Here is a 111,870-nt window from a genome sequence, read left to right as displayed (position 1 = left end):
CCAAGCCCGGCGACGTGACTCGCCAGTGGCACGTCATTGACGCGCAGGACGTCGTCCTGGGCCGTCTGGCAACCACTGCCGCGAACCTCCTCCGTGGCAAGCACAAGCCGACCTATGCCCCGCACATGGACATGGGCGACTTCGTCGTCATCATCAACGCCGACAAGGTTCACCTGTCCGGCAACAAGAAGACCCAGAAGATGGCGTACCGCCACTCCGGTTACCCGGGCGGTCTGCGCTCCGTGCGCTACGACGACCTCCTGGCGAACAACCCGGAGAAGGCCGTCGAGAAGGCCATCAAGGGCATGATCCCCAAGAACACCCTGGGCCGTCAGATGCTTTCGAAGCTGAAGGTCTACTCGGGCGACCAGCACCCCCACGCTGCCCAGCAGCCGGTGCCGTTCGAGATCACCCAGGTCGCGCAGTAGTTCCGGCCACCCCCTAAGACAGAAAAGAATCTGAGGAGCATCGTGGCCGAGACCACCGCCGAGACGCCGGTCGAAGAGATCGTCGACGTCGAGAGCTACACCACCGAGTCGGACGCGCCTGTCGAGGGCGAGTACACCTCGGAGTCCAACCCCGCCCGCTTCGGTGACCCGCAGCCGGCCGCCGGCCTGGGCCGCCGCAAGAACGCCATCGCGCGCGTTCGCATCGTGCCCGGCACCGGCAAGTGGAAGGTCAACGGGCGCACGCTCGAGGACTACTTCCCGAACAAGGTCCACCAGCAGGAAGTCAACGAGCCCTTCAAGGTGCTCGAGCTCGACGGCCGCTACGACGTCATCGCCCGCATCTCGGGTGGCGGCGTCTCCGGTCAGGCCGGTGCCCTGCGCCTCGGCGTGGCCCGTGCGCTGAACGAGGCGGACGTGGACAACAACCGCCCGGCGCTGAAGAAGGCCGGTTACCTGAAGCGTGACGACCGTGCGGTCGAGCGCAAGAAGGCCGGTCTCAAGAAGGCCCGCAAGGCCCCGCAGTACAGCAAGCGCTAAATCGCTGCCTGCTTGCTTTACCCGTTCGCCCCGGCGGCACATTGCGTGCTGCCGGGGCGTTCGGCTTATGGATGACCGTTTTGTCGGCTGGGGGTCCGGGGGGTCGGCCCCCGGGTATGAGCAGTGGAGGACACCAAGTGGGACGACTCTTCGGCACGGACGGCGTGCGCGGCGTCGCCAACGCGGACCTGACGGCGGAGCTGGCGCTCGGCCTGTCGGTCGCCGCGGCGCACGTACTCGCGGAGGCGGGCACGTTCGAGGGGCACCGCCCCGTGGCGGTCGTCGGGCGTGACCCGCGTGCCTCCGGCGAGTTCCTGGAGGCCGCGGTGGTCGCGGGCCTGGCCAGCGCCGGCGTCGACGTCCTGCGCGTCGGTGTGCTGCCCACCCCCGCGGTGGCGCATCTCACCGGTGCGCTGGGAGCCGACCTCGGCGTGATGCTCTCCGCGAGCCACAACGCGATGCCGGACAACGGCATCAAGTTCTTCGCCCGCGGCGGCCACAAGCTCGCCGACGACCTCGAGGACCGCATCGAGGACGTCTACGAGCAGCACCGCACGGGCGCCCCCTGGGACCGCCCGACGGGTTCCGGCGTCGGCCGTGTGAAGTCGTACGACGAGGGGCTCGACGCCTATGTCGCGCACCTCATCGGCGTCCTGCCGAACCGGCTGGACGGCCTGAAGATCGTCCTGGACGAGGCGCACGGCGCGGCCGCCCGGGTCTCGCCCGAGGCGTTCGCGCGGGCCGGTGCCGAGATCATCACGATCGGCGCCGAGCCGGACGGCCTGAACATCAACGACGGGTGCGGCTCGACCCACCTCGACCTGCTCAAGGCCGCCGTCGTCGAGCACGGGGCCGACCTCGGCATCGCGCACGACGGGGACGCGGACCGCTGCCTCGCCGTGGACCACACGGGCTCCGAGGTCGACGGCGACCAGATCCTCGGCGTGCTGGCCCTCGCGATGCGCGAGCGCGGCGCCCTGCGCGAGGACACCGTTGTCGCGACCGTCATGTCGAACCTGGGCTTCAAGCTGGCCATGGAGCGCGAGGGCATCACCTTCGTGCAGACCGCGGTCGGCGACCGGTACGTGCTCGAGTCGATGAAGGAGCACGGCTTCGCCCTGGGCGGCGAGCAGTCGGGCCACGTCATCGTGCTCGACCACGCGACGACCGGTGACGGCACGCTGACCGGGCTGATGCTCGCGGCGCGGGTCGCGCAGACGGGCCGCAGCCTCAAGGACCTCGCGTCCGTCATGGAGCGCCTGCCGCAGGTGCTCATCAACGTGCCGGACGTCGACAAGTCCCGGGTGACGACGTCCGACGAGCTGACCTCCGCCGTCGCCGACGCCGAGCGCGAGCTGGGCGCGACCGGGCGGGTGCTGCTGCGTCCCTCGGGCACGGAGCCGCTGGTGCGCGTGATGGTCGAGGCCGCGGACATCGAGCAGGCCCGGTCGGTGGCCGGACGCCTCGCCGACGTCGTGAAGTCGGCGCTCGGCTAAGTGAGTTGGTGTTTCCTGGCGGTACGTTCGCGCTGCTTGGCCCAGAGGTACTTCTGGGTGAGGAGCGTGAGCGTGCCGGCCAGGACGATGCCGAGCAGGTTCAGCAGGAGCTGGTTCGTGGAGCCCCAGGTCTGGCCCATGTCGCCGTAGGAGAGAGCCACCGCGGCGTTGGCCGCCGCCGGCACCGTGGTCACCGAGATGGCCACGCCCACCAGGGCGCCCGACTTCGCCGAGGTGAGCGAGAGCGTGCCGGCCGCGCCCGCGAGCACGGCGACCACGAACGAGAACCAGTCGGGCGCGTACACGAAGCCCGTGTTGGGGCGGTCCGCCTCCAACTGCTTCTCGGTGAACAGGCCCACCGCGTCCATGAAGAGGCTGAAGCCCACCGTCACCGCCATCGCCACCGCGAAGCCGACGAGCAGCGCGATCAGCGAGCGCAGCGCCAGGCGCGGGGCGCGCTGCACCAGGGCCGTGCAGAACCCGGCGAGCGGCCCGAACTCGGGGCCCACCGCCATCGCGCCGACGATCAGGATCGCGTTGTCCAGGACGACGCCGCAGGCCGCGATCATCGTGGCGATGACGAGGAACGCCACGTACGTGATGGTGAGCGTCGACTCCTCGTGCGTGACGTCGGTGAGGTGCTCCCACAGGACCGCGTCCGCGCCCTCGCCCGGCGCCTCGTCCTCCGCCTTGTCGGCGCGCAGCGACAGCGACAGGTCGATGTTCTCGACGGCGATCGAGCCCGCCTTGTCGATGTCCAACTTCCGCAGCCCGCCGATGAGTTCGTCCCCGGCCTCGCGGGCGACGTCGCACATCACGACATCGCCCGCCGGGTTGCGGGCGGCGCCCGGCACCACCGCGAGATGCGTGGTGCCGATCGTGCTCTCGATCAGGCGCACCACGGCGTCCGTCTTGTCGGCCGGGGTGATCAGACGCAGATGCAGCATGGGCGTACGGTAACCGGCCCGCGGCACCCGGGCGTTCAGAGCTTGCGGAGCCGCAGCCGCTGCACCTTGTGGTCGGGGCCCTTGCGGATGACGAGGCCCGCGCGGCCGCGGGTGGGTGCCACGTTCTCCAGCAGGTTCACCTTGTTGATGGTGCGCCAGGTCGTCCGGGCGTAGTCGAGCGCTTCTTCCTCGGAGACCTGCGTGTACTTGCGGAAGTACGAGGACGGGTCCTGGAAGGCGGTGGCGCGCAGCTTGCGGAAGCGGTTGAGGTACCAGGCCTCGATGTCCTCGGCGCGCGCGTCCACGTACACGCTGAAGTCGAAGTAGTCGGCGAGGCCGACGCGGGTGCGGCCGTCCTTGCCGGGCAGGGCGGGCTGCAGCACGTTCAGGCCCTCGACGATGAGGATGTCGGGGCGGCGCACCACGAGCTTCTGGTCGGGCACGATGTCGTAGATCAGGTGCGAGTAGACGGGGGCCGTCACCTCGTCCTTGCCCGCCTTGATGTCGGCGACGAACCGGGTCAGGGCCCGGCGGTCGTACGACTCGGGGAAGCCCTTCCTGGACATCAGGCCGCGGGCCTCCAACTCCTTGGTGGGGAGCAGGAACCCGTCCGTGGTGACCCGCTCGACGCGCGGGTGCTCGGGCCAGCGCGACAGCAGGGCCTGCAGGAGGCGGGCCACCGTGGACTTGCCGACGGCGACGGAGCCGGCGACTCCTATGACGAAGGGGGTGCCGGGCTGGGCCGCGTTCTTGCCGGTGTCCCCGAGGAACGTGTTGAGCGCGCCGCGCAGGCCGTCGGTCGCGCCGACGTACAGGTTGAGGAGCCGGGACAGCGGCAGATAGATGTCGCGCACCTCGTCGAGGTCGATGACGTCGCCGAGGCCGCGCAGCTTCTCCACCTCCTCGGCGGACAGCGGCAGCGGCGTCTTGTCGCGCAGGGCGCTCCACTCGGAGCGGGTGAGGTCGACGTAGGGAGTCGCCTCCGGCTTGTGCCGGTGGGCGCTCCGCGTGGGCTCGGAGACCGGAGAGATCACAGTCCATTGTTACGGCTGTGTGGACGGGGCGGGGCGTGGGGTGCGTCACGCGCGCCCGGCGACGCCTCTCCTGCGCGGCGGGGGTGCGGCCCTAGGCTGCGTTTTATGTGCGGAATCGTGGGATACGTAGGTTCACAGTCGGCTCTCGACGTCGTCCTGGCGGGTCTGAAGCGGTTGGAGTACCGGGGCTACGACTCGGCCGGTGTGGCCGTGCTCGCGGACGGTGCCCTGGCCTCCGCGAGGAAGGCGGGCAAGCTCGCCAACCTGGAGAAGGAACTGGTCGACCGGCCGCTCCCGGCCGGCGCCACCGGCATCGGGCACACCCGCTGGGCCACCCACGGCGGCCCCACGGACGCCAACGCGCACCCGCACCTGGACAACGCGGGCCGGGTCGCCGTCGTCCACAACGGCATCATCGAGAACTTCGCCGCCCTGCGTGCCGAGCTCGCCGAGCGCGGGCACGAACTGACCTCCGAGACGGACACCGAGGTCGTGGCGCACCTGCTGGCCGAGGAGTTCTCGGGGGACCTGGCGGAGGCGATGCGGAGCGTGTGCCGCCGTCTGGAGGGCGCGTTCACGCTGGTCGCGGCGCACGCGGACGCCCCGGACGTGGTGGTGGGTGCCCGCCGGAACTCGCCGCTCGTGGTCGGCGTGGGGGAGGGCGAGGCGTTCCTGGCCTCGGACGTGGCCGCCTTCATCGCCCACACCCGGTCGGCCATCGAGCTGGGTCAGGACCAGGTCGTCGAGCTGCGCCCGGACGCGGTGACGGTGACGGACTTCGACGGGCGGGCCGCCGACGTGCGGCACTACCACGTCGACTGGGACGCCTCGGCCGCCGAGAAGGGCGGCTACGACTACTTCATGCTCAAGGAGATCGCCGAGCAGCCGAAGGCCGTGGCCGACACCCTCCTCGGGCGGATCGGCGCCGAGGGGCAGCTCACGCTCGACGAGCTGCGCATCCCGACGCAGGTGCTGCGGATGGTCGACAAGGTCGTGATCGTGGCGTGCGGGACGGCTTTCCACGCCGGGCTGATCGCCAAGTACGCCATCGAGCACTGGACGCGGATCCCGTGCGAGGTGGAGCTCGCGAGCGAGTTCCGCTACCGGGACCCGATTCTGGATGCGCGGTCGTTGGTGATCGCCATCTCCCAGTCCGGCGAGACGATGGACACGCTGATGGCGCTGCGGCACGCGCGGGAGCAGGGCGCCACGGTGCTCGCCATCTGCAACACGAACGGGTCGACGATCCCGCGCGAGTCGGACGCCGTGCTCTACACGCACGCCGGCCCCGAGGTCGCGGTCGCGTCGACCAAGGCCTTTCTGACGCAGCTCGTCGCCTGCTACCTGGTGGCGCTGTACCTCGGGCAGGTGCGGGGTACCAAGTGGGCCGACGAGATCCTCGCGGTCGTACGGGACCTGTCGCGCATCGGCGAGGAGGTCGAGCGGGTCCTGGAGACGATGGAGCCGGTGCGGGAGCTGGCGCGGTCGCTGGCCGCGCACGACACGGTGCTGTTCCTCGGGCGGCACGTCGGGTATCCCGTGGCGCTCGAGGGTGCGCTGAAGCTGAAGGAGCTGGCGTACATGCACGCCGAGGGCTTCGCGGCCGGTGAGCTCAAGCACGGGCCGATCGCGCTGATCGAGGAGGGGCTGCCGGTCGTCGTGGTGGTGCCTTCGCCGCGCGGCCGGTCCGTCCTGCACGACAAGATCGTCTCCAACATCCAGGAGATCAGGGCGCGCGGGGCGCTGACCATCGTCATCGCCGAGGAGGGCGACGAGGCCGTGGTGCCGTACGCGGACCACCTGGTGCGGGTGCCGGTGACGCCGACGCTGCTCCAGCCGCTGGTCGCGACGGTGCCGCTGCAGGTGTTCGCGTGCGAGCTGGCGACGGCGCGGGGCAACGAGGTGGACCAGCCGCGGAACCTGGCGAAGTCGGTGACGGTGGAGTAGGGCACCTGCTCCGTATGAGGTGCTGGAGGACGTAGTACGTAGTACGTGGCAGAGGGCGGCAACTCGTCCGTTGTGTACGGGAGTTGCCGCCCTCCGGGTCTTCCGGGCTTCCGGTCAGGCGCCCTGCTGCTCGTCGGGCTTCTGCTCGCGGTTCATGCCGACGGCCTTCTCGGCCGTGTTCTGGGCCTTGTCGACCTTGTCGGCGAACTTGCCGCCGGTCTTCTCGTTGATCTCTTCCTCGAGGCTGTCGGAGATCTGTCCGGCCTTCTCCTGCGCCTGGTCCTTGAACTTGTCGAATGCGCCCATCGAGGGGCTCCTTCCGGTGTCCCGGTATCCCCCTGGGGCACGACGCTACGCCGACGCCCACACCGGCGCACCACGAGTCGCTACGGACCGTAAGGTGCACGGCATGAGCATCATCGGGGTCGGTATCGACGTGGCCGAGATCGAGCGGTTCGCGGCGTCGCTGGAGCGTACGCCCGGGATGGCCGAGCGCCTTTTCCTGCCGGGTGAGCTGCTGCTGCCGGGCGGCGGGCGGCGCGGGGTCGCCTCTCTGGCGGCCCGGTTCGCGGCCAAGGAGGCGGTGGCGAAGGCGCTGGGGGCGCCTGCGGGGCTGCGCTGGACCGACGCGGAGGTGTTCGTCGAGGAGAGCGGGCAGCCGCGGCTGCGGGTGACGGGGACGGTGGCCGCGCGGGCGGCGGAGCTGGGCGTCTCGGGGTTCCACGTGTCGCTGAGTCATGACGCGGGGGTGGCGTCCGCGGTGGTGGTGGCGGAGGGGTAACTTTAGCTAGCAGAGGGGTAACTTTAGTTACCGGGATGGGCTCCCGTGAACTATGGTTGTCGTATGACGCCTGCTGAGATCACCTCTGAGATCACCTCTGGGACTGCCTCCGGGATCACCTCCGACGAACGGGCGAGCCTCGAGAAGGCCCTCTACGACGCACTGAATCCGCTGGCCGCCGCCCTTCGCTCGCGGGAGACCGGGCTTCCCGCCGAGCGGATGTGGGACGCGGAGCCGGTGGCGGTGACGCTGTCCGTGCTGGCCACGTGGAAGGTCGTCGACGCCGAGGTCAAGCGGCTGACGGCGCACGCGGCGGCCACGGCCGGTGCGTACGGGGCGAGTTACGAGCAGCTGGGCGCGGCCTGGGGCATCACGCGGCAGGGTGCTCGCAAGAAGTGGCCGGAGGCCGTCGGGCGCCAGACGGCCCGGGCGGACCGGCTTCAACTGTTCGGCGGGAGCGCCGAGTTGGTGCGGGCCGAACCCGGTGGCTGGACCTGGGCGGGGGTGGGCGCCGACGGCGTGCGCAGCGCGGCCGAGGGTGCGGCCGCGTATGAGACGCGGGAAGAGGCTGCCGCGCACGCGGGCGCTTTTCTCAAGGAGCACGCGGACGCGGCGGGCTGAGCGGCCAGGGCTGCGTCGAAAGGGGCTTTGCGGACACGCCCTAGCGCCGCACGTCGCGCCAGGCCGCTGGGACGGCCCGGGCCACGTCCTGTGCCGACACCGGTGCCCCGTCCGCCGCGAGGCGGGCGGCGAGGCCGTGCAGGTACGCGCCCGCCGACGCCGCGTCGAGCGGGCGCAGGCCCGCCGCGAGCAGCGACCCCGTCAGACCCGACAGGACGTCGCCGCTGCCCGCGGTGGCGAGCCAGGGCGTGCCCGTGGGGTTCACGCGGACCGGGGCCGAGCCGTCCGGGGGCGCGATCAGGGTCGTCGAACCCTTGAGGAGGACCGTCGCCCCGTAGCGCGCCGCCAACTCCCGTACGGACGACAGGCGTTCGGCCTCGACCTGCTCCCGGGCGGTGCCGAGGAGAGCCGCCGCCTCCCCGGCGTGCGGGGTCAGGACCGTGGGCGCCGTACGGGCCCGCACCGCCGCCGGGTCCGCGAGGCGGAGGCCGTCCGCGTCGATGAGGACCGGCACGTCCGAGGCCAGGACGTCCGCGAGGCCCGACGCGTCGTCGCCGAGGCCGGGGCCGATCACCCAGGCCTGGACGCGGCCCGCCTTCGCCGGGGGGCCGGCCGACACCAGGGCCTCGGGGAAGCGGGACAGGACCGCGTCCGCCGCCGGGCCCACGTAACGGATCGCGCCCGCGCCGCCGTGCAGGGCGCCGGCCGCGGCCAGGACCGCGGCCCCCGGGTAGCGCGCCGAGCCCGCGACGAGGCCGACCACGCCCCGCCGGTACTTGTCGCTCTCGCCGGTCGGCCGGGGCAGCAGCGCCGCCAGGTCGTCGTGCTGGAGCGCCGCCAACCCGGCGTCTGGGGCGCGGAGTTCGAGGCCGATGTCGACCAGGCGCAGCGCCCCCGCGTACGTGTGCGCCGGGTCGATCAGCAGCCCCGGCTTGTACGCGCCGAACGTGACCGTCGCATCCGCCCGCACCGCTTCGCCGCGCACCAGGCCCGAGTCCGCGTCCACGCCGCTCGGCAGGTCGACGGCGACGACGAGCCCCCTGGCGGCAGCGGCCAGTTCGGCCGCGCGGGGGCGCAGGCCGCCCTTGCCGCCGATGCCCACGATGCCGTCCATGACCAGGTCGGCCCCGGCCACCGTCGCGGGCGCGGCCGCGGACTCCGCGTCGAGCGCTCTGCCGCCCGCCGCCCGCAGCGCCGCCAGGCCGCCCGCGTGGGCCCGCTCCGGCGACAGGAGCAGCGCCGTGACGCCCGCGCCGCGCCGGGCCAGGCGCGCACCCGCGTACAGGGCGTCGCCGCCGTTGTCCCCGGAGCCGACGAGCAGCGCGATCCGCGCTCCGTACACCTTGCCGAGCAGGTCCGCGCAGGCGGCGGCGAGTCCGGCGGCCGCCCGCTGCATCAGGGCGCCCTCCGGCAGCCGCGCCATCAGTGCGCGCTCGGCGGACCTGACCGTCTCCACGTCGTAGGCAGTGCGCATGTCATCGAGTGTCCCCCACAAGGTGCGCGCGCAGCAGGTCGGCCGTCTCGGCGGGGTGCGTCGACCAGCCGTTGTGCGCCCCGGGGAATTCCGTGAGGGGCAGGCCGAGGCGGTCCGCCATGAGCGCCGCCGGGCGGTACGGGAGATGGCCCCTGGTCGCCGTGCCCGCCGCCAGGACCAACCGGCCCGCCGCCTGCGCGAGGGCGTCCAGATCGGGTGCGTACGCCGCGAAGCTGCGGTGCTCGTAGCGGATCGCGAGCGGTGCGTTCGCCAGCATGCGTGCGCCGGACTCCCTTGCGCGCTCCGTGAGTTGGCCGTGATCCGGCCGCGGCAGCAGCACCGGGCCGACCCCCTTCATGAAGCGCGCGCCCGCCGCCTGGAGGCCCTCGGCCGCCAAGGTCTCGTACACGTCCTGGAAGAACGCCAGCTGCTCGGCCGCGTCCGGCAGCACGCTCCACGACGGCGGCTCGTGCGCCAGCACCCTGCGCAGCCTGTCCGGGTGGCGGGCCAGGAGGTCGAGGGCGACGATCGCGCCGCTGGACGCGCCTGCCACGTGGGCGACTTCGCCGGGCGCGACCGCGTCCAGCAGGCGCAGCGCGTCGTCCGCGTGGGTCGCCACCCGCTGCTCGGTGTGCGGTCCGTCCAGGGTGCTGCGCGAGTAGCCGCGCGGGTCGTGCGTGAGCACCGTGAAGGTGTCCGCGAGGCGGTCGGCCACCGGGTCGAGGGCCGCCGCGTCGCCGCCCGCGCCGGGCAGCAGGAGCAGCAGCGGACCCGCGCCCCTGGTCTCGTAGTGGAGCGTCGCGCCGGGGACGCGCAGCTCGTGGGTCGCGATCAACTGTCTTTTCCCTTCGGCCAGTTGCTGAGGGCGATGTGCAGCGCCTCGACGACGTGCGGCCAGCTCGCGTCCGGTTCGCGGGAGTGCCGGAAGCCTCCCGCGAGTTCGAGGCTGACGAACCCGTGGAACGTGCTGCGCAGCAGCCGCGTCGCGTCCGTCAGCTCCGGCTCCGCCAGGTCGTAGCCCTGCAGCAGGGCGTACGTACAGGTGAGGTTGCGGCGCAGGCCCGGGTGTTCGTCGAACGCCGACGGGTCGAGGTCCTGCTGCTGCGTCGCCGCGTACCGGCCGGGGTGGCTCAGGGCGAAGTCGCGGTAGGCGTCCGCGAAGGCGAGCAGCGCGTCCCGCTTCGCCCGGCCCGCGAGCGCGTCCGCGATCCGGTCGGCGAGGTCGAGTCCGGACCGGATCGCGACCTGGGTGCGCAGGTCCGACAGGTTCCTGACGTGCGCGTACAGGCTCGCGTCCTTGACGCCGAAGCCGCGGGCGAGCGCCGCGACGGTGATGTGCTCGAAGCCGACCGAGTCGGCGAGATCGGCGGCGGCCGCCACCACCCGCTCCCGCGTGAGCCCTGCCCTGGCCATCATGGGTCCGCCCCGCCTTTCCTAATGCCCCTAGGTTTTTGCTTACGGTACCTAGGTTCTGCTGGGTTGCTCAACGGCTTTTCGGGGGACTCCGCCGCGCGGCGCACCGGCCCCGGGCCCGGCCCGGGTTTCCCTCGGCCCATGACCAGCCCCTTCGTACGCGGAGGTCTCGCGACGCTGCTCGCGCTCGCCGCCGCGCTTCCGGTGAGCCCGGCCCTCGCCGACCCCGAACCGCCGTCGTCCGCCGCCACCGTCGCTCCTTCGGCGCCCGCCGCGGGCCCGGCGCTCGTGCCCGGCATTCCGCTCACCCCGTACCACCCGTGGCAGTGGGACACCCCGGACCAGGTGCTGCCGCCGCGCGTGTACACGCCGAGCGCCGCCGAGGACGCCGTCGAGCCGTACGAGCCGCCGGTCGCGGCCGACGACGCGCTCGTCGAGTACGTGCCGCCCAGCGAGGTGCGCCGGGCGCCCGCCTGCACCCGGCAGGCCGGTCCCTACCAGCGCCAGGTCGAGCGCTGGCTGAAGCTGAAGGCCGACGGCCGTCAGTCCGCCGCCGACTGCAAGGCGATCCGCGCCTTCCAGACCAAGCAGGGCATCCGCCCGGACATCGGCTTCGCCGGGCCCGTCACCTGGTCGCGGATGCGCTGGCTGACCGCCCGCAAGAACCCGAACGCGGCGAAGAAGTGCCCCACGCGCGCGTACCGGATCGTCTGCGTCGACCTGCCGCGTCAGCTGATGTGGGTGAGCAAGGGCAAGAAGGTCGTCTTCGGGCCGGTGCCGATCCGCAGCGGCCGCGCCGGATTCGCCACCCGCGCGGGCTGGCACAAGGTCTACTGGAAGCACAAGAACCACTGGTCGACGCTGTACAACACCCCCATGCCGTACAGCCAGTTCTTCAGCCGCGGCCAGGCCTTCCACGCCATCTACGGCAGCGTGTACAACCCGCCCGGTTCGCGCGGCTGCGTGAACATGCGGCTCGCCGACGCCAAGAAGCTGTGGGGCGTGCTGAAGAAGGGCGACAACGTCTACGTATGGGGCCGCAAGCCGGGGACGTGAGCGCGGCCGCCCGGTCTCTCAGCGGGGTTGTCCGACCGCTCTGAGAGACTGGGCGCACGATGAACGAGAACGTGACTGCCCCGCTCCGCGCCCGCGCCGAGATCGACCTCGGCGCACTGAAGGCCAATGTGCGGTCCCTGCGCGCGCATGCGCCGGGGGCCGCGTTCATGGCCGTGGTGAAGGCGGACGCGTACGGGCACGGCATGATCCCGGTGGCCCGCGCCGCCAAGGAGGCGGGCGCCGAGTGGATCGGCACCGCCACCGCAGAGGAGGCGCTCGAGCTGCGGGCCGCGGGACTGCCCGGCCGCATCATGTGCTGGCTGTGGGTGCCCGGCGGGCCCTGGCGCGAGGGCATCGAGGCCGATCTCGACCTGTCGGTCAGCGGCCTGTGGGCGCTGCGCGAAGTGGTGGACGCGGCACGGGACTTGGGGCGGACGGCCCGTATCCAGCTCAAGGCCGACACGGGACTCGGGCGGAACGGATGCCTGCCCGCCGACTGGCCCGAGCTGGTGCGTGAGGCCCTTCAGGCGCAGCGGGACGGGCTCGTCACCGTGACCGGCCTGTGGTCGCACTTCGCGTGCGCCGACGAGCCGGGGCACCCGTCCATCGCCGCCCAGCTGACCCGCTTCCGCGAGATGGTGGCGTATGCGGAGGGCGAGGGCGTCACTCCGGAAGTGCGGCACATCGCCAACTCGCCGGGCACGCTCACCCTCCCCGAGACCCACTTCGACCTCGTCCGCCCCGGCATCGCCATGTACGGCATCTCGCCGAGCCCCGAGCTCGGCACGCCCGCCGACCACGGGCTTCGCCCCGTCATGACGCTGAAGGCGAACCTCGCCCTCGTGAAGCACGCACCGGGTGGACTCGGCGTCAGTTACGGGCATCACTACGTCACACCGGGCGAGACCACCCTCGGTCTGGTCCCGCTCGGCTACGCGGACGGCATCCCGCGGCACGCCTCCGGCACGGGCCCGGTCCTGATCGGCGGCAAGCGGCGCACCGTCGCGGGCCGGATCGCGATGGACCAGTTCGTCGTCGACCTCGGCGGGGACGAGCCGGCCGCGGGCGACGAGGCGGTGCTGTTCGGCCCGGGCGACGCGGGCGAGCCGACCGCCGAGGACTGGGCGGCCGCGGCGGGCACCATCGCGTACGAGATCGTCACGCGGATCGGTTCTCGAGTGCCGCGCGTCTATGTGGACGAAGCATGAGGGCATGAAGCGTCGGTGCACCGAGCGCCGGTGCGCCAGGCGTGGGCGAACGAACACGAGTGGACGAAGCACGAACCGGACGACCTGAGATGCGGACCCGCATCCCTTAGGAGGAGCGGCACGTGAGCGAGAGCAGCGCACAGGCGACGGCGGCCGTCGCCGAGGCCGCGGCTTCGGGGAACTGGCGGCGGGCCGGTCTCGCGGGCGCCGCGATAGGCGTGGTCGCCGCGGGTGCCGCCGCCGGTGTCGCCGTCGAGCGGCTGACCGTGGGCCGCGGCATGCGCCGCAAGGCCCGCCTCGCCCTCGACGCCTCGGGGCCCTACGGGTCGCTGCGCGGCGTGCCGGGCCGGGCCCGCGCCGCCGACGGCACCGAGCTGTACTACGAGGTCGACGAGGTCGAGCCGGACGGCGGCACGGGCCAGCGCAGGCGCCGCCTGTTCGGCCGCAGGACCCCCGTGCCCGTCACCGTGGTCTTCAGTCACGGCTACTGCCTGAACCAGGACTCCTGGCACTTCCAGCGCGCCGCCCTGCGCGGTGTCGTGCGCTGCGTGTACTGGGACCAGCGCAGCCACGGCCGTTCGGGCCGCGGCGCCGAGCAGCTCGAGGACGGCGTGCCCGTCTCCATCGACCGGCTCGGCGGCGACCTCAAGGCGGTGCTCGACGCGGCCGCGCCCGAGGGCCCGCTGGTGCTCGTCGGCCACTCCATGGGCGGCATGACGGTGATGGCGCTCGCCGACCAGTACCCCGAGCTGATCCGCGACCGCGTCGCGGGCGTGGCCCTTGTGGGTACGTCGTCGGGGAAGCTCGGCGAGGTCAACTACGGGCTGCCGGTGGCCGGGGTGAACGCGATCCGGCGCGTCCTGCCCGGCGTGCTCAAGGCCCTCGGCCAGCGGGCCGACCTCGTCGAGAAGGGGCGGCGGGCGACGGCCGACCTGTTCGCCGGGATCATCAAGCGGTACTCGTTCGCGACGCGGGACGTCGACCCGGCGATCGCGCGGTTCGCCGAGCGGATGATCGAGTCCACGCCGATCGACGTGGTCGCCGAGTTCTATCCGGCGTTCCAGGAGCACGACAAGACGGCCGCCCTCGCGCGCTTCGTGGAGCTGCCCGTCCTCGTCCTCGCGGGGGAGCAGGACCTGGTGACGCCGAGCGGGCACAGCGAGGCGATCGCGGAGCTGCTGCCGGAGGCCGAGTTCGTGCTCGTGCCCGACGCCGGGCACCTGGTGATGCTGGAGCACCCGGAGGTCGTCACGGACCGCCTCGCGGACGTACTGGCCCGTGCGGGAGTCAGCGACGCAGCCGCTACCGTGGGGAGCCATGGAGACACCGGCAGCACCGCACAGCCCGGCGGCTGAACCCGCCACCCCCGACCCGTCCGTTTCCACGGTCACGGTCACCGTCAACTCCCCGGACGAAATGCGGGAGTTGGGCCTGGCCCTGGCCAAACAGCTGCGCCCGGGCGACCTCGTGATGCTCACCGGGGAGCTCGGCGCCGGCAAGACGACGCTGACCCGCGGCCTCGGCGCGGGGCTCGGCGTGCGCGGCGCGGTCACCTCGCCGACGTTCGTGATCGCCCGGGTGCACCCGCCGCTCGACGAGGGGCCTGCCCTGGTGCACGTGGACGCGTACCGCCTGGGCGGCGGGCTCGACGAGATGGAGGACCTCGACCTCGACGTGTCCCTGCCGGACTCGGTGGTCGTCGTGGAGTGGGGCGACGGCAAGGTCGAGGAGCTGTCCGACGACCGGCTGCACGTGATCATCGACCGGGCGACCGGCGACACCACGGACGAGATCCGGGTGGTCACGCTGAACGGGATCGGGGACCGCTGGAGCAGCGCCGACCTGGGATCCCTCACCGGCTGAAGCCGCGGACGAGCCCCACGGGACCCCGCGGCCGAGCCCGCCGGGTCCCGTGGGGCTCTTCGGGCGTACGTATCCCGACAACGCGTCGGCAAAGTGTTGCGCGGTGCGTGTTCGGCGTGGTCACATGGATACCGGACTTAGTTAGGTCTACCTAACCACGCCTGCTCGGGAGGCGCACATGCCGGCTTCGGAACGTGACGCGGTGCCCGGGGTGTCGATGCGCGATCTGCTGGCGTCGTGCGCCGCGGCGCGGGCGGTGTCGACACCACCACCGGCTCCGCCGCGTCAGGGGTGCGAGACGCGGGGCCGCGATCCGAAGGGGCGACCCCGTCACGCCTAGGCCGCTGATCAGGGGACGACGATGACCCTGCGGCCGTACGTCGCGAACTCCCACATCGCCTTGCCGTCGGCCCGCGACTCGCGGATGCCGCCCGTCTCCTTCGTCGGGTCGGGCTCCGGCGTCGAGCCGTCCACCGCGGCGCTGAAGCCGATCGCCACCCCGGCGGCGCTCGTGAACCGCACCACGTGCTCGATCGGCTTCCCGTCCGTGCCCGTGACGGAGCCGGAGCGCGAGTCCACCACGTACTTGCCGGGCGACGGATCGACCGTGCCGGGCGTCACCTTGTACGTGCGCTGCGCCTTGCCGTCCTCGCCGACCAGCCAGACTCGGTCGCCGCCCAGCGAGTAGACGACGCGCTCGCCCTTGCCCGACTGCGCGGGCAGCGCCGTCGGGTCCGCCTTCTCCTTGGGGGAGCGGGACGACGACGCGGACGGGGAGGTGCCGGTCTTCGACTTGCCGAGGTCGGCCGGCGCGTTCGCCGACGCCTGGTACGCGAGGAAGCCGACCACGGCGAGCGCGCCCGCGGTCAGCGCGGTCACGAATCCGGTGCTGCTCCGTGCCACCAGGTGCCTGCCTCTCAAGTACGTAGCCCAGCGAAGGCTCCCCGTGACGGTAGCACCGGGGCCCGCCCCGCCCCGGTTGTCGCGAGCGCGGACGTGTCAGCCCCTGGGGAGCCGTAGGCTGTTTGCGTGCTGTTGCTCGCCTTGGATACCGCCACCCCCGCCGTCACCGTCGCCCTGCACGACGGCTCCGCCGTCGTCGCCGAGTCGAGTCAGGTCGACGCCCGCAGACACGGGGAGCTGCTGCTGCCCGCCGTCGACCGGGTGCTCGCCGAGGCCGGTGTGAAGCTCGACGCCGTGACCGGGATCGTCGTGGGCGTGGGCCCGGGACCGTACACCGGACTGCGCGTCGGCCTGATGACCGCCGACACCTTCGGGTTCGCGCTCGGTGTGCCCGTGCACGGAGTGTGCACCCTGGACGGACTCGCCTACGAGGCGTCGGCGTCCGTGGAAGGCCCCTTCGTGGTCGCCACCGACGCGCGGCGCAAGGAGGTGTACTGGGCGCGCTTCGAGAATCCGCGGACCCGGGTCACGGACGCCGCCGTCGACCGGCCCGCCGACATCGCCGAGCAGGTGGCCGGGCTGCCCGCCGTCGGCGCGGGCGCGCTGCTGTACCCGGAGACGTTCCCCGACGTGCACGGGCCCGAGCACGTGTCCGCCGCGGCGCTCGCCGCCCTCGCCGCGGAGCGGCTCGCCGCCGGTGAGGAACTCCTCGAACCGCGGCCCCTGTACCTGCGCCGCCCCGACGCCCAGGTCCCCAAGAACTACAAGGTGGTCACCCCCAAGTGACCAGTGTGGGCACCGAGTTGCGCGAGATGCGCTGGTGGGACATCGACCCCGTGCTCGCCCTGGAGAAGGAGCTCTTCCCGGACGACGCCTGGTCGCGCGGAATGTTCTGGTCCGAGCTCGCGCACGCGCGCGGTCTCGGTTCGACGCGACGGTACGTCGTCGCGTACGACAGCGACGAACGGCTCGTCGGGTACGGCGGGCTCGCCGCGTCGGGGGACCTGGCCGACGTCCAGACCATCGCCGTCGCCCGCGACCACTGGGGCACCGGGCTCGGCGCCCGGCTGCTCACCGAACTCCTGCGGCACGCCACCGCCTTCGAGGCCACCGAGGTCATGCTCGAGGTGCGCGTCGACAACACCCGGGCGCAGAAGCTCTACGAGCGCTTCGGCTTCGAGCCGATCGGCTTCCGCCGCGGCTACTACCAGCCGGGCAACGTGGACGCCCTCGTGATGCGCCTGATCACCGACCCCGTGAGTGAAGAGAAGAACCATGGCTGACGAACCGCTCGTCCTCGGCATCGAGACCTCCTGCGACGAGACCGGCGTCGGCATCGTCCACGGCACCACGCTGCTCGCCGACGCCGTCGCCTCGTCCGTCGACGAGCACGCCCGCTTCGGCGGCGTCGTGCCCGAGGTCGCCTCCCGCGCGCACCTGGAGGCGATGGTCCCGACGATCGAGCGCGCCCTGAAGGACGCGGGCGTCAGCGCCAAGGACCTCGACGGGATCTCCGTCACCGCCGGTCCCGGACTCGCGGGCGCGCTCCTGGTCGGCGTATCGGCCGCCAAGGCGTACGCGTACGCGCTCGGCAAGCCGCTCTACGGCGTCAACCACCTGGCCTCGCACATCTGCGTCGACCAGCTGGAGCACGGCCGGCTGCCCGAGCCGACGATGGCGCTCCTCGTCTCCGGCGGGCACTCCTCGCTGCTGCTCTCCAGCGACATCACCTCCGACGTACGCCCGCTCGGCGCGACCATCGACGACGCGGCGGGCGAGGCCTTCGACAAGATCGCCCGCGTGCTGAACCTCGGCTTCCCGGGTGGTCCGGTCATCGACCGGTACGCGAAGGAGGGCGACCCGAACGCGATCGCCTTCCCGCGCGGGCTCACCGGGCCGCGCGATCCCGCGTACGACTTCTCCTTCTCCGGCCTGAAGACCGCCGTGGCCCGCTGGATCGAGGCCAAGCGGGCGGCCGGTGAGGACGTGCCGGTGCGGGACGTGTCGGCTTCCTTCCAGGAGGCGGTCGTGGACGTGCTCACGCGCAAGGCCGTCCGCGCCTGCAAGGACGAGGGCGTCGACCACCTCATGATCGGCGGCGGGGTCGCCGCCAACTCCCGGCTGCGGGCCCTCGCCCAGGAGCGCTGCGAGCGCGCCGGGATCCGGCTGCGCGTGCCGCGCCCCAAGCTGTGCACGGACAACGGCGCGATGGTCGCGGCCCTCGGCGCCGAGATGGTGGCCCGCAACCGGACGCCGTCCTCGTGGGACCTGTCCGCCGACTCGTCGCTGCCGGTGACGGACACGCACGTGCCCGGCCACACCCACGACCACGACCACGTGCACGAGGTGAGCAAGGAGAACCTGTACTCGTGACAGTCGCGCTGATGTGGGAGGCCCGGGCCGTCGAGGGCCGCGGCGAGGAGCTGCTCGGCTGGGCGAAGACGCAGGTCCTGGAGCGGGAGCCGGAGCGCCGCGAGACGTTCCGGGCGCCGCAGGACCGGGTTCTCGTCATCACCTGGTGGGACGCGGAGTTCGACGCGGAGCTGCCCGAACTCCCCGAGCCGGACGCCGAGTTGGTGACGCGGGCGGTGCACAGGTGGCGGTTCGAGGCCGTCTGACGGCTGCGTGAGAACTGCCTGAGATTTCCGAAATCCTCCGGCAACCGGTTTACCGCCGTAACAATTCGGACTTACGTTCCCTGCGTGACTGAGAAGAAACGGTTCCGTGGGCGTGCGGTGAAGGCGGTGGGGATCGCCTTCGGCTGCGTCCTCGTGCTCGGCGGAGCGGGGGCCGGTTGGGTCTACTGGCACCTCGACCACAACATCCGCAGCGTCGACATCAACAGCGCGCTCGGCGACGACCGCCCCGCCCGGGCGGACCGGGCCGCCGCGTCACCGTCCCCCTCGGCGTCCGCGTCGGCGTCGGCCGCGCAGGAGGCGGTGCGGAAGGGCGTCCTCAACATCCTTGTCCTGGGCTCCGATTCACGCTCCGGCAAGGAGAACGAGAAGCTCGGCGGCGGCGACAGCGGCGGCGCCCGCTCCGACACCGCGATGGTCGTGCACCTGAACGCCGACCGCAGTCGGGCGACCGTGGTGAGCATCCCGCGCGACACCCTCGTCGAGCGCCCGTCCTGCCCGACGCAGGACGGGGGCGTTACGGCACCGGCGTACAACGCCATGTTCAACAGCGCCTATGCGGTGGGCGGCCCGGTCTGCGCGGTGAAGACCGTCGAGCAGCTCACCGGGGTCCGCATGGACCACTACCTGGAGATCGACTTCGCGGGCTTCGCCAAGCTGGTCGACGCGCTCGGCGGGGTCGACGTCACCACGGACCAGGACATCGACGACGACCTCAGCCACCTCCACCTCGACGCCGGTGACCACCACCTCGACGGCGAACAGGCCCTCGCCTTCGCCCGCACCCGGCACGGGGTGGGCGACGGCAGCGACCTCGGCCGCATCGAACTCCAGCAGCAGCTGGTGAAGTCGTTGCTGGACGAGGCCGCCGGCAGCGGCCTGCTGACCGACCCGACCCGCCTCTACCAGGTCGCCGACGCGGCCACCGGCAGCCTCACCGCGGACACCGGGCTCGACTCGCTGTCCGAACTCTCCGGTCTGGCACGGAGCTTGGGCGGTCTGTCCGCGGACGACGTGAAGACGGTGACGATGCCGGTGGTGCGGGCCCCGTCCGACGCGAACCGGGTCGTGGCGGACGAGCCGGAGGCGAGCGAGCTGTGGGAGTCGCTGCGCTGACGTACTGGCCGGCGCTGACGACGGGCCGGCGGCGACCCCGGGGCGGCGACGGGCCGGCGGCGACCGGGCGCCGCCGGAAAATTCCTCGGGCCCGTCCGGGGCGCCGCCCTATGGTTCCGGGATGAGCAACTCCGCCGCGGCCGCCGTCCTCACCACCGCCGACCTGTCCGGAGCGATCCGTGCGGTGCGCACCCTGCTGGCGCTGGCGGGCGTCGGCCACGGAGAGGTCGACGTCGAGGCCGTGATCAGCTCGCCGGACGCCCTGGCCCGCGTACGCGACGTACTGCCCGGCCTGGAATGGTGGGCGGCGGCGGGCAAGGAGCACGGTTCGTCGGACGGCGGCGACGCCCCCGCAGGCTGCCTGCCGGTCCGCGTCTTCGACTGGGGCCGCCCGCTGGACCGCGCCGAGCCCTTCGCCGCGGCCGTGGGCCCTGACCCCGCGGCCGTCCGGTGGGACCTGGACGCGTGGCCCGCGGTTCCCGAAGCGGGCCTGCCGGAGGTCTCGCAGAAGTACGCGTACCTCACGCTGACCGTGCACTCCCGTGACCTCTACCAGGACGAGCCCGCGCAGGACCACACCGTCCACGTACACGTCGAGGACCTGGACGCCGACGGCACCGACCGCGTCCACTGGCTCGCCGCACAGGTGGGCGGCCGCTTCACGGGGCGGGTGGAGCGGGCTTCCTTGTGACTGACCCGCAGGGTGTGGGCCGGCCAGGATTCGGGCGGTTCCGTCAACGATCGGCGGCAGCGGTGTACGTCAACAGGTAGCGCCAGAACAGCAGTTGACGCACCTCGCTGCCGGGCAGCAGGCGGGTCGACTCCGCCCGGATCCGCGGCAGCGTCATCTCCGGGGCGCGGACCGGTGGCCTGGGCGGGGGAGGGGCCGCGCCCCGGGCGCGCTCGGCCGCGTACACCGCGAGGCGGGTCAGCGCGTTCGCCGGGGACGCCACCAGGTCCCAGGGCGTGAGGCCCGCGTAGCAGCCGAGGATCAGGAGGCGGCCGCCGGGGGCGAGGGCGTCGCGGAAGCGGGTCAGCGTTTCGAACGGCATGTGGTGCAGGCTCGCCAGGCAGCTGATGACGTCGTAGCGGCCGGGCGGGAGGTCGGCCGTCGCGGCGTCCGCGACGTGGTAGCGCGGGCCCCCGCCGGAGGCTTCCGCCACGGCCAGCGTCGCCGGGTCCGGGTCGAGCGCGTCGACCCGGTAGCCGTGCGCGACCAGGGCGCGCGCGAAGCGGCCCGTACCGCAGCCGACGTCGAGCGCGGTCCTGCCGCCCGGCGGCAACCGGTCGAGCAGGAGGCGGTGGTAGTGGTCGTTGTGGTCGAACGGCATGGACGGGGACCCTGGCACGTACCGGGTGAGGGCCGCATAAGACTCGCCTGACCTGCGGATACGTAAGTCCGGGAAAAATCTTCGAAGAAATGCCGCGGCCGTGTCGATTCCGCGGTGTTCCATTCGACGCAGGGGTGAGAGGCCGAACAGGGCCCCACCCGATACCGAGGAGACGATCATGCCGCGCTACCTGACGATGGTCCGCATCGACGAGAAGAACGCCCCCGCCGAGGGCCCCAGCGAAGAGCTGATGCAGCGCATGGGTGCGCTCATCGAGGAGATGACCAAGGCCGGCGTGCTGCTCGACACGGCGGGTCTGACCCCGACCGCGCAGGGCAAGCGCGTGCACTACGAGAAGGGCGAGATCACCGTCACCGACGGCCCGTTCACCGAGTCCAAGGAAGTCATCGGCGGCTACGCGATCATCCAGGCGAAGGACGAGGCCGAGGTCCTCGAGTGGACCAAGAGGTTCCTGCGGGTCCACGAGGAGCACTGGACCGTCACGTCCGAGGTCCGGGAGATCATGGAGGGCTGATCGTCCGGGCGCCGGCCTTGGCCCGGCGCCCCCCAGCGGTGTCTGATGGTGGGTCGTGACCCAGCGACACGACAACACGGCCCACACCACCGACACGACGATCGACACGACGGTCGAGACCGTCTTCCGCATGGAGGCGCCGCGCATCATCGCGGCCGTCACCCGTGTCGTACGTGACGTCGGCATAGCGGAGGAACTGGCACAGGACGCGCTCGTCGCCGCCCTCGAACAGTGGCCGCAGGCGGGCGTCCCGGACAACCCGGGCGCCTGGCTCACCGCCGTCGCCCGCCGCCGCGCCGTCGACCTCGTGCGCCGCCGCGAGAACTACGCCCGCAAGCTCGAAGAGGTCGGCCGGGCAACGGAGTTCGCGTACGAGGAGCCGGACACCGCCGGTCCCGACGACATCGACGACGACCTGCTGCGCCTGGTCTTCATGAGCTGCCACCCGGTGCTGTCCGCCGAGGCCCGCGTCGCGCTCACCCTGCGCCTGCTCGGCGGCCTGACCACCCCCGAGATCGCCCGCGCGGTCCTCACCCCCGAGCCCACCGTCGCGCAGCGCATCGTCCGCGCCAAGCGCACCCTGGCCACGAAGAACGTCGCCTTCGAGGTCCCGTACGGCGCGGAGCGCGCGGCCCGGCTCGGCTCGGTCCTGGAGGTCATCTACCTCATCTTCAACGAGGGGTACGCGGCCACCGCGGGCGCCGACCACCTCCGCCCCGGCCTGTGCGAGGACGCCCTGCGCCTGGCCCGCGTCCTGCAGTCGCTCATGCCGAAGGAACCCGAAGTGCACGGCCTGGCCGCGCTGTTGGAGCTCCAGTCCTCCCGCGCGGCCGCCCGCACCGCACCCGACGGCGCGCCCGTCCTGCTCCGCGACCAGAACCGGATGCGCTGGAACAAGATGCTGATCCGCCGCGGGTTCGCCGCGCTCGGCCGGTCCGAGGCGGTGTCGACCGGGGCACCCGGCCCGTACGCCCTGCAGGCCGCGATCGCCGCGTGCCACGCCCAGGCGTACACGTACGAGGAGACCAACTGGGCCCAGATCGCCACCCTTTACGGACTTCTGGCGGCGCGCTTCCCCTCGCCGGTGGTGGAGTTGAACCGGGCCGTCGCCGTGTCGATGGTGGACGGCCCGGAGGCGGCCCTGGCACTCGTGGACGCCCTCGCCGGCGAACCGGCCCTGCGCGGCTATCACTTGCTGCCGAGTGTGCGGGGGGATCTGCTGGAGCGGCTGGGGAGGAGGGAGGAGGCGCGGGCGGAGTTCGAGTGGGCGGCCGCGTTGACGCGCAACGAACGCGAGCGGGAGTTCCTGCTGAGCAAATCCGGCCCCGCCCTGTGACGGGAGGCAGCGGGGTCCGGGGCAGAGCCCCGCGTCTCAGCGAAGAGGTGCTCCCACCAGCATGGTCGGGGCACCGGAGACCCGGGTCAGGAACACCGTCGCCGCCCGCTTCCCGAAGGGCTTCGGCATCGCCTTCCTGCGCAGCTCCTCCGGCTCCACGGCCGATCCCCGCTTCTTCACGGTCAGCACCCCGACCTCCCGCTCCCGCAGCAGCGCCTTCAACTTCTTGATGTTGAAGGGGAGTTGGTCGGTGATCTCGTACGCGGAGGCGTACGGCGTCTCCCGCAGCTCGTCCGCGGTGACGTACGCGATGGTCTCGTCGAGCAGCCCGCCGCCGACCTGCTCGGCCACCTCGGCGACCAGGTGGGCCCGGATGACGGCGCCGTCGGGTTCGTACAAGTACCGCCCCACGGGCCGCACTTCGGGGTCGGGGAGCCCGCGCCCGGCGAGCGTGTGGCCGCCGGGCAGGAGCGTGGCCCGCATTCTGCCGGGCTCCGTGCCGAACCACAGCACGGCCTCTTTCACGTCACCCCCGTCCGAGATCCACTCGGCGTCCGCCCCGGCCGGGATCGCCTCGTGCGGGATGCCGGGGGCGATCTTCAGGGCGGCGGCGCGCGGTGCGGCCAGCGCGGCCGACACGGCCCAGGACAGGGGCGGGGAGTAGGCCTCGGGGTCGAAGATGCGGCCCCGCTTCGTCGAGCGCCGCGCCGGGTCCACGAACACCGCGTCGTACGAGGACGTCTCCACCTCCGTCACGTCCGCCTCCCGCACGTCGATGAGGTCGCCGAGGCCGAGCGCCGCCGCGTTCGCCCGGGCGACGGCGCACGTGAGCGGGTCGCGGTCCACGGCGAGCACGGAGATCCCCGCGCGGGCGAGGGCGATCGCGTCGCCGCCGATGCCGCAGCACAGGTCGGCGACGGAGCGGACGCCGAGGGCCTTGAAGGACTCGGCGCGGTGCGCGGCGACGCTCGTGCGGGTGGCCTGCTCGACCCCGTTCGGCGTGAAGTACATCCGGGCCGCGTCCTCGGCACCGAACTTCGCCACCGCCCGCTGTCGCAGCCGGGCCTGCGCGAGCGCCGCCGAGACGAGCTCGGCCGGGTGCTCGCGGCGCAGCCGGGTGGCGAGCGCCAGCTCCTGGGCCGGGTCGTGGTCGCGCAGTTCGTCGAGCAGGGCCTGGCCGGGCGGGGTGAGCAGGGCGGAGAAGTCGTTCACCGCATCATTGTGGGCCAGTCGGAGGACGGTGCGCGCCCGGCCGCGGTGTCGGCCCCTGATCAGGGCCTTGAGCTGCGAGGATCCGGCGCCATGCAACTAGTACGACAAAACGACGAAACCGCCATCAAGGGGGCGCTCGAGGGGATGCGCAAGGGGTCGCCCCGCGCCCGGCGCGGGCCCGCGATCCGCGTCGTCTCGGCCGCCCTGGTCACCGCCGCGCTCGCCACCGGCTGCGCGACCGGCTCCGACAGCGACACGGTCAAGCCGGCTCCGGGTCAGCAGGCCCTGAACGCCCCGCCCGCCCGCGCCCTCGACTCGTACGCCACCAAGCTCAAGGCCCAGCAGGCGCACCGGATCGCCGCCGCCAAGCGCTGGGGCCTGGGCAAGGTGCCGCTGGCCGCGCCGAAGCCGCCCGCGAAGAAGCCCGTCATCAAGCCGCGCAAGGGCTTCGAGGTCGACGACCAGGCCGCGCTCGGTCTGCCGCCGGTCTTCACGACGATCCCCACCAAGGACCGGGTCGTCTTCCTCACCATCGACGACGGGGCCGAGAAGGACCCGGCGTTCCTGAAGATGATGAGCGACCTGCGGATCCCGTACACGGCGTTCCTGACCGACGCCGAGGTCAAGCCCGAGTACGACTACTTCAAGAAGGCGCAGAGCCTGGGCGTCACCCTCAACAACCACACGCTGCACCACCGCTACATGCCGGGCCTGTCCTACGCGCAGCAGAAGCACGAGATCTGCGGCATGCAGGACGTCATCGCGCAGAAGTACGGCAAGCGCCCGACGCTCTTCCGCCCGCCGTTCGGCAACTACAACCAGGACACCCTCAAGGCCGCGAAGGCCTGCGGCATCAAGTACGCGCCGATCTGGAACGCCGAGGCGTTCGTGGACCGTATGGACTACCGCGAGTGGGACCGGGACATCCATCCGGGCGACATCATCCTCACGCATTTCCGCGGACGGTCGGACTGGAAGGGCACGATGCCCGACATGATCCGCACGTTCATGAAGTACGTCACCGACAAGGGATACGCGGTGGCCCGCCTGGAGGACTACCTGTGACAACTCCGTGGGCGGGGGCGGCCGTTCGGCGGACCGGGGCGCGGCTTGTCGGCTGCGCCCTGGCCGTCGCGCTGCTCACCGGGTGCGCGCAGTCCGTCGACCCGATCGAGCGCATGGGCAGAAAGGCCGCACAGAAGGTCCGGCACCATCCGCGACCCGGTGCGGCCGGTGCCCCGGCCCCCGACGCCCACCGCCGGTGGGGCCTTGCGGCCCCGCTGGCCCGGGCGCCGAGACCCCCCGCCCACCGGGTGCTCCCGCCCCGGGCCGCCGGTGCGGTCCCGCCGGTGATCGACCGCGTACCGACCCGCGACAAGGTGGTCTTCCTCACCTTCGACGACGGGGCCGAGAAGGACCCCCGCTTCGTCGACATGGTCCGCGACCTGCGGCTGCCGATCTCGATGTTCCTCACGCACTCCGTCGCGGGCCCCGGCTACGACCACTTCGGCCGGCTCAGTGCCCTGGGGGCGGGCGTCGAGAACCACACCCTCACGCACCCGTTCCTGCCCGGCCTCGGTTACGTCGAGCAGCACGCGGAGATCTGCGGCCAACAGGACCGCCTCAAGGGCCGGTTCGGCACGGCCCCGCGGCTGCTGCGCCCGCCCTACGGCAACTACGACGCGGACACGCTCCGCGCCGCGGGCGCCTGCGGCATCGACGCGATCGTCCTGTGGCGCGCCTCGATGCAGATCAACGACCTCCGCTACGCCGACGACGGCGACCGCCTCCACCCCGGCGACATCGTCCTGACCCACTTCCGCGGCCCGGGCGACCTCAAGGGCACGACGCTGACCGAGATGACGACGCGCATGCTCCGCCGGATCCAGGAACAGGGCTTCACGGTGGGGAAGTTGGAGGACTACGTGTGACGCTCCGCTGGGGGCGGGGTCCTTCGGGGCCGGGCCGGTGGGGCGGCGGGTCGGCTTTCGGGTGCGGCGCCGTCGTGGCCGGTCGCCTCAACTGGTCGCCTTGAGGGGCGCGGGGAACTGCGCGCTCAGCCCCTACCGGCTCGCGCCCGGGAGTGAACCGAGACCCCCGCGGCGAGAAGCCGGATCGGGGCGCAGCCCCGTCTCAGCCGACCAGGGCGCCGAGGCCGATGACCACGGCGGCGGCGATCTGCATCCCCGCCGTGACGGGCAGTCGCACCCGCTCGGTGACGAAGGTGAACGCCGACGCGGCGATCAGCGCCGCGAGCCCGGCGTACGTCCATGCCACCGCCGTGGCGGAGGCATCCGCACCGAACAGCCAGACAGCGGCCGCGGCACACGCGACCGCGTCCACGCACAGCACGAACAGGCTCAGCGCGATGTCGCCCGCGACGGACTTGGGCGTGCGGTAATGACCGGCCATGCCAGGACCCTCGTACGGAACCCCGGACTCCACGCGCCCCGTTCCCGTACCGAGATCAAGCCGTGCCCCGACAGGGGCGCGGGGAACGGCGCGAGCAACCACGGCGAAGCCGCACGCGCGTCGAGGACCGAAGGCCCCACGGCGCAGGCGGCCACCCACCCGAGAACGCACGCCCGACAGCACGCCAGAACCCCGCACCGAGCCGCAGCCCCGCCCCGAAATCCCCCGCCGCGACGGAGGCGATTAGCAGTCCGCTTGACCGAGTGCTAATCCCGGTCATAGTCTCGGCTCTGGCACTCCCCACTGGAGAGTGCCAGACAGCGACGGGCAGGTCCGGCACCCGCGACGACGGATCCACCTGGTCGCCACCCCAGACTGTTAACCCCGTAGATCTCCGAAGGGGGAGACCGGATCGTGACGACCGCCAGCTCCAAGGTTGCCATCAAGCCGCTCGAGGACCGCATTGTGGTCCAGCCGCTCGACGCCGAGCAGACCACGGCCTCCGGCCTGGTCATTCCGGACACCGCGAAGGAGAAGCCCCAGGAGGGCGTCGTCCTCGCCGTGGGCCCGGGCCGCTTCGAGAACGGCGAGCGCCTTCCGCTCGACGTGAAGACCGGCGACATCGTGCTGTACAGCAAGTACGGCGGCACCGAGGTGAAGTACAACGGCGAGGAGTACCTCGTCCTCTCGGCTCGCGACGTGCTCGCGATCGTCGAGAAGTAATCACCTCGAAGCGAATGCTTTGAAGAGCTGCGCCCCTGGTCCCCGCTGAATGCCGGGCGGCGAGGGGCGCAGCTTCATTAACCCAGCTTTTCGAGAGGGCTGAACCGCTCCCATGGCGAAGATCCTGAAGTTCGACGAGGACGCCCGTCGCGCCCTCGAGCGCGGCGTCAACAAGCTTGCCGACACGGTCAAGGTGACGATCGGCCCCCGCGGCCGCAACGTCGTCATCGACAAGAAGTTCGGCGCCCCCACCATCACCAACGACGGTGTGACCATCGCCCGCGAGGTCGAGGTCGAGGACCCGTACGAGAACCTCGGCGCGCAGCTGGTGAAGGAGGTGGCGACCAAGACCAACGACATCGCGGGTGACGGTACGACCACCGCCACCGTGCTGGCCCAGGCCCTGGTCAAGGAAGGCCTGCGCAACGTCGCCGCCGGTGCCTCCCCGGCCGCCCTGAAGAAGGGCATCGACGCCGCGGTCAAGGCCGTGTCCGAGGACCTCCTCGCGACCGCCCGCCCGATCGACTCGAAGTCCGACATCGCCGCCGTCGCCGGTCTGTCCGCCCAGGACACCCAGGTCGGCGAGCTCATCGCCGAGGCGATGGACAAGGTCGGCAAGGACGGTGTCATCACCGTCGAGGAGTCCAACACCTTCGGCCTGGAGCTCGACTTCACCGAGGGCATGGCCTTCGACAAGGGCTACCTGTCCCCGTACTTCGTCACCGACCAGGAGCGTATGGAGGCCGTCCTCGACGACCCGTACATCCTGATCCACCAGGGCAAGATCGGGTCCATCCAGGACCTGCTCCCGCTCCTGGAGAAGGTTATCCAGGCCGGTGGCTCCAAGCCGCTGCTGATCATCGCCGAGGACGTCGAGGGCGAGGCCCTGTCGACCCTGGTCGTGAACAAGATCCGCGGCACGTTCAACGCCGTCGCCGTGAAGGCCCCGGGCTTCGGTGACCGCCGCAAGGCGATGCTGCAGGACATGGCCACCCTCACCGGTGCCACCGTCATCGCCGAGGAGGTCGGCCTCAAGCTCGACCAGGCCGGCCTGGACGTCCTCGGCACCGCGCGCCGCGTGACCATCACCAAGGACGACACCACGATCGTCGACGGTGGCGGCAACCACGACGACGTCGTCGGCCGGGTGAACCAGATCAAGGCCGAGATCGAGAACACGGACTCCGACTGGGACCGCGAGAAGCTCCAGGAGCGCCTCGCGAAGCTCGCCGGCGGCGTCTGCGTGATCAAGGTCGGTGCCGCGACCGAGGTCGAGCTCAAGGAGAAGAAGCACCGTCTGGAGGACGCCATCTCCGCGACCCGCGCCGCGGTCGAGGAGGGCATCGTCTCCGGTGGTGGCTCCGCGCTCGTCCACGCCGTCAAGGTCCTCGAGGGCAACCTCGGCAAGACCGGCGACGAGGCCACCGGTGTCGCGGTCGTGCGCCGCGCCGCCGTCGAGCCGCTGCGCTGGATCGCGGAGAACGCGGGCCTCGAGGGCTACGTGATCGTCTCCAAGGTCGCCGAGCTCGAGAAGGGCTCCGGCTACAACGCCGCGACCGGCGAGTACGGCGACCTGGTCAAGGCCGGCGTCATCGACCCGGTCAAGGTCACGCGCTCCGCCCTGGAGAACGCCGCGTCGATCGCCTCCCTGCTCCTGACGACCGAGACCCTGGTCGTCGAGAAGCCGGCCGAGGAAGAGGCCGAGGCCGGTCACGGTCACGGCCACGGTCACTCGCACTGACCCCAGCCGTAACCGGCCGAGGCCCGGCTCCCCGTCGCGGGGAGCCGGGCCTCGGCCCTTTTCGCGGGTCTACTGCGGCCCGTACTTGCGTCCCGTCCGCGACGTGATCCCGCCGAGCAGCGCGCGCGGCGTCACCTTCACCACGCCCATCAGCGCCTTGTACCGCGGATCCGGGATCGACAGCGTCCTGCCCCGGTTCAGATCGGCGAGCGCCGACGCCACCAGCTTGTCCGCGTCGAGCCACATCCACTTCGGGATGTTGTCCGTGCCCATCCCGGCCCGCTGGTGGAACTCCGTACGGACGAAGCCCGGGCACAGCGCCATCAGCCGCACCCCGCTGCCCGCCAGGTCCTTCGCCGCGCCCTGCGTGAACTGCACGACCCACGCCTTGGACGCCCCGTAGGTGCCGCGCGGCACGAACGCCGCGACCGACGCCACGTTGACCACCCCGCCGCGCCCGCGCTCGCGCATCACCGAGGTCGCCGCCGACGTCAGCCGCAGCACCGCCTCGCAGTGCACCTTCAGCATGGTCAGCTCGTCGGCCATGGGGACTTCCAGATACTGCCCCTTGTTGCCGAACCCGGCGTTGTTCACGAGCAGATCGACCGCGTTCCTACGGTCCTCGAGCCGCTCCTCGACGGCCGCGATGCCGGTGTCCGTCGCGAGGTCGGCCGTCAGCACCTCGGCCTCGATGCCGTGCCGGTCGTGCAGTTCGGTCGCCTGTTCCTGCAGCCGCTTCGTGTCGCGCGCGACGAGCACGAGGTTGTGGCCGTCCGCTGCGAGGCGCCGGGCGAACGCGGCGCCGATGCCCGCGGTGGATCCCGTGATCAGTGCCGTTGTCATGCAACAAGGTTAGTGACGCCGGTCAGTGCTGCCGGTCAGTGCTGCATCGGCTCCGCACCCTGCCCCCGGTCGACGACCACGAACTGGCCCATCATCCCCATGTCCTCGTGCCACAGCAGATGGCAGTGGTACATGTACGGCGTGTGCGGATCGGCGAACTCGGGGCCGCCGTCGAACCGCAGCGCCAGCCGCACGCTCGCGTCGCCCGGCACGAACACCGTGTCCTTGCGGCCGCGCAGCTCGGGCGGCGGCTCCCGCCCGTCCACTGAGACCACCCTGAACTGCACGCCGTGCACATGGAAGTTGTGCGGCGTCCCGTTGCCGTTGTGCACGGTCCAGACCTCCGTCGTGCCACGGGTGACGACGTCGTCGACGCGGTCCATGTCCATGCGCCGGTCGTTGATCTTTCCCATCCCCAGGTCGAAGTAGCGCCCGCGCACCGCGTCCCCCGGCTCGGGCAGCTTCAACTCGCCCAACTGGGAAGGGAGTTCGGGGGAGTGGCGGAGCGTGGCCGCCGCCCGCAGCTGCAGCACGTCGAAGGAGTCGCCCCCACCGGGGAAGTGCCGCACGTCCCCGTCGCGCGCCGGAGGGAAACTGCGCAGCACGGTCCGCTCGCCCGGCGCCATCCGCACCACGACCTCGGCCCGCTCCCCGGGCGAGAGCCGGATCCGGTCCACCGTCGCGGGCCGCTCGAGCAGCCCCCCGTCCGTCCCGACGACCGCGAAGTCCCGCCCACCGGAACCGCCTGAACCGCCTGAACCGCTGGAACTGTCGGTGAACCCGAAGTCGTACGTCCGCTCCGTCGACGCGTTCAGCAGCCGCAGCCGTACGCGCTCGTCGTGCACGACCTCGTACGGGTCGAGGGTCCCGTTGGCGAGGGTCCGGTCCCCGAGGAAGCCGTCGTACTGCGAACTCCCGTGCCCGAAGTCCAGCTTCGCGCCGTCGAACCGCACGTCCTGCACGATCACCGGCAGATCGTCGACCCCGTACCGCTTCGGCAGCGCGAGCCGCTCGCTGCGCGCGTCGTCGACCAGGAACATCCCGGCGAGCCCGCGCGCCACCTGCCCCTCGGTCCCGCCCATCGGATGCGGGTGGTACCAGAGCGTCGCAGCCGGCTGGTCGACCTTCCAGTACGGGGTCCAGCTGCCGCCCGGCGCGACCGTCTGGTGCGGGCTGCCGTCCATCCGGGCCGGCAACTGCATGCCGTGCCAGTGCAGGGTGGTCGGCTCGTCGAGGGCATTGCGGAAGCGGACCTCGACCCGCTCGCCGCGCTCGGCGCGCAGCGTGGGACCGAGGAAGCTGCCGTCGTACCCCCAGGTCGGCGTCGGCTCACCGGGCAGGAACTGCGTCCGGCCGGCCCCCGCGCGCAGTTCGAAGACGCGCCGCCCGCTCTTCTCGTCGACGTACGAGGACGCGAGCGGCGGTACCCGCAGCCGATGGCGGAAGGTGCCCCTGTCGATCGTTGCGGTCGGGCCCGCCGTGCCGGCCCCCGGACCGTGCCGCTTCGGCGACGAGGCCACCCCCGTGCACCGCACCAGCGCGACGGCCAGGACGAGGACGCCGAGCACCAGGAACACGTGCCGGGTACGCGACTGTGGTTTCCGGTCCATGGAACCGAGCGTCGCGCGGGCCCGCGGCAGCCCGCATCGGGGACGGCCCCCATGCCGCCCCTGACTCCAACTCCCTTGCTCCGCAAGGGACTTCCCGTAAGCGCCCCTTAGACGCCGTACCTACTTCGCCTGCTTCACGTGCTTCTCGTGCTTCTCGTGTTTCTCTACGTACTCCCGCGCCGCCCGCAGCTCCTCGGGGTGCAGCGCGTCCCCGGCGGCGAGCACCCGCGGCAGCAGCTCGCGCTCGGTCGTCACGGCGCGGAACGCGAACGCGACGGTCACCTCGTGGTCCGGTCGGTGCACGACCTCGATCGCGTCGCCCGCCCGGATCTCACCCGGCTCGATCACCCGCAGGTACGCGCCGGGGCGCTGGTCCTGAGTGAACCGCTTGACCCAGCCCTTCTCACCGAGGTGCCCCTGGAACGTGCGGCACGGGATCCGGCTGGAGGAGACCTCCAGGAGCAGATCGGGGCCGATCCGCCAGCGCTCGCCGATCTTCGCGCCGGTGACGTCGACGCCTTCCGTGGTGAGGTTCTCGCCGAACGAGCCGCTCGGCAGCGCCCGCCCGAGCGCCGCCTCCCAGGCGTCCAGGTCCTCGCGCGCGAACGCGTACACCGCCTGGTCGTCGCCGCCGTGGTGGCGCAGCTCGCACACCGCGTCCCCGGCGAGCCCGCTGGCACCGGTCCCCTTCGGCCCGGGCGCGCTCACCCGCACGGGACCCTCGACGGGCTGCTTGTCGATGCCGGTCACGCCCTCGGCCTGGTCGGTGTACTCGACGGCCTTGGGCCTGCCCAGATTGAGAGACAGAAGCTTCATGCCACCGCACGCTACGGGACCCGCGACCAAAGCCGCCACGCATTAATCCGCACGCTCTCCAAGTACGGCTTATGCTTGGCTCATGATCGAGGCCCGTCATCTCCGCGTCCTGCGTGCCGTCGCCACCACCGGCTCCTTCTCGGCGGCCGCCCGCGAGCTCGGCTGCACCCAGCCCGCGGTCAGCCAGCAGATGAAGGCCCTGGAGTCCTCGGCCGGCACCCCGCTGCTGATCCGCACGGGCCGCGAGATGCGCCTGACCCAGGCCGGCGAGGCCCTGGTCCGGCACGCGGCGGGCATCCTCGCCGGGCTCACCGCGGCCGAGGAGGAGGTCGCCGCGATCGCGGGCCTGCGCGCGGGCCGGGTGCGCCTGGTGTCCTTCCCCAGCGGCAGCTCGACCCTGGTCCCGACGGCGCTGGCCGCCCTGCGCGCGGAGCACCCGGGTACGCGCGTCTCGCTCGTGGAGGCCGAGCCGCCGCGCTCGGTGGAGATGCTGCGCGAGGGCGACTGCGACGTCGCGCTCGCCTTCCGATACGAGGGGCGGCGCGAAGCGCCTCAGGGGCGGGAGGGCGCCGGTGCGCACAGCGCGGAGGAGTGGGACGACCTCGTCGTGCGTCCGCTCTTCGCGGACCGCCTCGTGGGCCTGGTCCCCGAGGGGCACAGGCTGGCCTCGGCCGGCGCGAGGGGCCCCGTCACCATCGACGCCTTCGCGGACGAGTCGTGGATCGCGGGCTGCCCGCGCTGCCGCCGTCAGCTCGTCGAGGTGTGCCGGGGTGCCGGGTTCGAGCCGCGCATCGACTTCGCCACGGACGACTACCCGGCGGTGGTCGGTCTGGTCGGCGCCGGGCTCGGCGTCGCCGTGCTGCCCGAACTGGCCATCGAGTCCGTTCGGCCCAAGGGTGCACGGACAGTGACCGTCGAGCCCGCGGTGGAGCGCGAGATCGTCGCGCTCACGCTGCCCGATCTGGCCCAGGTCCCGGCGGTCGCCGCGACCCTCGACCACCTGGCGAAGGCCGCCGCCCGCTGAGCCCCGGCGCGGGCGCACCGGAGTGCGCCCACGTCCGCCGGGCTCGCGCGAATATGCAGAAACGTTCCTTCAGCTATGTGCGGCAGCGGTCGCACTCGCGCCGCCGACCGGTGCCGACGCCGTGACGAGCCGGTTGCGGGCCCGCCCCATCAGCTCTTCGCGCTCGTCCTCGGTGAGCCCGCCCCACACGCCGTACGGCTCACGCACCTGTAGGGCGTGAGCAGCGCACTCCGCGCGCACCGGGCACCTCATGCAGACCTCCTTGGCCGAGTTCTCGCGGGCGCTGCGTGCGGCCCCGCGCTCGCCCTCCGGGTGGAAGAAGAGCGAGCTGTCGACCCCGCGGCAGGCCGCGAGGAGCTGCCAGTCCCACAGATCTGCGTTCGGTCCGGGAAGGCGGGAGAAATCTGCCATTGCGTTGTCCCCTTGTAGCCGTTGTGACGCGGATACGGTGCCCATGACCGTACATCTACTGTCTAAGGAGATGAAAATATGACTCATTGCGAATCTAGCTACAGACACCAGCAAAAGGGAAGAAAAGCCGCTAAATGGGGCATAGCTTGTGATGAAACTTTGAGGGTCTGCGGCGGTGGCCCCGCTGTGTCCGGGCCCTCACGTAGAGTGCCGAACTAGGCCGTCCGACCCGTAACTCTTTCGAGTGACCGTCGTTGAGAGTGCGGAGGCGGTTGAAAGAACAAGCGCTCGGGCATCTGTCCGTATTGCTTGCTGAGTGTCGACCGCACAGGTGACGATTCGTACAAAGCCTGGAGGCTCAAGGTGACGCGCATCAGCTGCGGAGGACGGTCATGACATCCGTCCTCGTCTGCGACGACTCCCCGCTTGCCCGAGAGGCGCTTCGCCGCGCGGTCGCGACCGTGCCCGGCGTCGAGCGCGTGACGACCGCGGCCAACGGCGAGGAAGTCCTGCGCCGCTGGGGCGCCGACCGCTCGGACCTGATTCTGATGGACGTGCGCATGCCCGGTCTGGGCGGCGTCGAGACGGTCCGCCGTCTGCTCTCCGCCGACCCCGGTGCGCGCATCATCATGCTCACCGTGGCCGAGGACCTGGACGGGGTCGCGCTCGCGGTCGCCGCCGGTGCCCGTGGCTATCTGCACAAGGACGCCTCGCGCGCCGAGCTGCGGGCCACGGTCACCCAGGCGCTCGCCGACCCGACGTGGCGGCTCGCCCCGCGCAGACTGCGTTCGGCCGAGATGGGTGCCGCCCCGACGCTCACCGCGCGGGAGATCCAGGTGCTCGAGGGCATGAGCCACGGCCGGTCCAACGCGGAGATCGGGCGCGAGCTCTTCCTCTCGGAGGACACCGTGAAGACGCACGCCCGGCGTCTGTTCAAGAAGCTGGGTGCGTCCGACCGGGCGCATGCCGTCGCGCTCGGCTTCCGTTGGGGTCTGGTGCGGTAGGGCGCCGTTGGGGTGTTGCGTCCAGCCGTCTGCGGTTTTCCTGTGGCTGGGCGCCCCTGGCGGGACTGCGGCGGGCGCCGCTCCATCGTTTCGCGCGCGATGCCGCATCCTTGATGTGTGGAGTTCCTCGGGGACGACGAGTCGGGCGAGCAGGGTCAGCGAGAGGGGAGGGCGCAGGAGATGAGTTCCGGCGCACCTGTCCAGAACGCTTCAGTGGATAACGCTTCGGTGCACAACCAAGGGCGCGGTGCCACGGACGGTGCGCCGACAAGGCACCATGGACCGATGCGCGACGACGAGGCAGTGACCCGGCAGGGGGTCATCGGTACGCTCGTCGGCCGCGCCGTCGACGGCGACGAGCAGGCGACGCACGACCTGCTCGCACACGTCCACCCCCTCGCGATCCGCTACTGCCGTACGCGGCTGTCCCGACTCCCGGGCGACGCGCGGCACTTCGTGGAGGACCTCGCGCAGGAAGTCTGTGTAGCGGTGCTGCTCGCGCTGCCCCGCTACAAGGACACCGGGCGGCCCTTCGAGGCGTTCGTCTTCGCCATCGCCGCGCACAAGGTCGCCGATCTGCAGCGGGCGGCCATGCGCGGTCCCGGTTCCACCGCCGTGCCCTCCGACGAGATGCCGGAGCGGCCCGACGACTCCCTCGGGCCCGAGGAGCGGGCGCTGCTGAGCAGTGACGCCGAGTGGGCCAAGAAGCTCCTCGCCAATCTCCCGGAGAACCAGCGGGAGCTGCTGCTCCTGCGGATCGCCGTCGGGCTCACCGCGGAGGAGACCGGGCAGATGTTGGGGATGTCACCCGGAGCCGTGCGCGTCGCGCAGCACCGGGCGCTGAGCCGTCTGCGGGCGCTCGCCGAGCAGTAGCACACGATCCCGGTCGCGTACGTGTGAACGTACAAAGAAAGCCGATGATCTTGATCGTGGAATGAGACACCCCGTCTGGCCGTTAGCATGGACATCCGCACCGATCAAGGCCATTTGGGGAAGGTGTCATGACTGCAAACGGCGGTCCTTCGACTGGGGTGCCCGAGAAATTCGCGACACTCGGGCTGACCTACGACGACGTGCTGCTGCTGCCCGGCGCGTCGGAGGTCCTCCCGAACGCGGTCGACACCTCGTCCCGCATCTCCCGCAACGTGCGCGTGAACATTCCGCTGCTCTCCGCGGCGATGGACAAGGTCACCGAGGCCCGGATGGCCATCGCCATGGCCCGCCAGGGCGGCGTCGGCGTACTGCACCGCAACCTGTCCGTCGAGGACCAGGTCAACCAGGTCGACCTCGTGAAGCGCTCCGAGTCCGGCATGGTCACCGACCCGATCACCGTGCACCCCGACGCGACGCTGGCCGAGGCCGACGCGCTGTGCGCCAAGTTCCGGATCTCCGGCGTCCCGGTGACCGACCCGAACGGCAAGCTGCTCGGCATCGTCACCAACCGCGACATGGCCTTCGAGAACGACCGCACCCGGCAGGTGCGCGAGGTCATGACGCCGATGCCGCTCGTGACCGGCAAGGTCGGCATCTCCGGTGTCGACGCCATGGAGCTGCTGCGCCGCCACAAGATCGAGAAGCTTCCGCTGGTCGACGACTCCGGTGTGCTCAAGGGGCTCATCACCGTCAAGGACTTCGTCAAGGCCGAGCAGTACCCGAACGCGGCCAAGGACGCCGAGGGCCGGCTGCTCGTCGGTGCCGCCGTCGGTGCCAGCCCGGAGGCGCTCGAGCGCGCCCAGGCGCTGGCCGCCGCCGGTGTGGACTTCCTCGTCGTCGACACCTCCCACGGCCACAACAGCAACGCCCTGAGCTGGATGTCGAAGATCAAGTCCGCGGTGAACGTGGACGTGATCGGCGGGAACGTCGCGACGCGTGACGGCGCCCAGGCCCTCATCGACGCCGGTGTCGACGGCGTGAAGGTCGGCGTCGGTCCCGGCTCGATCTGCACGACCCGCGTCGTCGCCGGCATCGGCGTCCCGCAGGTCACCGCCATCTACGAGGCCGCGCTCGCGGCCCGCGCGGCCGGTGTCCCGGTCATCGGCGACGGCGGCCTGCAGTACTCCGGCGACATCGGCAAGGCGCTCGCCGCCGGTGCCTCCACCGTGATGCTGGGCAGCCTGCTCGCGGGCTGCGAGGAGTCGCCCGGCGAGCTGCTGTTCATCAACGGCAAGCAGTTCAAGTCGTACCGCGGCATGGGCTCCCTCGGTGCCATGCAGTCCCGCGGTCAGGGCCGGTCCTACTCCAAGGACCGCTACTTCCAGGCCGACATCGCCTCCGACGACAAGCTCGTGCCCGAGGGCATCGAGGGCCAGGTGCCCTACCGCGGCCCCCTGGCCAACGTGCTGCACCAGCTCGTCGGCGGTCTGCGCCAGACCATGGGCTACGTCGGCGCCGCCTCCATCGACGAGATGGAGACCAAGGGCCGCTTCGTGCGCATCACGTCCGCGGGCCTCAAGGAGAGCCACCCGCACGACATCCAGATGACGGTCGAGGCGCCGAACTACAGCCGGAAGTAGCAGTAGGCGTCATCGCAGGTCAGTGAGGCAGGGGCGGGTCCGGGATCACCGGGGCCGCCCCTTCTTCGTACGTCAGGGATACTGGACGGGCAGGCCCTAGAGGGACCCAGATGGAAAGGCGCCCCCCAACGTGACTGAGATCGAGATCGGGCGCGGCAAGCGCGGCCGCCGTGCGTACGCCTTCGACGACATCGCCGTCGTGCCGAGCCGGCGCACCCGCGACCCGAAGGAGGTCTCGATCGCCTGGCAGATCGACGCCTACCGCTTCGAGCTGCCGTTCCTGGCCGCTCCCATGGACTCCGTCGTCTCGCCCGCCACCGCGATCCGCATCGGTGAGCTCGGCGGCCTCGGCGTGCTGAACCTCGAGGGTCTGTGGACCCGGTACGAGGACCCGCAGCCGCTGCTCGACGAGATCGCCGAGCTGACTCCGGAGGCCGCCACGCGCCGCCTCCAGGAGATCTACTCCGCGCCGATCCAGGCCGACCTGATCAAGCAGCGCATCAAGGAGGTGCGCGACTCCGGCGTCGTGACCGCCGCCGCGCTGTCGCCGCAGCGCACCGCCGAGTTCTCCAAGGCCGTCGTCGACGCCGGCGTGGACATCTTCGTCATCCGCGGGACGACCGTCTCCGCCGAGCACGTGTCCGGTGCCGCCGAGCCGCTGAACCTGAAGCAGTTCATCTACGAGCTCGACGTGCCGGTGATCGTCGGCGGCTGCGCCACGTACACCGCCGCGCTGCACCTCATGCGGACCGGTGCCGCGGGTGTGCTCGTCGGGTTCGGCGGCGGCGCCGCCCACACGACGCGGAACGTGCTCGGGATCCAGGTGCCCATGGCCACCGCCGTGGCCGACGTCGCCGCCGCGCGGCGTGACTACATGGACGAGTCCGGTGGCCGGTACGTGCACGTCATCGCCGACGGTGGGGTCGGTTGGTCCGGCGACCTGCCGAAGGCCATCGCCTGCGGCGCCGACGCCGTCATGATGGGCTCGCCGCTGGCCCGTGCCACGGACGCGCCCGGGCGCGGTCACCACTGGGGCATGGAGGCCGTCCACGAGGACGTGCCGCGGGGCAAGAAGGTCGACCTGGGGACTGTCGGGACGACCGAGGAGGTTCTCACCGGGCCTTCGCACACGCCCGACGGGTCGATGAACTTCTTCGGTTCGTTGAAGCGGGCCATGGCGACGACCGGGTACAGCGAGCTCAAGGAGTTCCAGCGGGTCGAGGTCACTGTGGCCGACTCGCATCACCGTCGCTGACGCAGTGTCGTAGCCGGACATGGGTTGGGCCCCGCCGTTGTGGCGGGGCCCAACCCATTTGTTCTGCGGGGGAGTTACTGGGCGGCGCGCTTGGCGGCGCCGAACGCGGCGATGGCGCCGACGGCCAGGAACAGGTAAGTCTTGACGTCCGCCTCGTGCTTCCAGGCCTCGTTGATGATGCTGAAGTGGTCGGTGAGGGCCTCGACGAACGAGATGTTGGCCATCTCGCCGAGGGCCATCGCGTACCCGGTGAGCTGCCCGAGGTACACGGCGCCGAGCGAGAGCACCGCGCAGACGATCGGCACGGCCTGGTTGCGGCCGCCCACCTTGCCGGAGGCGAAGCCGACGATGAGGCCGACGGCCACGGCCGCGTAGCCGATCTCGTGCTCGGTGGCCTTCATGATGGCGCCGTAGATCCAGGCCGTGAGGAGGGCCAGGACCACAGCCACGACTATGCCGAGGGCCGGGTTGCCGCTGCGCCCCGCCGGAGGCGGCGGGAAGCCGTAGCCCGGCTGTTGTTGGCCCTGCTGCTGCGGGAACTGGGCGTACGGCTGCTGGGGCTGCTGCTGCGGGTAGCCGTAGCCGGGCTGCGGAGGCTGCTGCTGGGCGTACGGGTTGTTTTCCTGTGGCTGTGGCGGCTGGGTCATGCGGTCCCCCTGGAGAGTGAGCATGGGCACGGGTGTGCCCAGAGGGGCCGCAGAGTAGCAGTCAGAGGCGGTGGGCCGCGCCTGCCGGAGTGGCCCCTCTGGTGTCCAGGAGGAGTTGGGCCTTCACGGCGAGGCCCTGGAGGTCGTACGTGCGGTGGTGCTGGAGCAGGATCGTGAGGTCCGCGTCGGCCGCCGCCTCGTAGAGGGAGTCGGCGCGCGGGACCGGGCGGTCCAGCACGTTCCAGGACGGGATGTACGGGTCGTGGTAGCTGACGGACGCGCCGAGTTGCATGAGGCGGGTCGCGATCTCCTCGGCGGGGGTGGCCTGTTGGTCGGCGAGGTCGGGCTTGTAGGTGACGCCGAGGAGGAGGACGCGGGCGCCGCGGGCGGACTTGCCGTGTTCGTTCAGGAGCGCGGCCGCGCGCTGGGTGACGTAGGACGGCATGTGGTGGTTGACCTGGTGGGCCAGTTCCACCATGCGCAGGGGGCGGGTGGCGACCAGGTGCTGGGGGAGTGCGTGGCCGCCGACGCCGGGGCCGGGGCGGAAGGCCTGGAAGCCGAAGGGCTTGGTCTCCGCGCAGCGGATGACGTCCCACAGGTCGACGCCCAGGTCGTGGCAGAGGACGGCCATTTCGTTGACCAGGGCGATGTTGACGTGCCGGTAGTTGGTCTCCAGGAGGGGGACCGTCTCCGATTCGCGCAGGCCTCGGGCACGTACGACCTTGTCGGTCAGGCGGCTGTAGAAGGTGGCCGCCGATTCCGTGCAGGCCGGGGTGTAGCCGCCGATGACCTTGGGGGTCGCGGCGTAGGGGTGGGTGCGGTTGCCGGGGTCCACGCGGCCGGGGGCGTGGGCCAGGTGGAAGTCGCGGCCCGCGCGCAGGCCCGAGCCCTCTTCGAGGAGGGGGAGCAGGATCGTCTCCGTGGTGCCCGGCGGGACCGGCGACTCGATGATCACCGTCGTGTGCGGGCGGAGGTGGGCGGCCAGGGTGCGGGTCGCCTCGATGACGGGGAGGAGGGACGGGGTGCCGTCGGCGCCGGGCGGGGTCGGGGCGCAGATCACGGCGGTGCGGACGCGGGCGAGTTCGGCCGGGTTCGCGGTGGGGCGGAAGCCGGCGGCCAGCATGCGGCGGACGTCGGCGGCGGTCAGGGCCGCGCTCTCGCCCTCGCAGGGGAGGCGGCCCGCGGCGAGGTCCTGGGCGCGGTCGGGGTCGTGGCCGACGGTGGCGATCCTGGCGGCGACGGCGGCCTGGGCGAGCGGCAGGCCGAGGTGGCCGAGGCCGACGACGGCGAGATCTGCGGGCATGGCGGTTGCCGTCCTTCCCACGGAGGCGGTTCCGGCGTTAGCCGGAGCGGGACGAGTGCGCAAGCCCGGTGGACAGAACGAGCGAGCGCCCTGTCAGACTAGGAGTAAATATGACCGATATGTCTGATTGTGTGGAGGTGAGTTGCGGCATGTCGCCCCTGCATGACCCCTGAGTTGTCCACAGGCGGCGGACCGGTGGTGGCTGGAATCGGGCAGGGGGGTCAGAATCGGGACAGTGAGGCCCGGCGCCTACGACAGCGGGAGGCAGCAGTGAAGGCAGCGACACTGGGACCCGAGCAGCGTGCGGAGGCGCTCGCGGCCATGGCCGAGGGCGAGCTGGACATTCTGGTGGTGGGCGCCGGGGTGGTCGGCGCGGGGACGGCCCTGGACGCGGTGACGCGCGGCCTGTCCACCGGGCTCGTCGAGGCGCGGGACTGGGCCTCGGGCACGTCGAGCCGCTCCAGCAAGCTCATCCACGGAGGCCTGCGGTACCTGGAGATGCTGGACTTCGCCCTGGTGCGGGAGGCGCTCAAGGAGCGGGGGCTGCTCCTCGAACGGCTCGCGCCGCACCTCGTGAAGCCGGTGCCGTTCCTGTACCCCCTGCAGCACAAGGGGTGGGAGCGGCTGTACGCCGGGTCCGGTGTCGCGCTGTACGACGCCATGTCGATGGCCAAGGGGCACGGCCGCGGGCTGCCCGTGCACCGGCACCTGACGCGGCGTCACGCCCTGCGGGTCGCGCCGTGCCTGAAGAAGGACGCCCTGGTCGGGGCCCTGCAGTACTACGACGCGCAGATGGACGACGCGCGGTACGTGGCGACGCTGGTGCGCACCGCCGCCGTGTACGGGGCCAAGGTCGCCAACCGGGCGCGGGTCACCGGCTTCCTGCGCGAGGGCGAGCGGGTCGTCGGGGCGCGGGTGCAGGACGTCGAGGGCGGCGGCGAGTACGAGATCCGCGCCAAGCAGGTCGTCAACGCCACCGGCGTGTGGACCGACGACACCCAGGCCATGGTCGGCGAGCGCGGGCAGTTCCACGTGCGGGCGTCCAAGGGGATCCACCTGGTCGTGCCCAAGGACCGGATCCACTCCAGTACGGGGCTGATCCTGCGCACCGAGAAGAGCGTGCTGTTCGTGATCCCCTGGGGGCGGCACTGGATCGTGGGGACGACCGACACCGACTGGGACCTGGACAAGGCGCACCCGGCCGCCTCCAGCGCCGACATCGACTACCTGCTTGAACACGTGAACTCCGTGCTGGCGGTGCCCCTTTCGCGCGACGACGTGCAGGGCGTGTACGCGGGACTGCGGCCGCTGCTCGCCGGGGAGTCCGACGCCACCAGCAAGCTGTCGCGGGAGCACACCGTGGCGCACCCCGTGCCGGGGCTCGTGGTCGTCGCGGGCGGCAAGTACACGACGTACCGGGTGATGGCCAAGGACGCCGTCGACGAGGCCGTGCACGCGCTCGACCAGCGGGTCGCCGAATGCGTCACCGAGGACGTGCCGCTGGTCGGCGCCGAGGGGTACCGGGCGCTGTGGAACGCGCGGGCGAGGATCGCCGCGCGCACCGGCCTGCACGTCGTACGGGTCGAGCATCTGCTCAACCGGTACGGGGCGTTGGCCGAGGAGCTTCTCGAACTGGTCGCGGCCGACCCCGGGCTCGGGGCGCCGCTGGGCGGCGCGGAGGACTATCTGCGCGCCGAGGTCGTGTACGCCGCCTCGCACGAGGGCGCGCGGCATCTGGACGACGTGCTGACGCGGCGTACGCGCATCTCCATCGAGACGTTCGACCGCGGGACCCGGTCCGCCAGGGAGGCCGCCGAGTTGATGGCGCCGGTGCTCGGCTGGGACAAGGATCAGGTGGAGCGGGAGGTCGAGCACTACGAGAAGCGGGTCGAGGCCGAGCGGGAGTCCCAGTTGCAGCCCGACGACCTGACGGCCGACGCGGCCCGGCTCGGGGCACCGGACATCGTGCCCCGCTGACCCGCGCCCCCTCCCGGCGTCTACCCCAGGGCATCAACTGGTCCCCGCGTGAGGGACAATGAAGGCTCTGTCAGGGCGGGTTGCAGAGGGGACGCATGTCGGACGCGGAGCGGGCGGGCGAGGCCCGCCAGGACAAGAGCGCTCGTCAGGACTCCTCCGTCGAGGACGTATCCGACACGGGCGGCCGGCTGCTCGCCGGGCGCTACCGGCTCGGCGACGTGCTCGGCCGGGGCGGCATGGGCACCGTGTGGCGGGCCAAGGACGAGACCCTCGGGCGTACGGTCGCCGTCAAGGAGCTGCGCTTCCCGTCGAGCATCGACGAGGAGGAGAAGCGGCGGCTGATCACGCGCACGTTGCGCGAGGCGAAGGCGATCGCCCGGATCCGCAACAACGGCGCCGTCACCGTCTTCGACGTCGTCGACGAGGACGACCGGCCGTGGATCGTCATGGAGTTGGTGGAGGGCAAGTCCCTCGCCGAGGCCATCCGCGAGGACGGACTGCTCGAACCGAAGCGCGCCGCCGAGGTCGGGCTCGCCATCCTCGACGTGCTGCGCTCCGCCCACCGCGAGGGCATCCTGCACCGCGACGTGAAGCCGTCGAACGTGCTGATCGCCGAGGACGGCCGGGTCGTCCTCACGGACTTCGGCATCGCCCAGGTCGAGGGCGACCCGTCCATCACGTCCACCGGCATGCTCGTCGGCGCTCCCTCGTACATCTCGCCCGAGCGTGCCCGCGGGCACAAGCCGGGACCCGCCGCCGACATGTGGTCGCTGGGCGGGCTGCTGTACGCCGCCGTCGAGGGCGTCCCTCCGTACGACAAGGGGTCGGCGATCGCGACGCTGACCGCCGTGATGACCGAGCCGGTCGATCCGCCCAAGAACGCGGGGGCGTTGGAGCCGGTCATCTACGGGCTGCTCGCCAAGGACCCCGCGCAGCGGCTCGACGACACGGGCGCCCGCGCCCTGCTGAACGAGGTGCTGCACGCGCCCGAGCCCAAGGCCGTCGAGCCCGAGCCCGCCGACGCCACCAAGGTCGTGCCGCTGCCGCCCGCGCCGCCGCTCGACAAGCCCGCGGGCAAGGCGGGTTCGGTCGTCGCCGCGCGCAGCGAGGAGGCCGCGGAGAAGCTGCGGGGCGCCCTCAAGTCCGTACGCAAGGCTGCCGCCGCCGCGACGGCCGCGCGCGAGAAGCCGGCGCCGCCCGCCGCCACCTCGCCCGCGGGGCCCGCCGCGACCGGGCGGATTCCGGCGCAGCCGGGGACGCCGCCGCGGCCGCCGGCGGCCAAGGCGTCGCTCACGGACGTCGTGCCGCGCCGCACCCTGGTGATCATCGCGGTCGTCGTGGCGCTCGCCGTGCTCGGTGTCGTACTGGCCGTCACGCTGAACGGGGACGCCAAGGGCGGGGACAAGGCCGGTGGCGGCGGAAAGGCAGGAGCCTCCGCCGGCGTCTCCGCATCGCCGTCCGCCTCCGGTGGCGGCAAGGGCGAGGGCAAGGGCGACAACTCCGGTACGGGCAAGGGCAAGGGCAGCGAGTCCAGCGCCCCCGGGCAGGGGGCCTCGCCCGGCAGTGACGGGTCCGGTTCCGGTTCCGGGTCCGGTGTCGGGGCCGGTGCGACGACGTACAAGCACGCGCAGGGGTTCTCGATCGGTCTGCCCAAGGGGTGGAAGTACGTCACCACGGGCGGGGCCGGGGCGCGCTTCAGCGGACCGGGCGGGCAGAAGCTGCTGGTCGGCTGGACCTCGACGCCGAAGTCCGACCCGGTGAAGGACTGGCGCAACCAGGAGCAGTACATGCGCCGTTCCCAGTACGACCGCATACGCATAGCCGCGGTGGACTACCGCGGCTGGGACACGGCCGACTGGGAGTTCACCTACGTCGACGGGGGCACCAAGTGGCGTTCCGTGGACCGGGGGTTCGTGGTCAGCGGATCGCTGGGGTACGGGCTGATGTACACCGCGAAGGACGCCGACTGGGGGAGCGCGCAGCGCAAGGGGGCGTGGAAGACGTTCACGGAGACCTTCACGCCCAAGTCCTGAGCCGCCGGGTGGCGGAAAGCCGCCCGGGCTCCTGATAACTCAAGTCCTGAACCTGGAAGCGCTTCGGCACGTATCGTGAGTGCTTGCGGACCGTACGCAGCCGTATCAGGAAGCGTCGTGACGCAACAGTTCGTACAACTGGGCACATAGCGAACGGAATTGACCGGCTGGAGCGGCACGGGGAGGCATCGTGGACGAGTATGCGGGGCGGGTGCTCGCCGACCGTTACCGACTGCCCGTCCTGAACTCCGACCGGTACGACGTCACCACCGAGAGCCGCGCCTTCGACACGTACAGCGGGCAGGAAGTCCTCGTCAGGCAGGTGCCGTTGCCCGAGGTCGTCGAGGCCGAGGTGCTCGACGCCGACGGGCTGCCCGAAGGGTTCAGGCCCGGGGCGCCCGCGACCAGGGCGTCCGCCGAACCCGCCGTGGCCCGGGCCATCGAGGCCGCGCAGGCCGCCGCGCAGATACCCGACCATCCCCGGCTCGACCAGGTCTTCGACGTGTTCGCCGAGGGCGGGTCGCTGTGGATCGTCAGCGAGGTCGTCGCCGCGCGGACGCTCGCCGCCGTGCTCGAGGTGGCGCCGCTCAGCCCGTACCGGGCCGCCGAGATCGCCTCCGACGTGCTGACCGCGCTGCGGGCGCTGCATGCGCACGGGTGGGTGCACCGGAACATCACCGCCAGGACCGTGCTCGTCTGCGACGACGGGCGGGTCGTGCTGACCGGGCTGGCCGCCGGGGCCGCGGAGGAGGCCCTGTGCGGGTACGATCCTCGGCCGCAACTCGGGGGTGACGACGGGGAGTTGGAGGGCCCGGCTTCCCCTGCGTCTTCGTCCGGCCCTGTTGAAGCTGCCGCGCCGGTGCCGGTGGCTGCGCCGGATCCCGGGGACTACCGGGCCGCTCGGGCCGGGGCCATCGCCGCGTATCGCGCGGGGGCGCGGGCCGCTGCCGCGGAGGGGCGGGTCGAGGATCCTTACGGGGTGCGGGAGTCGTGGCACGGGGCTGTGCCTCGGCCCGGGCGGTCGGTTGAGGCCGTTGAGCCTGATCCCGGTGTTCAACCTGCCCGTTGGAATGAACTGCTACCTCGTGCTGAGGACTCGGGGCTCCGCCCCGGACCCCGCTCCTCAAACGCCGGAGGGGCTGGAATTGGCGGGGCTGAATTTGCCGGAGGGGCTCTAAGGGCCGAGCGTGCTCGGCAGGTGCGGATGACCGTGGTCGGGCCCGTCACCGAGCGGTGGGCTCCCGAGCAGGCCTATCCCGTGCAGGAGAGCTGGCAGTTGGCCGCCCCCGTGGGGCCCGCCACCGATCTGTGGGCCCTGGGGGCGCTGCTCTTCCGTGCCGTGCAGGGGCATGCGCCGTACCCGGAGGAGTCGACGGCGGAGCTGGTGCAGATGGTGTGCGCGGAGCCGCCCGCGTTCGCCGAGGAGTGCGGGCCGCTGCGGCCCGTCGTGGAGTCGCTGCTGCGGCAGGACCCCACCGAGCGGCTCGACTTCGAGGAACTGCGGGGCTGGCTGCGGTCGTTGGTGCGGTCCGCGCCGGAACCGGAGGCGGGGGCGAACGTCGTGCCCGCGCCCGCGTTCGACGCCGCCAAGCTGCCCATCGTGCGCCGCCGGGGCGAGCTCGTGCGGCGCAGGCGCAGGAGCAAGGGCGTGGCCGCCGCAGGGCACGCCCGGCACAAGCGGGGCCGGGAGGAGCGGGCGCCGCGCGCGCCCCGGCCGGAGCGTGCGCCGCGGCCCGCGCGTGCGCCACGGGAGCGGCGGGGTGCGCCCCGGTCCCTCGGCCGGTGGCTGCTCGTGCTGATCCTGGTCGGGCTCGTGGGCGCGGTGGCGTACGCGATGGCGTTCATGCCGAAGTCCGATGCGGGCGCGGGCGCGAAGGAGAACGCGAACTCGGTGGGCGGGGCGCCGCCCGCGCATTCGTCGTCGCCCAGTTCCTCCAGCAATCCCGGTTCTCCCCGTACGTCCGAGTCGCCCGAGAGCAAGAGCAGTTCCACGCCGTCGAGCAACGAACCGCAGTCGGACGCCGCGGCCGGGTTCACCGTGCGCAAGGACCCCGAGGGCTTCGAGGTCGCCGTGGCCAAGGGCTGGCAGCGGCAGCCGAAGAACGGGCGGGGTCAAGTCGTCTACTCCCAGGGTGACTTCGAGCTGCTCCTCGTCCCCGGGCGGGACTCCACGGCGACGTACGGCAGCGATCCGATGAAGTACCAGCGCGAGGACGAGCGCGAGCTGCAGCCGTTCCGCGACTCCACGTGGGCCACCTCCAGCGGCATGAAGTCCATCGACGTCGGCGGACGGGCCATGGCCGAGGGGCAGTTCACCTGGCAGGGGTCCGACGGGCGGGAGATGTTCGTGCGCAATCTCGCCATGGTCGTCGGCGGCAAGTACCACGTGGTGCAGGTGCGGGGCCCCGAGGCGGAGCGCGACGAGGTGACGCGGCTGTACGAGCAGGCGTCCGCCACGTACCAGTACGGCAGCTGAGGGAGTCGGAAACGGGGACGTGACGGAGCGAAACGCGTCACAGTGCGGTTTCCATGGGACCCCGCCTGTTCCGTGCGTGCCGCCCGCTCCCTAATGTGGCCCTGTCAAGACCTTTTGCGGCTTTGCGGGGGAACGTGAATCAGATGCAGGGCCAGCTCCTCGCGGGCCGCTACCGGCTGGGTGAGTCGATCGGGCGCGGTGGCATGGGGCGCGTGTGGCGCGCTCATGACGAGGTGCTGCACCGGACCGTCGCCGTCAAGGAGCTGACGGCCGCCCAGTGGGTGGCCGACAGTGATCGTGCGGTGCTTCTCGCCCGTACGCAGACGGAGGCGCGGGCCGCGGCGCGGATCAACCACCCGGCCGTCGTCACCGTGCACGACGTGCTGGAGCACGACGACCGGCCGTGGATCGTCATGGAGTTGGTCGAGGGGCCCTCGCTGGCCGATGCCGTCAAGGAGCGGGGGCGGATCGAGCCCGCGGAGGCGGCGCGGATCGGGCTGTGGACGCTCAGGGCGCTGCGGGCCGCGCACGCCGCCGGGGTGCTGCACCGGGACGTGAAGCCGGGCAACGTGCTGTTGGCGCGGGGCGGGCAGGTCAAGCTGACCGACTTCGGGATCGCGCAGGTCGAGGGGGACACGACGATCACGCGGACCGGCGAGATCGTCGGGTCCGTGGACTATCTGGCGCCCGAGCGGGTCAGCGGCGCCGAGCCGGGGCCCGCGTCCGACCTGTGGGGGCTCGGGGCGACCCTGTACACGGCGATCGAGGGGATCTCGCCGTTCCGGCGCACGTCGCCGATCAGCACCATGCAGGCCGTCATCGAGGAGGAGCCCGAGCCGCCCGAGTACGCCGGGGCGATGGGGCCCGTCATCAGCGCGCTGCTGCGCAAGGACCCGGCGGCGCGGCCGAGCGCCGACGAGGCCGAGGTGATGCTCGCCGAGGCGGCGGAGGGGCGCAGGCCCAGCGCCGCGCAGGCGTACGTGCCGACGCAGGTGCACGCGCCCGCGCCCGGGCCGCGCCCCGAGACGGCCACGTCGGTGGCGCCGCCGGTGATCCTGCCGCCGGCCGCCCGGCGGCGGCGCTGGCCCAAGGTGCTCGCGGCGGTCGTCGCGGCGCTGCTCGTCGGAGGCGGCGGCGCCGCCGGGGCGATGTACTACGCCGATCACCGTGACGACGGGTCCACGGGGCAGCACGCCTCGGGGCAGGACGGGAAGAGCGGCAGCGGCAGCAAAGACGGCAAGGGTGCGTCCAGTGGGCCCAGGGCCGGGGCCATTCCCGCGAACTGGGAGCGGGTCGACGACGTCGAGGGGTTCAGCCTGATGCTGCCGCCCGGCTGGCAGCGGCAGATGGACGGGACGCAGATCGACTACACGCCCGACGACGGGCAGCGGTTCCTGCGGATCGCCATCGACAAGCACTCGGACTGGCAGGACTCGTACCAGCACCAGCTCGACCTGGAGAAGGGGCTGAAGCCCAAGCTGCCGAAGTACGCGCGGGTGTACCTGCAGTCCAACACGTTCCGGGACAAGCCCGGTTCGCTGTGGGAGTTCACGTGGACGGCCGGGACGAAGGACGCGACGTCCGGGCCGCGCCGTGCGATCGAGCAGACCTACCGGACGGACGACGGCACCGAGTACGCCCTCTATCTGTCGGTCCCGGCGGCGGACTGGCCCAAGGCCAGGCAGCAGTTCGACGCCATGCTGCGGGGCTGGCAGCCGCCCGCCTGACCGGAACCGGACAGTCCCGCCGCACCCCCGTGAGGCATGATGGGGCGCATGGGGACCGAGGGGGGCAACGTCCGTGTGATCGGCGGGCGTTATCGGCTGGAGGCCAGGATCGGGCGGGGCGGCATGGGGGTCGTCTGGCGTGCCGACGACACGTTGCTGGGGCGGCAGGTCGCCGTCAAGGAGCTCGGGGTCGACGAGACGCTGTCCCACGACGAGCAGCGCCAGCAGCGGGAGCGGATGCTGCGCGAGGCGCGGGCCGTCGCCCAGCTGCGGCATCCCAACATCATCGTCGTGCACGACGTGATCCGGGACGAGCAACACCCGTACATCGTCATGGAGTTGATCAGCGGCGGCTCGCTCGCCGACCGGATCGCGCGGGACGGGCCCGTCGACGCCGTCGAGGCCGCGCGGATCGGCCTCAGCCTCCTCGACGCGCTGCGCGTCGCCCACGCCGCCGGGGTGCTGCACCGCGATCTCAAGCCCGCCAACGTGCTGTTGGAGGCGGGCACCGGCCGCGTCGTCCTGACCGACTTCGGCATCGCCCAGGTCGAGGGCGCCACCACGCTGACCGAGACCGGTGGGTTCGTCGGGTCGCCCGAGTACACCGCGCCGGAGCGGATGGCGGGAGAGCGGGCGGGCGCCGGGGCCGATCTGTGGTCGCTCGGCGCGCTGCTGTGCACCGCGCTGGCCGGTGAATCCCCCTTCAGGCGCGACTCGTTGGGCGGGATCCTGCACGCCGTCGTCTATGACGAGATACGTCCGCCGGCCGCCGCCGAGCCGATCGCGCCGGTGATCCTCGGCCTCCTGGAGCGCGAGCCCGCCCGGCGGCTCCGCCTCGACCAGGCCGAGCGGCTGCTGCGCGCGTACGTCGCCACGGGCGCCACTCCGCAGCCCGCCGTGCCCCAGGCGCCGTACACGCCGACGCGGCCCGACGTGCCCACGGTCCCGCGCAAGGGCCGCTCCACCCGGGTGCTCCTTGTGACCGCCGCGCTCGTCGCCGGGGTCGCCGGGGCCGGGATCGCCACCGCGGCGCTGCTCGCCCAGCGGGACGACAACTCCCCGCCAGGGCCCGCGAGTTCGGCGAGCGAGTCCTCTCGTGCGCCGTCCGCGTCCCCGTCGGGCTCCGCCTCGCCCGCGCCGACCGTCACCGTCACCAGGACCGCGCCGACCCCGTCCGGGACGCCGAGCGGGACCACGCCCGCCGGGTACCGCACCGTCACCGACGCCAAGGGGTTCAGCCTCAGGGTGCCGGACGGGTTCACGCGGTCCCTCGACGGGCCCCGCGTCTTCTACATGTCGCCGGGGAACACCTTCCGCCTCGGCATCAAGGTGGCCGCCGACGCGGGGGACGGGCCCGGTGCCGCGCAGCGCCAGGCCGCCGAGGACGGGCCGAAGAACAATCCGGGGTACCGGGACGGCTCGGTCGTCGACACCCTGCACAAGGGGCACACTGCCGCGCTGTGGGAGTTCACCTGGAACGGGTTCAGCAAGGACGAGGGAGCCCGGCGCACCGTCGACCTGTGCTGGGAGCAGGACGGGCGGCTGTACGACGTGTGGGTGTCCGCACCGGTCGGCAGGGCGGGCGAGGCGCGGGGGTACTTCGACACCGCGGTCGACTCGTTTGTGCCTTCTGCGCACAAATGACCGCGGCGGGCGCATCAGCGCGGTCACAACTGCGTGACCCAGGTGGAACGACCGGTGCCCCGCACGGTAGTCATGGACACATGAGTGACAACGGGGGCGCCTTCTCCAGCCCGAACGACCCGACGAGTTTCGGCCTGCAGCCGCCGCAGCCGGGGCCCGCCCATGTTCCGCACGAGGGCAACCCCTACGCCCAGCCGACGCAGGTCGTGCCGCCGCAGACGCAGCACGCGCAGCACACGCAGCAGGACCCGGGCGCCGGACGCCTGGTGGCCGGGCGCTACCGGCTGCTGAGCAAGCTCGGCCACGGCGGCATGGGCACCGTGTGGCGGGCCAAGGACGAGACGGTGGACCGCGAGGTCGCGGTGAAGGAGCCGCGGGTCCCCGACCACCTGCCCGACCGCGAACGGGCCAACGCGTTCGAGCGGATGCGGCGCGAGGCGCGGGCCGCGGCCCGGCTCGACCACCCCGCCGTGGTGAACGTCCACGACGTGGCCGTCGAGGACGGACAGCCGTGGATCGTCATGGAGTTCGTGCAGGGCCGCTCGATGGGTGACGCGCTGAAGGAGGGCACGCTCGGGGTGCGCGAGGCCGCGCGCATCGGCCTCGAGGTGCTCGGCGCCCTGGAGGCCGCGCACGCCGCCGGGATCCTGCACCGCGACGTGAAGCCCGACAACGTGATGCTGGGGCGGCACGACCGCGTCGTCCTGACCGACTTCGGCATCGCCCAGATCGAGGGCGAGACCAATCTGACCGACACCGGCGGCTTCGTCGGCTCGCCCGAATTCATCGCGCCCGAAAGGGTGTTGGGGCAGCGCCCCGGTCCGGCCTCCGACCTGTGGTCGCTGGGCGTCGTGCTGTACGCGGCCACGGAGGGCGTCTCCCCGTTCCGCCGCAGCAACACGCCCGCGACGCTGCAGTCCGTGCTGAACGCGACCCCGGCCGCGCCCGCCTCCGCGCAGGGCCCACTGGCCGACGCCATCAACGGGCTGCTCCAGAAGGACCCGGCCCGTCGGCCGAACGCGGCGCAGGTCCGCGCCCTGTTGGAGCGCGCCGCCGAGCCGCCCGCGGTGGCGCCGACGCAGGTCGTGCAGATCGGCGGCGCAGGTGACGGCAGGGGCGGGATCCGGCTCGGGCGCAAGGCGCTGATCGGCATCGGCGCGGGGGTCGTGGCCCTGGCCGTAGCCGCGTACCTGGTCATCGCCGATCCGTTCGCGGGGTCGTTCCCGGACGGGTGGCAGAAGAAGCGGGAGAGCGCGCTGGGCGCCACGATCGCGTCGCCCTCGGCGTACGACAAGTCCGTGGCCGACAACAGCATCGACAAGACCAAGCACTGGGTGGCGTACACCGACCCGAGCGGCGCGGTCAGCATCACGCTCAACCTGGAGAAGAAGTCCGAGGACACCCTGAACCAGATCGCCAGCTCGGCGGGCGCGCAGGCGAACAAGGACTCGGACGAGATCAACAAGGGCAACAACTCCGACATGGCCGACACGCCGGCCCCCGAGAGCAAGACCACGGAGACCACGTACAAGGGTGAGGCCTCCGCGGAGAACACCATCACCTACACGGACGACTCGGGCTCCGGCCCTCACAAGCCGCGCGAGGCGAAGGTCTTCTACTTCAAGACCGCCAAGGGCGACATGTACCGGCTCTGGATCGACTATCCGGGCAAGGGTGACTTCACCGAGCGCGGCCGCGAGGTCGCCAAGGCCGCCATCGCCAACCTAGACATCGAGAACACCTGACGTGAGCGTGTACGGGGGACAGGGCGAAGGCCGACTGATCGGCGGCCGGTACCGGCTCGTCGAGCGGATCGGCTCCGGCGGCATGGGCACCGTGTGGCGCGCCGTCGACGAACGCGTAGGACGTGACGTCGCCGTCAAGCAGCCGCGGCTGCCCGGCGATCCGCAGGGCGAGGCGCAGCGGCGCGCCTATGCCCGACTCAGCCGGGAGGCGCGGGCCGCGGCCCGGGTCGAGCATCCGTCGGCGGTCGCCATCCACGACGTCGTGGAGGAGGACCAACTGCCGTGGATCGTCATGGAGTTGGTCCGGGGCGAGTCGCTGCACGAGCTGTTGCAGCGCGGCCCGCTCGAACCGGTCGAGGCGGCCCGGATCGGTCGCGCCGTCCTCGGCGCGCTGCGGGCCGCGCACGCCAAGGGCATCGTGCACCGCGACGTGAAACCGGCGAACGTGCTGCTCGGCGAGCACGGCCGTGTCGTGCTCACCGACTTCGGCATCGCGCACATCCAGGGCGAGGAGTCGCTCACGGTGAGCGGCGAGTTCGTCGGCTCGCTCGAGTGCATCGCGCCCGAGCGGATGTCGGGGGCGGGCGCCGGACCCTCAAGTGACCTGTGGTCCTTGGGAGTTCTGCTGTACGCGGCGGTGGAGGGCTGGTCCCCGTTCCGCCGTACGACGCTGGAGTCGACGCTCGCCGCGATCCTCTCCTTCGACCCGCCGACGCCCGAACGGGCCGGTGTGCTCGGCCCGTTGATCGACCGGCTGCTCGCCAAGGACCCGGCGTCGCGACCGCAGGCGCAGGCCGTGGCGGCGGCCCTGGAGGCGGTGCTCGACCCCTCGGCCCCGGCGGTGCGCTGGGAGCCGCAGGCCGCGAAGGACGCGGGCACGGTGCGCCTGGCCAGGGTCGAGGCGCCCGAGCCCGCGCCGACCAAGGAGGGCGAGCCGGCGCAGGCCGCGCCACGGCGGTCCCGCCGCACCCCCGCGCTGGTGACGGCCGCGCTCGTCGGCGCGCTGATGGTCGGCGGCGGGGTCTGGCTCGGCACATCGCTGTCCCAGGGGGACAACGGCGACCAGCTGGGCGGATCGCAGGCCCAGGAAGGGGGCGAGACGTGGGGCGCGGAGCTGTCGCCGGACCCGCCCAACGAGCCGTCCCGGTCCCCGTCGGGCTCGGCCTCCGCCTCGCCCTCGCCCTCGTCCTCGGGCGACGACGAAGGCTGGAACTTCCACAAGGAGACCGGGGTCCGCGCCGTGATCTGGGTCCCGGTCGAACTCACCGACGTCTACCACGACCCGTCCGGCGACGGCGTCCAGTACACCGACCCCAAGAGTGACGTCACTCTGAGCCTGAAACGCTGGGCGCGCACCAGCGGTGACTCCACGGCGATCGAGTGGGCGACCAGCGTCGGGAACTCGTACGCGGACAACGGCTCCACGGACATCCACAAGACGGTCACGAAGACCAGCTTCCACGGCGAGGACGCCGCCCAGCTCGACATCACGTACACGAACGCGGACGGGAGCACCGTCACGCGGGAGATGCGCCTGTACGTCGTCGACGCACAGGGCCGCTACGACCTGGGCGTGAGCATGCCGAAGGGGGTCGGGACGTACGAGAAGCAGGGCACGGACCTCTTCAAGGGAGCCCGTGACAGGCTCCAGCTCGGCAAAGTCTCGACCGATAGAAACTAGCAGTGATCAGGACAGCAAAGCCGCTGATCAGCGGCTTTGCTGCCAGCGATCACTGGCGTGGTGTGTGTAGTCGGTGAAGGGCCATTACTGATGGGTACCGAAAGCGCCCGCTTCGGCATACGCTCCCCTGCATGACGGAGTCGCAGCCCACCCCCGAAAACGCCGAGAACGCCGAGAACACCGGGGCCCTCTTTTCCAACCCGCTGGCCGCCGCCCCCGAGGGCGCGCGCACGGCCGCCGACGTGGTCACGCCCGAGCTGGTCGCCCAGCTGACGCGGGGCGTGGTCGGTTCGGGGCGCACGGCGAACCACACGCCGTTCACCGGCGAGAAGCTCGCCGACCTGCCGGAGTCCACCCCCGAGGACGTGGCCACGGCCTTCGAGCGGGCCCGCGCCGCCCAGGAGGTCTGGGCGAAGACGCCGGTCCGGCAGCGTGCCGCGGTGCTGCTCCGCTTCCACGACCTGGTGCTCGCCCGCCAGGCCGAGGTGCTCGACCTGATCCAGCTGGAGACCGGCAAGGCGCGGCTGCACGCGCACGAAGAGGTGCAGGCCGTCGCCGTCGCGTCCCGGCACTACGGCCGCAAGGCCCCCGCGTACCTGAAGCCGAAGCGGCACACCGGCGCCGTCCCGACGCTCACCAAGGTGACCGAGCTGCGCCAGCCGCGCGGCGTCGTCGGCCAGATCGCGCCCTGGAACTACCCGCTCGAGCTGTCCGTCGGTGACGCGCTCCCCGCCTTCGTCGCGGGCAACGCGGTCGTGATGAAGCCCGACACGGAGACCTGCCTGACCGCGCTGTGGGCGCGCGACCTGCTCATAGAGGCGGGCCTGCCGCCCGAGGTGTTCCAGGTCGTCCTCGGCGAAGGCCCGGTCGTGGGGCCCGAGTTGGTCAAGCACGCCGACTACGTCTCCTTCACCGGCTCCACCCGCACCGGCCGCGAGGTCGCGCAGGGCGCTGCCGCCCGCCTGGTCGGCGTATCGCTCGAACTCGGCGGCAAGAACGCCATGTTGGTGCTCGAGGACGCCGACGTGGAGAAGGCCGCGGCCGGTGCCGTGCGCGCCTGCTTCTCGTCCGCGGGCCAACTGTGCATCTCCATCGAGCGGTTGTACGTCCACGAGTCGATCGCCGACGCGTTCGTGGAGCGGTTCGCCGCCCGTACCAGGGCGATGCGGCTCGGCAAGTCCCTCGCGTACGGCGCCGACATGGGATCGCTCGTCGGCGAGCGGCAGTTGGAGACCGTGACGCGGCACGTCGACGAGGCCGTCGCCAAGGGCGCCACGCTCGTCGCCGGTGGTGTCGCGCGCCCCGACATCGGCCCGTACTTCTTCGAGCCCACCATCCTCGACGGCGTCGAGGCACCGATGTCGATCTGCACCGAGGAAACGTTCGGCCCCGTCGTCTCCATCTACCGCTTCACGGACGAGGACGACGTCATCGCGCAGGCCAACGCGACCGCGTACGGCCTCAATTCGTCGGTGTGGACGAAGGACGCCAAGCGCGGCCACGAGGTCGCCGCCCGGCTGCGCACCGGCACGGTCAACATCAACGAGGGGTACGCGCCCGCGTACGGCAGCGTCCAGGCGCCCATGGGCGGCATGAAGGACTCGGGCCTCGGCCGCCGCCACGGCTCCGAGGGCATCCTCAAGTACACCGAGGCGCAGACCGTCGCGCACCAGCGGATCATGCCGATGGCGCCCTCGTTCGGGATGAGCGACGAGAAGTACGCGCAGTTCATGACGCGCAGCCTGGGCCTGATGAAGAAGTTCCGGCTCAAGTAGTCCGGCTCAAGCAGTTCCCGCTCCAGCAGTTCCCGCACAAGCAGCAGCCGCAGCGCCGTTCGAAGGAGAACGTGTACGTGACTGAGGACGCCTACGACTACGACGTGGTGGTCATCGGCTCCGGTTTCGGTGGCTCGGTGTCGGCCCTGCGGCTGACCGAGAAGGGCTACCGGGTCGGAGTGCTCGAAGCAGGGCGCCGGTTCACGCCGGGGACCCTCCCCAAGAACTCCTGGGACGTCAAGAACTACCTGTGGGCGCCCAGGCTCGGCATGTACGGGATCCAGCGCATCCACCTGCTGGGCAACGTCATGGTGCTGGCCGGCGCGGGCGTGGGCGGCGGCTCGCTCAACTACGCCAACACCCTCTACATACCCCCGAAGCCGTTCTTCGAGGACCCGCAGTGGAAGGACATCACTGACTGGGAAGAGGAGTTGAAGCCGTACTACGACCAGGCGCAGCGCATGCTCGGCGTCCGGCTCAACAAGACGATGACCCCGGCCGACGTGCACCTGAAGGCGGCCGCCGAGTCCCTGGGCATCGGCGACACCTTCCACATGGCGCCGGTCGGCGTCTTCTTCGGCGACGGCGACGACGCGGACGGGTCGGTGAAGGCCGCGGCGGGGCAGCAGGTCGACGACCCGTACTTCGGCGGCGCCGGACCCGCCCGCAAGGCCTGCACCGAGTGCGGCGAGTGCATGACGGGCTGCCGCCACGGCGCGAAGAACACCCTCAACGAGAACTACCTGTACCTCGCCGAGAAGGCGGGCGCCGTCGTCCACCCGATGACGACCGTGGTGTCCGTGACCGACGACTCGCGGGGCGGGTACGCGGTCGCGACCCTGCCGACCGACGACAAGAAGAAGTCCGCGGGCCGTACCTTCACGGCGCGCAAGGTCGTCGTCGCCGCGGGCACGTACGGCACGCAGACGCTGCTGCACAAGATGAAGGCGGGCGGTCAACTCCCGCACATTTCCGCGAAGTTGGGCGAGCTGACCCGCACCAACTCCGAGGCCCTGGTCGGCGCCCAGACCAACAACCGGCGCTACAGGAAGAAGCACGGCGCGGCGAAGGTCGACTTCACGCGCGGCGTCGCGATCACCTCGTCCGTCCACCCGGACGCGAACACGCACATCGAGCCGGTCCGCTACGGCCGGGGCTCGAACGCGATGGGCGGCATGTCCATCCTCCAAGTCCCGTACGCGGAAGGGTCGTCGAGGGTCGCGGGCTGGCTGGCGAACGTGGTCAAGCACCCGGGTCTGATGATGCGCTCGCTGTCCAACCACCGCTGGTCGGAGCGGACCATCATCGGCCTGGTCATGCAGTCCCTGGACAACTCGCTGACCACGTACCTGAAGCCGGACGGCGTCGGCAAGGGCCTGCTCACCGCGAAGCAGGGCCACGGCGCCCCCAACCCCAAGCAGATCAAGGCGGCTTCGGAAGGCGCCGCCGCGATCGCCGCCGAGATCAACGGCTTCGCCGGGTCGAACGTCGGCGAGCTCATGGGCACCCCGCTGACCGCGCACTTCCTCGGCGGCTGCCCCATCGGCGACAGCGCGGAGACCGGCGTCATCGACCCGTACCACCGGGTCTACGGGCACCCCGGCATCTCGGTCGTCGACGGGGCGGCGGTCTCCGCGAACCTCGGCGTGAACCCGTCGCTCACCATCACGGCGCAGGCCGAGCGCGCGATGTCGTACTGGCCCAACAAGGGCGAGGAGGACCCGCGCCCGGAGATCGGCGCGGCCTACCAGCGGCTCGCGGCCGTCGAGCCGAAGAGCCCGGCGGTCCCGGCGGAGGCGTTCGGCGCGCTGAGGCTGCCGTTCCTCGGGATGCCGTCGGTGCCGCCCAAGAAGCAGTAGCCGTACGCGAGTTGGCCCGATCCTGTCAGTCGATCCGGTCGTACGCGAAGGACCCGCACCCCCCTCCGAGTGCGGGTCCTTCGCGTATGACCGTGCGGGGCGCTTACGCCTCGTCGCTCACCTTGCGGCGACGCACGGAGTAGACGACGCCCGCACCGGCGACGACGGCGATGCCGCCGAAGAGGCCGAGGGTGGGCAGCATCGAGCTGGAGCCGGTCGAGGCGAGCGAGCCGCTGGTGAGCGGGGTGCTGCTGCTCTGCGGCGCCGGGGTGTTGCTCGGCTTCGGCTCGGGCGTGGCCGGCGGCACGTCGCCGTCGGTCTTGGTGCCCGCGGCCAGGATGTCGAAGTTCCAGGACTCGTCGTCGGGCACGTAGTAGCCGCAGACGCCCTCGGTGTCGATGCTCGTGGCGAAGGCGATGCCGGCGCCCGCACCGGCCGGGGCCTTGGCGTCGACCGCGATGCGCAGCTTGACGTCCGCGTGCTTGCCGGACGCGAGGGTGCCGGTCGCCGTGAAGTCCTCGTTGTGCTCCAGGACGTTGTCGATGTCGTGCCACTTGGAGCCGTCGGAATACTGCAGGCGCAGGTGGTCGGTGATGTCCGTGAGGTTCCTGTCGGCCGCGTACGCGAAGGCGTACACCTGCGCCCTGACCTCGGTGAAGTCCTTGTCGGTCTTGTTCGTGACGCGGTACGTGAACCCGTGCCAGCCCGAACCGGCCACGATCTTCGACGGCAGGTCACGCAGCTCGGCGAGGGTCTGCGGGCTGTCCTCGTAGTCCTTGCACTCGTCGTCGCCCGGCTCTTCCGAAGCACCGGTGGACGGGGTCGTGGAGTCGGACGGCGCCGGGGGCGTCTTGGGCGTCTCGGGCGTCTTGGTGTCGGCCGTGCCCGGCGACTCCGTCTTCGGCGTCGCGGGCGTCTCGGGCGTCTTCGGCGTCTCGGGTGTCTCGTTCGACCCGGGCGTCTCGGTCGTCTCGTTCGCCTCGGGCGTCTCCGTGGCGGCCGGGGTCTGGGTGGCGGCCGGGGTGGTGCTCTCGGCGACGGTGCCCGGCGGCTCCTCCGCGAACGCGGCCGGTGCCGACAGGAGCGCGATCGGTGCTATGGCGGCCGTCGCGGCCGCCGTCACCAGTGCGCGGCGAAGCTTCATGCAAGGACCTCGATCGTCGTTCTCGTGATTCCCGTGCTTCTTGGTTTCGCCTGTGAGACCTGTGACCCGTGATCATGGTTGCCCCAGGGCTCACAGGATCTTTATGTGAACTGGGTCACGCGTCGAGCGTCCGGGTGGCCAATGCCGCGACCTGCTCGACGGTGGATCCGGGGCAGTCCGTGCGCAGGGCCGCGGTGAACTGCCGTACCCGTGCGTCCCGTTGTGAGGTGTCGAGCGTCATGCGGAAAGTGTGGCGGGTCGCGCTGCGAGTGGCTGCTCGCCCGGTGAGGGCACGACCGAAGGGCCCCGCACGCCAATGTGCGGGGCCCTTCGCTGTCGGCTCCGACGTCAGGGCAGCGTCGGTGCCTCGAAGCGGCGCCGGGGGGTTTGCGCCGCAGGTCTGTGGTTGTTCAACTCGTCGACAACTCGCCGACAACTCATCGACGGTGCGGGGGACTTGACGCTCGGGCGTGGGGTGTCCCGGGCGTCCCGCTCAAGCTGGGGATGGGGAGAGGAGTCCGGCCGGCCCCGGGCGTCCCCGGGACCGACCGTTCTCTTGGGTGACCGGGCTGCTGTCCCCTGCCGTCCGGTCACTGCACTGGAGCGAGGTCCCACGACGTACGGCGTGACCGTGACGTCTCATCGCTCCAGCGGAGCCACGCGTGGTTTGTTTGGCCCGCCCCTGGCTGGCACGGACACCGGGACCAACGAAGCCCGTCGCGTCCGGGTCACGCGCCGTACGGGTGAGGCCGGAATCGAACTGGGGTGCGCGCCTGGGGTGCGGGCTCAGATCCGGCCCCGGCACAGCTCCAGCAGCGTCATCGCGAGCGCGGTGCCGGGCTTGCCGAGCGCCTCGCTGTAGTGACCGAGGATCTCCATCTCGCGGGACAGGTTCACGCGCCGCCCGCCCGAGGTGATGCGGGCCTCCTGGATGACGGCGGAGACGGCCATGCGTTCCTGGACGAGGCCGATGATCCGGTCGTCGAGCGCGTCGATCCGCTCGCGGGCGCCGGTGATCACGTCGGCGGCCTCGGTGGTGCGGGCGCCGGTCTTCTCGGTGGACGTGGCGGTCATGGGGGAGCTCCCTGGGTGTCGGGTGGGAGCCCCGGACCGGCAGGACCCGGATACGACAGACGCCCCGGGCCTTGTCGGCCCGGGGCGCCTGTGGAAGTCGCTTGTCAGTGGCTCAAGCAGCACGACCATGGCATCCGGCGGGCCGGCTGCCATAGGTAAAGACGAAGGTCGTCTGCGAGAACATGCGGCCGAGTATAGCCCCGGCCCGCGGCCTCGGGGACAACTGTGCCGAGCCGGTAGAATCACCAGCACGACCCCCGCTAAAGCCGCCGGAAGGCAACCCGTGTCATCAGCGACTTCCGCTGCCGCCGCCCCCGACACCGTCCTGGTCGTCGACTTCGGTGCGCAGTACGCCCAGCTCATCGCCCGCCGCGTCCGTGAGGCCCGGGTCTACAGCGAGATCGTGCCGAGCACCATGCCGGTCGCGGAGATGCTCGCCAAGAACCCGGCGGCGATCATCCTCTCCGGCGGCCCCTCGTCGGTCTACGCGGAGGGCGCCCCGCGCCTGGACCGCGCGCTCTTCGAGGCCGGCGTCCCCGTCTTCGGCATGTGCTACGGCTTCCAGCTGATGGCGACGGCTCTCGGCGGCACCGTCGACGACAACGGCGCCCGCGAGTACGGCCGCACGCCGCTGTCCGTCTCCAAGACCGACTCCACCCTCTTCGAGGGCACCCCGGCCGAGCAGCCCGTGTGGATGTCGCACGGCGACGCCTGCTCCGCCGCCCCCGAGGGCTTCACGGTGACGGCCTCCACGGACGTCGTCCCCGTCGCGGCCTTCGAGAACGACGAGAAGAAGCTGTACGGGGTCCAGTACCACCCCGAGGTCATGCACTCCACGCACGGCCAGCAGGTCCTCGAGCACTTCCTGTACCGGGGCGCGGGCATCAAGCCCACCTGGACGACGGGCAACGTGATCGAGGAGCAGGTCGAGGCGATCCGCGCCCAGGTCGGCGACAAGCGCGCCATCTGCGGCCTGTCCGGCGGCGTCGACTCGGCGGTGGCCGCGGCCCTCGTGCAGAAGGCCATCGGCTCCCAGCTGACCTGCGTGTACGTCGACCACGGCCTGATGCGCAAGGGCGAGACCGAGCAGGTCGAGAAGGACTTCGTCGCGGCGACCGGGGCGAACCTGAAGGTCGTCGACGCCAGCGAGCGCTTCCTGACCGCGCTGGCCGGGGTCTCCGACCCCGAGACCAAGCGGAAGATCATCGGCCGCGAGTTCATCCGCGTCTTCGAGCAGGCCCAGCTGGAGATCCTCCAGGAGGACGGCCCCGAGGTCGCGTTCCTGGTCCAGGGCACGCTCTACCCGGACGTCGTCGAGTCCGGCGGCGGCACCGGCACGGCGAACATCAAGTCGCACCACAACGTGGGCGGGCTCCCCGACGACATCGAGTTCCAGCTCGTCGAGCCGCTGCGCCAGCTGTTCAAGGACGAGGTCCGCGCGGTCGGCGCCGAGCTGGGGCTGCCGGACGAGATCGTCCAGCGCCAGCCGTTCCCGGGCCCGGGCCTCGGCATCCGTATCGTCGGCGAGGTCACGAAGGAGCGGCTCGACCTGCTCCGCGAGGCCGACGCCATCGCCCGCGAGGAGCTCACCGCGGCCGGCCTGGACCGCGAGATCTGGCAGTGCCCGGTCGTCCTGCTCGCGGACGTCCGCTCGGTCGGCGTCCAGGGCGACGGCCGCACCTACGGCCACCCCATCGTCCTGCGCCCCGTCTCCTCCGAGGACGCCATGACGGCGGACTGGACGCGGATGCCGTACGAGACGCTCGCGAAGATCTCCACCCGCATCACGAACGAGGTCAAGGACGTCAACCGCGTCGTCCTCGACGTGACGAGCAAGCCGCCGGGGACGATCGAGTGGGAGTAGTCCCCACTGCCGTACGCGACTGAGGGCGCCGCTCACCGGATGGTGGGCGGCGCCCTCAGTCACGTAGCGACGAAGGTCGTGTCACTCCCGCTTCATCGTGCGCACCGGACCGCCCGGGTTCCAGACCTGGACCACGAGGTACTTGTCGTCCTCGATGTACGTCCTCGTCACCTCGGTCAGCTCGGTACGGAAGAGGTGGAAGTCGTTCGGGTCGGGGACCTGGACCCGGTCCGTGTAGCGGGCGATCGTCGCCGGGTCCTCGACGAGCAGCGCACGGCCGCTGATCCGGACGTCGCCGCCGCCCATCGTCTGGCCCTCGCCCGGGTTCGCCTGGATCGCGAACCGCGGGTCGCGCAGCAGGTCGAGTGCCTTGAGCGAGCCCGGCATCATGCCGAGCCAGAACTCCCCGTTCAGGAAACGGACTTCGAGACCGGACGTGCGCGGTGAGCCGTCCTTGCGGAGGGTCGCGAGGACGTGGTGCGTGTGCTGTGCGAAGCGCTCTTCGATCGTCTTGGCGAGATCCGGTTCGGCGGTGGAGAAGGCTGCCCAGTTCGACGTCATGCGTCGAGTCTGCCCGGGATACCCGACATCCTCTGTCCGGTATCCCGGGCGTTTCGCCGCAGTCTTTTCACAGCGCGGGCCTGTCACCTTGGAGGTCACGGAGGTACCTTCCGCTCCATGTCCACGCCGCAGAACCCCGCCCCCATACCCACCGATCAGCTGCACTTCGCCATGCCGCCCGTGCACACGGACGTGGCCGACGAACGGCGCCACCGCAAAGAGCGACTGGCCGGTGCCCTGCGGATCTTCGGGCGGCTCGGGTACGAGGACGGGGTGTCGGGTCACATCACCGCGCGCGACCCGGAGTTCGAGGACTGCTACTGGGTCAATCCGTTCGGGGTGCCGTTCCGGCACGTCACCGTCAGCGACCTCGTCCTGGCCAACGGGGACGGGCAGGTGGTGGAGGGCCGCTACCACGTCAACCAGGCCGCCTTCACCGTCCACGCCGAAGTGCACCGCGCCCGCCCGGAGTTGGTGGCCGTCGCGCACTGCCACTCCACGTACGGGCGCGCGCTGTCCGCGCTCGGCGAGCTGATCGAGCCGATCACGCAGGAGGCCTGCGCCTTCTACGAGGACCACGCGCTGCTCGACGAGTACACGGGGGTGTCGGTGGACGCGGGGGAGGGCAAGCGGATCGCGGTCGCGCTCGGCCACTACAAGGCCCTCGTCCTGCGCAACCACGGGCTGCTGACCGTGGGGGACTCCGTGGACGCGGCGGCCTGGTGGTTCATCGCGCTGGAGCGGTGCTGCCAGGTGCAGCTCGCGGCGCGGGCGGCCGGGCGGCCGGTGCTGATCGACCGGCGCCAGGCGGTGGCGACCCGGGACCAGACGGGCGGGGACCTCGTCGCGTGGATCAACTACCAGAGCATGTGGCAGGACATCACGCGCAGCGAGCCGGAGCTGCTGGCGTAGCCCCCGGTCACCGGAAGTCCCGGTCACCGGAAGTCCCGTAACACCACCTGTTTCGTCAGCGCGAACTCCTCGTCCGTGAGCACCCCTTGGTGGTGCAGCTCGCCCAACTCCCGCAGTCGGCGCAGGAGTACGTCGTGGTGGTCGTGGGGTGCCACCGGCAGGGCGGGGGCGGCGCGGGGCGTCGACGGGTGCGGCAGGCGGGCGGTGACCGCGGCCGCGACGAGGGCGGTGAGCAGGTCCTTGCGGGCGTTGCCCCACAGGTCGAGGGCGTACGGGTCCTTCTCCGGCGGCAGTTTCGCGTACGCCGAGCCCTTCATCACGAAGCGCAGCACCCCGTCCTCGTAACCGGAGTTGGGCACCCAGTCGACGCCGTCGAGGTCGCCGATGGCGATGACGCGCGGGCCCGTCGCCCGCTTCACCCGGTCCGAGGTGTCGCTCCAGTCGATCCGTATCCGGCTGCCGTCGAAGGAGACCGTGCCGTCGCTGGAGCGCACCGAGACCGGCACCGCGGGGCCCGGCACGAGGTACGACTCGGCGGGCCCGTCCGGGAGTTGCTCGAGGAGCAGGGCCTGGCGGATCTCCTCGGCGAGGTACTCCGCGACGCCGGAGCGGTCCGTGTCCACGGCGAGCCGGTAGGGGTCGGCGGTGTCCGGCAGGCGGCCTCCGGTGGCCTGGAGCAGCGGGTCGGCGGCCTCGCGCAGGGTGAGGCGGAGCCGGCCGCGTTTGCGCTCGGGCTCGTAGGACACCCCGGACACGGCCGTCAGCGGCACGCTGATCTCGCCGTACGTCTGCCGCAGCAGGGCCACGCTGCGGTGCAGTCCGGGGGTGATGCGGACCGTGGTCCCGTCGAAGGCCCAGGTCCCGTCCCGCTGGATGATCTCGGCCATACGGAAATTCTCGCAGCGGCGTCAACATGCCGGTCAATCCGGACGTGTACCGTTCCTCCTCCAGAGGCGGCCCCGTGCGCCGGAGCGTGCGCCGCGTACGGCACAATTCCCTCTCATCACACGGAAGTTGACGGGCTACACAACGGGCAACACAGAGGCTGAGGGTGGGGGCGTCGCGGTGGCGGTGCAGGAAGCGCGGCAGGGGCAGGGGACGCACGGGGGCGGGTGCACGTGCGGCGACTGTCCGCACGGGGCGCGCGAGGGACACCGCAAGGCCGTCGCCGCATTCCTTGCGAAACGGGACGAGTTGGCGGGCGGGCACGGTCTGCCCGCCGCCGTCGCGCACTCCGCCGGGGCCTCCCGGCAGTGGATCTCCGACGAACTCACCGAGTCCGCCAAGGCGGTTGCCGACCGCGGACGCGAGGAGGGCGCGGCCTGGCTGGCGGGCCTGCGGCGGCGCACCCTGTACGCGGTGTGGGGCGGCGCGGGCGTCCTGCTGCTCGTGCAGGCGCTCACCGCGATCGGCGCGGGCTGGACCACCGCGCGCACGGCGGGCCTGGTGGCCGCGGTCGTGGTCGGCGGGCTGCTGAGCGGCGCCGCGTCCGTGCACAGCACCCGCGGCGGCGTCCTCGCCCCCGTGATCGGCGAGGACAACCGCCTGTCGACGTCACGCGCCGTGGCGGGCGGCTTCGTCCTGTTCGCCGTGTACGCGGTCCTCGTCCTCGCCGGTGAACTCGCGGGCGCGTCCGGCCGCCGGGAGCGCGACGCCCTCATCGACGGGCTCGAACTCGCCCGCGGGGCAGGCCTGTTGACCGTCCTCGCCGTCGTCTGCGCGGTCGCCGTCCTCGTCCGCCGGATCGTCGGCGTACGCGTCCTCGCCCAGCGACTGCAGAAGGTGCGGGCCGCCCGGCCGCGCGCCGCCGACCTGCTCACCGACGACTCCGGGCGCGGCAGCTTCACCGACGCGCAGTACGTCGCCGTGTGCGCCGCCGCCCTCGTGTGGGCCGCCGCCCGGCTCGCCCGCCGCCCCGACCGGCTGCCCGACCTGCCGTGGGCGCTCGCCGTCCTCGTGGCGGTGTCGGCGGCGACCTACCTGTGCGGCAAGTACGCCGACGGCGGCCGCCCCGTCGTCCTGTCCGTCGTGCGCGCCCGCGAGGCCGGCGACCTGGACGCCCCGATCCGCACCGGCGACGACATCGAGATCCGCGGCGCCGGGTTCGTGCCGCCGGGCGCGGGCACCGCCGACCAGCTCGCCCGGGTGGCCGTGCGCATCGGCACCGTGCACGTCCACGTGCCGCTCGTCCCCGTGCCCGGCGGCTTCACCAACCCCAGCGACACCCTGCTGACGGTGCCGGTCCCGGTGGACGTCGAGCCCGGGCGCGTAGAGGTACAGGTGATCACCGCGACGGGCGTGGAGACGAACCGGTGCGCCATCGACGTCGTGGACTGAGCCGGATCGACGTCGTGGAGCGAGCCGGTCGTCGACTGATCGGCGCACGCGGTGAGCCGGGGCGCCGTCCCGTACGTATGGTCGGGTAAAGGGCACGGGAGAGGCGCGAGAGGCGGCGGTCGGCGATGGCGCACGGCATGCGAACGGACCTGCACACCAGCTATGTCACCGGGGGCGGTGACTGGCGCGACACCATGCAGCGGTACGCCCTGGTGCCGCTGCGGATATTCCTCGGCGTGACCTTCATCTACGCCGCGTTCTACAAGCTCACCGACAGCGCCTTCTTCAAGTCGACCGGCGACGGGTCGCTGGGCGCGCAGCTGACCGGTATCCGCGACAGCCACAGTGCCGCGTTCCCCGAACTCATCGATCTGGCGCTGAAGTCCCCGGCGGGGTTCGGCTACGCCATTGCCTTCGGTGAACTGGCGGTGGGGATCGGGACGCTGCTCGGGGTTTTCGCCCGGGTGGCGGCGCTCGGGGGCGCGCTGATCTCGCTGAGCCTGTGGCTGACGGTGAGCTGGGCGGCCGATCCCTACTTCCTCGGGAACGACCTGGCCTATCTGATGGCCTGGTTGCCGCTGGTGCTGGGTGGGGCGGCGGTCTGGTCGGTCGATGCGTGGTGGCGGGAGCGGAAGGCGGACCGGCTGAGTCTGGGCTGAGTCTGGGCTGAGTCCGGGCCGAGGTCAGCGGGGGTTCGATCTGCGCAACCGTGCGGCTCGCGCGACCGTCCCCACCACCCCCGCCACACCCAGGCCCCCGCACACCAGCGGGATCACCGCGAACCACGGTGTCTCCCACGCGCCGCCCGCGTCCCCGAAGTACACGACGGCCGTCAGCATCAGGACCAGGCCCGCGATCAGGCGGCCCGGGTAGAAGTCATGCCGCACGGGACACCTCCGCCTGTCCGAGTCCGACCTCGAGGTGGATCTCCAGTTTGCCGGAGGCCTTCGAGCCGGACGGCGGGTCGAACGTGATCCGCTTCTCCTGGCCCGGGCGGATGTCGATGTCGTCCGACGTGTCGCCGGGCAGCTGGACGTCGCCGAGTCCGACCTCGATGTGCATCTCCACCGTGTCGTTCGAGTCGGCCTTCGGCAGGATGATCTTCGCCTGGCCCGCGCCGACCTCCACGTGCGTCTCCACCTTCTTCCCGTCCGCCACGTCCACCTTCGACAGGTCGAGCGTGCCCACGCCCGAGCCCACTTCGTACTGGGACTGCACGTCCGCCGCGCTCGCCGGGGTCCAGTTCGTGCGGATCCACTCGGTGGTGATGTTCGCCGGGAGCGCGGCCGACCCGGCGAGCAGGCCCGCCGTGACGATCGCCAGGACGATCGAGCCCGCCCCGGTCCGGCCGCGGAACGCGCTGATCGCGATGGAGAGGCCGAAGACGCCGAGCGCGCAGGCGAACCCCGTCTGCAGGCTGTCGCCGAGCGTGCGGGACTCCCAGGTCAGGCCCGCGCCCAGGGCGCCCGCGACGAGCGCGGCCAGGAACGTGAGGGCGCCGATGCCGCCGCGGGGTTCGCGCTTCTTCGGCGGCGCGGTCGGCCGCTTGGCGAGGGGGTCGCGCGGACCCGCGTCCTGCGGGGCTGTGTCCACCGGGTCCATCGGGTCCACCGCGTCCGCCGGGCCCCAGAAGTAGCCGGTGCCGCCGACGTACGTGCCGTCCTTCACGATCGGGTCGCGCCACCACGAGGGGGCGGGCGAGACCGGCGGCGCCTTCGCCTCCGGCGGGGCGTCGGCCACGGCCTGCGCGGCGACCGGGTCGGGGTCGGTGGTGCGGCGCTGCTGCGACCAGTAGCCCGTGCCCGCGAGCAGCAGGGCGAGGACGGCGGCGAAGGTGAGCGCCCCGCCGTTGTTCAGCATGGAGAGGAAGACGCCGCAGCCGACCAGCGCGGTGACGATGGCGGCGAGCCCGGGCCCGTCCACCCGCCCCGTGAGCAGCTTGCGGAACTCGTTCTCCTCCTCGTCGTCGTACGGCACGAAGAGCCAGGCGAAGCCGTAGAAGATCAGGCCGATGCCACCGGTCACGGCGAGCACGGCCAGGCCGATCCGGAAGATCACCGGGTCCATGTCGCAGGTCCGGCCGAGGCCGGCGCAGACCCCGCCCAGCGTCTTGTGCCGCCGGTCGCGCCGGAAGCGGCGTTCCGGGGCGGGGGCGGGGGCCGGTTCCGCTGGTTCCGCGTCGAGAGGGGCGTGCTCCGTCATACGTCCATGGTGACGGGCGCGCGGCTTCGGCGGCAGTCGGGACAACCCTGGACGGACCCTGAGATCGTCCCTGAGCCCGTTCCCGTACGGACGTGGAGATCAGGGGAGATCAGGGGAGTTTCCGGGGTCGACCCTGATGCCCGTACCCGCTGGGTCGTGTGACGATCGGTGGCATGCCGGAAGCAGCGACCGTTCCTCTCGTCGACGACCCGCGGCCGCCGCGCAAGCTCTACCGAAGCAGCGACGGACGCTGGCTCGGCGGAGTCGCGCGGGGGCTCGCCGGGCATCTCGGCCTGCCGGTCGTCTGGGTGCGCCTGGTGTTCGTCGGCCTGTTCATGGCGGACGGCCTCGGCGCCCTCCTCTACGCGGCGTTCTGGTTCTTCGTGCCGCTCGGTGTGGGCGGCGTCGGCAGCGACCGGCCGACCGTGCTCACCACGGAGACGGCCCCCGACGGGCGGCGCAGGCTGGTCGCGCGCCGCCCCGACAAGGGGCAGATCCTCGCGCTGCTGCTGATGGTCGTCGTAGCGATGATCTTCGTCCAGAACGTGAACCTGACCGGCAACACCAAGGCGTACCTGGTCCCGACCGTCCTGGTCGGCGCGGGCGTCGCCCTCGTGTGGCGCCAGGCGGACAACGCGCGCCGGGCCCGCTGGGCCGAGGTCGGCCGCCGCAGGCGCACCCTGAACCTGGCCCGCGCCGGGGCGGGCGTCGTCCTCGTCGGCACGGGCGTGACCGGCATCTTCGTGACGCAGGGCGCCACCGAGCACCTGGGCTCGATCCTCCAGGCGGCGCTCGCGGTCCTGGTCGGCATCGCGCTCCTCGCGGGCCCCTATCTGATCCGCATGACCCAGGACCTGTCCGAGGAGCGCCTGATGCGCATCCGCGCGCAGGAGCGGGCCGAAGTCGCGGCCCACGTCCACGACTCCGTGCTGCACACCCTGACCCTGATCCAGCGCAACGCGGACAGCCCCGCCGAGGTACGCCGCCTCGCCCGCGCCCAGGAGCGGGACCTGCGGGCCTGGCTGTACAAGCCGGCCGCCGCCGAGAACCCGCAGGACCCCGAGACGGTCGCCGAGGCCGTCAAGCGCAACGCGGCGGAGGTCGAGGACAAGCACGGCGTCCCGCTGGAGGTCGTGGTCGTCGGCGACTGCCCCCTCGACGACGGCATCACGGCACAGATGCAGGCCGCGAGGGAAGCGATGGTGAACGCCGCCAAGTACGGTGGCGAGGGCGGGGCCGTACAGGTCTTCGCGGAAGTCGAGACAACAGCAGAGGGAGACGAGGTTTTCGTCTCCGTGCGGGACCGCGGCCCCGGCTTCGATCTGGACTCCATCCCCGCCGACCGCATGGGCGTAAGAGAATCGATCATCGGCCGGATGGAGCGCAACGGCGGGACGGCCCGGCTGCGGGCGGTCCCGGACGGCGGCACCGAGGTCGAACTGACCATGAAGAGGGCGGAGAGGACGTCATGACCGACGAGGCAGCGGAGACCGGTCCTTCGGAGGGCGCGGGCCCCGGACGTCATGTGCGGGTGGTCCTGGTCGACGACCACCGCATGTTCCGTACGGGAGTCCAGGCGGAGATCGGCCGCACGGAGACGACGGGCGTCGAGGTGGTCGGCGAGGCCGCCGACGTCGACCAGGCGGTCACGGTGATCACGGCGACGCGCCCCGAGGTCGTGCTGCTCGACGTCCACCTCCCGGGCGGCGGCGGGGTCGAAGTCCTGCGCCGCAGCGCCCAGTTGATGGCGGACGCGGACAACCCGGTCCGCTTCCTGGCCCTTTCCGTGTCCGACGCGGCGGAGGACGTCATCGGCGTGATCCGCGGCGGCGCGCGCGGCTACGTCACGAAGACGATCACCGGCACGGACCTGGTGAACTCCATCTTCCGGGTCCAGGAAGGCGACGCGGTCTTCTCCCCGCGCCTGGCGGGCTTCGTCCTCGACGCCTTCGCCTCGACGGACGCACCGCCGGTCGACGAGGACCTCGACCGCCTCACGCAGCGCGAGCGGGAGGTCCTGCGCCTCATCGCCCGCGGATACGCGTACAAGGAGATCGCGAAGCAGCTGTTCATCTCGGTGAAGACGGTCGAGTCGCACGTCTCGGCGGTCCTCAGGAAGCTGCAACTCTCCAACCGGCACGAGCTGACGCGGTGGGCGACGGCGCGACGGCTGGTCTGAGCCGGTCGGTGCTACGGGTCCGGGGGCGTCCGGCACAGCCGTTCGCCCGCGGACCGCGGCAGGTTACGCGTGGCCGCCGTACGCGAGGCTGCAGGACGAGTAAGCGTCCTTGACGGCGCAGAGCTGGATGTAGACCGCGGTGCCCTCGTCCAGGTTTCCGGTGTTCCACTGGCTGTAGTACACCGCCGCGTGCCCCCGTGTCGTGGCGGTGCGCGACGACGTCGGAACGATCATCGACGCCTCCATCCCCCACCCGTCGGAGCCTATGTCCCCCACCTGGAACGCGTCACCGGGGATGCTGCCGACGGGGTCGGCGTTCCACACCATGACGCCTGCGTAGTTGCCGTGGTAGTACGCCGCGATGGTGAAGCCCCCTTCGGAGTCCACGCCCCCCTTGCTGAAGGTCCAGTCGGATGCCGCCGCCGCGTCACTCGCTCCGAGGGTGAGGGTGGTTCCGCCGATGAGGGCGCTTGCCGCGAGAAGCGTGGCGAGGCGGTTCCGCAGGTTCTTCTTCAATGGAGGTCTCCCAAGTGGGCCGAAAACTCTATCGATTTGATAGGACGGGATCATCACCCGCCGGAGCGTTCGTGGGCAACACATCTTTTGGGAACGCCTGTTGAGGGCCACCGGGCCACCGGGTGAACGGCGTGAGCGGTGTGAGCGGAGTCATCCGAGGAGCAGTTCGCACCACACCGTCTTGCCCACCCCGCACGCGCGGTGCTCCGCGCCCCACTTGTCCGCCAGGAGCTGTACGAGGACGAGGCCCCGCCCCGACTCGGCCGTCCCGCACGGGAGTTGGGGCCGAGGCAGCGCCTCGCCCGCGTCCGTCACCGCCAGCAGCAGCCGCCCGTCGCCCAGCGCGACCCGCGCCCGGATCTCCCGGCCCACCGGTGCCTTGGCGTGCCGGTACGCGTTCGTCGTCAGCTCGCTGAGCAGCAGCTCCGCCGTGTCGCTCACCTCCTCGGGCAGCCCCCAGGACGCGGCCTGTTCACGGAAGAGGCGGCGGGCGCGGCCGACGCTGCGGGCGTGATGGGGCAGGCGCCACTCGATGTCCTGGGGGAGTGCCGCTGGGTGACTCTTTGCTTGCATGCCGCCAGGGTTCCGGCTCGCCGCGTAACCTCGGGAGTAACGGCACATGTACGGCGGGTAGTTGTACCCGTCGAGTACCTGCTGGGCCAGGGGAGGTGCGCGTGTCGACCGAGTCGAACGCGTGGCGTTACTGCGGCAGTCAGATCAAGTTGTGGCGGACGGAGGCGGGCGTCGCGCGCGAGGCGCTGGCGGAAGAGGCCGGTTACGGCATCGAGTACGTGAAGTCCATGGAGAACGGGAGGCGTAAGCCGACGGTGCGGCTGCTCCAGATCGCGGATCAACTGTGCGGCGCAGGCGGGAAGATCGTCGCCGCGCAGGAGTACTTGAAGCCGGAGGCGCACCCCGAGCGTGCGCAGGAGTTCTTGGCGTTGGAGAAGGATGCGATCGCCTTCAGCTCGTACGAGCCGCTGCTCGTCCCCGGGTTGTTGCAGACGTCGGAGTACGCACATGCGCTGATCAGTGCGAGCTGTCCGCCGCTTGATGACGAGACTGTCGAAGAGCGCGTGACAGGCCGTCTCAAACGCCAGGGTGTGCTGGCCGAGCGCAAGAGCGTCGCGTTCAGCTTCGTCTTGTACGAGGCGGTGTTGCGTAGCGTTGTAGGTGACCGTGAGGTCATGAGGAGTCAGCTCCAACAGATCCTGGGATTGGGGCAGTTGCGGAACGTGACGATCCAGGTTCTGCCCTTCGGGCAGGCGTACGGCGTGGCGCTCCGCGGTGCCGTAGTGCTGCTGGAGTCGGTTGATCACGAGCACTACGCGTACGTGGAAGGGCCGGAGACCAGCACCCTGTACGCCGACGGGGACAAGGCCAGTGCGCTCGCTCAAGCCCATGGCATGATCCGCGTGCACGCCCTCAGCCCCGAGGGGTCGGCCAAGTTCATCAGAGAGGTGGCCGCAGAACTGTGAACGCCAGCCTGACATGGTTCAAGTCCAGCTACAGCGACGATCAGGGCGGCAACTGCCTCGAAGTCGCCCTGGAATGGCGCAAGTCCAGCTACAGCGACAGCCAGGGAGGCAACTGCGTCGAGGTCGCCGCATGCCCGGACCTCATCCACGTACGAGACTCGAAGCTCGGCGCTCAAAGCCCGACCTTCACCGCCGCCGCGCACGCCTGGAACGCATTCCTGGCGCACGCCCGCACCGCCTGAGCTCCGAGCCCCGAAACCCGAGCTCTGCTTGCAGGGAAGGGGAGTTGGGGGTTCAACCCACCTCCCACCCTCCCTCGCGTGACTTTCTGCGACCAGGTTGCAACGCACCGTCGCAACCCTCTAGCGTGCGCAAAAAGAAACGACCCCGGCCGGATGCTACGAACACCCGAGCCGAGGTCTCACCAGCAAGATCGAATAGAGGTCGATCTCATGGCTACCCAAGACCTTAGCCCTGCCCTGCCGTCCCCGTCACACCCCCTGGCCAACCCCGGCTACGGAAAACGCGGCACCCCGGACCAAGGCCCCCTCCGGCGCGACTCCTTCGCCCATCTCCCCCTCCGCGCCCGCTACCTCGCCGGGTTCATCGACGCGCTCCCCGAGCACGCCGCCATGGACGCCAAGACGCTCGCGAAGGAACAGCCCCTCTACGGCCAGGCGGCAGTCCGATCCGCGCTCAACGAGCTGTCTGTTGCCGGACATCTGCGCCGCGTACGCCGTGTCGCGGACGGCGACGTCACCCGCTGGGTGTTCCACACGTACTGGTCGCGCATCGCGCGGAGCGACGAGTGGTGGACCCGGTTCCTGGACGGTGACGTACCCGAGGTGGAGGCCTGTACCCCGCAGCCGCCCGCCCGCTCCGACGCGTATCGCCGCCTCGCCCAACTCGGCCTCCGCGACCAGCGGTTGACCCTCTCGGCGGCGGACTGCGCCGCCCTCGAACCCCTCGTCGCCGAGTGGCTGGCGCGCGAGCCCGACGGCCAGTTCCTCACGCAGGCCCTGACATCCGGCCTGCCCCCGACCGTCCACGCGCCCAGGGCCTTCGTCGCCCGCCGCCTGCGCGACAAGCTCCCGCCCGAGCGCGTACGTATGCGCTCGGTGCTTCCGTCGACACTTCCGTTGGCACCCGAGTCCGCCCACCGGACCCTCGTGGAGTGCACGGATTGCGGGCGCCCCGGGCGTCCGGAGGCGCTGCCGGGCGGGCTGTGCAGGGCGTGTCGCCCGGGTGTGACACAGGATTAATCTTGGGGCATGACCGAGATCGCCATCAGCAAGGCCCGCTCCGAGCTGGGCGACCTCGTGCGCCGTGCCGCACACGGCCGATAGACCATCGCTCTCACTGATCACGGCCACGTTGCCGCGCTTCTTGTGTCGCCCCAGGTGGTAGAGGATCTGGAGGACTCTCTCGCGATCGCCGAGCGCGAGCGGCGCAAGGCGGAGGGGGTGCTGAGTGAGGGCATGTCGCACGACGAGGTCGGTCGACTGCTGGGCTTGCGTAAGTGACGTACGGCATCATCTGGGAGCCGGAGGCGACCAGTGCCGCCGTGCGATACCTCAAGGACGACCCTTACGGCCTGGCCTCAGACCCCCGGCCAGCCAACTCGACGCCGTACGGCAGCGCTTACCGACGTCTGAGGGTCGGCGCCTATCGGGCTCTGTACGTCATCGATGACGACGTGATCCGCATCTTGGTCACCCCTGTCGGACGTACTGACCTCACATCCGAGGGTGCTGCCCTGTCGTAGAAGTGAGCGCGCAGACGGCGCGCAGCAGTGGAGAAGGGGAGAGCACATGACCGAGTCGCGCACGGCGGATCACGTGGCCGCACTGCACCGCTTCCACGCCGCGGGCAGCGGCGGCGACATGGCCGCCCTCGCGAAGGCCATCGACGAATACGTCGCCCCGGACGTGGACTTCCACGCGCCGGTCCCGATGGGGGCGAGCGGCGCGGAGGCGCTGAAGCGGGTGTGGGAGGTGCTGCTGCGGGCCTTCCCCGACATCCGGGTCACCGTCGAGGAGACGGTCGCGCAGGGCGACAAGGTCGTCACCAGGAACACGGTGACGGGCACGCACCGGGGCGAGTACCAGGGGATCGCGCCCACCGGCAGGACCGTCACCTACAGCGAGATCTTCATCTTCCGCTTCGGCGACGACGGGCGGATCGCCGAGATCCGCGGCGTCGTCGACGTCCTGGCGCAGTTGCGCCAGTTGGGCGCCCTCGACCCGCGGCCCCAAGGCGTGTCCGATTCACAGGTGCGGGGGTCAGCCGGCCGGTGAGTCGCTGACCTTGCCCACCGGGCTGACCTCCATCTTTCCGCCGTCCTCGCCGTCGGTGACGGCGAGCGTGCCGGCCGGCCACGTCAGCTTGAAGGGCTCGACCTCGTTCGGAGGCGTCACCACCAGGTCGGTCAGCCGCACGCCGGAGCCGCCGCTGTTGTTGACCGGGAACGTGATGTTGAAGGCGGCGGTGTCGCCCTCCTTGAGGATCTGCGGCACGGCTTGCTCGCCGTTGCGGTCCACGGAGAAGGTGTCGCCCAGGGACGTATTGATGTCGACACCCGGGAAGCCGCTGATGCGGCAGTCGGCGCTGCCGACGTTCTTGAAGGTGACGGTGACGACGCCGTTCGTCTCGTCCGTGGTGTTGTTGGCGGCGGTGGCGTCGAGCACGCCGGAGCGGCACAGGTCGACCTTGCCCTCGCTGGTGTCACCGGTGTTGGTGTCACCGGTGTTGGTGTCGGCGCCCTGGTCGCTCCCGCCGGTGCTGGCCCCGGCGCTCTGGCCTGCCTGGTCCGCCCCGCCGGTGCCGCCTGCCTGGTCCGCCGACGCGGTGGGGCTGGCCTGCGTGCTGCCCAACGCGTCGTCGTCGCCGTTGCAGGCGGTGAGAGCGAGGGCGAGGACGGCGGTGAGTGCTGCGCCGATGGTGGCGGTGCGCTTGCGGGAGCGGGACGTCGTACGCATGTGAATTCCCCGAGTGTTTGGCGGTCGAGTGCGGAGGTGTAGTCGCGGCCCGGAACGCGCGGCGAGCCGCTACCCCGTTTGACCTGCTGACACGTGAAGCATCTCGCCCGCCGCTCACGTCTGGTTACCGCCTCACTCACGTCCTGTCGCCGTCCCTCGCCACGGCAGCTCTACCCGGCCTCACTCCACACCCGCACCGCACTCGACGGCCAACCACCCATCACCCGCGTCAACAACCCCGCGGGTCAATACACCTAGGGCCGTCCCGGCACCAACGGGGTCAACTGCTCGATGTCGTACCGGAGTCGGAGCGCGGCGATCGCGTCCTGGTCGGGCGGGCCGCCGGCCGAGGCGATGATGTCGCCCATCTCCCGCAGGTACTGCTCGTGTCCCGCGGGTGCGACGAGGAAGAGGAGGCGGGCCGGGGAGGGCCCCGGGTTCGCGAAGGCGTGCGGGCAGCCGGCGGGTACGTACATGGCGCTTCCGGCGGCACCGCGCAGCACCTTGCGGCCCTCCCGCGACTCCCAGGTCTGCCAGTCCCGGCCGGTCCGCTCCAGCGGCTCGAACGCGAGGAGGTCGAGCTCGCCCTCAAGGACGTAGAAGACCTCCTCGGCCTCCTGGTGCAGATGTGCCCCCACGTCGAAACCGACCCCGATCTCGGCCTCGAACATCGACCACCGTGGCGTGTGTTCCACGCCGACCTTGAGCGTCATCCCGGCCGCCTCGATCCTGCGACCGGCGCCGGGGGAGAGCAGAAGTCCGTCGGTCATGGGGTGCAGCGTGCGGGGCGCCGGCCGCGGTGGGCAATGCGGCCGCGTACGTAAATTGGGCGGCACCGAGCACCCACATGTGGCTCCATGGACTGCATGATGTCCACCGATCGCCTCCTCGCCTTCGCGGCGATGTCCTTCCTCCTCATCGTGATCCCCGGCCCGAGCGTGTTGTTCGTCGTCGGCCGCGCCCTGGCGCAGGGCCGCCGGGCCGCGCTGACGACGGTCGTCGGGAACACGCTCGGCGCGTACGTCCTGGTCCTCGCCGTCGCGTTCGGCGTCGGCACGGTAGTGGAACGCTCGATCGTCGTCTTCACGACGCTGAAGCTGCTGGGTGCGGCGTACTTGGTGTACCTGGGAGTCAAGGCGATACGCCAACGCCGCTCGCTGCAAACGGTGTTCGAGAAGGGCGACGGCGACGCCTCCGGTACGCACGCCGGAACCCTGCGCACGCTCTGGGAGGGCTTCGCGGTCGGCGTCGCCAACCCCAAGACGATCGTCTTCTTCGCGGCGGTGCTCCCGCAGTTCGTCGACCGGGAGGCCGGTCACACCACCCTGCAGATGCTGCTCCTCGGCCTGGTCTTCAACGCCATCGCGGTGGCCTCCGACAGCATCTGGGGCCTCGCGGCATCCACGGCCCGCTCCTGGTTCGCCCGCTCCCCGAAGAGGCTGGCGGCGGTGGGCGGGACGGGCGGTCTTGCGATGGTGGGGCTCGGGGTGACGGTGGCGGTCACGGGGCGGGCGGAGTGAGACGCAGTCCGAGCGCAACGCCGTGCCGTGCGAAAGGGCTGAGACCGTGGGGCTGATTCTCTTTCCGGGGAACGGGGACGACGGGACCCCGGATGTGTCCTGGTCCTGCAGGGGATTTCATGAATTCCGTACGTGGCTGGCGCAGGCGGAGGGCTTCGCGCTCGCCGAGATGCGGGGCTTCGGCGGGGAGCGGGCGTGGTCCGGGGTGTCCTCGGTCCTGAAGCCGTTGCTCGACCACCCCGACACCGGGGGCGACGATCTGACGTCGGCGGACTGCGCGGCCATGGCTCCCCGCCTCGCCGAGATCGCGGCGGCCGTGCCCCGCGAGGAGCACCGGACTTCACCGCGCCCTGCCGTCCATCGGCACGCCGAGGATGCGCGCCGACTGATCGCCGTCATGGACGTGTGTGTGGCGGAACAGGTCGAACTCATCTTTCTGTGAAGGGCGATCGGACTGTCATGACGACCGAGGAGAACGCCGCTCCCGCCCGGCTCCTGACCGGAGGCGTGGCCAACGCGGGTGCCGTGTTCCGGCGGGGCGAGGCCGTGGAGCGCCCCGCGCCGCCGAACGCCGAGGCCCTGCACGCCCACCTCCTGGCGCTGCGCCGTCGCGGCTTCGATGGAGCCCCAACTCCCTTGGGGCGCAGCGCGGATGGCGACCGCGAGCGGTTGTCCTACGTGCCCGGGGACGTGGCGCTGCCGCCCTTTCCCGGCTGGGCGATGACGGACGAGGCGCTGCGGTCGGTCGGGGTGCTGTTGCGGCGGATGCACGATGCGGCGACGGAGTTTCCCGCAGATGCCGACTGGTCCCGTGACTTCGCCGACCCGGCGGGCGGGTCCGTCCTGTGCCACAACGACGTGTGCCCCGAGAACGTCGTCTTCCGCGACGGCCGCGCGGTCGCCCTCATCGACTTCGACGCGGCGGCGCCCGGCCGCCCGGTGTGGGACGTGGCCCTGACGGCGCGGTACTGGGTGCCCATGATCGACCCGGTCTCAGCGGCCGCGTCCTACCCGGAGGGACTCGACGCGCCGCGCCGCCTGGCCGTACTCGCCGATGCCTACGGCCTGTCGGCCCCGGACCGCGCCGTCCTTCCCGCCGTCGTCTCGGAGGCCGTGGCGGTCTGCCGTGCCTTCGTGGAACGCCGGGTGGCGGACGGTGACCCGGCGTTCGGCAAGGTGCTTGCGGAGCGCGGAGGTTGGGGGTGGTGGGACCGGGTGCAGGGGTGGCTCGTGGAGCGCCGCGCCGACTTCGAGGAGGCGCTCGCCCGCCCCGGCGTGGTGGAGTGAGCCGCATGGAGGAGGGTTCGTGCGCGACGTGTCGGGCAAGATGGGGCTCCGATCGGTTGGGGAGGCCCCGGGGTGGGTTACGAATTGCAGGCTGTGATCGCGGCAGACGAATTGCTGCGTGGTGCGTCGCGGGAGGTTCCTGGAGCCCGTGTGGTGTCTCTTCGGCAGGGCCTGTCGCTGATGCCGATGACCGATGAGGTCTTCGATGCTGTGACAGACGGCAGCGGCCGAGGGGACCTGGGGTTCTGGAAGCTGCCGGGAGGCTTCGAGTTGCTCCTCGCCCAGTGGTCCTCGGCAGGACCGGTCGCCTATGTGGAAGCCGAGTATTTCGGCGGAGTCGGTGAGCAACGCGCCGCCGTCTGGGCAGAAGGTTCGCTGGCACTGGGGCCGCTGGATGAGCCCGAGAAGAGGTGGTTCTCGCGTGCCGTCAGCCCGATCTCACAGGCATTGCGGCGCCTTGGCGCACGAAAGAGCCTGGGCGAGGACGAGTTCGGCGCCGTGGGACTGGATCGTCACCGAAACAACGAGGACTGGATCGAGTCCGGCACCGGCTAGGCCTGGGGGGTGGGGTCGATGGTGAAGCGCGCGGGACGGGCTGCGCGGAAGACCCCTTCGGGGCCGAGCTTACCGTCACTCACATCGGTGAATGTCGCCAACTAGCCTTGATCAAGGGCAAGTTGACCACCCTATGCTCGCGGCACATGCCACCGGCCCGCATGGGAGTCCGACATGGTCAGCCCGCCCCACGAGGCGATGCACCGCATCTTCCAGCAGGATCCCGATCTCTTCACTCGTGTCTCGCGGGTACTGGGCCTGGAGGTTCCAGCGCCCACCAAGGTCACCGTCATGCCCACGGATCTGACGGAGGCCGATCCCCTGGAGCGGCGCGTCGACACGCTTCTGAACATGGAGACGGAGGAGTTCGGGCCCTATCTGCTCGCCGTCGAGGCGCAAGGGAGCAAGCATGCCGACAAGCCCGCCACGTGGGCGTATTACATCGCCTACCTCTGGTCGAAGTACCGGCGCCCGACGACCCTGCTCGTCGTGTGCCAGGACCGGCGCACTGCGCAGTGGGCGGCGCGGCCGGTATCGAGTGGGCCTGCGGCCATCCCCGGGCTGACCGTTCAGCCCCTCGTCGTCGGGCCGCACAACATGCCCCGGATCACGAGCGCGGCCGAGGCCCGCAAGGATCCGACGCTCGCGGCCTTCTCGGCCATCACGCACGCCTACGACGAAGGGGTCGATGCCATACTGAAGGCACTCTCCACCGCCCTGCGGGACGACCCCGCGGGCCCCGCCAACCCGCTCATCGAATTCGTCGCGAAGGGCCTGAACAAGCGCCCGGCAGCACAACAGTGGAGGCATCTGATGGCCGTCGATCTGTCCTTCTACAACTCCGACATGTCGGAGGAGATCAGGGATGAGGGTCGTGCTCAGGGGGAGGCAAAAGCCGTCTTGAGGATCCTTGAGAAGCGGGGAGTCCACGTCACCGAAGAGGCTCGCGCCCGCATCACCTCATGCACCGACCTCGACGTCCTGGACCTGTGGCTCGACCGCTCCGTCACGGCCACTGAGGTTGCTGAGCTCTTCGCTGAGGACTGAGCTCAGGCGCTCGCCCGCCTCCGCGTCGCGAACAAGAACGCCCCGATGGCGATCGCCGTCACGCCCGTGCCGACGCTGATCAGGACCTGCTGGACGCCGTCGAAGGCGAAGCTGGTCGAGACGTTGACTATGATCGCGGCGGCCAGGACCAGCCAGAGCAGGGCCTTCATGGGGTGGGTTCCTTTCCCGTTGTTCCGTGCTGTCGTGTGATTCAGCTTGCCGGGATCGGGGGGCCGTTACGAGGGTGCGTTCTCCCGGAGCCATGGTGTAGCCCGCTACACCTCCCCTCCCGGCGACCTTCGCCTAGCCTTGATCGCATGCGAGACGCGGTGCGGCGGGCCGGGCTTGCCACGGGGCAGTTGGCCGTGGGGGCCGGTTTGGCGATCGTGTCCTATCTGTTCGTCGCGCTCGTGCTGTTCGCTGCCGTCGTGACCCTGCTCGTCGTCGGGGCCGGGGTGCTGCCGGAGACCGTGCTGTTGTTGCGCCGCATCGCCGGATTCAAGCGGCGCCGGGTCGCCGCGTGGACGGGGCGGGCCATCCCGGAGGCGTACGTTGCGTTGGAGGGCGGGCTCAGGGAGCGCGTGCGGCTGGCTCTCGGGGACCCGGGGACGTGGCGCGACCTGCGGTGGCTCTGCGCGCACTTCGTGTACGGCTGGCTGCTGCTGTACGTGTCCCTGCTTGTGTGGGCGGTCGGTCTCGTCGTGGACGGGGTGTGGGCGGGGATCGCGCGTCGGCCCGCCGTCGTGCTGCCACTGGTCGCTCGGCTCGCCGATCTCGACGCCGTCTGGTCGGAGGCCCTCCTCGCGCCCGCGCCAGGCGCTCAAATGGCCGACCGCATCGAGGAGTTGACCGAGAGCCGGGCCGGGGCCGTCGCCGCACACGGGGCCGAGCTGCGGCGCATCGAGCGGGATCTGCACGACGGGGCGCAGGCCAGGATCGTCGCCCTGTCCATGCGGATCGGGCTCGCCAAGCGGGCGTACGACAGGGATCCGGGCGCCGCGCGGAAGCTGATGGACGACGCGCAGGATCAGGCCGAGGAGGCTCTCGCCGAGCTGCGGCACGTCGTGCGCGGCATCCATCCGCCGATCCTCACCGACCGCGGCCTGGTGGGCGCCGTACGGGCCCTCGCGGCGAGCAGCGGCGTGGACGTGGAGGTGCGCGACCACGGAGTCGAGGGCGATCCACGCGCGCCCGCCGCCGTCGAGGCAGCCGCCTACTTCGTGGTCGCCGAGGCGCTGACGAACGTGGCCAAGCACAGTGGTGCCGAGCGGGCCATCGTCGAACTGGCGCGCCAGGCACCGGGGTTGAGGGTGTACGTGCGCGATGACGGGCGCGGGGGCGCCGATGAAGGCGGCGGGGGCAGCGGGCTCATCGGAATGCGGCGGAGGGTCGCCGCGCTCGACGGGAGCGTACGAGTGTCGAGTCCCGTCGGGGGGCCGACCGTGATCGAGGTGGAGTTGCCGTGCGTGTGGTGATCGCCGAGGACAATGCCCTGCTCAGGGAAGGGCTCGTGCTGCTGCTCAGGTCCGCGGGGCACGAGGTGGTGGCCGCCGCCGAGAGCGGGCCCGAGGTGCTGCCCGCGCTGCTCGAACACCGGCCGGACGTCGCCGTGTTGGACGTACGGATGCCGCCGGGGTTCCGGGACGAAGGGCTGCGCGCCGCACTCGAAGCGCGGAAGTCCTTGCCGGAGCTGCCTGTTCTGGTGCTCTCGCAGTACGTCGAGGAGTCGTACGCCGGCGAACTGCTCGGCCAGGGCGCCAGCGGCGTCGGATATCTGCTCAAGGACCGCGTGGGGCGGGTCGACGAGTTCCTGGACGCGCTGGCTCGGGTCGCCGGGGGCGGGACCGCGCTAGACCCGGAGGTCGTCGCCGAACTGCTCGCACGGCGTCGCGACGATCCCGTCGACTCGCTCACCCCGCGCGAGCGCGAGGTGCTGCAGCTGATGGCCGAGGGGCGGGACAACGCGACGATCGCCGCCACGCTCGTCGTCTCCGAGCGGGCCGTCAGCAAACACATTGGGAACGTCTTCGCGAAGCTCGGGCTGCCGCCGAGCGACAGCGGGCATCGGCGGGTGCTGGCCGTGCTCGCGTATCTGAACCGGACCTGAGGCCCCGAATGGGCTCAATATCCGTTACGCTCCAGCGGTGTCCGCCCCCCGAACCCGGGCAGCGTTCCTGAGCATCGGGTCGCCGATCAGGCCAACTGCTCGGCCAATTTCGCCAGTTCGGGCAGTCGCAGAACCCTGCCCCCGAAGCCGGGCAGCGGTACATGGAGCCGCCTCGTCCAGCGGGCCGGTATCGCCTCGACTCCGTACACCGCGCCCGCCAGGGTGCCCGTGACGGCCGCGACCGTGTCGGTGTCGCCGCCCAGGTCGATCGCGGCGCGCAGTGCGTCCTCGTACGAGGAGGTCGTGCGCAGGGCCCAGACCGCCGAGCCGAGGCAGGGCCAGACCGCGCCGTTGAACTCGGTGGCCAGGTCGGGGTGCCAGTCGGGGGCGAGGACCGTGGCGTAGCGGGTGCGGTGGTCGGGGTGGACGAGGTCCAGGACCTCGGGGAGTTCGGTGAGCGGGTCCGCGTCTTCGAGTGTGCGGCGGACCAGTTCGTGCAGGATCGCCGTGCCCTCCCAGGCCGCGCGGTCGCCGTGGGTGAGCGCGGCGATGCGCCGGGCGGCGTCCATGGTGGCGGTCGTGCCGTGGGTCGCGAAGTAGACGGCCGACGTCGCGGCCCTCATCAGTGAACCGTTGCCCGCCGCGCGGCCCGTGACCTGGAAGTGGATCGCGGCCGCCTCGTCCCAGGGGAGGCCGCCCGTGAGGACGTCCTCGGTCTGCAACCCGATGTCCTTGGGGCCGGCCGTCGCCCAGCGCTGGAAGCGGGCGAAGAGGTCGGCGGGAGCCAGGCCGCCGTTGTCGAGCAGCGACTCCGCGACCAGGACCGCCATCTGCGTGTCGTCCGTGGCCTCGCCCGGGTCCCAGCCACCGCCTCCGCACATCTCGTCCTCGTCCGGGCCGAGTTGAGGAGGGAAGCGGGCTGAGAAGACCCCCTCGGGGCCGAACTCGAAGGGTGCGCCGAGCGCGTCGCCCACGGCGGAGCCGATGACGGCTCCGGTGGCGCGCTGGAGGCGGGACAGCGATGAAGGGCCGGGCATCGGGTCAGCGTACGGGGTGCGGTGGGCCGCGGGCAGGGGCAGGCTGATGGTGAACAGGGCCTGTGCATGGCATCGTTGACCCGTGACCGCCTCTTTCGATGCGCCGGGCTCCGTCTACCACACGTACAACACCGTTGAAAGCGAAGTCTTCCTCGGTTCCGTCGTCCAGGGCGGGCACGTGGTGATCGAGACGCCCAGGGAGATGACGCCCGCGCTCGGGGGACTGCCGGCGGCCGCCCGGGTGTTCACCGGGCGCGACGCGGACCTGGTGGCCGTGGCCGGTGCGCTCGGGGGCGAGGGGGCGCGGGTCGTCGTGGTCTGCGGGCTCGGCGGCGTCGGCAAGACCGAACTCGCCCTGCACGCCGCGCACTTGGTGAGTGAGAGTGAGGGGCGGTTCTCCGGCGGGGTGCTATTCGTCGACCTGCTCGGATACGACCCGGAGCGCGCCGTCCGTCCGTACGATGCGCTCGCCACCCTGCTGCGTTCGCTCGGCGTGGCGGCCGAGCAGATACCGGGGGACCTCGACGGCCGGGCCGCTCTGTTCCGCACGCTCCTCAAGGCGTACGCGGACGGCGGCCGCCCCCTCCTCGTGGTCGTCGACAACGCGGCCGACGCAGCAGAGGTCAAGCCCCTGCTGCCGGGAGACGGTGGCTGTGCCGCGCTCGTCACGTCCCGGCACCGGCTCGACGGGCTCGAAGCCCGGCACGTGGCTCTGGACGTCCTGCCCCCGGAGGCCGGGGTGCGGCTCCTCGGGCTCGTCCTGCGGCAGAGCGGGGGAGGGGACGACCCGCGCATCGCGGGCGAACCCGATGCGGCCTCGCGGATCGTCGAGCTGTGCGGGCGGCTCCCGCTGGCACTGCGTATCGTCGCCGCTCGACTTGCCGACGACCCCGATCTTGAACTCGCCGAGTTCGTCGACTACTTGACCGATGCCGGAGCGCGTCTCGATGAGCTTGAGCGCGCGGACCGTACCGTGCGGGCCGCGTTCACGCTGTCGTACGGGAAGCTCTCCGGTGAGCAGGCGCGGCTGTTCCGGCTGCTGTCGCTCGCCCCTGGGGCCGACGCCTCCGAGGCGCTCGCCGCACTGCTCCTCGACACCGACGCCCGTACCGCCCGGCGGCATCTGGAGGCGCTGCGCCGGGCTCATCTCGTGGACAGCCGCGGCAGCCGGGACGAGCGCCGCTGGCGGATGCACGACCTGGTGCGCCTGTACGCCGCCGAACTCGTCTGCGCACAGCCGGAACCGGCCGCCGTGAACCGGATCCTCGACCACTACGGGCTGCGCCTGCGGGTGGCCGTGGAGCTCCTTGGCTCGGTGGCGCCGGAGGTCGTGGAGCGCGGGGCGGCCCTGGGCATCGCGGGCAAGGGCGCGGCGGTGCGATGGCTGGACCGGGAGTACCCGACGCTGCTGCACGTGCCTCAACTGGCCGCGGATCATGGGCATTTCGAACAGGCTGTGCGGATCTCTCTGGCCTTCGACGAGTACTGCCTGATGCGTGGCTACAGCGATGACTGGCGGTGGATGATCAAGCGGGCCACGGATCTGGTCGATCGTCTGCCGGAGCCGGTGCGGGGGGAGCTGAACGCGCTCGGCTCCATCCAGTACGCGGAGTTCGCCGCGTTCTGGGGAGGCGACGGTGCCGATGCCGTGGCGGCCGGAGCCCGCGCCGTCGCGGCTGCGCGAGGGGGCATGGGCCCGGCCGGTGAGGCCCGGGCCCGGCTTGCTCACGGTCGGGCCCTGCGGGCGGCGGGCCGCCGAGGCGATGCCGAGCGTCAGCTGGGGCTCGCCGCACGGCGGGCCCGGGAAGCGGGCGACACCCGCATCGAGGCGACGGCGCTGCAGATCACTGGCTATCTACTGGCCGACGACGACACCGATCAGGCGCGTGTCAACCGAGGTCTGGACTTCCTGCGCCGGGCCGCGGACCTCGGCGCCGACCACGGGCACAGCTACGTCGCGGTGTCGGCACTGACCGGCGTGTCCGAGATCCTGCGGGCTCGATCGCACCGTACGGGACGGGATGCCTCGGCCGAACTCATCGAGGCGACCACCCGTGCCCGCGACGTGGCCCGCCGCTTCGGCGACCGCCCCAGTGAGTCGCTGGCCGTCGGCTATCTCGGAGACGCGCTGCGGGACGCGGGCCGTCCGGGCGAAGCGGCCGACGCGTACCGGGGCTCCGTCGAACTGGCCCGGGAATCAGGGGACTTGCGCGGTCGGGGCATTGCCCTCAGCAAGTTGGGCGGCGTACTGGAGAGAGCGGGGCGCGCCGAGGAGGCGTTCGCCGCGCACCGTGAGGCGGCCGATCTGCTCCGGGACGCGGATTACCGGTGGAACGAGGGCGTGACCCTCGGCTACCTCGCCCGCGCTCTGCTGCGCGCGGGCGACACGGCGGGCGCGGCTGCCGCCTACCGCCGCGCGGCCGAGGCCTATCGCGTGGCCGGGCACGGCCGGGGCGTCGAGGAGGTCGGGCGCAAGCTCGCGGAACTGGAGAGCCGGATTACCGGCCCGTATCCTGAAACGCAGAGCCATATGGGCTAAATGTCCGTTACGCTCCATTCGTATGCCCCTCCGTATATCTCCTCGTACGCCCATGAGCCGTACCCCCACGAGGAACGACGGCCCCGACCCCTGGCTCGCGCAGGCCCTGCCCCGGCTGCGTGGGCTCGAACCCACCCGGAGTTATGGGTACGCCGGTGAGCTGCTGCACGATGACGGCCGCATGGACATGCAGGCCTATGGCGCGCGCGTCGGGGATCTCGCGACCCGGATCGGGGAGGCGCTCCTGGCGTACGGGGCCTCCGCCGAGGAGGCGGTCGCCGGGATGCTCGTCACCGCCGAGACGTACGGGCTGAGCTACTGCGAGCCGAGCGTCACGCTCGCCGAGGTGTCGCTGACCGCCTACGCGCCCGGCGAGCTGACCCCGCTCCACACCAGCCGCGTCATCCGCAAGCACGCGACCGATTTTCGGACCCTCGCGAGTATCCACAGGCTTGTGGATCGCATCAGCGGGCGTGCGGGGCTTTCGCTGGACGAGGCGCGGGCGCAGGCCGCCCGGATCCTCGACGTGCCCGCGCCGCGGGGGCGGTGGGCGCGGTGGCGCGTGCCGGTGCAGACCGCGTTCGTGGCCGCGGGCGTGAGCATGGTGTTCGGGGGCGGGCCGCGTACCGCCCTGTGCTCGTTCGTGGCCGGGCTGCTCGGGGCGCTGCTCAGCGGGTGGCTGGGGCGGCACGGGGTGCCCGCGTTCTACCGGTTCGCCGTGGCCTCGATGCCGGCCGCCGTCATGGCCCTCGCCGTCAGCCGGGTCGCGCCGCCGTCCGTGGTGCAGGCCATCGTGATCGCGGGGGTGATCGGGCTGCTGCCCACCGTGACCTTCGTGAGCGCCGTGCAGGACGCGCTGACCGGGCACTACCTGACCGCGATGGGGCGGTTGCTCGATGCGCTGCTCGTCTTCGCCGCCGTGGTGACGGGCGTGGTGACCGTGCTCGGGATCGGGCATCTGGTGGGCCTCGACGTGCCGATCGTGGCGTCGGCGACGCGGGCCGAGTATCTGGGCGCCCCTGCCCTGGGCGCCGTCGTTTTTGCGGTGGCTGTGGCGGCGCGGGCCCGTACTCCGCGCCGCGACTGGCTGCCCGCCGCGGCGCTCGGGCTCGGCGGGTTCGTGGTGTCCGTGGAGTTCCGGGTGCTCGGGTTCTCGTCGCTGGTCGGTACGGCGTTGGTGGCGGCGGCGGTCGGGGGCGCCGGGCATCTCGTCGCCCGGCGCCGGCGCGAGTCGGCCGTGCCGCTCGTCGTGCCGGGGATCGCGCCCTTGCTGCCCGGGGGCGCGCTCTATGTGGCCCTGGGGGCGTTGGCCTCCGGCCGGACCACGATGGGGGTCGGGGGGTTGGTCAATGTGGCCGCGGTGACGTTGGCTCTGGCTGTGGGGGTGGGGTTGTCGGGGGAGGTGGGGCAGCTGGTGCGGAGGGTTCGCGCTACCAGCCCCTCTGGGGGTACCTCCCGGCGTTAGCCGGGGGAGTTTGCGGAGCGGGGTCCGGGGCCGAGCCCCGAGACCTCAGCCGCGACCCCGGGTGCCGAACAACCGCCCCGTCCGCCTGCGCACCACCGACGCCACCCCCCTCACCCCCGGCGCCGTCCGCACCGCCAGTGACCCGGAGTGCGTCGCGTAGGGCTGGACCAGGAGGATTCCGTGGCGGCGGCTCGGGACCGCCACGCGCTGGAGGAGGCCGGGGCCGCGGACCGCGTGGGCCGTGGTGTCGCGGTGGGTGCCGTCGGCGAAGCGCAGGCGCAGACGGAGGTCGAAGGTGCCGCCGCGCGAGGCCGGCGAGGACAGGTCGAGCGGGGTCGAGGCCACCCACGTCCCGTCCTCGGCGGGCTTCTCGCTGCCCGGCCCGTCGGCGAACTCCGCCGTGCGGCGCTGGACCACCTCCCCGTCGCGCCGGTCCACGAGCTCCACGTCCACCGTGCGCGGCCCCGCGTCGGCGACCCGCCCGTACAACTCGTGCAGCCGGAGGGTGAGTTGGGTGCCCCGAGCGCCCGGGCGCAGTTCCCCGTCGACGGCGAGCGGGAGCAGGTCCGTCGGGCGGTGCAGCAGGTGGGCCAGGGAGACCTGGGGCAGATCGGCGGACCAGACCGGCGTCCCGTCGGGCGTGCGCGCGTACGGGGGCAGGAGGCGGGCCGGGCGGGCGGCGAGCTCCTTGACGCGGGGCAGGTCGCGCGGGGTCCCGGAGGCGAGGAGGAGGTGGGCGAGTACGCGGCCGGGGGCCGGTGCCGCCTCGAGGTCGGCGGGGTCGAAGGACTCCAGGTGGGCGCGGGTCCGCGTCCACCACGCGGCGCGGTACTCGGGTCCGCGCAGATCGAGTTCGCGGGCGTACATCCGCAGGGAGTGGTCGACGAAGTGGGCGCGGGACGCATGCCCCAGCGGCTTCTGGGAGGAGCCGAGGAGGATCTCGACGGCGGCGCGGTGGGCGTCGATGCGGGCCTGCCAGTTGTCGATGCCGGCCCGGTCGAGGGAGAGGGAGAGCTTTCCGGCCGCCCGGCGCACGTGCCAGACGTAGACCCGATCCGGGATCAGGGCCATGCGCGGACCCGCGGCGAGCACGCGCGCGGTGAAGACGAAGTCCTCGTAGACGAAACGGCCGTCGGGGAAGCGGATCGCGTGCGTGCGCAGGAAGTCCGTGCGGTACAGCTTGTTGACGCAGAGGGTGTCGTGAACGAGGCGCGGGTGGTCCACGGGGCGGTCGATCGCGGACGGCTTCGCGTAGAGCTCGGGCTGCCACAACACCTCGCTCCCGGACGGGAGTTCGCGCCGGACGCAGAGTCCGGCCGTGACCTGCGCGCCGTGCTCCACCGCGGCGGCGAGGAGCGCGTCCACCGCGCCCGGCGGCAGCACGTCGTCGCTGTCGAGGAACATCACGTACGGGGACGAGGCGCGGTCGATCCCGTCGTTGCGCGGGGTGCCGCAGCCGCCGCTGTTCGTGGCGCGGTGGACCACCGTCAACCGCCGCTCGCCCGCGGCCAGTTCGTCGAGGAGCGCACCGCTGCCGTCCGCCGAGCAGTCGTCGACCGCGATCACCTCGCGCACGGCGGGGCCCTGCGCGAGGGCCGAGCGCACGGCGTCGGCGACATGGGCGGCGTCGTCGTATCCGATGACGATCACCGTCACAGAAGGCGCGTCGGACTCCACGTCGATGTCCACACGGAGAGCTTAGGAGGGTTTGGGTAATTGCTCCGTAAGCATGAGGTTTTACTCTTTTGTGGCTGCCCACAGGGAACGGAAAGAGAGCCAAACCCCTCCAAGGAGAAGGCCGTTGCGCACCACCATCACGGCGACGCCCGTCCACGTCCCGGCCATCACCTCCTCGTACAGGACCGGGTACGCGAGCGCGCTGACGCCGGCCGCCGCGAGCACCAGGCACGCGACCGTGCGCTGCGTGGTGTACCGGGAGGTGAGGCAGACAGCGGAGAGGCCGAGCAGCCAGATCAGGTACTGCGGGCTGATCACCCGGCTGGTGACCGTGAACATCAGCGTGGCGCACAGCGCGGCGTCGTACGGCGTCGCCTGCGAGTACGCGCGCGCCCGCACGCGCCACCACAGCAGCAGCCCGAAGGCGACCGCGGTCAGCGCGAGCGAGAGCGTCGCCACGACACCGACGTACGGTCCGACGAACTCCATCGCCCCGTACTGGTACCGGACTTCGCCGGACCAGCCCGCCCGGCGCGCGAGCGCGAGCGCCGTCCCGCCGAGCGACTCGATCTGCACCCCGCGCCCGCCCTGCTCGCGCAGGAACGAGAACGGCGCGCGGAACGCCACCGCGAGGACCAGCAGCATCGCCGCCCCCGCCACCAGCGCGGACCCCCACGCCTGCCGTGTCGTACGTCCCCGGGGAGCGCCGAGGAGCGTCAGTGCGGGCCACACCTTCACCAGGGCGCCGAGCGCGGCGAACGTGCCCGCGACGCGCGGCGCCCGGTGCAGCGTGAGCAGGGCGAGGACGGCGAGCGCGGTGACCTCGATGTCGTAGCGGGCCAGGGGGATGTGCAGGAGCAGCGGCAGGCCCGCCGTCCACAGCCAGGCGCCGCGGCGGTCGCGGTCGCCGCGCACGAGGACGTACGTGACCAGCGCGTCGGTGGCGAGGGTGAGCGCGACGAACGCCTGGAAGTAGGTGAGGCCCGGCAGCGCCCCGGGCGCGAGCAGGACCGGGCCCGCGCCCGGCGGGTACTGCCACATCGGGTCGCCGGTGGGGAACGTGCCGTGGACGAGGGTGCCGTACCAGTGGGCGTAGAGCCCGTGCACCTCGCGCGCGACGCCGCCGACCCCGAGCGGATGCGCGTCGTCGCGCAGGAGCAGCAGGAGCATCGCGGCGCGGGTGAGCAGCCAGGCGGCGGGGAGGGCGGCGCGGGCGATGCGGCCGGGGCGGACCCAGGTGGCGTGGATGGGGGCCAGCGCCGTGGGGCGGTCCCGGCGATCCTGGCGGCCTTGGCGTTCTCGAGTGTCGACTGTCACGCTTCGGGAGCGTATGTCCCGATTGTCGGCATGTCTCGTATGTGTCGACGTATGTGCCCATGTAGGCGCCTATGCATGTGCCTACGTGAGTGCCGCGCGGTCCAGCGCTTCGGTCAGCCGGTTCAGGCGCTCCCGCAGGTCCTCGATCTCGGACAGCTCGAAGCCCGTGGCCTTCCCGATCCTGCGCGGGACCTCGGCGGCGGCCTTCTTCAGGTCGGCCCCCGCCTCCGTGAGCGTCACGTTCACCGAGCGCTCGTCCCGCGCGCTGCGCTCGCGGCGCACCAGCCCGTTCGCCTCCAGGCGCTTGAGCAGCGGGGAGAGTGTGCCCGAGTCCAGGCGCAGGCGCTCGCCGAGCCGCTTGACCGGCAGGCCCTCGTCCTTCGGGGCCTCCCACAGGGCCAGCATCACCAGGTACTGGGGGTAGGTGAGGCCGAGGTCCTTGAGGAGGGTGCGGTAGACGCTGCCGAACGCGCGCGACGCGGCGTTCAGGGAGAAGCAGATCTGCCGGTCGAGCCTCAAGTAGTCGTCAGTACTGGCCATGGGTCCAGGGTAGCCGATGGCGTCATTGAGTTGTGCACAATTGAATTGCGTGCTCTAATCAAGGCATGGACACTCTCTACACCGCAGTAGCCACCGCCACCCACGGCCGCGACGGCCGCGCCGTCTCCTCCGACGGCGTCATCGACCTCCAGCTCGGCATCCCCACCGCCATGGGCGGCAACGGCCAGGGCTCGAACCCGGAGCAGCTGTTCGCCGCCGGTTACGCCGCCTGTTTCGGCAGCGCGCTCGGTCTCGTCGGCCGCGCCGCCAAGGTCGACGTCGCCGACGCGGCCGTCACCGCCGAGGTCTCCATCGGCAAGCAGGGCGAGGGCTTCGGCCTCGCCGTCGTGCTCCGCGTCGAGCTGCCCGACTCGGTCGACGCCGAGACGGGCCGCAAGCTGGTCGAGCAGGCCCACCAGGTGTGCCCGTACTCGAACGCGACCCGGGGCAACATCGAGGTGGACCTCGTCATCGAGTAGTTCCCGGCGCTCTTCAACCCCGTCTGGGCAGGCCCCCGTTGACCCGTGCGAGCACCTCGCCGGTCCGGGGGCTCCAGGCCACCATCACTGCCTCCGGGGGCAGCCGCCGGCTCTTGTCGAGCAGCAGCCAGTGCACGTCGTAGCGGTGCGCGATGGCCATGCGTTCCGAGCGCGTGGAGGCGGGCGAGAGGTATGCGCGTACGGCGGTCAGGCGGCGCTGCCGCTCCCGCTCGTCGAGGGACGGGTCCGGCCAGGCCGGGGCGAGAAGGTTCGGGCCGTAGCCGGGCAGCGAGCGGGCCGCCCGGGAGTCGTCCGTCAGGACCACGTCGCCCGGCGGGACGTGCTGCGCCGCCCAGGTGTACGTCGGCCACATCAGGGGCTGCCGCAGACCCCACGGCACGAGGGCCCCGCCCTGCACCGTGAGGAAGCCGAGCGCGGCGCCCGCCGCCGCGAGGGCGCCGAGAGCGCGGCGCGGCCGGAGCCACGGGCGCGGCGCCGCCAGGGCGATCGCCAGGGAGAACTGGAGCGGGACCAGGGTCAGGCCCATGATCCGGCCGTACGTGTAGTGGCCCGTCGCCCAGCCGTACGCGATGGCGAGGACGTCGAGCGCGAACATCACCGCCAGGGGGTCCCGGTGGTTGCCGCGCAGCCGGCGCCACAGGACCGGAAGACCGAGCAGGGCCAGCCAGAAGCGGCCCGGCATCCCGGTGTACAGCTGCTGGTGGATGGCGTCCACGCCGGTGTCCCCGGCCAGGGACAGGACGTCGTAGTACGGCCACGCGACCGCCGTCGCCACCGCGGTGGCCGCCGTCGCCGCCCACCGCGGGCCGACGCGGGGCAGCCCGACGGCCAGGACGCCGATGGCCGCCGCCACCGCGGAGATCGGGTGGATCAGCAGGATCGCGCCGAGGAGCACGCCCAGGCCCGCGTACGACCACCAGGAACTCGCGCGGCGCAGCAGGCCCGCCCAGGCCCACGCCCAGAACGCGAGGCCGATCGCGAACGTCGACGGATAGCCGAGGTTGCCCGTCATCGAGAGCAGGCCGAGGAACCCGCTCCACCAGGCCGGCTGCGTGCCCCACAGCAGCGTCATCGCCAACAGGGCAAGCACGGGCGCCCATTGACGGGACGTCAGGGTGCGCACGAAGCGGTTCAGGCCCGTCAGGAGCACCAACAGGTTCAGCGGGCCCGCCAGCTTGACGACCTCCCAGCCGGCCAGGTGCGTGAGGCGGGCGAAGACGCCCTGCGCGACGGCGTACGGGGAGTAGTACGGGCTGCCCGCGCCCGGCAGGTCCACCGTGGGGTGGCGGGGGTGGAGCAGGCTCGCCCTGAGGCGTTCGACGACCGCCGCGTGCTGGCCGAAGTCGCAGCACACCGGCACCCGCCAGTACGCCAGCGTCATCACCAGCCAGAACAGGCCGCCGACGACGAAGAACGGCGTCGGCCGCCAGACGCGGCCGCCCCGCAGCGCGGTGGCACCCCGCACCGCGCCGCGGGTGGCCGTGGAGACGGTCATCGCATCAGCCGTTCCACGACCCGCTCGGCGGCGTGCCCGTCGTCCAGGTCGCAGTAGGCCGCGCGGAAGGCCTCGTACGCGGCCGCGTGCCGGGACGTGACCGTGTCCAACTCCCGCAGCGCGGACACCACTTCGTCCGTCGTCGACAGCAGCGGACCCGGCGCACGGTCCTCGAAGTCGAGGTAGAAGCCGCGCACCGTGTCCCGGTAGTGCTCGAGGTCGTACGTGTGGAAGAGCATCGGGCGGCCCGTGTGCGCGAAGTCGAACATCAGGGAGGAGTAGTCCGTCACCAGCACGTCGGCGATGAGCAGGAGTTCGGCGGCGCTGGGGTGCGCCGTGACGTCGCGGACGAAGGGGGCGCGGGCGCCGCCGAGGCGGCCCGTGGCGTGCGGGTGCTTGCGGACCAACAGCACGTGGTCGGCGGCCAGTTCGCGCTCGGCGGCCGCGAAGTCGAAGGCGGGCTCGTGCCGGAAGCGGCCGGGGGAGTGCGCGAGGTGGTCCCGGTACGTGGGGGCGTACAGGACGATGCGCTTGCCCGGGTCGATGCCGAGGTCGCGGCGCAGCCGCCCGGCCCGTTCACGGGCGGCGTCCGGGGCGGCGAACAGGACGTCGTTGCGCGGGGAGCCCGCCGCGAGCACCTCCCCGTCGTAGCCGAGCGCGCGCGACAGGTGCGGCGCCGACCAGCGCGACGGGGCGACCAGGACGTCCCACTGGCGGGACAGTTTCGGCAGCAGCGCCAGCTGGTCGTGGTCGGCGTACAGGGTGTCGGTGAGGTCGGCGCCGATCCGCTTGAGCGGCGTGCCGTCCCACGTCTGTACGACGGTCTGGCCCGCGCGGCGCTCGAAGAAGTCCGGCAGATGGTGGGCGGTGACGATCCGGCGGCAGCGGGCCAGGGCCGCGTACCAGTCGGCGGAGAACTCCTCGACTCCCCGTGCGGACGGCGGCACGTGGGTGCGGCCGTCGCGGGTCACCCACAGGTGCTCGACGTCGGTGCCGCGCCGCACCAGCTCCGCGTGGACCGCGCGCGGCGAGTCCCCGTCCACGTACAGGACGGCGTCGCGCAGCGGCAGCAGGCGCTGGGCCGGGTAGTGGACGGTGCGCAGGCGGTGGCGGCGGTAGGGGCCCCGGTCGGCGGAGGGCAGGGCCGGGCCCGCCTCGACGAGGAGGCGGTCGCCGAAGCGGCGGTCGAGGGTGAACTCGCGTGCGCTGGAAGGGTAGTGGCGGGGGAGCGCGGCGCCGATCGAGGTCAGGACGCGCACCGGGACACCGTCCCCGTGCCGGTCGTCGGCCTCCCTGAGGAACGCGTACCAGCGGCCCTCCCACAGCCCGGCCGGGTCGACGACCGCCCGGAAGCGGCCCTTCTCGTGGTCGGCCGGGGTGCTGATCTCCTCGGTGGTCGAGCTGTGGCGCAGCACGAACTCCGGTTCCCGCCAGCCGAGTTCGGACGCCGTTCCCTCCACGACGAGCGAGCCGTCGCCCGCCCAGCTCGCCAGGTCGGCGACCGGCTGCCGGGTCAGTTCGACGACGAGCTGCCCCTGGTCGTTGGCGGTCGCGCACAGCTCGCGCCCGGCGGCCGCGTACCGGCCGGGCGGCAGGTCAAGGGCTGCTGCGACCGAGCGCGAACTGCCGTCCGGCAGCCGGAAGTTGACCTGCCAGCGGTCGCCGTGCTGCGGCTCGACCTCCTTGGGCGCGCGGTGCGGCGGCTGCGCCACCGCCGCCAGGTCCGCGAGCGGCACCCGCACCAGGAACCGGCCGCCCGCGCACGTCACCGGACAGCCGAACTCGGTGCCCGAGTGCGGGTGCGTCAGACGCAGGGTGCGCGGCTCGCAGCCGTTCAGGAGGCGCCCCGCGAGGACCATCTCGCCGCTGTCGGCGTCGTGGTGGTGGTCGTCGGCGAGCGCCGCGTACGCCACCACCTTCAGGACGAGGCGCCCCTTGGCGTAGCCGAGGACGAGCCGGGTGCCGTCGCCGAGGTCCCGCACCAGGTGCTGCTGCGCCGAACCGTCGAGCGCGCGCAGGGCCGCCCGGCGCAGCTGCCCGTGCCCGGCGACGACGACGCCCAGGTTCCAGGTGCCCGGCCGCCACCGCCCCTTCACCTTCAGCTTCTCCGGGTCGATGGTCATCTCGAACCCGGAGTGGTCGTAACTGTGCATCTGCTGACGGGAGTCGGCCGTGGCGAACGGATCGTCCACCGTCCGGGTCGGCACGCGGCGCAGCGCCGTGCGGCTGTTCGTCGCCTTCAGCAGACCCGTCTTCACCGAGTGCCCCGGCTTGGCGGCCTCCAGGTTCTTCACGTACGCGTAGCCGCTGATCCGCAGCTTCCCGTCCGCGCCCCACGCCGTCTCGCGCACCCGCGCCACCACCGGCAGCTCGCCCTTGCCGACCTTCGTCAGGCCCTCGGGCAGCCGGTCCAGGCCCGGGAAGTCGGCGGTGCGCCGCAGCGCGCCGCGGACCGTGAACGCCCCGTCGCCCGCGAGGAGTTGGATGAGGTCGTCGAGGCGGCGTTCGCGCACCAGATGCCACTTCACCCGCAGGTCGAGCGGGAGCGAGGCGGCCACCGCCGGGTCCGCGCGCCCCAGGAAGGCGGCCGTGCCGTCGAGGAACGCCGCCCGGTACTCGGGCCCGCCCGAGGGCAGCCCGTCGAGGAAGTACACGAAGTCGTCGCGCAGGCAGGACGTGTCGTACGTGCGCTTCAGCTCGGGCCGGTCGGCGAACCGCTCGGCGAGGAAACGGCTGACGTGGTCGCAGGCCGCGATCCGGTCGCGCACGCCCCGCACGTCGCTGCGCCGCCGGGTGATGGACCCCTCGCGGACCCGCCAGTAGTAGACGTGGCCCGCCAGCACGTCGACGCTCCCCGCGAGGAAGTGCGCCGGGATCATGACCGGCGTGTCCTCGTACAACTTCCCCTCGGGGAAGGTGAATTGGTGCTGCTCCCAGAAGGTGCGGCGGAACAGCTTGTTCCAGGCGACGCGGTCGGACAGGAGCTGCGGGTCGCGGGTGATGTGCGTGCCCTCGCGCGGCCGCGTCAGCCACCGGTACTGCCAGGCCTGCTCCCGGCCGCGCTCGGTCAGCCGCCACACGTTGCCCGTCGCGAAGTCCGAGCCGGTCCGCTCCAGGCTGGCGGCCATCCGCTCGTACGCGTCGTGCGGCAGGACGTCGTCGCTGTCGACGAACGTGAGGAACCCGGTGGCCGGGTTGCTGTGCCGCACGCCGGTGTTGCGGGCCGCGCTGAGGCCTGCGTTGGGCTGGCGGACGTAGGTGAACCGGGGGTCCTGTGCGGCTCGGTCCCTGGCGATCGTGGAGCTGGCGTCGGTCGACCCGTCGTCGACCAGGACGACCTCCAGGTCGGTGAGCGTCTGGGCGGCGATCGAGTCGAGGCAGTCGGGGAGGTAGGGCTCGACGTTGTGAATCGGCACGATGACGCTGACGCGGGGCGGGATATTGGTTCGGGGCATTTAGTTGGTTTGCCCGGGTATGTGCGATATTTCGCCTCGGGTGGGCTGAGTGGGTGAGGTGGGTGTGGCCTTCCCTCGCGGGGCTCCGCCCCGGACCCCGCTCCTCAATCGCCGGAGGGGCTACTTTTTGCCAATGCCCCGTATCTCCCTAATCGTCCCCGTCCATCGCGTCCAGGGTTATCTCCGTGAGTGCCTGGACTCCGTCCTCTCGCAGAGCCACGGTGACTGGGAGCTGCTCGTCGTCGACGACGCCTCGCCCGATGCCTGTGGGGCGATCGCCGCGGAGTATGCGCGACGCGACCCGCGCGTGCACCTCGTGACGCTGGACGACCGCGTCGGCGTCGGCGGGGCCCGCACCGCCGGGGTCGCGCGGGCCGGTGGTGACTACCTCCTCTTCCTCGACGGCGACGACACGCTGCTGCCCGGCGCCCTCGCCGCGATCGACGCCGCGCTCCGCGAGGGCGGTGACCCGGACGTCCTGGTCTACGGCCACGACCGCACCGACTGGTGGGACAAGGTCTGGCGCAGCGGCGACGACTTCGAGGGCGGCGATCCGCTCGGCCTCACCCCCGCCGCCTGGAACCGTGCGATCCGGCGCGACTTCTGGACCGGGCACGGCCTCGCCTTCGCCTCCGAGGGGCCGTACGAGGACGTGGTCATGGCCCATCGCGCCGTCCTGGAGGCGGCCACGCTCGCCACGCTGCCGCGGCCCTGCGTGCGCTGGCGCCGGCGCCGGGCGGGTGCGCTCGCCGGGGCGCCGGGGCAGTACCACTTCGCCGTGGTGGAGCGCTACGGCGAGCTCCTCGACGCCGCGCCCGACGGAGCCCGCGTCTTCCCGTTCGCCGTCGCCCGCGTCCTCGACGTCCTCGACGACCCCACCCGCACCGAACCCGCCGACCGGCCCGAGCTGTTCCGCCTCGCCGCCGCCCTGCACCGCGCCCACCGACCCGCCGGGCACGCCCCCGCGGGCGCGCGCGAGCAGGCCCTCGCCGCCGGGTCCTGGTCCGCGTACCAGAAGCAGGAGAAGGCCAACAGCCGGAAGAAGGCGGTCGGTTCGAGCCTCGCGCGGCGCAAGAAGGCGCTCCGTGCCCGCGTCATGAGGGCCGCCTACCGCGCCGATCTGCGCACCGCCCGCCTCGACCCCGCCCTCGCGGTCTACGGCGCGTACTGGAACCGCGGCGTCAGCTGCAACCCCGCCGCCATCCACGCCAAGGCCCGCGAACTCGCCCCGCACATCAAGGGCGTCTTCGTCGTGTCGAGCCGGCACAAGGAGCGCGTCCCCGACGGCGTCCCCTACGTCATCGAGGGCTCGCGCCGCTACTGGCAGACCATGGCGACAGCGACGTACCTCATCAACAACTCCTCCTTCCCCGGCGGCTTCACCAAGCGGCCAGGGCAGGTCTACCTCCAGACGCACCACGGCACCCCGCTGAAGAAGATGGGCCTCGACCAGCGCCGCTACCCGGCCGGGACGCACGGCATCAGCTTCGACAAGGTGCTCGCCCACACCGACCAGTGGGACTACAGCCTGTCCAGCAACCCGCACTCCACACAGGTCTGGGAGCGGGTGTACCCGTCGGCGGCGTACGCGCCCCTGGAGCTCGGCTATCCGCGCAACGACGTCTACTTCCGTACGAGCGACGCCCGAATCCGCGACATCCGGCGGGAGTTGGGGATCGCGGACGGGCAGCGGGCCATCCTCTACGCCCCCACCCACCGCGACTACCAGAAGGGCTTCCTGCCCCGCCTCGACCTCGCCCGGTTCGCCGACGCGCTCGGCGGTGACCACGTCGTCCTCGTCCGCGCCCACTACTTCTACGGGACCGGTGCGGGGCTCGCCGACGCGCATCCCCGCCTGATCGACGTCACCGGGCACGGCCGCGTCGAGGACCTGTGCCTGGCCGCCGACGCGCTCGTCACCGACTACTCGTCCCTGATGTTCGACTACGCGTGCCTGGACCGGCCGATCGTCACGTACGCCCCGGACTGGCAGGCGTACCGGCTCGCCCGCGGCACCTACTTCGACCTGCTGTCGGGGGAGGAGGGGGACACCCCGGGCGCGGTCGCGACGACGCAGGACGAACTCGTCGAGCTGTTCCGGGACGGCGGGTGGGACACCGCGGGGACCAGGCGGCTGCGCGGGGCGTTCCGGGAGCGGTTCTGTGCGTACGACGACGGGGGCGCGGCCGAGCGCGTGGTGCGAAGGCTGTTCCTGAACGGGTGACCCCGTTTCTGAACGGGTGACGTTTGCGCGGCGCGTGCCTCGTGCGCCGCCGCGTTCGTCAGCCAGTCGTACAAGCTCGGCACATGCCGCTGAACATGCAGGTGGGAGCCGCGCGCGCCCGCGTCCTGGCCGTCGCCGTCCCCGGGGCCGTCGCACTCGTCCTCGCGCTGTGGGACGTCGACCGCGGCACGATGTGGCGCGACGAGGCCGCCACCGTCATGGTCGCCTCGCGCACCCTGCCCCAGCTGTGGCACGTGCTCGGCACGGTCGACGCGGTGCACGGCGCCTACTACCTCCTCATGCACTTCCTGCTGCCGCTGCACCCGGGCGAGGTGATGCTGCGGCTGCCGTCCGTGCTCGGCGCGAGCGCGACGGCGGGCCTGGTCGCGGCCCTCGGCGTGCGCCTGGTGCGGCCGCGGGTCGGCCTGTGGGCGGGCCTGCTGTACGCGATCGCGCCGTTCGCCCAGTACTACGCGCAGGAGGGCCGCTCCTACGCCCTGGTCGCCGCCGCCGCGGCCGCCTCGACCCTGCTGCTCGTGCGCTGCGTCGAACGGCCGTCGGCGCGGGCCTGGGCCGGATACGGGGCGGCCTGCGCCGCCACCGCCTGGCTGCACGAGTTCGCGATCCTGCTGCTCGCCGCGCACGTCGTGACCCTCGCGGTGACACGGGTGCCCGCGCGGGTGTGGCGCGGCTGGGGCGCGTCCGCCGCCTGCGCCGCGCTCCTCCTGCTGCCGCTCGTCGCCGTGACCCGCGGGCAGAGCGGGCAGGTCTCCTGGATCAGACGGCCGGGCCGGGAGGAGGCCGAGGTGCTGCTGCGCGCCACGACCGGCCACGACGGACTCCTGTACGCCGTCACGCTCGCCCTGATCGCGGTCGCCGTGTCCCGTCCGCCGCGCCGCCGGTCCGAGGGCACGTGCGGCCTGGTCGGCGTCGCGCTGCCGCTGGCCCTGGTCCCGCCGCTGATCCTGTTCGCCGTCTCCCAGTGGCATCCGCTGTACGCGTCCCGGTACACGCTCTTCGCGTTCGCCGGGGTGCCGCTCCTGGTGGCGGCGGGCGCGGAGACGCTGCTCGGGCGCGTGCCGCGGCTGGTCCCCGCTCCCGCGGTCCCGGCGCTCGCGGGCGTCGGCCTGGTCGCCGTCGCCTTCCTCGCGCAGCTCCCGCTCCAGGAACACCAGCGCTCGGCGAACGCCCGGCGCGACGACCTCGGCGCGGTCGCCCGCATGCTCGGTGACCGACTGAAGCCGGGCGACCCGCTGTTGTACCTGCCGAAGACCGGCCGCCGCTACGTGGAGGCGTACCCGGCGTCGGTCGCCGGCGTCCGCGACGTCTCGCTCCGCGTCTCCGGCGCCGCCTCCGGCACCCTGTACGGCCTCGACGTCGGCCCGCACGAACTCGCCGCCCGCATGGACTGCCTCCCCCGCGTGTGGGTCCTCTTCGACGCGGAGGCCGGCTATCCCGGCTGGCACACCACGTACACCTCCGAGAAGGCCAAACTCGCCGTCCTGGCACGGGACTTCACGCCGGTGACGCAGGTGCGGCGCAAGAGCGGGCTGTTGGTGCAGTACGTGCGGGTGGGCGGGGCGGTGCCGGGGTGCGTGGGCTGAGAGCCCGTCCTTGAGCCTCAGCACTGCTTCAGGAACGGCAGCTCGCCCCAGTGGTCGCGGACGACCGCCGCGTCGGGGCGCAGGTTCTCCCGCCGGGCGAGGCGCGCCGCCCGCTTCAGGCCCGGCGCGGGCACGCCGGGGCGGACCAGGACGCTCTGCCAGGCGGTGTCCGTGAACTGCATCCGCCCCGCCGGTACGAACCCCTGGGCGTAGGCGCGCTTCACCAGCGGCAGGGAGGTGGGCGTGGTGGCCCGCAGTCCCTTGGGGTCGTACGGGCGGCCCACCGCCACCACCATCTGTACGTCGCGGTCGGCGAGCCGCTTCGGCAGCAGCCCCCGGCCGAGATACGGGTCGGCGAGGCCGCGCAGGTCGTACACGTCGTGCCGGGCGCCCAGGCAGAACGGCATGATCCCGGCGTCACCGATCGCGACCGTGCCCCGAAATCCCTTGTCGTCCGCGACGGCCCGGCCGAGCGCTTCGTGCGCGTACTCCAGGCGGTAGCGGTAGGCGGCGATGGCGGTCAGTTCGCGCGGCGGGGTCACCGACACCAGGATCACGGCGACCGCGGCGAGCCCGAGGGCGGCCGGGGTGCGCAGCCGGTCCCCGCCCCACAGGACCGCCGTGAGCACGAGCGCCGCCACCGCCGCGAGGGCCGGGTGCCACTCGAAGGACAGGGCGGTGGCCGCCGCGAGCGCGGACGCGGCCGTGGACCAGGGCACGGTGCGCGGCGTGAGCGGCCGCACCAGGGCCACCACCGCCACCGGGAAGAGGATCTGCCAGGAGAACCGGTCCGCGTAGTTCATGGCGAGGACCGAGGCCTGGTACAGCCCGAGGTGGATGCCCGCCGCGCACACCGCGAGCACCAGCGGGGTCGCGTCGCGCAGCCGCTCCCGGTCCGCGCGCAGCAGCCACCGCCCGCCGAGCGCGGCCACCGCGAGGACGGCGGCGCCCGCCGGCGCCCACACCAGCGGGCCCGCCGCGAGCGCGGAGTCGATCCAGCCGCCGTGTCCGGTGGACTTCTGGTAGAAGGTGTTCGGGAAGAAGCGGCCGAAGTACCAGGCGCGCAGCAGCCAGTACGCGGCCAGCGCCCCGCCCGCCGCGAGCGCGAGCCACAGGTCCCTGCGGCGCCGCCCGACGGCGAGACCCCAGGCGTGGGCGACAGCGGCCAGGGCGATGCCCTCGGGGCGGCTCAACGCGAGCCCCAGAGCCGCGAGTTGACCCCACCGCGTGAGCCGCCCGTGCCGGGAGAGCAGTGCGAAGGGGGCCGCGGTGAGCAGCGCGAACGACACCGTCTCCAGACCGCTGAAGAGATGCACGAAGAACACCGGGCTCAGCAGCGCGAACGCGCACAGGGCGAGCCGCTGCCGCCGCGGCACGTCGAGCCGCGCGACCGCGACGACGTACCCGACGAGGATCGCGGCCGAGACCACCTTGAAGAACAGCTCGACCGGGATCCCGAGCAGTGCGGGGATCACGGACAGGCCCGTGTAGAGAGGATTGGTGTACGCCTCGACGCGCACCGCGGACGCCGACGGATTCCAGTTCCAGACACCGGAGTCGACGAGGTTCGCGCCGTAGCGCCAGGAGATGAAGGCGTCGTCGACGGTGTACGGGGCGAAGCACAGGGCGAGCGCGGCGCCCACCGCCGTGAGCACGGCGAACAGGGCGGGCGCGGTGTAGCGGTGAAGTCTCACGCGGGCACTGTGCGGCCTGTCTCCGGAGACGGCCAAATCGCTTTATCCGATACATCAATCGATGGGGTGATTGCGTAAAGGGCCGGAAAACTCCCGGCAATGCGGGGGAGTTGAGCTTCAGCCAAGTTGTCACCTCCGGACGGAGTGATGTTCATGAGCGGGGCTCCCGCACCGATCCCGCCCGCGCGCCCGGTCATCGGAGAATCCGAGATCCAGGCGGCCGTACGCGTCCTGCGCGGCGGCCGCGTCGTGCAGGGGCCCGAAGTCGCCGCGTTCGAGGCGGAGTTCGCCGCGCTGGTCGACGGCCGCCACTGCGTCGCCGTCAACTCGGGCACCTCCGCACTTCAGTTGACACTCCTCGCGCTCGGCATCGGCGCGGGCGACGAGGTCATCGTGCCCTCGTTCTCCTTCGCCGCCACCGCCAACGCCGTACGCCTCGTGGGCGCCGAACCGGTCTTCGCCGACATCGACCCGCGCACCTACTGCCTCGACCCGCGCGCCGTGTCCGCCCTCGTCGGCCCCCGCACCGCGGCGCTCATGCCCGTCCACCTGTACGGCCACCCCGCCGCGATGGACGAACTGACCCCGCTGGTCGAGCGCCACGGCCTCGCCGTCGTCGAGGACGCCTGCCAGGCGCACGGCGCCGCCCTGCACGCACGCCCGGTCGGCGCGCACGGCGCGGCGGGCTGCTTCAGCTTCTACCCGACCAAGAACATGCACGCCCTCGAAGGCGGCATGGTGTCGGTCGCCGACGCCGAACTCGCCCGCACACTGCGGCTGTTGCGCAACCAGGGCATGGAAGCGCGGTACGCCAACGAGATCGTCGGCGCCAACATGCGCATGACCGACGTGAACGCCGCCGTCGGCCGCGTCCAGCTGGGCAGCCTCCCCGACTGGACCGACCGCCGCCGCGCCCACGCCAAGCGCCTCGACGCGCTCATCACGGCGGACGCGGTGACCACGCCGTACGTCGCGGACGGGGCGCGCCACGTCTACCACCAATACACGGTGCGCATCGCGAACGGCCAACGCGACCACGTCCAGCGGCAGTTGGAGGCAGCGGGCATCGGCAGCGCCGTCTACTACCCCACCCCGATCCACCGCCTCGCCCCGTACGACACGGGCGACCAGCTGCCCGAGACGGACCGCGCCGCGGCCGAAGTCCTGTCCCTCCCGGTCCACCCGACGCTGACGGACCGCGAGATCGAGCGCGTCGCCGACGCGGTCAACTCCATCGCCGGGAGCCTGTGATGAGCGACGCACGACGACTGCGGGCCGGGCTCGTCGGCCTCGGCGCGATGGGCCGCAACCACGCCCGCGTCCTCGGACTGCTCGACGGCGTCGACTTCGTGGGCGCGCTCGACCCGGCGGGCGGCTCGCTGCCGAACGGCACCCCGGTGGTGCGGACCCTGGACGAACTCCTCGCCCTGCGCCTCGACTACGCCGTCGTCTCCTGCCCCACGGCGCTGCACGAGGAGACCGGCATGGCCCTCGCGGCGCACGGCGTGTGCGCACTGATCGAGAAGCCCCTCGCCCACTCGGTGGTGGCGGCCCGCCGCCTGGTCGACGCCTTCGAGACGGCGGGCCTCGTCGCCGGGGTCGGCCACATCGAGCGCTTCAACCCGGCGCTCCAGAGCCTGCGTTCACGCCTTGAGGCAGGCGAACTCGGCGAGGTGTTCCAGGTCGTCACCCGCCGCCAGGGCCCCTTCCCGCACCGCATCGCGGACGTGGGCGTGGTCAAGGACCTGGCCACGCACGACATCGACCTCACGGGGTGGGTCACGGGCCAGGAGTACGCGTCGGTCTCGGCCCGCACCCTGTCCAAGTCCGGCCGTGAGCACGAGGACATGGTGGCGGTGACGGGCGACCTCGCCGACGGCACCCTCGTCAGCCACCTGGTCAACTGGCTCAGCCCCCTCAAGGAGCGCTTCACGGCGGTGACGGGGGAGCGCGGCTGCTTCGTCGCCGACACCCTGACGGCCGACCTGACGTTCCACGCGAACGGCGCGGTCGCCACCGAGTGGGAGGCGCTCGCCGCGTTCCGCGGGGTCAGCGAGGGCGACATGATCCGCTACGCGACGCCCAAGCGGGAGCCGCTGCTCGTGGAGCACGAGCGGTTCAGGGACGCGGTGGACGGCAAGGCGGACGCGTCCGGGATCGTGACCCTGCGCGAGGGCCTGCGGACCGTCGAGGTCGCGGCGGCCGTTCTCGAGTCGGCGCGGGAGCGGGTGTCCGTACGGCTTCCGCAGGCGCGCAGGGAGGCGGCCACCGCCCGGCACTGACCGGCGAACGGGTGCGGGCGGGCGGCCGCCCGCACCCGTTCTTCGTCAGAGCCGCTGCTCCAGCAGCTCAGCCACCCGCTGTGCCGCCCGCCCGTCGCCGAAGGGCGCCCCGCGATCGACCGCGGGCACGGGACGCGTCACCGTGTCGGCCCACCGGGAGGGGCCGAGGCCCGCAGGGTCGGGCACCAGCACGTTCCACTCACCGGCCAGCGTCTCCGGCCACTCCGTCTCCGTACGCAGCGTCGTGCACGGGCGGCCCAGGAGGAACGCCTCCTTCTGGAGGCCGCCCGAGTCGGTGACGACGCCGCACGCGCCGAGGACGGCGGCGACCAGACCCGCGTACGGGAGGGGCCGGCCGACGTGGACCGCTCCCCGGGCCAGCTTCACCCCGTGCTCCTCGGCGCGGGCGAGCAGCCGGGGATGCGCCAGCAGGGCGACCGGGAGAGGGAGATCGGCGAGCGCGTCCGCCAGCGCCGCGAGGCGGGCGGGATCGTCGGTGTTCTCGGCGCGGTGCAGGGTCGCCAGGAGATGGGGCTCAACCGGGCTGATCCCGTCCGGGAGTTGAGGTGCGGGGTGGGTGCCCGCGAGCACCCCGTCCCGCATGCGCAGGCACGCGTCCACCATCACGTCCCCGGAGAGGGCCGAGCGGGCCGCGAGTCCTTCGGCGGCCAGGTGCCGCATCGCCTCCTCGGTCGGGGCGAGCAGCAGATCGGCGGCGTGGTCGGTCAGGACACGGTTGTGCTCCTCCGGCATCCGGCGGTTGAAGGAGCGCAGGCCCGCCTCCAGGTGGGCGACCCGCAGGTGCTGCTTCACCGCCGAAAGGGCGCCCGCCACCGTGGAGTTGGTGTCGCCGTAGACCAGGACCCAGTCCGGCCGTTCGGCCGCGAGCACCGGGTCGAGCGCGGCCAGCACGTTGCCCGTCTGCACCCCGTGCGTGCCCGAGCCGACGCCCAGGTGCACGTCCGGGGCGGGGATGCCGAGGCCGGTGAAGAACACGTCCGACAGGTCGGCGTCGTAGTGCTGCCCGGTGTGGACGATGACGTGCCGGTGACCGGCCCGCGTCAACGCCGCCGACACGGGCGCGAGTTTCACGAACTGGGGGCGGGCGCCGACAACGCTCAGGACCTTCATGGCGCGGGGGCCTCCTGGAGAGAGGAGCGGTAGGGCGAGGCGTCCAGTGCGGTGGTGGCCGTGGCCGCCGGGTGGTCGCGGGCGAGTCGCAGACCGAGCGGCACGGACAGCAGATCGGCGGCGACGATCCGGTCCACCCCGCCGAAGTCCGTGCCCCGCAGGGCGCGGTGCGCGGCCCGGCCGATCAGACGGGGCCGTACATGCCGGTAGACCGGCCAGAACAACCTGAGGTTCAGCACGCGGGCCAAGGCCTCGTGCCGGGCCGAGACACGGTCCAGGACGCGCTGCAGACGGCGCTTGCGCACGATGCGCCGCACGAAGCCGAGCACGGCCCGCGGTGCCGTGAACAGGACGGTGTTCTGCGTCCACTTGACCGGCGTACGGTCCTCGGCGCGCTTGACCACGTGGCAGTGGACGCGGCTCGCGTCGGGCAGCTCCGGCCACAGGTGCTTCTTCATGACGACGAGGTCGACGCTCGCCCCGTAGGACACGAGCTCGTTCACGAAGCGGCGTACCCCGGCCCTGGGCACCATCGAGCCCAGGGCCACGACGACGACGCGGGGGTGGTCCGTCACGATGCCTCCGCCAGTTCCCGCAGGCGTGCCTCCAGGGGGGCCAGCGTGGCCTCCCTGGTGTACCGCCGCGCGTACTCCCGTGCTGCCTGCCGCTCGGCGGGGGTCAGATCACGGGCCGCCTTGGCCGCCGCGACCATGGCGTCCGCCACCGCCGAGGGGTCCAGGCTGTCCGCGTTGAACCACAGCGGATAGCCGTCGAGGACGTCCCGCGCGGCGATGCCTGGGGCGTGCACCGAGACGATCGGACGGCCTGCCGCCATGTACTCGAAGACCTTTCCTGAGGTCACGTAGCGGGCTCCCGCGGCCAGGAAGACGAGGACGTCGCTGTCCTCATAGACCCCGGCCACCTCTGTTTTCGAGACGGGACCCCGGTAGCGCACCCCGTTGTCCGGGCCGCCCTCCGGGCCCAGCAGCCGCTGCCGGGCGGCCTCTTGCCCCTGTCGGAAGAACCCCAGGTGGCCGTGGACGTGGAGTTCCGCCGAGTCGAAGCCGGCGTGGGAGCGCAACCGGCGGAACGCGTCGACCATCTGCTCGACGGGCTGGACGCCGGTGATCGTGCCGAGGTACGTGAACCGCAGCGGGCGGTCGTGCCCGGTGCGGTGCTGCGGGGCATCGGTGAGGACGTCGGGATCCCAGCCGTTCGGCACGACCAGCATCCGGTCGGCCGCGTCCGGGTGGCGCCGGGCGTGCCAGCCGCGCAGTGCCTCGTTCACGAACACCGAGGCCGACGCCGACCGAAGAATGCGCCGCTCCCAGCGGTGCGAGGGGTGCCCCTCCGCCTGGGCGAGCTCTTCCGTGAACAGGTTCAGCGTCCACGAGTCCCGGTAGTCCACGACGTACGGGACACCGGTGGCCCGGTGGAAGAGCCAGGCGGCGGCGAACGAGGCGAACGGATTTCCCGTGGCGAGGACGACGTCGTAGCGGCGCCGCGTGTGCAGGGCGAGCCCGCGGGCCACGGCGGCGAGTGCCCAGGGCGAGTAGTTCTCGGGGAACAGCCGCCGCTGCGACCACTGGTGGAGCCGGTGGACCGTCTCCGGCCAGTTCCTGCGCAGCCGCCCGAACGTCCGGAGATCCTTGTTCAGCGCGTAGCTCGTCATGGCCGGACGCTCGATCCGGATGCGGGGGTCGACCGTGCCGAGCAGCTCTTCGTCGACGGTGCCCGTCACCTTGTGCAGGTACGCGACCGGGCTGGCGCACACGGTCACGTCCCAGCCCCGCTCGGCGAGATGGTTCGCGGTGGCGCGAGCCCGGTAGACACCGCTCGCGCGGGACGGCGGGAAGTAGAAGGCCAGATAGAGCACGCGCGGCGGATGTCGTCGACGGTGGGCGGTGAACACGGAGATCCAATCAGCGGGGAGGGAGGCTGTACGCCAGCGCCGGGGCGTTCGGGCCGTCCGCGAGGCGGGTGGCGTACGGGAGCGAACCGGCGTCGGTGACGACGACGAGATCCGCTCCGGTGCGGCGCGCCAACTGCCGTACGAGACGCCCTCGCAGGTCCGGGTACGCGCCGCGGTACACCGGCAGGAAGACCTTGCGGTGCAGCGGTCCGGCGACGAGCCGCTCGTAGGCCCGCTCCAGGCGGCGCACCGGAGACCGGAGGGGGCCCCGGCCCAGCGCGGCGGCGAGCAGCCGGGGCAGGCGGAACAGCAGCAGCCATTCGCAGCGCCGCGGCCCGTGCGCCATCTCCAGGGAGGACAGCGTGACGAGCTCGACCCCGGGCGCGAAGCGCTTCTTGCGCCAGTGCTCGGGGTCGGAGACGAGGACGGTCGCACCCCCTGCGGCCCTGGCCGCCTCGGCGCTCTCCTCGGTCACGGCGCGGCGCCGGTTCCCTTGTAGGGCAAGGAAGAGAACTCGCATCTCACACCTGTCGTTCGGGGGTTCGGACAGCGGCCTGGGCGGGCAAGGGCGGCGACCCGAACCAGTGCTCGTGATGGACACGGCCCACCGTCTCGTAGCCGTAGCGCTCCTCCAGGTGGAGCCGTGCGCGCGGCAGGTCGAGGCCGTGGGGGAAGCGGTCGCGCAGCCGGTGGTACCCCTCGACGATCGACTCCGCGTTCTCCTCGACGTCGATCAGGACACCGACCTGGTCCTCGATGCCGGCCAGGCTCTCCTGCGGACCGCCGCTGCGGGTCACGAGCACCGGGGTGCCCGCCGCGACGGCCTCGACGATGGTCATGCCGAACGTTTCCAGGCGGCTGGGGTGGACCAGCAGGTCGTGCTCGCGCATCAGCCGCAGCGCCTCGTCGGGAGGGACCGCCCACCGGATGGACACCGCGTGGGCGACGCCGAGTTCGGCCGCCCGCGTGCGCAGCCGGTTGGTGAGCTTGCCGCCGCCCACCATGGTCAGCCGCAGCTCGGGGTCCTCACGGTGGCACGCGGCGAAGGCTTCCAGAAGCCACATGACGCCCTTGCGTTCGATGAAGCTGCCGACGTACAGCCATCGGCGCAGAGCGGTGACCGGCACGGCGCGCGGCGCGTCGAAGGCGATCGGGTTGGGGATGGTGCCGATCTTCTCGGCATGGTGCGGAAACGCCTCGACCAGCGGGCGGCGCACCGGCTCACCCACCGCGAAGAACCCGGTGCAACGGTGCAGCACTTCGTCGTACAGCTCGCGCCCCTCGGGGTCCGCCAGCACCGCGGGCAGGAACGTGGCGTGCTCGGTGACGAAGACCCGCGCGCCGGGGCGCGCGTGCTGCAGCGCGAGCCAGCCGCCGCGCAGCCCCACGTGACCGTGCACGACGTCCGCGTCGATCGGCCGCCCGCCGAGCGCGAGGCCGAGCCAGTCCGAGTAGGCGCGCACGAACTCCGGCCACGACGACTTCTGGGGCGGAAGCACCGGCACGTGGACGAGCCGGGACCCTGCGACCCCCGGTACGGGACGCGCTACCGACGGCAGCAGCCTGCGGTGCGCCTCGCGCGCGGCGGCGTACTCCTGTTCGTCAGGGAGCGACCCCCACGAGTCGCAGTGATAGACCGTCAGTTCGCTGCAGTGCGGGGCCGTCGCCTCGACGGCCGCTTGGACGAAGGCACCGGCAAAGGGAAGTTCGGAAGTCGGATACCAGGGAGTGATCACGGCGACGTTCCTCGCCGGGTGCAGGTCCATGCGTCGTCGCCTCCACGGAGCGATGGCTCGTGTGAGCCGACAGCAGTGCGGCTCATGGAAACAGCCTTGATCGCGGCACGGGAAATTCGTGCGGCCGGACGGGTGGTTGTCCGCCGCAAGGCGTAATCGCTTCCCTCGTAAGGGCGTTGAACCCCACCGCCGTGTCCGGACGACGAAGGGTGGCAGGGTGTCGATGGCCGAGGGCGGCGAGGTGCGCGCGAGCAGAGGCCGCGTCGTCATGCTCGTGTGCAACGGGGTGAAGGGCGACTCCCGCGTCCAGAAGGCCGCGAGATCCGCGGCCGAGGCGGGCTGGGACGTGGTGCTGCTCGGCCGCTCCCCGGACTCCAAGCAGCACACGTGGCGGCTCGGCGAGGCGGAGGTGCGGCTGATTCCGGTGCCCTTGACGCTGGGCGCGGGGCCGTATCGCTACCGGCGCCCGTGGCTGCGTCGCCCGCTCGCGTACCGGCCGGGGCCGACGGCTGCCTATCAGGCCCAGCGGGTCAAGGCACGCCGGGCCGACCTGCATGTGCGCCGCTGCGCGAGCCGCATCGAAGCACGCCGCGCGGGATGGCGCGGGCTGCGCGGAAGGCTGGCCCAACTGCTGCTGATTCCCGCACGATCGGCCGCCAAGGCGCGAGCCGGATGGGTCGGGCTGCGAGGCCGGCACACCACGCGCTGGCAGGAATCACGGCGTACCTGCGACCTGCCCCTGGACCGGCTGCGGGTCGCTGTGTGGCGGGCGCTGCTGGGGCGACGCAGTTGGCGCAGGCTGTGGCCGATGCTGTGGGACTTCGAGCTCGGATACGGAAAGGTCGTGGACCGGCTGCGGCCCGACCTCATCCACGCCAACGACTTCCGGGTGCTCGGCGTCGGCGCCCGCGCCACGCTCAGGGCCCGGTCCCAGGGCCGCCCGGCGAAGCTGGTGTGGGACGCCCACGAGTTCCTGCCCGGGATCAAACCCTGGGCACTGGACGCCCGTTGGAAGCCGGCGCACATCGACCACGAGCGCGAGTACGCGCCGTACGCGGACGCGGTCGTGACCGTCTCCGGGACGCTCGCGGACCTGCTGCGCGACACGCACCGCCTGCCCCGCACGCCCGCGGTCGTGCTCAACGCGCCCGAGGCGGCCCCGGCCCCCGCGCAGGAGGGGGATCCGGTTCCCTGCATCCGGGAGACGTGCGGGGTCCGCCCCGATGTGCCACTGCTCGTCTACAGCGGCGGCGCCGTGCCACAGCGTGGCCTGGTCACGATGGTCGAGGGAATGCCGCAGCTCCCGGACGCGCACGTGGCCCTGGTGGTCCATGACACGAAGCTGGCCTACGTCCGTGAACTCAGGGCGAGAGCCGCCGAACTGGGTGCGTCGGAACGGCTGCACGTGCTGCCGTACGTGCCGTACTGGCAGGTCTCCCGCTTCCTGGCGTCGGCCGACGTCGGCGTCATCCCGATCCACCACTACCCGAACCACGAACTCGCCCTGATCACCAAGTTCTTCGAGTACTCCCACGCGCGCCTGCCCATCGTCGTCAGCGACGTGCGGACGATGGCGCGTACGGTGCGCGAGACCGGGCAGGGCGAGGTCTTCACCGCCGAGGACGTCACGGCCTACGTGGACGCGGTGCGCAAGGTGCTCGCCGCACCCGCCCGCTACCGCGCGGCCTACGACGCCCCCGGCCTCCTCGAGTCCTGGACCTGGGAGGCGCAGGCCGGGGTCCTCGACGAGGTGTACAGCGAACTGCTCCCCGACCGCCCCCGTTTCCCGCAGCGCACCACCTCCTCCCCGGAGCCGGCCCCCACCCTCATCGGAGGCAACTGACCATGCACATCTGCGTAGTGGCCCTCGGCAAGATCGGCCTGCCGCTCGCCGTCCAGTTCGCCGCCAAGGGCCATGTGGTCGTCGGCGCCGACGTCGACGAACGGGTCGTCGCACTCGTGAACGACGGCGCCGAGCCCTTCCCCGGGGAGCACGACCTCGGCCGTCGCCTCAAGCAGGCCGTGGCGGAAGGGAAGTTGAGCGCCACCACCGACACCGCGGCCGCCGTCGCGGCCGCCGACGCCGTCGTCCTCGTCGTCCCCCTGTACGTCGACGCCGACGGCACCCCCGACTTCGGCTGGATGGACGCGGCGACGAGGGACGTCGCGCGCGGCCTGCGGCCGGGGACCCTCGTCTCGTACGAGACGACGCTCCCGGTCGGTACGACGCGCACGCGCTGGGCGCCGATGCTGGAGGAGGGCTCCGGGCTGCGCGCGGGCCGCGACTTCTCGCTCGTGTTCAGCCCCGAACGGGTCCTGACGGGCCGGGTGTTCGCCGATCTGCGCCGCTATCCCAAGCTCGTGGGCGGGCTCGACGTCGCCTCGGCGCGCGCGGGCGCCGCGTTCTACGAGGACGTCCTCGACTTCGACGTACGCGACGACCTGCCGCGACCGAACGGGGTCTGGGACCTGGGTTCGGCCGAGGCCGCGGAGCTGGCCAAGCTCGCCGAGACGACGTACCGCGACGTGAACATCGGCCTCGCCAACCAGTTCGCGCGGTTCGCGGACCGGTCCGGCATCGACGTCCTGAAGGTCATCGAGGCCTGCAACTCCCAGCCGTACAGCCACATCCACCAGCCGGGCATCGCGGTCGGCGGCCACTGCATCCCCGTCTATCCGCGGATGTACCTGTGGAACGACCCCGAGGCGACGGTCGTCCGCTCGGCCCGCGAGGCCAACGCGGCGATGCCCGCGTACGCCGTGTCCCAACTGGCGCGCGCGTACGGTGACTTGGCCGGGGCCGAGGTGCTCGTGCTCGGCGCCGCGTACCGGGGCGGGGTCAAGGAGACCGCGTTCTCCGGGGTGTTCGGGGTCGTCGGCGCGCTGCGGTCGGCCGGGGCCGTGCCCTATGTCTCCGACCCGCTGTACGACGACGCGGAACTGGCCGAGCTCGCGCTCACGCCGTACGCCGGGCAGGCGGTGACCGCGATCGTGGTGCAGGCCGATCACGCGGAGTACGCGGGGCTGGGGGCGGGCGACTTCCCCGAGGCCCGTGTCCTGGTGGACGGCCGCCGGGTCACGGATCCGGGCCGGTGGGAGGGCGTGCGGCGGGTTGTGCTGGGGGCGCCCTAGCGTCTGCGGGGCCGCCGTCTCGTTCGCGTCTGCGGGCCGGTGGTCCTGCTTCGCGCAGTTCCCCGCGCCCCTGAAATGCAGGCGCTGCGCGCCGCATTTCCCCGATGAGATGCCGCACCGAAGGTGCGCATCTCAGGGGCGCGGGGAACTGCGCGAGAAGCCCCACCGGCCCGCAGCCGCCCACGAAGCCGACGGCGGCAGGCGACCAGGCGCCCCACCCCGGGCTCACCCCTCGACCAGCCCCGACGGAGTCTCCCGGTACCGGGCCCCGGAACGCCCGCAGTGCCAGACCCCGGGTGAGACCTCCTCCAGGCGCTCACCGGCCGGGCCGACCCACCCGATCCGCCGCGCCGGCACCCCCGCGACGAGCGCGAAGTCCGGGACGTCCCGGGTCACCACGGCCCCCGCCGCGACCATCGCCCAGCGCCCGATCCGCACCGGCGCCACGCACACCGAGCGCGCCCCGAGCGACGCGCCCTCGGCGACCGTCACCCCGACCGGCTCCCAGTCGGACGCCCGCTTCAACTGGCCGTCGGGGGAGACGGACCGGGGGTTGTGGTCGTTGGTGAGGACCACGGCAGGGCCGATGAAGACACCGTCCGCCAGGGTCGCGGGCTCGTACACCAACGCGTAGTTCTGGATCTTGACGTGGGCGCCGATGGTGACATCCGTACCGATGTACGCGCCGCGGCCCACCACACACCCCTCGCCGAGGCTCGCGCCCTCGCGGATCTGGGCCAACTCCCAGACGGACGTGCCGGATCCGAGCCGTGCGCTCGCGTGGACCTGGGCGCCTTCGGCGATGCGGACAGCAGGGTCATTGGCGGGGACAGGGGCAGCGGAATCGGACGTAGTCGTCTCAGTCGTCATGAACTATGCAACGAGCGGCGGGCTCAGTCGTTTGCAGGGCATGCAGAACGCCACCGGCGGTGAGCCGGACGTCAGCGTCGTCGTCGCCGTCTACAACACGATGCCGTACCTCACCGAGTGCCTGACCTCGCTCGCCGAACAGAGCATCGGGCACGAGCGGTTGGAGGTCGTCGCCGTCGACGACGGGTCGACGGACGGCAGCGGCAAGGAACTCGACCGGTTCGCCGAGCTGTACCCGGGCCTGTTCACGGTCGTGCATCAGGAGAACTCCGGCGGTCCCGCCGCACCCAGCAACCGCGCGCTCGACCTGGCCCGCGGACGGTACGTGTTCTTCGTCGGCGCCGACGACTACTTGGGCGTCGAGGCGCTGGAGCGGCTCGTCACG

At 72.0% G+C, this 111,870-nt stretch carries 104 protein-coding genes (2 of these 104 only partly in view); 63 read left to right on the top strand and 41 right to left on the bottom strand.

Annotated features, from left to right (window positions below; all coding sequences use genetic code 11):
• The 3 genes from rplM to glmM form a co-directional block, all read left to right on the top strand.
• Positions 1-428: the 3' portion of a 50S ribosomal protein L13 gene (gene rplM, locus ACIBUY_RS12000; RefSeq protein WP_026245381.1), read on the top strand. It extends 16 nt beyond the left edge of the window; the window shows 428 of its 444 coding nt (coding positions 17-444); its start codon lies off the left edge, out of view; its stop codon occupies positions 426-428.
• A 42-nt stretch (positions 429-470) separates the two neighbouring features.
• Positions 471-986, top strand: a complete 516-nt coding sequence (gene rpsI, locus ACIBUY_RS11995) for a 30S ribosomal protein S9 (protein ID WP_111663862.1) — start codon at positions 471-473, stop codon at positions 984-986.
• Positions 987-1,123: 137 nt separating this feature from the next.
• Entirely contained in the window at positions 1,124-2,482 is a 1,359-nt protein-coding gene (gene glmM, locus ACIBUY_RS11990; RefSeq protein ID WP_365570202.1) for a phosphoglucosamine mutase, read from the top strand.
• Here glmM and ACIBUY_RS11985 read toward each other — a convergent pair.
• Positions 2,479-3,429 carry a DUF389 domain-containing protein gene (locus tag ACIBUY_RS11985; protein WP_399152497.1) on the bottom strand — a complete coding sequence of 317 codons (951 nt, stop codon included), beginning with the start codon at positions 3,427-3,429 and terminating at the stop codon, positions 2,479-2,481. The genes glmM and ACIBUY_RS11985 overlap by 4 nt on opposite strands.
• Before the next feature lie 35 nt (positions 3,430-3,464).
• Positions 3,465-4,463, bottom strand: coding sequence for a type I pantothenate kinase (gene coaA / locus ACIBUY_RS11980; protein WP_365570197.1), 999 nt, complete (start codon positions 4,461-4,463; stop codon positions 3,465-3,467).
• Positions 4,464-4,568: 105 nt separating this feature from the next.
• On the opposite strand from coaA, the gene glmS reads away from it, so the two are divergent.
• Positions 4,569-6,410, top strand: coding sequence for a glutamine--fructose-6-phosphate transaminase (isomerizing) (glmS, locus tag ACIBUY_RS11975; RefSeq protein WP_365570194.1), 1,842 nt, complete (start codon positions 4,569-4,571; stop codon positions 6,408-6,410).
• A gap of 114 nt (positions 6,411-6,524) precedes the next feature.
• On the opposite strand, the gene ACIBUY_RS11970 is transcribed toward glmS, so the two are convergent.
• Positions 6,525-6,716, bottom strand: coding sequence for an Rv0909 family putative TA system antitoxin (locus ACIBUY_RS11970; protein WP_365570191.1), 192 nt, complete (start codon positions 6,714-6,716; stop codon positions 6,525-6,527).
• A 103-nt stretch (positions 6,717-6,819) separates the two neighbouring features.
• Between ACIBUY_RS11970 and ACIBUY_RS11965 the strand changes: the two genes are divergently transcribed.
• Positions 6,820-7,191, top strand: coding sequence for a holo-ACP synthase (locus tag ACIBUY_RS11965; RefSeq protein WP_365570188.1), 372 nt, complete (start codon positions 6,820-6,822; stop codon positions 7,189-7,191).
• Positions 7,192-7,254: 63 nt separating this feature from the next.
• Positions 7,255-7,812 (top strand): hypothetical protein, encoded by a 558-nt coding sequence (locus ACIBUY_RS11960; RefSeq protein ID WP_399152496.1) that lies wholly within the window; start codon positions 7,255-7,257, stop codon positions 7,810-7,812.
• Between the two features lie 40 nt (positions 7,813-7,852).
• On the opposite strand, the gene ACIBUY_RS11955 is transcribed toward ACIBUY_RS11960, so the two are convergent.
• The 3 genes from ACIBUY_RS11955 to ACIBUY_RS11945 are packed head-to-tail and all read right to left on the bottom strand — an operon-like array spanning position 7,853 to position 10,699.
• A complete protein-coding gene (locus tag ACIBUY_RS11955; protein WP_399152495.1) occupies positions 7,853-9,286 on the bottom strand; it encodes an NAD(P)H-hydrate dehydratase in 1,434 nt (477 codons plus the stop codon).
• Between the two features lies 1 nt (position 9,287).
• Positions 9,288-10,121 (bottom strand): alpha/beta fold hydrolase, encoded by an 834-nt coding sequence (locus ACIBUY_RS11950; RefSeq protein WP_399152494.1) that lies wholly within the window; start codon positions 10,119-10,121, stop codon positions 9,288-9,290.
• Complete coding sequence (locus ACIBUY_RS11945; protein ID WP_365570274.1) at positions 10,118-10,699, bottom strand: TetR-like C-terminal domain-containing protein; 582 nt, start codon at positions 10,697-10,699, stop codon at positions 10,118-10,120. Before ACIBUY_RS11945 ends, ACIBUY_RS11950 begins: the two co-directional genes overlap by 4 nt.
• A 141-nt stretch (positions 10,700-10,840) precedes the next feature.
• On the opposite strand from ACIBUY_RS11945, the gene ACIBUY_RS11940 reads away from it, so the two are divergent.
• From ACIBUY_RS11940 to tsaE, 4 genes are all read left to right on the top strand, one after another.
• The gene (locus ACIBUY_RS11940) at positions 10,841-11,755 is read left to right on the top strand and encodes a L,D-transpeptidase family protein (protein ID WP_399152493.1); all 915 of its coding nucleotides are present in this window, start codon (positions 10,841-10,843) and stop codon (positions 11,753-11,755) included.
• A 59-nt stretch (positions 11,756-11,814) separates the two neighbouring features.
• Positions 11,815-12,963 carry an alanine racemase gene (alr, locus tag ACIBUY_RS11935; RefSeq protein ID WP_365570173.1) on the top strand — a complete coding sequence of 383 codons (1,149 nt, stop codon included), beginning with the start codon at positions 11,815-11,817 and terminating at the stop codon, positions 12,961-12,963.
• Between the two features lie 122 nt (positions 12,964-13,085).
• Entirely contained in the window at positions 13,086-14,318 is a 1,233-nt protein-coding gene (locus ACIBUY_RS11930) for an alpha/beta hydrolase (RefSeq protein WP_365570170.1), read from the top strand.
• On the top strand, positions 14,281-14,826 hold the full coding sequence (tsaE, locus tag ACIBUY_RS11925) for a tRNA (adenosine(37)-N6)-threonylcarbamoyltransferase complex ATPase subunit type 1 TsaE (protein WP_399152492.1): 546 nt from the start codon (positions 14,281-14,283) through the stop codon (positions 14,824-14,826). The genes ACIBUY_RS11930 and tsaE overlap by 38 nt, the downstream gene beginning before the upstream one ends.
• A gap of 348 nt (positions 14,827-15,174) precedes the next feature.
• Here tsaE and ACIBUY_RS11920 read toward each other — a convergent pair whose 3' ends face one another.
• Entirely contained in the window at positions 15,175-15,729 is a 555-nt protein-coding gene (locus ACIBUY_RS11920) for a hypothetical protein (protein WP_399152491.1), read from the bottom strand.
• 126 nt (positions 15,730-15,855) lie between these two features.
• On the opposite strand from ACIBUY_RS11920, the gene tsaB reads away from it, so the two are divergent.
• The 6 genes from tsaB (at position 15,856) to ACIBUY_RS11890 (ending at position 20,172) form a co-directional block, all read left to right on the top strand.
• The gene (gene tsaB / locus ACIBUY_RS11915) at positions 15,856-16,515 is read left to right on the top strand and encodes a tRNA (adenosine(37)-N6)-threonylcarbamoyltransferase complex dimerization subunit type 1 TsaB (RefSeq protein WP_365570161.1); all 660 of its coding nucleotides are present in this window, start codon (positions 15,856-15,858) and stop codon (positions 16,513-16,515) included.
• 26 nt (positions 16,516-16,541) lie between these two features.
• Positions 16,542-17,012: a ribosomal protein S18-alanine N-acetyltransferase gene (gene rimI, locus ACIBUY_RS11910; protein ID WP_365570271.1), complete on the top strand. Its 471-nt coding sequence runs from the start codon at positions 16,542-16,544 to the stop codon at positions 17,010-17,012.
• Positions 17,005-18,102 carry a tRNA (adenosine(37)-N6)-threonylcarbamoyltransferase complex transferase subunit TsaD gene (gene tsaD / locus ACIBUY_RS11905; RefSeq protein ID WP_399152490.1) on the top strand — a complete coding sequence of 366 codons (1,098 nt, stop codon included), beginning with the start codon at positions 17,005-17,007 and terminating at the stop codon, positions 18,100-18,102. The genes rimI and tsaD overlap by 8 nt, the downstream gene beginning before the upstream one ends.
• Entirely contained in the window at positions 18,099-18,347 is a 249-nt protein-coding gene (locus tag ACIBUY_RS11900; protein ID WP_365570155.1) for a hypothetical protein, read from the top strand. The genes tsaD and ACIBUY_RS11900 overlap by 4 nt, the downstream gene beginning before the upstream one ends.
• Before the next feature lie 84 nt (positions 18,348-18,431).
• Positions 18,432-19,481, top strand: a complete 1,050-nt coding sequence (locus tag ACIBUY_RS11895; RefSeq protein ID WP_399152489.1) for an LCP family protein — start codon at positions 18,432-18,434, stop codon at positions 19,479-19,481.
• 121 nt (positions 19,482-19,602) lie between these two features.
• Positions 19,603-20,172: a hypothetical protein gene (locus ACIBUY_RS11890; RefSeq protein WP_399152488.1), complete on the top strand. Its 570-nt coding sequence runs from the start codon at positions 19,603-19,605 to the stop codon at positions 20,170-20,172.
• 43 nt (positions 20,173-20,215) lie between these two features.
• Here ACIBUY_RS11890 and ACIBUY_RS11885 read toward each other — a convergent pair whose 3' ends face one another.
• Entirely contained in the window at positions 20,216-20,812 is a 597-nt protein-coding gene (locus tag ACIBUY_RS11885; protein WP_399152487.1) for a class I SAM-dependent methyltransferase, read from the bottom strand.
• Between the two features lie 178 nt (positions 20,813-20,990).
• Between ACIBUY_RS11885 and ACIBUY_RS11880 the strand changes: the two genes are divergently transcribed.
• Positions 20,991-21,347 carry a YciI family protein gene (locus ACIBUY_RS11880; RefSeq protein ID WP_365570143.1) on the top strand — a complete coding sequence of 119 codons (357 nt, stop codon included), beginning with the start codon at positions 20,991-20,993 and terminating at the stop codon, positions 21,345-21,347.
• A gap of 55 nt (positions 21,348-21,402) precedes the next feature.
• Entirely contained in the window at positions 21,403-22,683 is a 1,281-nt protein-coding gene (locus tag ACIBUY_RS11875; RefSeq protein ID WP_399152486.1) for an RNA polymerase sigma factor, read from the top strand.
• A gap of 36 nt (positions 22,684-22,719) precedes the next feature.
• Here the strand turns inward: ACIBUY_RS11875 and ACIBUY_RS11870 are convergent, their stop codons facing one another.
• The gene (locus tag ACIBUY_RS11870; RefSeq protein ID WP_365570140.1) at positions 22,720-23,895 is read right to left on the bottom strand and encodes a class I SAM-dependent methyltransferase; all 1,176 of its coding nucleotides are present in this window, start codon (positions 23,893-23,895) and stop codon (positions 22,720-22,722) included.
• A gap of 90 nt (positions 23,896-23,985) precedes the next feature.
• Here ACIBUY_RS11870 and ACIBUY_RS11865 point away from each other — a divergent pair, with 90 nt between their 5' ends.
• Together ACIBUY_RS11865 and ACIBUY_RS11860 are read left to right on the top strand one after the other, a co-directional pair.
• Entirely contained in the window at positions 23,986-24,960 is a 975-nt protein-coding gene (locus ACIBUY_RS11865) for a polysaccharide deacetylase family protein (protein WP_399152485.1), read from the top strand.
• Positions 24,957-25,826, top strand: a complete 870-nt coding sequence (locus tag ACIBUY_RS11860; RefSeq protein WP_399152484.1) for a polysaccharide deacetylase family protein — start codon at positions 24,957-24,959, stop codon at positions 25,824-25,826. The genes ACIBUY_RS11865 and ACIBUY_RS11860 overlap by 4 nt, the downstream gene beginning before the upstream one ends.
• 202 nt (positions 25,827-26,028) lie before the next feature.
• Here the strand turns inward: ACIBUY_RS11860 and ACIBUY_RS11855 are convergent, their stop codons facing one another.
• Entirely contained in the window at positions 26,029-26,307 is a 279-nt protein-coding gene (locus tag ACIBUY_RS11855) for a hypothetical protein (protein ID WP_399152483.1), read from the bottom strand.
• A 414-nt stretch (positions 26,308-26,721) separates the two neighbouring features.
• Between ACIBUY_RS11855 and groES the strand changes: the two genes are divergently transcribed.
• Complete coding sequence (groES, locus tag ACIBUY_RS11850; RefSeq protein WP_016434667.1) at positions 26,722-27,030, top strand: co-chaperone GroES; 309 nt, start codon at positions 26,722-26,724, stop codon at positions 27,028-27,030.
• 112 nt (positions 27,031-27,142) lie between these two features.
• The gene (gene groL / locus ACIBUY_RS11845) at positions 27,143-28,771 is read left to right on the top strand and encodes a chaperonin GroEL (RefSeq protein WP_365570127.1); all 1,629 of its coding nucleotides are present in this window, start codon (positions 27,143-27,145) and stop codon (positions 28,769-28,771) included.
• Positions 28,772-28,840: 69 nt separating this feature from the next.
• On the opposite strand, the gene ACIBUY_RS11840 is transcribed toward groL, so the two are convergent.
• From ACIBUY_RS11840 to ACIBUY_RS11830, 3 genes are all read right to left on the bottom strand, one after another.
• Entirely contained in the window at positions 28,841-29,614 is a 774-nt protein-coding gene (locus ACIBUY_RS11840) for an SDR family oxidoreductase (RefSeq protein ID WP_365570124.1), read from the bottom strand.
• Positions 29,615-29,649: 35 nt separating this feature from the next.
• Entirely contained in the window at positions 29,650-31,224 is a 1,575-nt protein-coding gene (locus ACIBUY_RS11835; protein WP_399152482.1) for a multicopper oxidase family protein, read from the bottom strand.
• Between the two features lie 120 nt (positions 31,225-31,344).
• A complete protein-coding gene (locus ACIBUY_RS11830) occupies positions 31,345-32,040 on the bottom strand; it encodes an MOSC domain-containing protein (protein WP_399152481.1) in 696 nt (231 codons plus the stop codon).
• Between the two features lie 82 nt (positions 32,041-32,122).
• Between ACIBUY_RS11830 and ACIBUY_RS11825 the strand changes: the two genes are divergently transcribed.
• A complete protein-coding gene (locus tag ACIBUY_RS11825; RefSeq protein ID WP_399152480.1) occupies positions 32,123-33,064 on the top strand; it encodes a LysR family transcriptional regulator in 942 nt (313 codons plus the stop codon).
• A 69-nt stretch (positions 33,065-33,133) separates the two neighbouring features.
• Here the strand turns inward: ACIBUY_RS11825 and ACIBUY_RS11820 are convergent, their stop codons facing one another.
• Positions 33,134-33,475: a WhiB family transcriptional regulator gene (locus ACIBUY_RS11820; RefSeq protein WP_399152479.1), complete on the bottom strand. Its 342-nt coding sequence runs from the start codon at positions 33,473-33,475 to the stop codon at positions 33,134-33,136.
• A 392-nt stretch (positions 33,476-33,867) separates the two neighbouring features.
• Here ACIBUY_RS11820 and ACIBUY_RS11815 point away from each other — a divergent pair, with 392 nt between their 5' ends.
• From ACIBUY_RS11815 to ACIBUY_RS11800, 4 genes are all read left to right on the top strand, one after another.
• Entirely contained in the window at positions 33,868-34,479 is a 612-nt protein-coding gene (locus ACIBUY_RS11815; RefSeq protein WP_003948568.1) for a response regulator transcription factor, read from the top strand.
• A 285-nt stretch (positions 34,480-34,764) separates the two neighbouring features.
• The gene (locus tag ACIBUY_RS11810) at positions 34,765-35,352 is read left to right on the top strand and encodes a sigma-70 family RNA polymerase sigma factor (protein WP_365570110.1); all 588 of its coding nucleotides are present in this window, start codon (positions 34,765-34,767) and stop codon (positions 35,350-35,352) included.
• A gap of 128 nt (positions 35,353-35,480) precedes the next feature.
• Positions 35,481-36,992, top strand: a complete 1,512-nt coding sequence (guaB, locus tag ACIBUY_RS11805; RefSeq protein WP_365570107.1) for an IMP dehydrogenase — start codon at positions 35,481-35,483, stop codon at positions 36,990-36,992.
• Between the two features lie 130 nt (positions 36,993-37,122).
• On the top strand, positions 37,123-38,247 hold the full coding sequence (locus ACIBUY_RS11800) for a GuaB3 family IMP dehydrogenase-related protein (RefSeq protein ID WP_255975368.1): 1,125 nt from the start codon (positions 37,123-37,125) through the stop codon (positions 38,245-38,247).
• Between the two features lie 74 nt (positions 38,248-38,321).
• On the opposite strand, the gene ACIBUY_RS11795 is transcribed toward ACIBUY_RS11800, so the two are convergent.
• Both ACIBUY_RS11795 and ACIBUY_RS11790 read right to left on the bottom strand, forming a co-directional pair.
• Entirely contained in the window at positions 38,322-38,894 is a 573-nt protein-coding gene (locus ACIBUY_RS11795; RefSeq protein ID WP_399152478.1) for a hypothetical protein, read from the bottom strand.
• Positions 38,895-38,955: 61 nt separating this feature from the next.
• On the bottom strand, positions 38,956-40,197 hold the full coding sequence (locus ACIBUY_RS11790) for a nucleotide sugar dehydrogenase (protein ID WP_365570100.1): 1,242 nt from the start codon (positions 40,195-40,197) through the stop codon (positions 38,956-38,958).
• Positions 40,198-40,467: 270 nt separating this feature from the next.
• On the opposite strand from ACIBUY_RS11790, the gene ACIBUY_RS11785 reads away from it, so the two are divergent.
• The 9 genes from ACIBUY_RS11785 to ACIBUY_RS11745 all read left to right on the top strand — a co-directional run bounded on the left by ACIBUY_RS11785 (position 40,468) and on the right by ACIBUY_RS11745 (position 57,114).
• Positions 40,468-42,174 carry a glycerol-3-phosphate dehydrogenase/oxidase gene (locus tag ACIBUY_RS11785; protein ID WP_365570097.1) on the top strand — a complete coding sequence of 569 codons (1,707 nt, stop codon included), beginning with the start codon at positions 40,468-40,470 and terminating at the stop codon, positions 42,172-42,174.
• A 95-nt stretch (positions 42,175-42,269) separates the two neighbouring features.
• Positions 42,270-44,207 carry a serine/threonine-protein kinase gene (locus tag ACIBUY_RS11780; protein WP_365570094.1) on the top strand — a complete coding sequence of 646 codons (1,938 nt, stop codon included), beginning with the start codon at positions 42,270-42,272 and terminating at the stop codon, positions 44,205-44,207.
• Between the two features lie 190 nt (positions 44,208-44,397).
• Entirely contained in the window at positions 44,398-46,683 is a 2,286-nt protein-coding gene (locus ACIBUY_RS11775; RefSeq protein ID WP_399152477.1) for a protein kinase, read from the top strand.
• Between the two features lie 143 nt (positions 46,684-46,826).
• A complete protein-coding gene (locus tag ACIBUY_RS11770) occupies positions 46,827-48,410 on the top strand; it encodes a protein kinase (RefSeq protein ID WP_399152476.1) in 1,584 nt (527 codons plus the stop codon).
• Positions 48,411-48,458: 48 nt separating this feature from the next.
• Positions 48,459-50,054, top strand: a complete 1,596-nt coding sequence (locus tag ACIBUY_RS11765) for a serine/threonine-protein kinase (RefSeq protein ID WP_399152475.1) — start codon at positions 48,459-48,461, stop codon at positions 50,052-50,054.
• A gap of 80 nt (positions 50,055-50,134) precedes the next feature.
• Complete coding sequence (locus ACIBUY_RS11760; RefSeq protein WP_399152474.1) at positions 50,135-51,799, top strand: serine/threonine-protein kinase; 1,665 nt, start codon at positions 50,135-50,137, stop codon at positions 51,797-51,799.
• A 1-nt stretch (position 51,800) separates the two neighbouring features.
• Entirely contained in the window at positions 51,801-53,480 is a 1,680-nt protein-coding gene (locus ACIBUY_RS11755; protein WP_399152473.1) for a serine/threonine-protein kinase, read from the top strand.
• 131 nt (positions 53,481-53,611) lie between these two features.
• Positions 53,612-55,255 carry a succinic semialdehyde dehydrogenase gene (locus tag ACIBUY_RS11750; protein ID WP_365570076.1) on the top strand — a complete coding sequence of 548 codons (1,644 nt, stop codon included), beginning with the start codon at positions 53,612-53,614 and terminating at the stop codon, positions 55,253-55,255.
• 77 nt (positions 55,256-55,332) lie between these two features.
• Positions 55,333-57,114, top strand: a complete 1,782-nt coding sequence (locus ACIBUY_RS11745) for a GMC family oxidoreductase (protein ID WP_365570073.1) — start codon at positions 55,333-55,335, stop codon at positions 57,112-57,114.
• A 103-nt stretch (positions 57,115-57,217) separates the two neighbouring features.
• Here ACIBUY_RS11745 and ACIBUY_RS11740 read toward each other — a convergent pair whose 3' ends face one another.
• The 3 genes from ACIBUY_RS11740 to ACIBUY_RS11730 form a co-directional block, all read right to left on the bottom strand.
• The gene (locus ACIBUY_RS11740; RefSeq protein WP_399152472.1) at positions 57,218-58,258 is read right to left on the bottom strand and encodes an LPXTG cell wall anchor domain-containing protein; all 1,041 of its coding nucleotides are present in this window, start codon (positions 58,256-58,258) and stop codon (positions 57,218-57,220) included.
• A 115-nt stretch (positions 58,259-58,373) separates the two neighbouring features.
• Positions 58,374-58,499, bottom strand: coding sequence for a hypothetical protein (locus tag ACIBUY_RS11735; protein ID WP_399152471.1), 126 nt, complete (start codon positions 58,497-58,499; stop codon positions 58,374-58,376).
• Positions 58,500-59,044: 545 nt separating this feature from the next.
• Positions 59,045-59,332, bottom strand: coding sequence for a chorismate mutase (locus tag ACIBUY_RS11730; protein ID WP_365570064.1), 288 nt, complete (start codon positions 59,330-59,332; stop codon positions 59,045-59,047).
• Between the two features lie 283 nt (positions 59,333-59,615).
• Between ACIBUY_RS11730 and guaA the strand changes: the two genes are divergently transcribed.
• Complete coding sequence (gene guaA / locus ACIBUY_RS11725) at positions 59,616-61,196, top strand: glutamine-hydrolyzing GMP synthase (protein WP_365570061.1); 1,581 nt, start codon at positions 59,616-59,618, stop codon at positions 61,194-61,196.
• An 81-nt stretch (positions 61,197-61,277) separates the two neighbouring features.
• Here the strand turns inward: guaA and ACIBUY_RS11720 are convergent, their stop codons facing one another.
• Entirely contained in the window at positions 61,278-61,757 is a 480-nt protein-coding gene (locus tag ACIBUY_RS11720; RefSeq protein WP_365570058.1) for a pyridoxamine 5'-phosphate oxidase family protein, read from the bottom strand.
• A 117-nt stretch (positions 61,758-61,874) separates the two neighbouring features.
• On the opposite strand from ACIBUY_RS11720, the gene ACIBUY_RS11715 reads away from it, so the two are divergent.
• On the top strand, positions 61,875-62,669 hold the full coding sequence (locus ACIBUY_RS11715) for a class II aldolase/adducin family protein (protein WP_399152470.1): 795 nt from the start codon (positions 61,875-61,877) through the stop codon (positions 62,667-62,669).
• A gap of 23 nt (positions 62,670-62,692) precedes the next feature.
• Here the strand turns inward: ACIBUY_RS11715 and ACIBUY_RS11710 are convergent, their stop codons facing one another.
• A complete protein-coding gene (locus ACIBUY_RS11710; protein WP_365570052.1) occupies positions 62,693-63,556 on the bottom strand; it encodes a DUF4429 domain-containing protein in 864 nt (287 codons plus the stop codon).
• A 178-nt stretch (positions 63,557-63,734) separates the two neighbouring features.
• On the opposite strand from ACIBUY_RS11710, the gene ACIBUY_RS11705 reads away from it, so the two are divergent.
• The gene (locus ACIBUY_RS11705) at positions 63,735-65,006 is read left to right on the top strand and encodes a hypothetical protein (RefSeq protein ID WP_365570049.1); all 1,272 of its coding nucleotides are present in this window, start codon (positions 63,735-63,737) and stop codon (positions 65,004-65,006) included.
• 125 nt (positions 65,007-65,131) lie between these two features.
• On the top strand, positions 65,132-65,665 hold the full coding sequence (locus ACIBUY_RS11700) for a DoxX family protein (RefSeq protein ID WP_365570047.1): 534 nt from the start codon (positions 65,132-65,134) through the stop codon (positions 65,663-65,665).
• A 24-nt stretch (positions 65,666-65,689) separates the two neighbouring features.
• On the opposite strand, the gene ACIBUY_RS11695 is transcribed toward ACIBUY_RS11700, so the two are convergent.
• Both ACIBUY_RS11695 and ACIBUY_RS11690 read right to left on the bottom strand, forming a co-directional pair.
• Entirely contained in the window at positions 65,690-65,893 is a 204-nt protein-coding gene (locus ACIBUY_RS11695) for a hypothetical protein (RefSeq protein ID WP_365570044.1), read from the bottom strand.
• Positions 65,883-67,208, bottom strand: a complete 1,326-nt coding sequence (locus ACIBUY_RS11690; protein ID WP_399152469.1) for a PspC domain-containing protein — start codon at positions 67,206-67,208, stop codon at positions 65,883-65,885. Before ACIBUY_RS11690 ends, ACIBUY_RS11695 begins: the two co-directional genes overlap by 11 nt.
• A 173-nt stretch (positions 67,209-67,381) precedes the next feature.
• Between ACIBUY_RS11690 and ACIBUY_RS11685 the strand changes: the two genes are divergently transcribed.
• The gene (locus ACIBUY_RS11685) at positions 67,382-68,680 is read left to right on the top strand and encodes a PspC domain-containing protein (protein WP_399152468.1); all 1,299 of its coding nucleotides are present in this window, start codon (positions 67,382-67,384) and stop codon (positions 68,678-68,680) included.
• Positions 68,677-69,387: a response regulator transcription factor gene (locus ACIBUY_RS11680; protein ID WP_365570036.1), complete on the top strand. Its 711-nt coding sequence runs from the start codon at positions 68,677-68,679 to the stop codon at positions 69,385-69,387. Before ACIBUY_RS11685 ends, ACIBUY_RS11680 begins: the two co-directional genes overlap by 4 nt.
• Positions 69,388-69,450: 63 nt before the next feature.
• On the opposite strand, the gene ACIBUY_RS11675 is transcribed toward ACIBUY_RS11680, so the two are convergent.
• Together ACIBUY_RS11675 and ACIBUY_RS11670 are read right to left on the bottom strand one after the other, a co-directional pair.
• Positions 69,451-69,903 carry a hypothetical protein gene (locus ACIBUY_RS11675; RefSeq protein ID WP_399152467.1) on the bottom strand — a complete coding sequence of 151 codons (453 nt, stop codon included), beginning with the start codon at positions 69,901-69,903 and terminating at the stop codon, positions 69,451-69,453.
• Positions 69,904-70,053: 150 nt separating this feature from the next.
• Positions 70,054-70,476 carry an ATP-binding protein gene (locus ACIBUY_RS11670; protein ID WP_399152466.1) on the bottom strand — a complete coding sequence of 141 codons (423 nt, stop codon included), beginning with the start codon at positions 70,474-70,476 and terminating at the stop codon, positions 70,054-70,056.
• Positions 70,477-70,577: 101 nt separating this feature from the next.
• Between ACIBUY_RS11670 and ACIBUY_RS11665 the strand changes: the two genes are divergently transcribed.
• The 4 genes from ACIBUY_RS11665 to ACIBUY_RS11650 all read left to right on the top strand — a co-directional run bounded on the left by ACIBUY_RS11665 (position 70,578) and on the right by ACIBUY_RS11650 (position 73,678).
• Positions 70,578-71,381 carry a helix-turn-helix transcriptional regulator gene (locus ACIBUY_RS11665; protein WP_365570029.1) on the top strand — a complete coding sequence of 268 codons (804 nt, stop codon included), beginning with the start codon at positions 70,578-70,580 and terminating at the stop codon, positions 71,379-71,381.
• A complete protein-coding gene (locus tag ACIBUY_RS11660) occupies positions 71,378-71,623 on the top strand; it encodes a DUF397 domain-containing protein (RefSeq protein ID WP_365570027.1) in 246 nt (81 codons plus the stop codon). Before ACIBUY_RS11665 ends, ACIBUY_RS11660 begins: the two co-directional genes overlap by 4 nt.
• 210 nt (positions 71,624-71,833) lie before the next feature.
• Complete coding sequence (locus tag ACIBUY_RS11655) at positions 71,834-72,643, top strand: hypothetical protein (protein WP_399152465.1); 810 nt, start codon at positions 71,834-71,836, stop codon at positions 72,641-72,643.
• 549 nt (positions 72,644-73,192) lie between these two features.
• Positions 73,193-73,678, top strand: a complete 486-nt coding sequence (locus ACIBUY_RS11650) for an ester cyclase (protein WP_399152464.1) — start codon at positions 73,193-73,195, stop codon at positions 73,676-73,678.
• On the opposite strand, the gene ACIBUY_RS11645 is transcribed toward ACIBUY_RS11650, so the two are convergent.
• Together ACIBUY_RS11645 and ACIBUY_RS11640 are read right to left on the bottom strand one after the other, a co-directional pair.
• Complete coding sequence (locus ACIBUY_RS11645) at positions 73,664-74,359, bottom strand: DUF4232 domain-containing protein (RefSeq protein WP_399152463.1); 696 nt, start codon at positions 74,357-74,359, stop codon at positions 73,664-73,666. The genes ACIBUY_RS11650 and ACIBUY_RS11645 overlap by 15 nt on opposite strands.
• Positions 74,360-74,613: 254 nt before the next feature.
• On the bottom strand, positions 74,614-75,129 hold the full coding sequence (locus tag ACIBUY_RS11640) for a cupin domain-containing protein (RefSeq protein WP_365570009.1): 516 nt from the start codon (positions 75,127-75,129) through the stop codon (positions 74,614-74,616).
• Positions 75,130-75,225: 96 nt separating this feature from the next.
• On the opposite strand from ACIBUY_RS11640, the gene ACIBUY_RS11635 reads away from it, so the two are divergent.
• The 5 genes from ACIBUY_RS11635 to ACIBUY_RS11615 all read left to right on the top strand — a co-directional run bounded on the left by ACIBUY_RS11635 (position 75,226) and on the right by ACIBUY_RS11615 (position 78,768).
• Entirely contained in the window at positions 75,226-75,879 is a 654-nt protein-coding gene (locus ACIBUY_RS11635; RefSeq protein WP_365570006.1) for a LysE family translocator, read from the top strand.
• A 46-nt stretch (positions 75,880-75,925) separates the two neighbouring features.
• Entirely contained in the window at positions 75,926-76,321 is a 396-nt protein-coding gene (locus ACIBUY_RS11630) for a hypothetical protein (RefSeq protein ID WP_399152462.1), read from the top strand.
• 17 nt (positions 76,322-76,338) lie between these two features.
• Positions 76,339-77,166 (top strand): phosphotransferase, encoded by an 828-nt coding sequence (locus ACIBUY_RS11625; RefSeq protein ID WP_399152461.1) that lies wholly within the window; start codon positions 76,339-76,341, stop codon positions 77,164-77,166.
• A gap of 72 nt (positions 77,167-77,238) precedes the next feature.
• Positions 77,239-77,721: a hypothetical protein gene (locus ACIBUY_RS11620; RefSeq protein ID WP_399152460.1), complete on the top strand. Its 483-nt coding sequence runs from the start codon at positions 77,239-77,241 to the stop codon at positions 77,719-77,721.
• Between the two features lie 174 nt (positions 77,722-77,895).
• Complete coding sequence (locus ACIBUY_RS11615; protein ID WP_365569995.1) at positions 77,896-78,768, top strand: hypothetical protein; 873 nt, start codon at positions 77,896-77,898, stop codon at positions 78,766-78,768.
• Positions 78,769-78,770: 2 nt separating this feature from the next.
• Here ACIBUY_RS11615 and ACIBUY_RS11610 read toward each other — a convergent pair whose 3' ends face one another.
• Positions 78,771-78,938, bottom strand: coding sequence for a hypothetical protein (locus ACIBUY_RS11610; protein ID WP_365569992.1), 168 nt, complete (start codon positions 78,936-78,938; stop codon positions 78,771-78,773).
• A gap of 147 nt (positions 78,939-79,085) precedes the next feature.
• Here ACIBUY_RS11610 and ACIBUY_RS11605 point away from each other — a divergent pair, with 147 nt between their 5' ends.
• On the top strand, positions 79,086-80,243 hold the full coding sequence (locus tag ACIBUY_RS11605; RefSeq protein ID WP_365569989.1) for a sensor domain-containing protein: 1,158 nt from the start codon (positions 79,086-79,088) through the stop codon (positions 80,241-80,243).
• A complete protein-coding gene (locus ACIBUY_RS11600) occupies positions 80,231-80,875 on the top strand; it encodes a response regulator transcription factor (protein ID WP_365569987.1) in 645 nt (214 codons plus the stop codon). Before ACIBUY_RS11605 ends, ACIBUY_RS11600 begins: the two co-directional genes overlap by 13 nt.
• An 86-nt stretch (positions 80,876-80,961) precedes the next feature.
• Here ACIBUY_RS11600 and ACIBUY_RS11595 read toward each other — a convergent pair whose 3' ends face one another.
• Positions 80,962-81,894: an ADP-ribosylglycohydrolase family protein gene (locus tag ACIBUY_RS11595; protein ID WP_399152536.1), complete on the bottom strand. Its 933-nt coding sequence runs from the start codon at positions 81,892-81,894 to the stop codon at positions 80,962-80,964.
• Between the two features lie 100 nt (positions 81,895-81,994).
• On the opposite strand from ACIBUY_RS11595, the gene ACIBUY_RS11590 reads away from it, so the two are divergent.
• Together ACIBUY_RS11590 and ACIBUY_RS11585 are read left to right on the top strand one after the other, a co-directional pair.
• Positions 81,995-84,451: an ATP-binding protein gene (locus ACIBUY_RS11590; RefSeq protein ID WP_399152459.1), complete on the top strand. Its 2,457-nt coding sequence runs from the start codon at positions 81,995-81,997 to the stop codon at positions 84,449-84,451.
• Between the two features lie 52 nt (positions 84,452-84,503).
• The gene (locus ACIBUY_RS11585; RefSeq protein ID WP_399152458.1) at positions 84,504-85,916 is read left to right on the top strand and encodes a threonine/serine exporter ThrE family protein; all 1,413 of its coding nucleotides are present in this window, start codon (positions 84,504-84,506) and stop codon (positions 85,914-85,916) included.
• 45 nt (positions 85,917-85,961) lie between these two features.
• On the opposite strand, the gene ACIBUY_RS11580 is transcribed toward ACIBUY_RS11585, so the two are convergent.
• From ACIBUY_RS11580 to ACIBUY_RS11570, 3 genes are all read right to left on the bottom strand, one after another.
• A complete protein-coding gene (locus tag ACIBUY_RS11580; RefSeq protein WP_399152457.1) occupies positions 85,962-87,605 on the bottom strand; it encodes a glycosyltransferase family 2 protein in 1,644 nt (547 codons plus the stop codon).
• 48 nt (positions 87,606-87,653) lie between these two features.
• Positions 87,654-88,850: a glycosyltransferase 87 family protein gene (locus ACIBUY_RS11575; RefSeq protein ID WP_399152535.1), complete on the bottom strand. Its 1,197-nt coding sequence runs from the start codon at positions 88,848-88,850 to the stop codon at positions 87,654-87,656.
• Positions 88,851-88,991: 141 nt separating this feature from the next.
• Positions 88,992-89,450, bottom strand: coding sequence for a MarR family winged helix-turn-helix transcriptional regulator (locus ACIBUY_RS11570; protein WP_399152456.1), 459 nt, complete (start codon positions 89,448-89,450; stop codon positions 88,992-88,994).
• A gap of 65 nt (positions 89,451-89,515) precedes the next feature.
• Between ACIBUY_RS11570 and ACIBUY_RS11565 the strand changes: the two genes are divergently transcribed.
• Positions 89,516-89,929 carry an organic hydroperoxide resistance protein gene (locus ACIBUY_RS11565; protein WP_365569972.1) on the top strand — a complete coding sequence of 138 codons (414 nt, stop codon included), beginning with the start codon at positions 89,516-89,518 and terminating at the stop codon, positions 89,927-89,929.
• A 13-nt stretch (positions 89,930-89,942) separates the two neighbouring features.
• Here ACIBUY_RS11565 and ACIBUY_RS11560 read toward each other — a convergent pair whose 3' ends face one another.
• Together ACIBUY_RS11560 and ACIBUY_RS11555 are read right to left on the bottom strand one after the other, a co-directional pair.
• Positions 89,943-91,445, bottom strand: a complete 1,503-nt coding sequence (locus ACIBUY_RS11560; protein ID WP_399152455.1) for a hypothetical protein — start codon at positions 91,443-91,445, stop codon at positions 89,943-89,945.
• Entirely contained in the window at positions 91,442-94,900 is a 3,459-nt protein-coding gene (locus tag ACIBUY_RS11555; RefSeq protein ID WP_399152454.1) for a CDP-glycerol glycerophosphotransferase family protein, read from the bottom strand. The genes ACIBUY_RS11560 and ACIBUY_RS11555 overlap by 4 nt, the downstream gene beginning before the upstream one ends.
• Positions 94,901-95,033: 133 nt before the next feature.
• Here ACIBUY_RS11555 and ACIBUY_RS11550 point away from each other — a divergent pair, with 133 nt between their 5' ends.
• The gene (locus ACIBUY_RS11550; protein ID WP_399152453.1) at positions 95,034-97,124 is read left to right on the top strand and encodes a CDP-glycerol glycerophosphotransferase family protein; all 2,091 of its coding nucleotides are present in this window, start codon (positions 95,034-95,036) and stop codon (positions 97,122-97,124) included.
• Positions 97,125-97,207: 83 nt separating this feature from the next.
• Positions 97,208-98,728, top strand: a complete 1,521-nt coding sequence (locus ACIBUY_RS11545; RefSeq protein ID WP_399152452.1) for a glycosyltransferase family 39 protein — start codon at positions 97,208-97,210, stop codon at positions 98,726-98,728.
• Between the two features lie 17 nt (positions 98,729-98,745).
• Here the strand turns inward: ACIBUY_RS11545 and ACIBUY_RS11540 are convergent, their stop codons facing one another.
• Positions 98,746-100,422: a hypothetical protein gene (locus ACIBUY_RS11540; RefSeq protein ID WP_399152451.1), complete on the bottom strand. Its 1,677-nt coding sequence runs from the start codon at positions 100,420-100,422 to the stop codon at positions 98,746-98,748.
• Between the two features lie 153 nt (positions 100,423-100,575).
• Here ACIBUY_RS11540 and ACIBUY_RS11535 point away from each other — a divergent pair, with 153 nt between their 5' ends.
• Together ACIBUY_RS11535 and ACIBUY_RS11530 are read left to right on the top strand one after the other, a co-directional pair.
• Positions 100,576-101,673 carry a DegT/DnrJ/EryC1/StrS family aminotransferase gene (locus ACIBUY_RS11535; protein WP_399152450.1) on the top strand — a complete coding sequence of 366 codons (1,098 nt, stop codon included), beginning with the start codon at positions 100,576-100,578 and terminating at the stop codon, positions 101,671-101,673.
• Positions 101,673-102,704, top strand: a complete 1,032-nt coding sequence (locus ACIBUY_RS11530) for a Gfo/Idh/MocA family oxidoreductase (RefSeq protein ID WP_365569954.1) — start codon at positions 101,673-101,675, stop codon at positions 102,702-102,704. The genes ACIBUY_RS11535 and ACIBUY_RS11530 overlap by 1 nt, the downstream gene beginning before the upstream one ends.
• A 45-nt stretch (positions 102,705-102,749) precedes the next feature.
• On the opposite strand, the gene wecB is transcribed toward ACIBUY_RS11530, so the two are convergent.
• From wecB to ACIBUY_RS11505, 5 genes are read right to left on the bottom strand one after another with little or no spacing between them, the layout of a single operon-like run.
• Entirely contained in the window at positions 102,750-103,835 is a 1,086-nt protein-coding gene (wecB, locus tag ACIBUY_RS11525; protein WP_399152449.1) for a non-hydrolyzing UDP-N-acetylglucosamine 2-epimerase, read from the bottom strand.
• Positions 103,832-104,410, bottom strand: a complete 579-nt coding sequence (locus tag ACIBUY_RS11520; protein ID WP_365569949.1) for a hypothetical protein — start codon at positions 104,408-104,410, stop codon at positions 103,832-103,834. Before ACIBUY_RS11520 ends, wecB begins: the two co-directional genes overlap by 4 nt.
• Positions 104,407-105,747 (bottom strand): glycosyltransferase, encoded by a 1,341-nt coding sequence (locus ACIBUY_RS11515; protein ID WP_365569946.1) that lies wholly within the window; start codon positions 105,745-105,747, stop codon positions 104,407-104,409. The genes ACIBUY_RS11520 and ACIBUY_RS11515 overlap by 4 nt, the downstream gene beginning before the upstream one ends.
• 10 nt (positions 105,748-105,757) lie before the next feature.
• A complete protein-coding gene (locus tag ACIBUY_RS11510) occupies positions 105,758-106,222 on the bottom strand; it encodes a hypothetical protein (protein WP_365569943.1) in 465 nt (154 codons plus the stop codon).
• Between the two features lie 46 nt (positions 106,223-106,268).
• The gene (locus ACIBUY_RS11505) at positions 106,269-107,513 is read right to left on the bottom strand and encodes a glycosyltransferase family 4 protein (protein ID WP_365569940.1); all 1,245 of its coding nucleotides are present in this window, start codon (positions 107,511-107,513) and stop codon (positions 106,269-106,271) included.
• A gap of 193 nt (positions 107,514-107,706) precedes the next feature.
• Between ACIBUY_RS11505 and ACIBUY_RS11500 the strand changes: the two genes are divergently transcribed.
• On the top strand, positions 107,707-109,326 hold the full coding sequence (locus ACIBUY_RS11500) for a glycosyltransferase family 4 protein (RefSeq protein ID WP_399152534.1): 1,620 nt from the start codon (positions 107,707-107,709) through the stop codon (positions 109,324-109,326).
• 2 nt (positions 109,327-109,328) lie between these two features.
• Positions 109,329-110,615 (top strand): nucleotide sugar dehydrogenase, encoded by a 1,287-nt coding sequence (locus ACIBUY_RS11495; protein ID WP_399152448.1) that lies wholly within the window; start codon positions 109,329-109,331, stop codon positions 110,613-110,615.
• Positions 110,616-110,840: 225 nt separating this feature from the next.
• Here the strand turns inward: ACIBUY_RS11495 and ACIBUY_RS11490 are convergent, their stop codons facing one another.
• Positions 110,841-111,485: an acyltransferase gene (locus ACIBUY_RS11490; protein WP_399152447.1), complete on the bottom strand. Its 645-nt coding sequence runs from the start codon at positions 111,483-111,485 to the stop codon at positions 110,841-110,843.
• A 40-nt stretch (positions 111,486-111,525) separates the two neighbouring features.
• On the opposite strand from ACIBUY_RS11490, the gene ACIBUY_RS11485 reads away from it, so the two are divergent.
• On the top strand, positions 111,526-111,870 hold the 5' portion of the coding sequence (locus ACIBUY_RS11485; protein ID WP_399152446.1) for a glycosyltransferase family 2 protein. 1,251 nt of this gene lie beyond the right edge of the window; 345 of the gene's 1,596 nt are visible here — the first part of the coding sequence; it begins with the start codon at positions 111,526-111,528; its stop codon lies beyond the right edge, outside the window.

This window comes from Streptomyces sp. NPDC050085 (genome assembly GCF_044460595.1).
Lineage (GTDB): Bacteria > Actinomycetota > Actinomycetes > Streptomycetales > Streptomycetaceae > Streptomyces.
The sequence above is the reverse complement of the archived record's forward strand: the minus strand, read 5'-3'. Positions and strand labels throughout refer to the sequence as shown.

Excerpts from the sequence above, each read along its gene's own strand:
- ACIBUY_RS11985 (WP_399152497.1), bottom strand. The coding sequence starts at position 3,429 with ATGCTGCATCTGCGTCTGATCACCCCGGCCGACAAGACGGACGCCGTG.
- glmS (WP_365570194.1), top strand. The coding sequence starts at position 4,569 with ATGTGCGGAATCGTGGGATACGTAGGTTCACAGTCGGCTCTCGACGTC.
- ACIBUY_RS11970 (WP_365570191.1), bottom strand. The coding sequence starts at position 6,716 with ATGGGCGCATTCGACAAGTTCAAGGACCAGGCGCAGGAGAAGGCCGGA.
- ACIBUY_RS11965 (WP_365570188.1), top strand. The coding sequence starts at position 6,820 with ATGAGCATCATCGGGGTCGGTATCGACGTGGCCGAGATCGAGCGGTTC.
- ACIBUY_RS11960 (WP_399152496.1), top strand. The coding sequence starts at position 7,255 with ATGACGCCTGCTGAGATCACCTCTGAGATCACCTCTGGGACTGCCTCC.
- ACIBUY_RS11955 (WP_399152495.1), bottom strand. The coding sequence starts at position 9,286 with ATGCGCACTGCCTACGACGTGGAGACGGTCAGGTCCGCCGAGCGCGCA.
- ACIBUY_RS11945 (WP_365570274.1), bottom strand. The coding sequence starts at position 10,699 with ATGGCCAGGGCAGGGCTCACGCGGGAGCGGGTGGTGGCGGCCGCCGCC.
- ACIBUY_RS11940 (WP_399152493.1), top strand. The coding sequence starts at position 10,841 with ATGACCAGCCCCTTCGTACGCGGAGGTCTCGCGACGCTGCTCGCGCTC.
- alr (WP_365570173.1), top strand. The coding sequence starts at position 11,815 with ATGAACGAGAACGTGACTGCCCCGCTCCGCGCCCGCGCCGAGATCGAC.
- tsaE (WP_399152492.1), top strand. The coding sequence starts at position 14,281 with ATGGAGACACCGGCAGCACCGCACAGCCCGGCGGCTGAACCCGCCACC.
- rimI (WP_365570271.1), top strand. The coding sequence starts at position 16,542 with ATGCGCTGGTGGGACATCGACCCCGTGCTCGCCCTGGAGAAGGAGCTC.
- tsaD (WP_399152490.1), top strand. The coding sequence starts at position 17,005 with ATGGCTGACGAACCGCTCGTCCTCGGCATCGAGACCTCCTGCGACGAG.
- ACIBUY_RS11890 (WP_399152488.1), top strand. The coding sequence starts at position 19,603 with ATGAGCAACTCCGCCGCGGCCGCCGTCCTCACCACCGCCGACCTGTCC.
- ACIBUY_RS11885 (WP_399152487.1), bottom strand. The coding sequence starts at position 20,812 with ATGCCGTTCGACCACAACGACCACTACCACCGCCTCCTGCTCGACCGG.
- ACIBUY_RS11880 (WP_365570143.1), top strand. The coding sequence starts at position 20,991 with ATGCCGCGCTACCTGACGATGGTCCGCATCGACGAGAAGAACGCCCCC.
- ACIBUY_RS11865 (WP_399152485.1), top strand. The coding sequence starts at position 23,986 with ATGCAACTAGTACGACAAAACGACGAAACCGCCATCAAGGGGGCGCTC.
- ACIBUY_RS11855 (WP_399152483.1), bottom strand. The coding sequence starts at position 26,307 with ATGGCCGGTCATTACCGCACGCCCAAGTCCGTCGCGGGCGACATCGCG.
- groL (WP_365570127.1), top strand. The coding sequence starts at position 27,143 with ATGGCGAAGATCCTGAAGTTCGACGAGGACGCCCGTCGCGCCCTCGAG.
- ACIBUY_RS11840 (WP_365570124.1), bottom strand. The coding sequence starts at position 29,614 with ATGACAACGGCACTGATCACGGGATCCACCGCGGGCATCGGCGCCGCG.
- ACIBUY_RS11835 (WP_399152482.1), bottom strand. The coding sequence starts at position 31,224 with ATGGACCGGAAACCACAGTCGCGTACCCGGCACGTGTTCCTGGTGCTC.
- ACIBUY_RS11830 (WP_399152481.1), bottom strand. The coding sequence starts at position 32,040 with ATGAAGCTTCTGTCTCTCAATCTGGGCAGGCCCAAGGCCGTCGAGTAC.
- ACIBUY_RS11825 (WP_399152480.1), top strand. The coding sequence starts at position 32,123 with ATGATCGAGGCCCGTCATCTCCGCGTCCTGCGTGCCGTCGCCACCACC.
- ACIBUY_RS11820 (WP_399152479.1), bottom strand. The coding sequence starts at position 33,475 with ATGGCAGATTTCTCCCGCCTTCCCGGACCGAACGCAGATCTGTGGGAC.
- ACIBUY_RS11815 (WP_003948568.1), top strand. The coding sequence starts at position 33,868 with ATGACATCCGTCCTCGTCTGCGACGACTCCCCGCTTGCCCGAGAGGCG.
- ACIBUY_RS11810 (WP_365570110.1), top strand. The coding sequence starts at position 34,765 with ATGCGCGACGACGAGGCAGTGACCCGGCAGGGGGTCATCGGTACGCTC.
- guaB (WP_365570107.1), top strand. The coding sequence starts at position 35,481 with ATGACTGCAAACGGCGGTCCTTCGACTGGGGTGCCCGAGAAATTCGCG.
- ACIBUY_RS11795 (WP_399152478.1), bottom strand. The coding sequence starts at position 38,894 with ATGACCCAGCCGCCACAGCCACAGGAAAACAACCCGTACGCCCAGCAG.
- ACIBUY_RS11790 (WP_365570100.1), bottom strand. The coding sequence starts at position 40,197 with ATGCCCGCAGATCTCGCCGTCGTCGGCCTCGGCCACCTCGGCCTGCCG.
- ACIBUY_RS11780 (WP_365570094.1), top strand. The coding sequence starts at position 42,270 with ATGTCGGACGCGGAGCGGGCGGGCGAGGCCCGCCAGGACAAGAGCGCT.
- ACIBUY_RS11770 (WP_399152476.1), top strand. The coding sequence starts at position 46,827 with ATGCAGGGCCAGCTCCTCGCGGGCCGCTACCGGCTGGGTGAGTCGATC.
- ACIBUY_RS11765 (WP_399152475.1), top strand. The coding sequence starts at position 48,459 with ATGGGGACCGAGGGGGGCAACGTCCGTGTGATCGGCGGGCGTTATCGG.
- ACIBUY_RS11760 (WP_399152474.1), top strand. The coding sequence starts at position 50,135 with ATGAGTGACAACGGGGGCGCCTTCTCCAGCCCGAACGACCCGACGAGT.
- ACIBUY_RS11750 (WP_365570076.1), top strand. The coding sequence starts at position 53,612 with ATGACGGAGTCGCAGCCCACCCCCGAAAACGCCGAGAACGCCGAGAAC.
- ACIBUY_RS11740 (WP_399152472.1), bottom strand. The coding sequence starts at position 58,258 with ATGAAGCTTCGCCGCGCACTGGTGACGGCGGCCGCGACGGCCGCCATA.
- ACIBUY_RS11735 (WP_399152471.1), bottom strand. The coding sequence starts at position 58,499 with ATGACGCTCGACACCTCACAACGGGACGCACGGGTACGGCAGTTCACC.
- ACIBUY_RS11730 (WP_365570064.1), bottom strand. The coding sequence starts at position 59,332 with ATGACCGCCACGTCCACCGAGAAGACCGGCGCCCGCACCACCGAGGCC.
- ACIBUY_RS11720 (WP_365570058.1), bottom strand. The coding sequence starts at position 61,757 with ATGACGTCGAACTGGGCAGCCTTCTCCACCGCCGAACCGGATCTCGCC.
- ACIBUY_RS11715 (WP_399152470.1), top strand. The coding sequence starts at position 61,875 with ATGTCCACGCCGCAGAACCCCGCCCCCATACCCACCGATCAGCTGCAC.
- ACIBUY_RS11710 (WP_365570052.1), bottom strand. The coding sequence starts at position 63,556 with ATGGCCGAGATCATCCAGCGGGACGGGACCTGGGCCTTCGACGGGACC.
- ACIBUY_RS11700 (WP_365570047.1), top strand. The coding sequence starts at position 65,132 with ATGGCGCACGGCATGCGAACGGACCTGCACACCAGCTATGTCACCGGG.
- ACIBUY_RS11690 (WP_399152469.1), bottom strand. The coding sequence starts at position 67,208 with ATGACGGAGCACGCCCCTCTCGACGCGGAACCAGCGGAACCGGCCCCC.
- ACIBUY_RS11685 (WP_399152468.1), top strand. The coding sequence starts at position 67,382 with ATGCCGGAAGCAGCGACCGTTCCTCTCGTCGACGACCCGCGGCCGCCG.
- ACIBUY_RS11680 (WP_365570036.1), top strand. The coding sequence starts at position 68,677 with ATGACCGACGAGGCAGCGGAGACCGGTCCTTCGGAGGGCGCGGGCCCC.
- ACIBUY_RS11670 (WP_399152466.1), bottom strand. The coding sequence starts at position 70,476 with ATGCAAGCAAAGAGTCACCCAGCGGCACTCCCCCAGGACATCGAGTGG.
- ACIBUY_RS11655 (WP_399152465.1), top strand. The coding sequence starts at position 71,834 with ATGGCTACCCAAGACCTTAGCCCTGCCCTGCCGTCCCCGTCACACCCC.
- ACIBUY_RS11650 (WP_399152464.1), top strand. The coding sequence starts at position 73,193 with ATGACCGAGTCGCGCACGGCGGATCACGTGGCCGCACTGCACCGCTTC.
- ACIBUY_RS11645 (WP_399152463.1), bottom strand. The coding sequence starts at position 74,359 with ATGCGTACGACGTCCCGCTCCCGCAAGCGCACCGCCACCATCGGCGCA.
- ACIBUY_RS11640 (WP_365570009.1), bottom strand. The coding sequence starts at position 75,129 with ATGACCGACGGACTTCTGCTCTCCCCCGGCGCCGGTCGCAGGATCGAG.
- ACIBUY_RS11635 (WP_365570006.1), top strand. The coding sequence starts at position 75,226 with ATGATGTCCACCGATCGCCTCCTCGCCTTCGCGGCGATGTCCTTCCTC.
- ACIBUY_RS11625 (WP_399152461.1), top strand. The coding sequence starts at position 76,339 with ATGACGACCGAGGAGAACGCCGCTCCCGCCCGGCTCCTGACCGGAGGC.
- ACIBUY_RS11615 (WP_365569995.1), top strand. The coding sequence starts at position 77,896 with ATGGTCAGCCCGCCCCACGAGGCGATGCACCGCATCTTCCAGCAGGAT.
- ACIBUY_RS11610 (WP_365569992.1), bottom strand. The coding sequence starts at position 78,938 with ATGAAGGCCCTGCTCTGGCTGGTCCTGGCCGCCGCGATCATAGTCAAC.
- ACIBUY_RS11605 (WP_365569989.1), top strand. The coding sequence starts at position 79,086 with ATGCGAGACGCGGTGCGGCGGGCCGGGCTTGCCACGGGGCAGTTGGCC.
- ACIBUY_RS11585 (WP_399152458.1), top strand. The coding sequence starts at position 84,504 with ATGAGCCGTACCCCCACGAGGAACGACGGCCCCGACCCCTGGCTCGCG.
- ACIBUY_RS11570 (WP_399152456.1), bottom strand. The coding sequence starts at position 89,450 with ATGGCCAGTACTGACGACTACTTGAGGCTCGACCGGCAGATCTGCTTC.
- ACIBUY_RS11565 (WP_365569972.1), top strand. The coding sequence starts at position 89,516 with ATGGACACTCTCTACACCGCAGTAGCCACCGCCACCCACGGCCGCGAC.
- ACIBUY_RS11560 (WP_399152455.1), bottom strand. The coding sequence starts at position 91,445 with ATGACCGTCTCCACGGCCACCCGCGGCGCGGTGCGGGGTGCCACCGCG.
- ACIBUY_RS11555 (WP_399152454.1), bottom strand. The coding sequence starts at position 94,900 with ATGCCCCGAACCAATATCCCGCCCCGCGTCAGCGTCATCGTGCCGATT.
- ACIBUY_RS11550 (WP_399152453.1), top strand. The coding sequence starts at position 95,034 with ATGCCCCGTATCTCCCTAATCGTCCCCGTCCATCGCGTCCAGGGTTAT.
- ACIBUY_RS11545 (WP_399152452.1), top strand. The coding sequence starts at position 97,208 with ATGCCGCTGAACATGCAGGTGGGAGCCGCGCGCGCCCGCGTCCTGGCC.
- ACIBUY_RS11535 (WP_399152450.1), top strand. The coding sequence starts at position 100,576 with ATGAGCGGGGCTCCCGCACCGATCCCGCCCGCGCGCCCGGTCATCGGA.
- ACIBUY_RS11530 (WP_365569954.1), top strand. The coding sequence starts at position 101,673 with ATGAGCGACGCACGACGACTGCGGGCCGGGCTCGTCGGCCTCGGCGCG.
- wecB (WP_399152449.1), bottom strand. The coding sequence starts at position 103,835 with ATGAAGGTCCTGAGCGTTGTCGGCGCCCGCCCCCAGTTCGTGAAACTC.
- ACIBUY_RS11505 (WP_365569940.1), bottom strand. The coding sequence starts at position 107,513 with ATGGACCTGCACCCGGCGAGGAACGTCGCCGTGATCACTCCCTGGTAT.
- ACIBUY_RS11500 (WP_399152534.1), top strand. The coding sequence starts at position 107,707 with ATGGCCGAGGGCGGCGAGGTGCGCGCGAGCAGAGGCCGCGTCGTCATG.
- ACIBUY_RS11495 (WP_399152448.1), top strand. The coding sequence starts at position 109,329 with ATGCACATCTGCGTAGTGGCCCTCGGCAAGATCGGCCTGCCGCTCGCC.
- ACIBUY_RS11490 (WP_399152447.1), bottom strand. The coding sequence starts at position 111,485 with ATGACGACTGAGACGACTACGTCCGATTCCGCTGCCCCTGTCCCCGCC.